Source organism: Streptomyces sp. NPDC028907 (genome assembly GCF_055564995.1).
In genome coordinates, this window is the sequence record NZ_JBVHVE010000008.1 from 336,424 (window position 1) to 450,449 (window position 114,026).

The 114,026-nt window shown below is 70.0% G+C and carries 102 protein-coding genes, 1 tRNA gene and 6 pseudogenes (2 of these 109 only partly in view); 70 read left to right on the plus strand and 39 right to left on the minus strand.

All coding sequences use genetic code 11. From position 1 onward, the window contains the following. Positions 1-369, minus strand: partial view of a non-homologous end-joining DNA ligase gene (gene ligD, locus ACZ4UU_RS25995; protein WP_471905766.1) — the start only. Its footprint begins 513 nt before the window's first position; 369 of the gene's 882 nt are visible here — the first part of the coding sequence; the start codon lies at positions 367-369; its stop codon lies beyond the left edge, outside the window. A gap of 71 nt (positions 370-440) precedes the next feature. Between ligD and ku the strand changes: the two genes are divergently transcribed. Beyond that, on the plus strand, positions 441-1,505 hold the full coding sequence (gene ku / locus ACZ4UU_RS26000) for a non-homologous end joining protein Ku (RefSeq protein ID WP_471905767.1): 1,065 nt from the start codon (positions 441-443) through the stop codon (positions 1,503-1,505). Positions 1,506-1,586: 81 nt separating this feature from the next. Here ku and ACZ4UU_RS26005 read toward each other — a convergent pair. Both ACZ4UU_RS26005 and ACZ4UU_RS26010 read right to left on the minus strand, forming a co-directional pair. Next, positions 1,587-2,855, minus strand: a pseudogene (locus ACZ4UU_RS26005) (beta-ketoacyl-[acyl-carrier-protein] synthase family protein); the annotation flags it as partial. A 114-nt stretch (positions 2,856-2,969) separates the two neighbouring features. After that, positions 2,970-3,743, minus strand: coding sequence for a thioesterase II family protein (locus ACZ4UU_RS26010; RefSeq protein WP_471905768.1), 774 nt, complete (start codon positions 3,741-3,743; stop codon positions 2,970-2,972). A 151-nt stretch (positions 3,744-3,894) separates the two neighbouring features. Here ACZ4UU_RS26010 and ACZ4UU_RS26015 point away from each other — a divergent pair, with 151 nt between their 5' ends. After that, on the plus strand, positions 3,895-4,710 hold the full coding sequence (locus ACZ4UU_RS26015) for an SAM-dependent methyltransferase (protein WP_471905769.1): 816 nt from the start codon (positions 3,895-3,897) through the stop codon (positions 4,708-4,710). An 18-nt stretch (positions 4,711-4,728) separates the two neighbouring features. Here ACZ4UU_RS26015 and ACZ4UU_RS26020 read toward each other — a convergent pair whose 3' ends face one another. Both ACZ4UU_RS26020 and ACZ4UU_RS26025 read right to left on the minus strand, forming a co-directional pair. Next, positions 4,729-5,649 (minus strand): helix-turn-helix domain-containing protein, encoded by a 921-nt coding sequence (locus ACZ4UU_RS26020; RefSeq protein ID WP_471905770.1) that lies wholly within the window; start codon positions 5,647-5,649, stop codon positions 4,729-4,731. A 166-nt stretch (positions 5,650-5,815) separates the two neighbouring features. After that, on the minus strand, positions 5,816-6,046 hold the full coding sequence (locus ACZ4UU_RS26025) for a DUF397 domain-containing protein (protein WP_079055878.1): 231 nt from the start codon (positions 6,044-6,046) through the stop codon (positions 5,816-5,818). Positions 6,047-6,244: 198 nt separating this feature from the next. On the opposite strand from ACZ4UU_RS26025, the gene ACZ4UU_RS26030 reads away from it, so the two are divergent. The 3 genes from ACZ4UU_RS26030 to ACZ4UU_RS26040 all read left to right on the plus strand — a co-directional run bounded on the left by ACZ4UU_RS26030 (position 6,245) and on the right by ACZ4UU_RS26040 (position 7,630). Further along, a complete protein-coding gene (locus ACZ4UU_RS26030; protein WP_471905771.1) occupies positions 6,245-6,808 on the plus strand; it encodes an ATP-binding protein in 564 nt (187 codons plus the stop codon). Positions 6,809-7,096: 288 nt separating this feature from the next. Continuing rightward, positions 7,097-7,405, plus strand: a complete 309-nt coding sequence (locus tag ACZ4UU_RS26035; protein ID WP_471905859.1) for a hypothetical protein — start codon at positions 7,097-7,099, stop codon at positions 7,403-7,405. 81 nt (positions 7,406-7,486) lie between these two features. Beyond that, entirely contained in the window at positions 7,487-7,630 is a 144-nt protein-coding gene (locus ACZ4UU_RS26040) for a hypothetical protein (protein ID WP_471905772.1), read from the plus strand. A gap of 439 nt (positions 7,631-8,069) precedes the next feature. Here ACZ4UU_RS26040 and ACZ4UU_RS26045 read toward each other — a convergent pair. Next, positions 8,070-8,141: transfer RNA gene (locus ACZ4UU_RS26045), tRNA-Arg, on the minus strand. Between the two features lie 174 nt (positions 8,142-8,315). Between ACZ4UU_RS26045 and ACZ4UU_RS26050 the strand changes: the two are divergent. The 25 genes and pseudogenes from ACZ4UU_RS26050 to ACZ4UU_RS26170 all read left to right on the plus strand — a co-directional run. Next, positions 8,316-8,730: pseudogene (locus ACZ4UU_RS26050) on the plus strand (response regulator); the annotation flags it as partial. Positions 8,731-8,996: 266 nt separating this feature from the next. Beyond that, positions 8,997-10,091 (plus strand): ArgS-related anticodon-binding protein NrtL, encoded by a 1,095-nt coding sequence (nrtL, locus tag ACZ4UU_RS26055; protein WP_471905773.1) that lies wholly within the window; start codon positions 8,997-8,999, stop codon positions 10,089-10,091. 17 nt (positions 10,092-10,108) lie between these two features. Further along, the gene (gene lysA / locus ACZ4UU_RS26060; RefSeq protein WP_471905774.1) at positions 10,109-11,500 is read left to right on the plus strand and encodes a diaminopimelate decarboxylase; all 1,392 of its coding nucleotides are present in this window, start codon (positions 10,109-10,111) and stop codon (positions 11,498-11,500) included. A 160-nt stretch (positions 11,501-11,660) separates the two neighbouring features. Next, the gene (locus ACZ4UU_RS26065) at positions 11,661-12,953 is read left to right on the plus strand and encodes a homoserine dehydrogenase (RefSeq protein ID WP_471905775.1); all 1,293 of its coding nucleotides are present in this window, start codon (positions 11,661-11,663) and stop codon (positions 12,951-12,953) included. Positions 12,954-12,959: 6 nt separating this feature from the next. Beyond that, entirely contained in the window at positions 12,960-14,018 is a 1,059-nt protein-coding gene (gene thrC / locus ACZ4UU_RS26070; RefSeq protein WP_471905776.1) for a threonine synthase, read from the plus strand. Between the two features lie 319 nt (positions 14,019-14,337). Continuing rightward, the gene (gene thrB / locus ACZ4UU_RS26075; protein WP_471905777.1) at positions 14,338-15,255 is read left to right on the plus strand and encodes a homoserine kinase; all 918 of its coding nucleotides are present in this window, start codon (positions 14,338-14,340) and stop codon (positions 15,253-15,255) included. A 408-nt stretch (positions 15,256-15,663) separates the two neighbouring features. Further along, on the plus strand, positions 15,664-17,667 hold the full coding sequence (gene rho, locus ACZ4UU_RS26080; protein ID WP_471905778.1) for a transcription termination factor Rho: 2,004 nt from the start codon (positions 15,664-15,666) through the stop codon (positions 17,665-17,667). A 426-nt stretch (positions 17,668-18,093) separates the two neighbouring features. Further along, positions 18,094-19,230: an LCP family protein gene (locus ACZ4UU_RS26085; RefSeq protein WP_471905779.1), complete on the plus strand. Its 1,137-nt coding sequence runs from the start codon at positions 18,094-18,096 to the stop codon at positions 19,228-19,230. Between the two features lie 136 nt (positions 19,231-19,366). Next, positions 19,367-19,591 carry a 50S ribosomal protein L31 gene (gene rpmE, locus ACZ4UU_RS26090; RefSeq protein WP_019326867.1) on the plus strand — a complete coding sequence of 75 codons (225 nt, stop codon included), beginning with the start codon at positions 19,367-19,369 and terminating at the stop codon, positions 19,589-19,591. 109 nt (positions 19,592-19,700) lie between these two features. Continuing rightward, on the plus strand, positions 19,701-20,777 hold the full coding sequence (gene prfA, locus ACZ4UU_RS26095) for a peptide chain release factor 1 (RefSeq protein ID WP_471905780.1): 1,077 nt from the start codon (positions 19,701-19,703) through the stop codon (positions 20,775-20,777). A 95-nt stretch (positions 20,778-20,872) separates the two neighbouring features. Beyond that, the gene (gene prmC, locus ACZ4UU_RS26100; RefSeq protein WP_471905860.1) at positions 20,873-21,712 is read left to right on the plus strand and encodes a peptide chain release factor N(5)-glutamine methyltransferase; all 840 of its coding nucleotides are present in this window, start codon (positions 20,873-20,875) and stop codon (positions 21,710-21,712) included. A 52-nt stretch (positions 21,713-21,764) separates the two neighbouring features. Then, positions 21,765-22,412, plus strand: coding sequence for an L-threonylcarbamoyladenylate synthase (locus tag ACZ4UU_RS26105; RefSeq protein ID WP_048582944.1), 648 nt, complete (start codon positions 21,765-21,767; stop codon positions 22,410-22,412). Continuing rightward, entirely contained in the window at positions 22,409-23,089 is a 681-nt protein-coding gene (locus tag ACZ4UU_RS26110) for an arsenate reductase/protein-tyrosine-phosphatase family protein (RefSeq protein WP_471905781.1), read from the plus strand. Before ACZ4UU_RS26105 ends, ACZ4UU_RS26110 begins: the two co-directional genes overlap by 4 nt. A gap of 103 nt (positions 23,090-23,192) precedes the next feature. After that, positions 23,193-24,431 carry a serine hydroxymethyltransferase gene (locus tag ACZ4UU_RS26115; protein WP_471905782.1) on the plus strand — a complete coding sequence of 413 codons (1,239 nt, stop codon included), beginning with the start codon at positions 23,193-23,195 and terminating at the stop codon, positions 24,429-24,431. A gap of 140 nt (positions 24,432-24,571) precedes the next feature. Next, the gene (locus ACZ4UU_RS26120) at positions 24,572-25,927 is read left to right on the plus strand and encodes an MraY family glycosyltransferase (RefSeq protein WP_471905783.1); all 1,356 of its coding nucleotides are present in this window, start codon (positions 24,572-24,574) and stop codon (positions 25,925-25,927) included. Positions 25,928-26,264: 337 nt separating this feature from the next. Further along, the gene (locus ACZ4UU_RS26125) at positions 26,265-26,699 is read left to right on the plus strand and encodes a hypothetical protein (RefSeq protein WP_471905784.1); all 435 of its coding nucleotides are present in this window, start codon (positions 26,265-26,267) and stop codon (positions 26,697-26,699) included. Positions 26,700-26,973: 274 nt separating this feature from the next. Continuing rightward, the gene (gene atpB / locus ACZ4UU_RS26130; protein ID WP_471905861.1) at positions 26,974-27,744 is read left to right on the plus strand and encodes a F0F1 ATP synthase subunit A; all 771 of its coding nucleotides are present in this window, start codon (positions 26,974-26,976) and stop codon (positions 27,742-27,744) included. A gap of 76 nt (positions 27,745-27,820) precedes the next feature. After that, the gene (atpE, locus tag ACZ4UU_RS26135; protein ID WP_105970730.1) at positions 27,821-28,051 is read left to right on the plus strand and encodes an ATP synthase F0 subunit C; all 231 of its coding nucleotides are present in this window, start codon (positions 27,821-27,823) and stop codon (positions 28,049-28,051) included. Positions 28,052-28,096: 45 nt separating this feature from the next. Beyond that, entirely contained in the window at positions 28,097-28,648 is a 552-nt protein-coding gene (locus ACZ4UU_RS26140) for a F0F1 ATP synthase subunit B (RefSeq protein ID WP_471905785.1), read from the plus strand. Continuing rightward, complete coding sequence (locus ACZ4UU_RS26145) at positions 28,645-29,460, plus strand: F0F1 ATP synthase subunit delta (protein ID WP_471905786.1); 816 nt, start codon at positions 28,645-28,647, stop codon at positions 29,458-29,460. The genes ACZ4UU_RS26140 and ACZ4UU_RS26145 overlap by 4 nt, the downstream gene beginning before the upstream one ends. 126 nt (positions 29,461-29,586) lie before the next feature. Then, on the plus strand, positions 29,587-31,188 hold the full coding sequence (gene atpA, locus ACZ4UU_RS26150; protein ID WP_234762193.1) for a F0F1 ATP synthase subunit alpha: 1,602 nt from the start codon (positions 29,587-29,589) through the stop codon (positions 31,186-31,188). Between the two features lie 21 nt (positions 31,189-31,209). Continuing rightward, positions 31,210-32,127: a F0F1 ATP synthase subunit gamma gene (locus ACZ4UU_RS26155; protein WP_471905787.1), complete on the plus strand. Its 918-nt coding sequence runs from the start codon at positions 31,210-31,212 to the stop codon at positions 32,125-32,127. Continuing rightward, positions 32,127-33,563: a F0F1 ATP synthase subunit beta gene (gene atpD / locus ACZ4UU_RS26160; RefSeq protein ID WP_403332709.1), complete on the plus strand. Its 1,437-nt coding sequence runs from the start codon at positions 32,127-32,129 to the stop codon at positions 33,561-33,563. The genes ACZ4UU_RS26155 and atpD overlap by 1 nt, the downstream gene beginning before the upstream one ends. A 131-nt stretch (positions 33,564-33,694) precedes the next feature. Next, positions 33,695-34,069, plus strand: coding sequence for a F0F1 ATP synthase subunit epsilon (locus tag ACZ4UU_RS26165; RefSeq protein WP_030049636.1), 375 nt, complete (start codon positions 33,695-33,697; stop codon positions 34,067-34,069). Between the two features lie 162 nt (positions 34,070-34,231). Beyond that, positions 34,232-34,678 carry a DUF2550 domain-containing protein gene (locus tag ACZ4UU_RS26170; RefSeq protein ID WP_062717680.1) on the plus strand — a complete coding sequence of 149 codons (447 nt, stop codon included), beginning with the start codon at positions 34,232-34,234 and terminating at the stop codon, positions 34,676-34,678. Between the two features lie 26 nt (positions 34,679-34,704). Here ACZ4UU_RS26170 and ACZ4UU_RS26175 read toward each other — a convergent pair whose 3' ends face one another. The 3 genes from ACZ4UU_RS26175 to ACZ4UU_RS26185 form a co-directional block, all read right to left on the minus strand. Continuing rightward, positions 34,705-36,531, minus strand: coding sequence for a glycosyl hydrolase family 18 protein (locus ACZ4UU_RS26175; protein WP_471905788.1), 1,827 nt, complete (start codon positions 36,529-36,531; stop codon positions 34,705-34,707). Positions 36,532-36,660: 129 nt separating this feature from the next. Beyond that, entirely contained in the window at positions 36,661-37,302 is a 642-nt protein-coding gene (locus tag ACZ4UU_RS26180) for a response regulator (RefSeq protein WP_471905789.1), read from the minus strand. Then, on the minus strand, positions 37,299-38,486 hold the full coding sequence (locus ACZ4UU_RS26185; protein ID WP_471905790.1) for a sensor histidine kinase: 1,188 nt from the start codon (positions 38,484-38,486) through the stop codon (positions 37,299-37,301). Before ACZ4UU_RS26185 ends, ACZ4UU_RS26180 begins: the two co-directional genes overlap by 4 nt. Positions 38,487-38,638: 152 nt before the next feature. On the opposite strand from ACZ4UU_RS26185, the gene ACZ4UU_RS26190 reads away from it, so the two are divergent. After that, the gene (locus ACZ4UU_RS26190; protein ID WP_471905791.1) at positions 38,639-39,223 is read left to right on the plus strand and encodes a hypothetical protein; all 585 of its coding nucleotides are present in this window, start codon (positions 38,639-38,641) and stop codon (positions 39,221-39,223) included. After that, the gene (locus ACZ4UU_RS26195) at positions 39,220-39,558 is read left to right on the plus strand and encodes a DUF5708 family protein (protein WP_471905792.1); all 339 of its coding nucleotides are present in this window, start codon (positions 39,220-39,222) and stop codon (positions 39,556-39,558) included. The genes ACZ4UU_RS26190 and ACZ4UU_RS26195 overlap by 4 nt, the downstream gene beginning before the upstream one ends. On the opposite strand, the gene ACZ4UU_RS26200 is transcribed toward ACZ4UU_RS26195, so the two are convergent. Together ACZ4UU_RS26200 and ACZ4UU_RS26205 are read right to left on the minus strand one after the other, a co-directional pair. After that, positions 39,491-40,063 carry a cob(I)yrinic acid a,c-diamide adenosyltransferase gene (locus ACZ4UU_RS26200; protein WP_471905793.1) on the minus strand — a complete coding sequence of 191 codons (573 nt, stop codon included), beginning with the start codon at positions 40,061-40,063 and terminating at the stop codon, positions 39,491-39,493. The two genes, ACZ4UU_RS26195 and ACZ4UU_RS26200, sit on opposite strands and share 68 nt — an antisense overlap. A 13-nt stretch (positions 40,064-40,076) precedes the next feature. After that, a pseudogene (locus ACZ4UU_RS26205) lies at positions 40,077-40,178 on the minus strand (ABC transporter permease); the annotation flags it as partial. A gap of 29 nt (positions 40,179-40,207) precedes the next feature. Between ACZ4UU_RS26205 and ACZ4UU_RS26210 the strand changes: the two are divergent. The 4 genes and pseudogenes from ACZ4UU_RS26210 to ACZ4UU_RS26225 all read left to right on the plus strand — a co-directional run. Beyond that, positions 40,208-40,609 (plus strand): annotated as a pseudogene (locus tag ACZ4UU_RS26210) (TetR/AcrR family transcriptional regulator); the annotation flags it as partial. A gap of 137 nt (positions 40,610-40,746) precedes the next feature. Further along, entirely contained in the window at positions 40,747-41,595 is an 849-nt protein-coding gene (locus ACZ4UU_RS26215) for a 3-hydroxyacyl-CoA dehydrogenase family protein (RefSeq protein ID WP_383451934.1), read from the plus strand. A 206-nt stretch (positions 41,596-41,801) separates the two neighbouring features. Continuing rightward, positions 41,802-42,125 (plus strand): STAS domain-containing protein, encoded by a 324-nt coding sequence (locus ACZ4UU_RS26220; protein ID WP_062717671.1) that lies wholly within the window; start codon positions 41,802-41,804, stop codon positions 42,123-42,125. 262 nt (positions 42,126-42,387) lie between these two features. Then, positions 42,388-44,973: an ATP-binding protein gene (locus tag ACZ4UU_RS26225; RefSeq protein ID WP_471905794.1), complete on the plus strand. Its 2,586-nt coding sequence runs from the start codon at positions 42,388-42,390 to the stop codon at positions 44,971-44,973. A gap of 101 nt (positions 44,974-45,074) precedes the next feature. Here ACZ4UU_RS26225 and nucS read toward each other — a convergent pair whose 3' ends face one another. Then, positions 45,075-45,746 (minus strand): endonuclease NucS, encoded by a 672-nt coding sequence (gene nucS / locus ACZ4UU_RS26230; RefSeq protein WP_471905795.1) that lies wholly within the window; start codon positions 45,744-45,746, stop codon positions 45,075-45,077. 264 nt (positions 45,747-46,010) lie between these two features. Here nucS and ACZ4UU_RS26235 point away from each other — a divergent pair, with 264 nt between their 5' ends. Further along, positions 46,011-46,403: an SCO5389 family protein gene (locus ACZ4UU_RS26235; RefSeq protein ID WP_471905796.1), complete on the plus strand. Its 393-nt coding sequence runs from the start codon at positions 46,011-46,013 to the stop codon at positions 46,401-46,403. Between the two features lie 92 nt (positions 46,404-46,495). Here the strand turns inward: ACZ4UU_RS26235 and ACZ4UU_RS26240 are convergent, their stop codons facing one another. Further along, positions 46,496-47,524, minus strand: a complete 1,029-nt coding sequence (locus ACZ4UU_RS26240) for an LLM class flavin-dependent oxidoreductase (RefSeq protein WP_471905797.1) — start codon at positions 47,522-47,524, stop codon at positions 46,496-46,498. A gap of 223 nt (positions 47,525-47,747) precedes the next feature. On the opposite strand from ACZ4UU_RS26240, the gene ACZ4UU_RS26245 reads away from it, so the two are divergent. Then, entirely contained in the window at positions 47,748-48,080 is a 333-nt protein-coding gene (locus ACZ4UU_RS26245; protein WP_471905798.1) for an ATP/GTP-binding protein, read from the plus strand. A 10-nt stretch (positions 48,081-48,090) separates the two neighbouring features. Here ACZ4UU_RS26245 and ACZ4UU_RS26250 read toward each other — a convergent pair whose 3' ends face one another. The 7 genes from ACZ4UU_RS26250 to mce all read right to left on the minus strand — a co-directional run bounded on the left by ACZ4UU_RS26250 (position 48,091) and on the right by mce (position 57,843). Next, positions 48,091-48,960 carry an ABC transporter permease gene (locus ACZ4UU_RS26250; protein WP_471905799.1) on the minus strand — a complete coding sequence of 290 codons (870 nt, stop codon included), beginning with the start codon at positions 48,958-48,960 and terminating at the stop codon, positions 48,091-48,093. Next, on the minus strand, positions 48,957-50,207 hold the full coding sequence (locus ACZ4UU_RS26255; protein WP_471905800.1) for an ABC transporter ATP-binding protein: 1,251 nt from the start codon (positions 50,205-50,207) through the stop codon (positions 48,957-48,959). Before ACZ4UU_RS26255 ends, ACZ4UU_RS26250 begins: the two co-directional genes overlap by 4 nt. 154 nt (positions 50,208-50,361) lie before the next feature. Continuing rightward, the gene (locus ACZ4UU_RS26260; protein WP_471905801.1) at positions 50,362-51,132 is read right to left on the minus strand and encodes an ABC transporter permease; all 771 of its coding nucleotides are present in this window, start codon (positions 51,130-51,132) and stop codon (positions 50,362-50,364) included. A 2-nt stretch (positions 51,133-51,134) separates the two neighbouring features. After that, positions 51,135-52,115, minus strand: coding sequence for an ABC transporter ATP-binding protein (locus tag ACZ4UU_RS26265; protein WP_471905802.1), 981 nt, complete (start codon positions 52,113-52,115; stop codon positions 51,135-51,137). Between the two features lie 86 nt (positions 52,116-52,201). After that, a complete protein-coding gene (locus ACZ4UU_RS26270) occupies positions 52,202-53,137 on the minus strand; it encodes a cellulose-binding protein (RefSeq protein ID WP_471905803.1) in 936 nt (311 codons plus the stop codon). 183 nt (positions 53,138-53,320) lie between these two features. Continuing rightward, the gene (gene scy / locus ACZ4UU_RS26275) at positions 53,321-57,169 is read right to left on the minus strand and encodes a polarized growth protein Scy (RefSeq protein ID WP_471905804.1); all 3,849 of its coding nucleotides are present in this window, start codon (positions 57,167-57,169) and stop codon (positions 53,321-53,323) included. Positions 57,170-57,402: 233 nt separating this feature from the next. Further along, positions 57,403-57,843 carry a methylmalonyl-CoA epimerase gene (gene mce, locus ACZ4UU_RS26280; RefSeq protein WP_048582912.1) on the minus strand — a complete coding sequence of 147 codons (441 nt, stop codon included), beginning with the start codon at positions 57,841-57,843 and terminating at the stop codon, positions 57,403-57,405. A gap of 148 nt (positions 57,844-57,991) precedes the next feature. Here mce and ACZ4UU_RS26285 point away from each other — a divergent pair, with 148 nt between their 5' ends. The 3 genes and pseudogenes from ACZ4UU_RS26285 to ACZ4UU_RS26295 all read left to right on the plus strand — a co-directional run bounded on the left by ACZ4UU_RS26285 (position 57,992) and on the right by ACZ4UU_RS26295 (position 61,701). Then, entirely contained in the window at positions 57,992-59,188 is a 1,197-nt protein-coding gene (locus tag ACZ4UU_RS26285) for an acetyl-CoA C-acetyltransferase (protein WP_471905805.1), read from the plus strand. Positions 59,189-59,235: 47 nt separating this feature from the next. After that, positions 59,236-60,192, plus strand: coding sequence for a methylmalonyl Co-A mutase-associated GTPase MeaB (meaB, locus tag ACZ4UU_RS26290; protein ID WP_471905862.1), 957 nt, complete (start codon positions 59,236-59,238; stop codon positions 60,190-60,192). A gap of 238 nt (positions 60,193-60,430) precedes the next feature. Continuing rightward, positions 60,431-61,701: pseudogene (locus ACZ4UU_RS26295) on the plus strand (MFS transporter). A 50-nt stretch (positions 61,702-61,751) separates the two neighbouring features. Here ACZ4UU_RS26295 and ACZ4UU_RS26300 read toward each other — a convergent pair. Next, positions 61,752-62,405, minus strand: coding sequence for a PepSY domain-containing protein (locus tag ACZ4UU_RS26300; protein ID WP_471905806.1), 654 nt, complete (start codon positions 62,403-62,405; stop codon positions 61,752-61,754). A 116-nt stretch (positions 62,406-62,521) separates the two neighbouring features. Between ACZ4UU_RS26300 and ACZ4UU_RS26305 the strand changes: the two genes are divergently transcribed. Together ACZ4UU_RS26305 and ACZ4UU_RS26310 are read left to right on the plus strand one after the other, a co-directional pair. Then, positions 62,522-63,190, plus strand: coding sequence for a response regulator transcription factor (locus tag ACZ4UU_RS26305; RefSeq protein ID WP_471905807.1), 669 nt, complete (start codon positions 62,522-62,524; stop codon positions 63,188-63,190). Further along, the gene (locus ACZ4UU_RS26310; RefSeq protein ID WP_471905808.1) at positions 63,187-64,617 is read left to right on the plus strand and encodes a sensor histidine kinase; all 1,431 of its coding nucleotides are present in this window, start codon (positions 63,187-63,189) and stop codon (positions 64,615-64,617) included. Before ACZ4UU_RS26305 ends, ACZ4UU_RS26310 begins: the two co-directional genes overlap by 4 nt. Positions 64,618-64,635: 18 nt before the next feature. On the opposite strand, the gene ACZ4UU_RS26315 is transcribed toward ACZ4UU_RS26310, so the two are convergent. From ACZ4UU_RS26315 to ACZ4UU_RS26330, 4 genes are all read right to left on the minus strand, one after another. Next, positions 64,636-65,112, minus strand: coding sequence for a MarR family winged helix-turn-helix transcriptional regulator (locus ACZ4UU_RS26315; RefSeq protein WP_234762217.1), 477 nt, complete (start codon positions 65,110-65,112; stop codon positions 64,636-64,638). Positions 65,113-65,213: 101 nt separating this feature from the next. After that, positions 65,214-66,032, minus strand: coding sequence for an AIM24 family protein (locus ACZ4UU_RS26320; RefSeq protein WP_471905809.1), 819 nt, complete (start codon positions 66,030-66,032; stop codon positions 65,214-65,216). Further along, the gene (locus ACZ4UU_RS26325; protein ID WP_471905810.1) at positions 66,029-66,679 is read right to left on the minus strand and encodes an AIM24 family protein; all 651 of its coding nucleotides are present in this window, start codon (positions 66,677-66,679) and stop codon (positions 66,029-66,031) included. The genes ACZ4UU_RS26320 and ACZ4UU_RS26325 overlap by 4 nt, the downstream gene beginning before the upstream one ends. A gap of 1 nt (position 66,680) precedes the next feature. Further along, on the minus strand, positions 66,681-67,313 hold the full coding sequence (locus tag ACZ4UU_RS26330) for an AIM24 family protein (RefSeq protein WP_471905863.1): 633 nt from the start codon (positions 67,311-67,313) through the stop codon (positions 66,681-66,683). A gap of 214 nt (positions 67,314-67,527) precedes the next feature. On the opposite strand from ACZ4UU_RS26330, the gene ACZ4UU_RS26335 reads away from it, so the two are divergent. From ACZ4UU_RS26335 to ACZ4UU_RS26375, 9 genes are all read left to right on the plus strand, one after another. Further along, on the plus strand, positions 67,528-67,872 hold the full coding sequence (locus tag ACZ4UU_RS26335; protein WP_234762220.1) for a DUF3817 domain-containing protein: 345 nt from the start codon (positions 67,528-67,530) through the stop codon (positions 67,870-67,872). Further along, positions 67,869-68,162 carry an MTH1187 family thiamine-binding protein gene (locus ACZ4UU_RS26340; RefSeq protein ID WP_062715249.1) on the plus strand — a complete coding sequence of 98 codons (294 nt, stop codon included), beginning with the start codon at positions 67,869-67,871 and terminating at the stop codon, positions 68,160-68,162. The genes ACZ4UU_RS26335 and ACZ4UU_RS26340 overlap by 4 nt, the downstream gene beginning before the upstream one ends. A gap of 484 nt (positions 68,163-68,646) precedes the next feature. Continuing rightward, the gene (locus ACZ4UU_RS26345; RefSeq protein WP_471905811.1) at positions 68,647-69,756 is read left to right on the plus strand and encodes a SchA/CurD-like domain-containing protein; all 1,110 of its coding nucleotides are present in this window, start codon (positions 68,647-68,649) and stop codon (positions 69,754-69,756) included. A gap of 189 nt (positions 69,757-69,945) precedes the next feature. Beyond that, positions 69,946-70,410, plus strand: a complete 465-nt coding sequence (locus tag ACZ4UU_RS26350) for a cupin domain-containing protein (RefSeq protein ID WP_217210287.1) — start codon at positions 69,946-69,948, stop codon at positions 70,408-70,410. Further along, positions 70,407-71,687 carry a beta-ketoacyl-[acyl-carrier-protein] synthase family protein gene (locus ACZ4UU_RS26355; protein ID WP_471905812.1) on the plus strand — a complete coding sequence of 427 codons (1,281 nt, stop codon included), beginning with the start codon at positions 70,407-70,409 and terminating at the stop codon, positions 71,685-71,687. The genes ACZ4UU_RS26350 and ACZ4UU_RS26355 overlap by 4 nt, the downstream gene beginning before the upstream one ends. Further along, positions 71,684-72,931: a ketosynthase chain-length factor gene (locus ACZ4UU_RS26360; RefSeq protein WP_471905813.1), complete on the plus strand. Its 1,248-nt coding sequence runs from the start codon at positions 71,684-71,686 to the stop codon at positions 72,929-72,931. The genes ACZ4UU_RS26355 and ACZ4UU_RS26360 overlap by 4 nt, the downstream gene beginning before the upstream one ends. 23 nt (positions 72,932-72,954) lie before the next feature. Beyond that, positions 72,955-73,221, plus strand: a complete 267-nt coding sequence (locus tag ACZ4UU_RS26365) for an acyl carrier protein (protein WP_471905814.1) — start codon at positions 72,955-72,957, stop codon at positions 73,219-73,221. Between the two features lies 1 nt (position 73,222). Next, positions 73,223-73,678, plus strand: coding sequence for an SRPBCC family protein (locus tag ACZ4UU_RS26370; protein WP_471905815.1), 456 nt, complete (start codon positions 73,223-73,225; stop codon positions 73,676-73,678). After that, complete coding sequence (locus tag ACZ4UU_RS26375; protein ID WP_234765244.1) at positions 73,663-73,986, plus strand: TcmI family type II polyketide cyclase; 324 nt, start codon at positions 73,663-73,665, stop codon at positions 73,984-73,986. Before ACZ4UU_RS26370 ends, ACZ4UU_RS26375 begins: the two co-directional genes overlap by 16 nt. A gap of 57 nt (positions 73,987-74,043) precedes the next feature. Here the strand turns inward: ACZ4UU_RS26375 and ACZ4UU_RS26380 are convergent, their stop codons facing one another. Together ACZ4UU_RS26380 and ACZ4UU_RS26385 are read right to left on the minus strand one after the other, a co-directional pair. Then, positions 74,044-75,012, minus strand: a complete 969-nt coding sequence (locus tag ACZ4UU_RS26380; protein WP_471905816.1) for an amidohydrolase family protein — start codon at positions 75,010-75,012, stop codon at positions 74,044-74,046. 33 nt (positions 75,013-75,045) lie between these two features. Next, the gene (locus tag ACZ4UU_RS26385) at positions 75,046-76,677 is read right to left on the minus strand and encodes an FAD-dependent oxidoreductase (protein ID WP_471905817.1); all 1,632 of its coding nucleotides are present in this window, start codon (positions 76,675-76,677) and stop codon (positions 75,046-75,048) included. Between the two features lie 144 nt (positions 76,678-76,821). Between ACZ4UU_RS26385 and ACZ4UU_RS26390 the strand changes: the two genes are divergently transcribed. From ACZ4UU_RS26390 to ACZ4UU_RS26410, 5 genes are all read left to right on the plus strand, one after another. Then, positions 76,822-78,090: a cytochrome P450 family protein gene (locus ACZ4UU_RS26390; protein ID WP_471905818.1), complete on the plus strand. Its 1,269-nt coding sequence runs from the start codon at positions 76,822-76,824 to the stop codon at positions 78,088-78,090. A 20-nt stretch (positions 78,091-78,110) separates the two neighbouring features. Beyond that, positions 78,111-78,425: an antibiotic biosynthesis monooxygenase family protein gene (locus ACZ4UU_RS26395; protein ID WP_471905819.1), complete on the plus strand. Its 315-nt coding sequence runs from the start codon at positions 78,111-78,113 to the stop codon at positions 78,423-78,425. 63 nt (positions 78,426-78,488) lie between these two features. Then, on the plus strand, positions 78,489-78,998 hold the full coding sequence (locus tag ACZ4UU_RS26400) for a MarR family winged helix-turn-helix transcriptional regulator (RefSeq protein ID WP_471905820.1): 510 nt from the start codon (positions 78,489-78,491) through the stop codon (positions 78,996-78,998). A 48-nt stretch (positions 78,999-79,046) separates the two neighbouring features. Continuing rightward, complete coding sequence (locus ACZ4UU_RS26405) at positions 79,047-79,379, plus strand: DUF3817 domain-containing protein (protein ID WP_471905821.1); 333 nt, start codon at positions 79,047-79,049, stop codon at positions 79,377-79,379. Positions 79,380-79,453: 74 nt separating this feature from the next. Beyond that, on the plus strand, positions 79,454-81,154 hold the full coding sequence (locus tag ACZ4UU_RS26410) for an acyl-CoA mutase large subunit family protein (protein WP_471905822.1): 1,701 nt from the start codon (positions 79,454-79,456) through the stop codon (positions 81,152-81,154). A gap of 28 nt (positions 81,155-81,182) precedes the next feature. Here ACZ4UU_RS26410 and ACZ4UU_RS26415 read toward each other — a convergent pair whose 3' ends face one another. Continuing rightward, entirely contained in the window at positions 81,183-81,818 is a 636-nt protein-coding gene (locus tag ACZ4UU_RS26415; protein ID WP_471905823.1) for a TetR/AcrR family transcriptional regulator, read from the minus strand. Positions 81,819-82,063: 245 nt separating this feature from the next. Between ACZ4UU_RS26415 and ACZ4UU_RS26420 the strand changes: the two genes are divergently transcribed. The 7 genes from ACZ4UU_RS26420 to ACZ4UU_RS26450 all read left to right on the plus strand — a co-directional run bounded on the left by ACZ4UU_RS26420 (position 82,064) and on the right by ACZ4UU_RS26450 (position 93,540). Beyond that, complete coding sequence (locus ACZ4UU_RS26420) at positions 82,064-83,041, plus strand: tetratricopeptide repeat protein (RefSeq protein WP_471905824.1); 978 nt, start codon at positions 82,064-82,066, stop codon at positions 83,039-83,041. A gap of 663 nt (positions 83,042-83,704) precedes the next feature. Continuing rightward, positions 83,705-84,343: a DUF6230 family protein gene (locus ACZ4UU_RS26425; protein ID WP_471905825.1), complete on the plus strand. Its 639-nt coding sequence runs from the start codon at positions 83,705-83,707 to the stop codon at positions 84,341-84,343. A 139-nt stretch (positions 84,344-84,482) separates the two neighbouring features. After that, positions 84,483-85,055 (plus strand): DUF6114 domain-containing protein, encoded by a 573-nt coding sequence (locus ACZ4UU_RS26430; RefSeq protein WP_471905826.1) that lies wholly within the window; start codon positions 84,483-84,485, stop codon positions 85,053-85,055. Then, the gene (locus ACZ4UU_RS26435) at positions 85,045-86,412 is read left to right on the plus strand and encodes a hypothetical protein (protein WP_471905827.1); all 1,368 of its coding nucleotides are present in this window, start codon (positions 85,045-85,047) and stop codon (positions 86,410-86,412) included. The genes ACZ4UU_RS26430 and ACZ4UU_RS26435 overlap by 11 nt, the downstream gene beginning before the upstream one ends. A 605-nt stretch (positions 86,413-87,017) precedes the next feature. Beyond that, on the plus strand, positions 87,018-91,748 hold the full coding sequence (locus tag ACZ4UU_RS26440; protein ID WP_471905864.1) for a ricin-type beta-trefoil lectin domain protein: 4,731 nt from the start codon (positions 87,018-87,020) through the stop codon (positions 91,746-91,748). 74 nt (positions 91,749-91,822) lie between these two features. Further along, the gene (locus tag ACZ4UU_RS26445) at positions 91,823-93,106 is read left to right on the plus strand and encodes a hypothetical protein (protein WP_471905828.1); all 1,284 of its coding nucleotides are present in this window, start codon (positions 91,823-91,825) and stop codon (positions 93,104-93,106) included. 44 nt (positions 93,107-93,150) lie between these two features. Next, positions 93,151-93,540 carry a hypothetical protein gene (locus tag ACZ4UU_RS26450; protein ID WP_471905829.1) on the plus strand — a complete coding sequence of 130 codons (390 nt, stop codon included), beginning with the start codon at positions 93,151-93,153 and terminating at the stop codon, positions 93,538-93,540. 100 nt (positions 93,541-93,640) lie between these two features. Here the strand turns inward: ACZ4UU_RS26450 and pyk are convergent, their stop codons facing one another. From pyk to pta, 3 genes are all read right to left on the minus strand, one after another. After that, positions 93,641-95,071, minus strand: coding sequence for a pyruvate kinase (gene pyk / locus ACZ4UU_RS26455; protein ID WP_471905830.1), 1,431 nt, complete (start codon positions 95,069-95,071; stop codon positions 93,641-93,643). Between the two features lie 98 nt (positions 95,072-95,169). Further along, the gene (locus ACZ4UU_RS26460) at positions 95,170-96,384 is read right to left on the minus strand and encodes an acetate kinase (protein ID WP_471905831.1); all 1,215 of its coding nucleotides are present in this window, start codon (positions 96,382-96,384) and stop codon (positions 95,170-95,172) included. Next, a complete protein-coding gene (pta, locus tag ACZ4UU_RS26465; protein ID WP_471905832.1) occupies positions 96,381-98,483 on the minus strand; it encodes a phosphate acetyltransferase in 2,103 nt (700 codons plus the stop codon). Before pta ends, ACZ4UU_RS26460 begins: the two co-directional genes overlap by 4 nt. Positions 98,484-98,713: 230 nt before the next feature. On the opposite strand from pta, the gene ACZ4UU_RS26470 reads away from it, so the two are divergent. Further along, positions 98,714-99,739, plus strand: coding sequence for an ATP-dependent 6-phosphofructokinase (locus tag ACZ4UU_RS26470; protein ID WP_234765261.1), 1,026 nt, complete (start codon positions 98,714-98,716; stop codon positions 99,737-99,739). 72 nt (positions 99,740-99,811) lie between these two features. On the opposite strand, the gene ACZ4UU_RS26475 is transcribed toward ACZ4UU_RS26470, so the two are convergent. From ACZ4UU_RS26475 to ACZ4UU_RS26495, 5 genes and pseudogenes are all read right to left on the minus strand, one after another. Then, on the minus strand, positions 99,812-100,555 hold the full coding sequence (locus tag ACZ4UU_RS26475; RefSeq protein ID WP_471905833.1) for a helix-turn-helix domain-containing protein: 744 nt from the start codon (positions 100,553-100,555) through the stop codon (positions 99,812-99,814). A 465-nt stretch (positions 100,556-101,020) separates the two neighbouring features. Next, on the minus strand, positions 101,021-101,860 hold the full coding sequence (locus ACZ4UU_RS26480; protein WP_471905834.1) for a carbohydrate ABC transporter permease: 840 nt from the start codon (positions 101,858-101,860) through the stop codon (positions 101,021-101,023). A gap of 6 nt (positions 101,861-101,866) precedes the next feature. Then, on the minus strand, positions 101,867-102,748 hold the full coding sequence (locus ACZ4UU_RS26485) for a carbohydrate ABC transporter permease (protein WP_471905835.1): 882 nt from the start codon (positions 102,746-102,748) through the stop codon (positions 101,867-101,869). Between the two features lie 25 nt (positions 102,749-102,773). Beyond that, entirely contained in the window at positions 102,774-104,171 is a 1,398-nt protein-coding gene (locus ACZ4UU_RS26490; protein ID WP_471905836.1) for an extracellular solute-binding protein, read from the minus strand. Between the two features lie 284 nt (positions 104,172-104,455). Next, positions 104,456-105,262 (minus strand): annotated as a pseudogene (locus ACZ4UU_RS26495) (5'-methylthioadenosine/S-adenosylhomocysteine nucleosidase family protein); the annotation flags it as partial. 28 nt (positions 105,263-105,290) lie between these two features. Here ACZ4UU_RS26495 and ACZ4UU_RS26500 point away from each other — a divergent pair. Continuing rightward, positions 105,291-105,830, plus strand: coding sequence for a hypothetical protein (locus tag ACZ4UU_RS26500; protein WP_471905837.1), 540 nt, complete (start codon positions 105,291-105,293; stop codon positions 105,828-105,830). Positions 105,831-105,918: 88 nt separating this feature from the next. On the opposite strand, the gene ACZ4UU_RS26505 is transcribed toward ACZ4UU_RS26500, so the two are convergent. Both ACZ4UU_RS26505 and ACZ4UU_RS26510 read right to left on the minus strand, forming a co-directional pair. After that, a complete protein-coding gene (locus tag ACZ4UU_RS26505) occupies positions 105,919-106,620 on the minus strand; it encodes a response regulator (RefSeq protein WP_471905838.1) in 702 nt (233 codons plus the stop codon). Beyond that, entirely contained in the window at positions 106,617-108,341 is a 1,725-nt protein-coding gene (locus tag ACZ4UU_RS26510) for a sensor histidine kinase (RefSeq protein ID WP_471905839.1), read from the minus strand. The genes ACZ4UU_RS26505 and ACZ4UU_RS26510 overlap by 4 nt, the downstream gene beginning before the upstream one ends. Before the next feature lie 246 nt (positions 108,342-108,587). Between ACZ4UU_RS26510 and ACZ4UU_RS26515 the strand changes: the two genes are divergently transcribed. From ACZ4UU_RS26515 to ACZ4UU_RS26530, 4 genes are all read left to right on the plus strand, one after another. Next, entirely contained in the window at positions 108,588-109,970 is a 1,383-nt protein-coding gene (locus ACZ4UU_RS26515; protein WP_471905840.1) for a cation:dicarboxylate symporter family transporter, read from the plus strand. Positions 109,971-110,224: 254 nt separating this feature from the next. After that, positions 110,225-110,611, plus strand: a complete 387-nt coding sequence (locus ACZ4UU_RS26520; protein ID WP_471905841.1) for a MerR family transcriptional regulator — start codon at positions 110,225-110,227, stop codon at positions 110,609-110,611. 14 nt (positions 110,612-110,625) lie between these two features. Further along, positions 110,626-110,940: a thioredoxin family protein gene (locus tag ACZ4UU_RS26525; RefSeq protein WP_471905842.1), complete on the plus strand. Its 315-nt coding sequence runs from the start codon at positions 110,626-110,628 to the stop codon at positions 110,938-110,940. 163 nt (positions 110,941-111,103) lie between these two features. Beyond that, on the plus strand, positions 111,104-113,314 hold the full coding sequence (locus ACZ4UU_RS26530) for a HelD family protein (RefSeq protein ID WP_471905843.1): 2,211 nt from the start codon (positions 111,104-111,106) through the stop codon (positions 113,312-113,314). A gap of 227 nt (positions 113,315-113,541) precedes the next feature. Here the strand turns inward: ACZ4UU_RS26530 and glgB are convergent, their stop codons facing one another. Then, a protein-coding gene (gene glgB, locus ACZ4UU_RS26535) for a 1,4-alpha-glucan branching enzyme (protein ID WP_471905844.1) crosses the window boundary here: on the minus strand, positions 113,542-114,026 show its 3' portion. The gene runs 2,161 nt beyond the window's last position; only the last 485 of its 2,646 coding nucleotides appear in the window; its start codon lies off the right edge, out of view; it ends in the stop codon at positions 113,542-113,544.

Sequence of the window (114,026 nt, forward strand, 5' to 3'; positions counted from 1 at the left end):
ACCGGGCGCACCGATCACCCACTGGGGCGTATGGAACTCGGTGACGAGGTTCGCGGCCCACATCAGACTCGCGAGATCCTGCACGAACACCATGCGCGCCGGCCCTTCGACGCGCGGCACCTCTGCCGTCGTGACCCAGTCAGGGGTGCCCGGCGGGACGTTCTTGGCGAAGAACACCTGGCCCTCCGGCCCGTCGGGGTACCGCAGGAAGGACACGGGCCGATCCCGCAGATGCGGCAGCAGGAAGTCGGCCGTGGTGGCGTAGTAGTGCAGCAGCTCGCCCTTGGTGAAGCCGGTCGCCGGATACAGCACCTTCTCCAGATTGCTGAGCGCGAGCCGCCGCCCCTCCACCTCTGTGATCGGCGTCATACCATGAGAATTCCAGAAAACCTGGTGGATGTCCGGGTGAGCCTGGCATAACGACCGAAAGGGTGCTGCACGTGCGATCCATCTGGAACGGCGCCATCTCGTTCGGCCTGGTCAGCATTCCGATCAAGCTCGTGAACGCCACGGAGAACCGCTCGATCTCCTTCCGTCAGATCCACACGGAGGACGGCGGCCGTATTCGCTACCGCAAGGTCTGCGAGCTGGAGGACCGCGAGGTCACCCAGGCCGAGATCGGCAAGGGATACGAGGACGCGGACGGCACGATCATCCCGATCACCGACGAGGACCTGTCCCACCTGCCCCTTCCGACCGCGAAGACGATCGAGATCGTGGCCTTCGTACCGGCCGACCGCATCGACCCGCTCCAGATGGACAGCGCGTACTACCTCGCCGCCGGCGGAGCCCCCGCGGCCAAGCCGTACACGTTGCTGCGCGAGGCGCTGAAGCGCAGCCAGAAGGTCGCCATCGCGAAGTACGCCCTGCGGGGTCGGGAGCGACTGGGCATGCTGCGGGTCGTCGAGGACGCCATCGCCATGCACGGACTGCTGTGGCCGGACGAGGTCCGGGCCCCGGAGGGCGTCGCCCCGGACACCCACGTCACGGTGAACGACAAGGAACTGGACCTCGCGGACGCCCTGATGGACACCCTCGGCGAGATCGAACTCGACGAACTGCACGACGCCTACCGCGAGGCCCTGGAGGAGGTCGTCGCCGCGAAGGCCGCCGGCGAGGCCCCGCCGGAGACACCCGAACCGGCGAAGGCCGGCAAGGTCCTCGACCTGATGGCGGCCCTGGAGAAGAGCGTACGGGCGGCGAAGGAGTCGCGCGGCGAGGAGCCGGCGGCGCCGGAGAAGGAGGAGGCGCAGGTCAGACGCCTGCCCGAGCGCAAGACGTCCCGCGCGGCACCGAAGCAGGCGGCCGGCAAGAAGTCGACGGCGACGAAGAAGACGGCGGCGAAGAAGACGGCGTCCGCGAAGAAGTCGACGGCGAAGACGGCCCAGGGAACGAAGAAGACGGCGGCGAAGACCACCGCCAAGAGCACGACCAAGAGCACCGCGAAGAGTACGGCGAAGAAGACGACCGCCAAGAAGACGACGGCCCGCAAGCGCACGGCATGACCGTCACCCTGCCCTCCGTCACCGTGACCGTCACCGCCACGCGCAACCGCTCACCACACGCCACCTCACGGGCGCCGCACCTCACCGCGCCGCGCCCTGCGCCGCCCTCCGCAACGCCAACACCGCGTTGTGCCCCCCGAACCCGAACGAATTGCTCAGCACCAGGTCCCCGTCCTCAGGCAGCGCACGCGGCACCCCCGTCACCACATCCAGATCGATCGCGTCGTCGAGCACCCCGCCCCCCAAGGTCGGCGGCACCACACCGTGATGCAGCGTCAGCACGGCGGCGACGGCCTCGACTCCGCCCGCGGCCCCCTGAAGATGCCCCAGGTGCCCCTTGAGCGCGGTGACGGGAACCCTCCGTCCGCCCAGCACCTCCCGTAGCGCCCCCGCCTCCGCGAGGTCGCCCTCGATCGTCGCCGTGGCATGGGCGTTCACATGGACGACGTCCCCGACCTCGCCCCCGGCGTCCCGCAGAGCGCGCCGCAGGGCGAGCGCGACGCCGGTGCCGGACGGGTCGGGTGCGGCCATGTGGTGGGCGTCGGCGGACAGGCCCCAGCCGGCGGCCTCGCAGTAGATCCGCGCGCCACGGGCCCGCGCGTGCTCCTCCGCTTCGAGTACGAGGATCCCCGCGCCCTCACCGTTGACGAACCCGCTCCGGTCCTTGGCGAAGGGCCGCGAGGGCGAGCCCTTCGTGGGGTCCCCGTCGGCCAGGGCCCGCATCGCAGCGAAGGATGCCATGATCGCCGGCGTGACGACCGCTTCGGCGCCGCCCGCCAGAGCGAGGTCGATCCGCCCGTACCGTATGCGGTCGATCGCCTGCCCTATGGCTTCCGTCCCCGACGCACAGGCGCTCGTGACCGTCCTGGCCTCGCCGGTGATGTGCAGGTCGAGCGAGACCTGGGAGGCGGCCTGCGAGGGCACCGTCATGGGCGTGGTCAGCGGCGAGACGGCTCGCGGCCCCTTCTCCCGCAGCTTCCGGTCCCCGCCCACCAGCACGGACGCGTCCCCGAGGATCGCGCCCAGACTCACCCCCACCCGCTCCGGATCGATCCCGCTCTCCCGCGTCCCGCCCTCGACGAACCCGGCGTCCACCCACGCCTCCCGGGCCGCCAGCACCCCGAACCGCGCGGCCCGGTTCATCCGCCGAGCCACCGGCCGCGGGAGCAGTTCCCCGGGGTCGACGGGTACGACCCCGGCCACCCGCACGGGCAGCCCGGCGAACTCCTCCCCCTCCAACTCCCGTATCCCGTGCCGGCCGTCGAGCAGTCCACGCCACAACTCCCCGACCCCGACGCCGAGCGGAGTGACCGCCCCGAGTCCGGTGACGACGACCTTGCGGGGTCCGGAGGCGGCGGTCACGCTCATCTCTGTATGTCCCCTCTGATCGTTTCTGATCGTTGAAAGGGGAACATGCCCACCTTCCTCATGGCGTGCACATGCACAAGGGCGACAGTCGTCCCCTCATGACAGCCGAGAGGCGACGAACCCGACCAACTCCTCTTTCCGCGGGTTGAGATAGAAGTGGCCCCCCGCGAAGATCCGCATGTCCAGCCCCTCCGTCGTGACGTCCGACCACGACGAGAGCTCCTCCACCGCGCATCCGGGATCGCGGTCGCCTCCGCAGACCGTGACGGGAACGCCCAGCCGGTGCAGCCGAGCCGGGCGGTACGCGGCCAGCAGGCCGAAGTCCGCGCGCAGCGACGGCATGATCAGGGGCCGCAGTTCGGGGTGCTCGTAGGCGGCGGCACCTTCGGGGTCCAGCTTGCGGACGCGATCCAGGATCTCGCTGTCGGCCGGCGCCGGGAGCGGCGCCCGCTCTCGCGGGGTGCGGGGCCGGGCCCGGCCGGACACGATCAGACGGGTGAGGGTGCGGCCGGGGACGTCCTCCAGACGGCTGGCGACCTCGTACGCCACCGCCGACCCCATGCTGTGGCCGAAGAGAGCCAACGGCCGGTCATCGGGCAGCTCGTGCAGCACAGCCGCGGTGATCGCGTCCGCCAGTTCCTCCATCGTGGCCGCGCACGGGTCGGACAGACGGTCCTGACGGCCGGGGTACTGCACCGACATGACCTCGATCTCCGGCGGCGTCAGCGCGGCCCAGTCGTGGAAGGCGCTCGCCGCGCCGCCCGCGTGCGGAAAGCACACCAGACGGATCTTCGCGCCGGGCGCGCTCACCCCCCGCAACCATCGTGTGGTCCGGCTCCCCGGCTTCATCTCGGCGATGCGGTGCGTCATGTCCCCCAGTGTCCTTGGTCCGCGTACGGTCACTCCGGAGTGGTCGTTCGCGGGTGTTTGACCGATGGACTGGCCCGACCAACTTCCGCCTCCCTAGGATGTGTTGCCGGAGAGGTGATCGCCTCGGCCGGCCCTGTGACTGGGGGAAACGATGGAGCCTGGAAAGCTGTCCACGTCGATCGATGCCACGATCCCGACAGCCGCACGCATGTACGACTACTACCTCGGCGGCAAGGACAACTACGCCTCCGACCGAGCCGCCTGCGAGGAGCTGGACAAGGTCGTCCCCAGCACCCGCGCCCTCGCCCTGAACAACCGCCGCTTCCTGCAGCGCGTGGTCCGCACGCTGGCCCAGGACTACGGCATCCGGCAGTTCCTCGACCACGGCTCAGGCCTGCCCACCCAGAACAACGTCCACCAGGTCGCACAGTCCGTCGACCCGTCCTCGCGTGTGGTGTACGTCGACAACGACCCGATGGTCCTGGTCCACGGCCGCGCCCTGCTCGACCAGAACGACAACACCGCCGTCATCCACGCCGACATGCGTGAGACCGACGCCATCTTCGCCCACGCCGACACCGAGCGCCTGATCGACTTCTCGCAGCCGGTCGCCGTACTGTTCAACTCGGTCTTCCACTGCATCCCCGACGACGACACCAACGGCCCGCTCGCCGTGGCCCGCCGGGTCCGCGAACGGCTCGTGCCCGGCAGCTGCATGGTGATGTGCCAGCTGGTCAGCGAGGACGCCGAGGTCCGCAAGTTCGTCACCGACTTCATGGCCCAGGCGACCCAGGGCCACTGGGGCCGGGTGCGTCAGGAGAAGGACGTCGCGGAGTACTTCGAGGGCCTGGAGATCCTGGAGCCCGGGCTGGTTGAGGTCTCCACCTGGCGTCCCGACACCGAGGTGGCCCCGCGCCAGCTCACCCAGGAGTGGATCGAGTTCGGAGGCGTGGGCCGACTCGCGTAGCCGGCCGCGGGGCCCGGCTCAGGGCTTCGGGGAGTACCGCTCCATCGTCTCGCGCAGCCGCTTCAGGGACTCGCGCGGATTGAGGGCCTCGTCACCCAGACGGTCCAGGGCGAGGCGGTACTCCTCGGTCTCGTCCCGGTCCTCCAGGAACGCCGCGCTCTTGATGTGCTCCAGATAGACGATGTCGGGCAGATCGACGCCGCCGAACCGCAGATAGGTCACCGGCATCGCGGGCGCGGAGGCGTTGGTCACGTCCAGGGGCACGATCTGTACGGTCACATGGGGCCGCTGGGCCATCTCCACGAGATGCTCCAGCTGCTCCCGCATCACCTCGCGGCTGCCCAGCACGCGCAGCAGCACCGACTCGTCGACGATCGCCCAAAGCTGCGGCGCGTCGGGCCGGTGGAGCAGCTCCCGTCGGCGCATCCGCAGCTCCACACGCCGCTGCACCTCACGGCCGGGCGCCGTCGGCAGCCCGCGCTCCACGACGGCCCGGGTGTAGTCCTCGGTCTGCAACAGTCCGGGAACGTACTGGAGTTCAAAAGTACGAATGGCAGTGGCGGCCTCCTGCAGTCCGACCAGCCGGTCGAACCACTCCGGCATCAGCCGCTTGTCATAGCGCTGCCACCACCCGGGCTCCCCGGCGCGCCGCAGCAACTGCAACAGCACCGTGGCTTCGTACTCCTCGGCGCCGTACCGCTCCAGCAGCGCACGGATGTCGGCCTCGGTGGGCGGCCGACGCCCTTTGCCCGCCTCGATGCGCGACAACTTCGCCGGGCTGAACCCCACGGCTCGCGCCGCCTGGTCCTGGGAGAGGCCCGCGTCCTCGCGGATCCCCGCCAGCTGGACGCCGACCAGCATCTTCAGCAGGGTCGGCGCGGGTTCGGTCCGGTTCAGATACGGCTCGAGGCGGGAGATGCGAGGTGACTCGGCGGACATCCTGACTCCCCGTAGACCGGCATACGACAGACCGCATTATCGCATCCCGCCGCCTCGTGCCGCCGGAACCGCGGGAAATAGAGGGCTCACCTTCCGCTTGGCGGCGGTGTCCCGCTCCTCGCCGGCCTTCCGTTCCCGGGCAGAGGGCCCGTATCACCCGCAGGGGTCATACGAGGTGGTCGAACTCTCCCTCCTTCGCGCCCGCCAGGAACGCGGTGATCTCGGCAGGGGTGTACACGAGGGCCGGCCCGTCGGGGTCACGGGAGTTGCGCATCGCGATGCTGCCGTCGCCCAGGGGTGCCACCTCGACGCAGTTCCCCTCGGCATTGCTGTGCCGGCTCTTGATCCAGCGGACGCCCAACGAGCTTGCCCGCACGCCGTTCGATGCTGTTGGCACTGCACTCTCCTTGCTCACGTTCCGCCACGCGTGCGCCCCGCCGACCCTGCGGGCCCGAACCGCATCACGTGCTCTGGCCGACACCGCTCGCGCAATTTCCCGTGAAATTGCACGGAGGCGCCGTCGGCGTGGATAATAGCCCCTGGCGTCAACGGCAGTGCGGACGCCCCGTCCTGACCGTGTATCAGGGGAGACGTTGTGTCCTTACCTGCGTACGAAGGGCTCCGACTGCCCGGCAGTGCCGCGTCCCCCGCGGGGCTGGCAGTCACACCGGAAGCGCGCACCGGCACCCCGGCCCCGGCCCACCTCACCAGGCCCGAGCCCTCGCGCATCTCGCCCCGTTCCGCCGCCCTGCGCCTCGTCGGCGCCGAACAGGGCTGCGGCCAGGCCCGCGACTTCGTCCGTCGCACCCTCGCCGACTGGTCGTTGGACCACTGCGGCGCGGACGCCCTCACGGTGGTCGCCGAACTCCTCGCCAACGCCGTCCTGCACGCCGCACCGCATCGCCCGGCCCGCCCGACGGCCGACGGCGACGCCGAGATCTGGCTGAGGCTCAGCCTCCGCCGCCCGGCCCACCTCGTCTGCGCGGTCACCGACCCGAGCGACGACCCGCCGGTGTACCCGCACACCAGCGACCCCTTCGACGAGCACGGCCGCGGACTGCGCATCATCGACGCCCTGTCCGAGCACTGGGGCTGGACCAGACGCCAGCCCGCGGGCAAGACGGTCTGGGCGATGCTCCCGACCGACCGCCGTTCCTGACCGTTCGCATCGCGAAGGCCGACCGGCGCACCGCATCCGTAAATGTGCCGTGGGGCGCGGGTATTTAGGCAAGTGCCTGAAGAGCTGCCATAGGTCGCCATATTTGGGATGCCCCGGGCGCCGGTGTAACGCGGTCACGTTCGTATGACGCAGAACCAGGCAGAAAGCAGGTCGCCCTCGAGGGCCGTAATCGGTTCCTCGGGGCGACCGGTCCGCCCAGCAACGCGTCAGATCGGATTTCTCGTGAACACCGACCCGGTTTCCGGATACCAGTCGTACGACCAGCCTGTGGCCACCCCCGCCCGCACGCGGCGCAACCCGGCCACGGCGCGCAGAGCAGCCCTCACCATCTGCACCATCGCCGACGTCGCGGCCGGTCTGCTCGCCCTGTGGATCGTGCTGTACCTGCTCGACGCGAACCAGGGAAACGCCTTCGTGGAGTTCGTCCACGGCTCGGCGGACTGGCTGGGCGGATGGGCACAGGACATTTTCACCATGGACACCGACGGCGTACGCGTCCTCCTCAATTACGGCCTCCCGGCCGCCCTTTATCTGCTCCTCGGGCACGGAATTGCCGCCCGACTCAACAGGGCCTGACGGCATTACCACAGCGGAAGGACCGGCGCTGTGACTCGCACACCCACCGAAAACAATCACCTGCCGATTTATGAAGACCTTGTGCGCGAACGCGGAGACGCCGTGGCGGAGGCACAGCTGGCAGCCGCGCACACCCAGCACCAGGCGGCCGAACTGCTCAACGCCGGGGAGGCGACCCACCCGGACCACCGACCGGCCCACCACGGCCGCCTTCACCACGGGTGACCGCTACGACCTCCCAGAGTTCGCCCTCGCGCACAGGGTCACAGGACTCCGCCGGCGAAACGCACGACGATCACGGCCTGAATCACCGGCCCGTACCGATTCCGCCTCACCTCATCGCGATCCTGCGGGACCACACCGACACCTGCGGCGTAGCGAATGCACTTCCGGCTCTGGCAGAAGGCTCACACGCCGGCACCCCCGTCGGCCGTTCTGGCCTCCCCACTCGCCGCCCGCCCGTAGGACCTTCGGCACTCGGCCCTGTCGCCCCCCAGGATCCGTCCGGGGGGCTTCGCCGTTCCTGGGGCTGACCGCTGACCAGGGTCAATGCCTCAAGATCGTGCCCACGAATAGTCACCGGTGGCATACGGCTGCACATACGCGAAGACCCCGCACTCAGCGAACTCGCTGATGGCGGGGTCTTTGGGCACCTCACAAGGGGTGCCCCCGGCAGGATTCGAACCTGCGCACACGGCTCCGGAGGCCGTTGCTCTATCCCCTGAGCTACGGGGGCGTGTCGGGCGCCTTGCTTGGCGGCGACGGGTAGAACCCTACCAGCTCTTGGGGGGTGTTCATGAACGGGTTTAAGGGGCGGTGGCACCGGGCGTGACCTGGGGTGGCTCGCTCGCACGGGGTGGAAGTGGGGAAAACCCGGACGCGGTGGCCGGTCCCCACCTACTCTCGAGTTGTGCCAGGCGCGTCGGGCCGGGTGCTTGTTGTGGACGACAACAAGGTCATCCGGCAGCTGATCAGGGTCAATCTCGAGCTGGAGGGGCTCGAGGTGGTGACCGCGGCCGATGGTGCCGAGTGTCTGGAAGTCGTTCATCAGGTGCGTCCCGACGTGATCACCCTGGACGTGGTCATGCCCCGCCTCGACGGGCTGCGCACCGCCGCGCGACTGCGTTCCGACCCCCGGACCCGTGATCTCCCCCTCGCCATCATCAGCGCCTGCACGCAGTACGAGGTCGACACCGGTCTCGACGTCGGCGTCGACGCTTTCCTCGCCAAGCCCTTCGAGCCCGCCGAACTCGTCAGCGTCGTGCGGCGGTTGATCGAGCGGAACCCGAGCCGGGAGCAGGCGCGGACGGGGGAGCGGGAAGGCCAGGGCGAGGGCAGAAGCGCGGACAGGTCGGACCCGTCGGACAGGGCAGATCGCTCGGGCAGGTCGCACGGGTCGGACCGGTCGGACCGGTCGGGCAGGAGCGCTGACGCGGCAGTGGTCGGCGGTGTGCTTGGGGCCGCCGGAGAAGCCGCCGGGCGTACCGGCGCCTGACACGCCGACGCGGCGCAGCGCACCGGACGTCCATATCCCGGGACCCAGCCCAAACCCATTCGCATACCCGCCCCCCTCCTCCCCTACGCTTGTCCCGTGACCCCCGTCGAGCTCTCTCGTACCGTGCTGCGCGCGGTGCGTCGTGCTGTCGATGAGGGGGAGCTGCGCGTCGCCGTGCCGGAGCGGGCGCTGGTCAGCGTCCCCGGACCCGGTGGCTGTGGTGACTACGCCACCAACATCGCCCTCCAGCTCGCCCGCCCGGCCGGGCAGCCGTCCCTGCGGGTAGCCGAGATTCTGCGACCGCACCTCGCCGACGCGGACGGAGTCGCCGACGTCGTCGTCACCGGGCCCGGATTCATCAACATCAGCCTGCGCGACACCGCACCCGCCGCCCTCGTCGAGGAGATCCTGCGGCGCGGAACGCGATACGGGTTCGCAGACGGGTCCGACGGGTCCGACGGGCGCGCCGAGCCCCGCGCCCGCAGCGGCCGCGGCGACCTCTTCGGGCGGGTTCTGCAACTGCACTGCGCCCACGACCTCCGTGCCGTCGTCGTCATGGATGTCCTCGCCCGTCTCCTGCGCTCCCAGGGCGCCCTCGTCCGCACCAGCTGCGAGGGCCGTCCCGAGCCGGAGTGGGAGGCCGTTCTCGGGGCCCGGGTCGATGCTCATGGCAGTGCCGAGTCCCCGGCGCCGCTCGAGGTCGGCGTACGGCCCGTGCCGGCGCCCGCAGATCCGCTCCCGCTCGGCCGTGACGCCGCGCGCTGGGCGCTGCTGCACCCCGCCGGGCACGACCGGCCCCGTATCACCGACGAGCACCTCGTCCAGCGTGAGAGCAACCCTCTCTTCCGCGTCCGTTACGCCCACGCCCGCACCCGGGCCCTCAGCCGTAACGCCGCCGACCTGGGGTTCGGCGCCGAACCCGGGGACGTACGACACGACGTCACCGCCCTCCTCGCCGACCACCCCCGCGTCCTCGCCCGAGCGGCGGCCCGCCGCGCGCCCGACCGGCTCGCCCGGCACCTCGTCAGCGTCGCCGATGCCGTGCTGCCGCTGCTGCCCGCCGTCCTGCCCCGCGGTGCGGAGAAACCCTCGGCCGCCCACCGCTCCCGGCTCGCGCTCGCCGAAGCCGCCGGGACGGTGCTGGCCGGTGGCCTGTCCCTGCTCGGCATCGACGCACCCGAACACCTCTGAGAGAGCCCACGAAAGTCATGAGCCGTTCCGCACACCCCGCCGGGCCCCGCCACGCCGACGTCCTCCCCGAGGGCCACTACTCGGCCCCGCCCACCGACCTCAACGCCCTCGACCCGAAGGTGTGGGCCCAGACCGTCGTCCGTGACGCCGACGGGGTCGTCACCGTCGGCGGTGTCGACGTGAAGACGCTCGCCGAACAGCACGGCACCCCGGCCTACTTCCTCGACGAGGCCGACTTCCGGGCCCGGGCGCGGGCCTGGCGTGGCGCCTTCGGGGCCGACGCCGACGTCTTCTACGCCGGCAAGGCGTTCCTCGCCCGTGCCGTCGTGCGCTGGCTGCACGAGGAAGGGCTCAACCTGGACGTGTGCTCCGGGGGCGAGCTCGCCACCGCCCTGTCCGCCGGTATGCCCGCCGACCGCATCGCCTTCCACGGCAACAACAAGTCGAAGGAGGAGATCCGCCGGGCCATCGAGGCCGGCGTCGGACGTATCGTCCTCGACTCCTTCCAGGAGATCGTGCGGGTCGCGCACATCGCGCAGGAACTCGGCAAGCGGCAGCGGGTCCAGATCCGGATCACGGTGGGTGTGGAAGCGCACACGCACGAGTTCATCGCCACCGCCCATGAGGACCAGAAGTTCGGCATCCCGCTCGCCGGGGGACAGGCCGCCGAAGCCGTGCGGCGGGCCCTCAGGCTGGACGGGCTCGAGCTCATCGGGATCCACAGCCACATCGGGTCCCAGATCTTCGACATGTCCGGGTTCGAGGTCGCCGCGCACCGCGTCGTCGGACTGCTGAAGGACATCCGTGACGAGCACGGCGTCGAGCTGCCCGAGATCGACCTCGGAGGCGGCCTCGGGATCGCGTACACGAGTGACGACGACCCCCGCGAGCCGCACGAGATCGCCAAGGCGCTCACCGAGATCGTCACCCGTGAGTGCGAGGCCGCCCGGCTCCGTACGCCTCGCATCTCCGTCGAGCCCGGGCGCGCCATCGTCGGGCCGACCGCCTTCACGCTCTACGAGGTCGGCACCGTCAAGCCCCTCGACGGGCTGCGGACGTACGTCTCCGTCGACGGCGGCATGTCGGACAACATCCGCACGGCGCTGTACGACGCCGAGTACAGCGTCGCCCTGGTGTCCCGGACGAGTGACGCCGAGCCCATGCTCGCCCGCGTCGTCGGCAAGCACTGCGAGAGCGGGGACATCGTCGTGAAGGACGCGTTCCTGCCGTCCGACCTGGCACCGGGTGACCTGATCGCCGTACCGGCGACCGGGGCGTACTGCCGGTCCATGGCCAGCAACTACAACCATGTGCTCCGGCCGCCCGTCGTCGCCGTGAACGACGGCCGGTCCCGGGAGATCGTCCGGCGTGAGACGGAGGAGGACCTCCTGCGTCTCGACGTGGGGTGACCCCCGCAGGCCGGGGACGAAGATCCGGGGGTGGAAGATCTCCTGTCATCCACCCCCGTACAAATGAAATCGATGTCTCACGATCCGGACGAAGGGCAGAAACTCCCGTCCGGTGAGTGAGACTGGTGCAACCGTAGACGGTATGAGGAAACGAGGTCGGATGATGCGTACGCGTCCGCTGAAGGTGGCGCTGCTGGGCTGTGGGGTTGTTGGCTCAGAGGTGGCGCGCATCATGACGACGCACGCCGACGACCTCGCCGCCCGGATCGGCGCTCCCGTCGAGCTCGCGGGTGTGGCCGTACGGCGGCCCTCCAAGGTCCGTGAGGGCATCGACCCCGCGCTCATCACCACCGACGCGACAGCCCTCGTCAAACGCGGCGACATCGATGTGGTGGTCGAGGTCATCGGGGGCATCGAGCCCGCCCGCACCCTCATCACCACGGCGTTCGAGCACGGCGCCTCGGTCGTCTCCGCGAACAAGGCCCTCCTCGCCCAGGACGGGGCCGCGCTGCACGCCGCGGCCGAGGCGAACGACAAGGACCTCTACTACGAGGCCGCCGTCGCCGGTGCCATCCCGCTGATCCGCCCGCTGCGCGAGTCCCTCGCCGGGGACAAGGTCAACCGGGTCCTGGGCATCGTCAACGGGACGACCAACTTCATCCTCGACAAGATGGACAGCACGGGGGCCGGATATCAGGAGGCCCTCGACGAGGCCACCGCCCTCGGGTACGCGGAAGCCGACCCGACCGCCGACGTCGAGGGCTTCGACGCCGCCGCCAAGGCCGCCATCCTCGCCGGTATCGCCTTCCACACACGCGTGCGTCTCGACGACGTCTACCGCGAGGGCATGACCGAGGTCACCGCCTCCGACTTCGCCTCCGCGAAGAACATGGGCTGCACCATCAAGCTGCTCGCCATCTGCGAGCGGGCCGAGGACGGCCAGTCGGTCACCGCGCGCGTGCACCCCGCCATGATCCCGCTGACCCATCCGCTCGCCTCCGTGCGCGGCGCGTACAACGCCGTGTTCGTGGAGTCCGACGCCTCCGGGCAGCTCATGTTCTACGGTCCGGGCGCGGGCGGTTCCCCGACCGCCTCGGCCGTGCTCGGCGACCTCGTCGCCGTCTGCCGCAACCGGCTCAGCGGGGCAACGGGGCCCGGCGAGTCGGCGTATGCCGCCCTGCCCGTCTCACCGATGGGCGACGTCGTCACGCGCTATCACATCAGCCTCGACGTGGCGGACAAACCGGGTGTTCTCGCCCAGGTGGCGACCGTGTTCGCGGAGCACGGTGTCTCGATCGATACGGTTCGCCAGCAGGGCAAGGACGGCGAGGCCTCCCTCGTCGTCGTCACCCACCGTGCGTCCGACGCGGCCCTCGTCGGGACCGTCGAGGCGCTGCGCAAGCTCGACACCGTGCGGGGTGTCGCCAGCATCATGCGGGTTGAAGGAGAGTAACCAGCAATGACCCACCAGTGGCGCGGAATCATCGAGGAGTACCGGGACCGGCTGCCCGTCTCCGACACCACGCCGGTCGTGACGCTCCGCGAGGGCGGCACGCCCCTCGTGCCCGCGCAGGTGCTCTCCGAGCGCACGGGCTGCGAGGTCCACCTCAAGGTGGAAGGCGCCAACCCCACCGGGTCCTTCAAGGACCGCGGTATGACCATGGCCATCACGCGGGCCAAGGAGGAGGGCGCGAAGGCGGTCATCTGCGCCTCCACCGGCAACACGTCGGCCTCCGCCGCCGCCTACGCCGTCCGCGCGGGCATGGTTTCGGCCGTTCTCGTCCCGCAGGGCAAGATCGCGCTCGGCAAGATGGGCCAGGCGCTCGTCCACGGCGCGAAGATCCTCCAGGTCGACGGCAACTTCGACGACTGCCTCGCGCTCGCGCGCGCCCTGAGCGACAACTACCCCGTGGCACTGGTCAATTCGGTCAACCCGGTGCGTATCGAGGGGCAGAAGACGGCCGCCTTCGAGATCGTGGACATGCTGGGCGACGCCCCCGACATCCACGTCCTGCCGGTGGGCAACGCGGGCAACATCACCGCGTACTGGAAGGGCTACACGGAGTACGCCGCCGACGGCGTCGCCAAGCGGACCCCGCGGATGTGGGGCTTCCAGGCCTCCGGCTCCGCGCCCATCGTGCGCGGCGAGGTCGTCAAGGACCCGTCGACCATCGCCACCGCCATCCGCATCGGCAACCCGGCGTCCTGGCAGTACGCGCTCGCCGCGCGGGACGAGTCCGGCGGGTTCATCGACGAGGTGACGGACCGTGAAATCCTGCGCGCCTACCGGCTGTTGGCCGCGCAGGAGGGCGTCTTCGTGGAGCCCGCCTCCGCCGCGTCCGTCGCCGGTCTGCTGAAGGCCGCCGAGCAGGGCAAGGTCGATTCGGGCCAGACCATCGTCTGCACCGTCACCGGCAACGGCCTGAAGGACCCCGACTGGGCCGTCGCCGGCGCCCCGCAGCCCGTCACCGTCCCGGTCGACGCGGCGACGGCGGCCGAGCGGCTCGGGCTGGCGTAGTACGACGGGGCACCCCGTCGTAGAGCGGCGCCGGACCCGTCGTACGGGGCTCGTGAACGCGAGTAAGAGGGCGCTCGCCCGGGGAACTTCCCTATCGGGGGTGCACAGGGGGCATACGACACGCATCGTGCGCCTCCTGTGCGCCCTATGTCGCCACAGAACCTACCTTCGATAGGCTGTACTGAACCCGCCCGCCGCATATGCCTCCGCATGGGGCGCGGTGCCGCGCCGTCTCCGCGGCCCGGAAGCGGCCCCAGGGGTTCTCGTACGTCATCGAATGTCTTCGACAATCACGCAGCTCAAGGAGAGTCATCAAGCGATGGCCGGTCCAGCGTTCCGCGCCGCCGCCGTCCGGGTGCGCGTCCCCGCCACCAGCGCCAACCTCGGCCCGGGCTTCGACGCCCTCGGCCTGTCGCTGGGGCTCTACGACGACGTGGTCGTCCGGGTGGCCGACTCCGGGCTGCACATCGACATCGCGGGTGAGGGCAGCGAGACGCTGCCGCGTGATGAGAAGCACCTTCTCGTTCGCTCCCTGCGCACCGCCTTCGATCTGCTGGGCGGCCAGCCGCGCGGCCTGGAGATCGTCTGTGCCAACCGCATTCCGCACGGCCGCGGCCTCGGCTCCTCCTCGGCCGCCATCTGCGCCGGCATCGTCGCCGCCCGCGCCGTGACCATAGGCGGCGAGGCCAAGCTCGACGACGCGGCCCTGCTGGAGCTGGCCACCGAGATCGAGGGCCACCCCGACAACGTCGCGGCCTGTCTGCTCGGCGGGTTCACCCTCTCCTGGATGGAGGCCGGCGCCGCCCGCGCCATCAGGATGGATGCCGCCGATTCCATCGTTCCGGTGGTTTTCGTGCCCGGAAAGCCGGTCCTCACCGAGACCGCGCGCGGCCTGCTCCCGCGCACCGTCCCGCACGTCGACGCCGCCACCAACGCGGGCCGAGCGGCCCTGCTCGTCGAGGCCCTGACCAGGCGCCCCGAGCTGCTGCTGCCCGCCACCGAGGACCGTCTCCACCAGGAGTACCGCGCACCGGCCATGCCGGAGAGCGCCGCGCTGGTGGAGCGACTGCGGGCCGACGGAGTCCCGGCAGTCATCTCAGGAGCAGGACCCACCGTGCTCGCGCTGGCCGACGCGGACAGCGCCGACAAGGTGGCCCATCTGGCAGGCGAGGGCTGGGCCGCGAACCGGCTCGACCTCGACGCGCAGGGAGCGAGCGTGTTGCCGCTTGCTCCCTGACACGCGGTTGCCGGATTTCGAGAGGGGGAATGTTTGTTGGATCCGGTAGTGTTAACCTCAAGTCTGCACCCGACCCCACCATGGCGAGGTGCTTCGTGTCCCCGTCCGGGACAGACATTCTTCCGGGAGCCTCCCAAGCCGCACTGTGTTCCGTACGACGTATGCGGGCAGTACCTCGTACGCGGGCGCTGAGCGACTTGCCGGGCACGCTCCGGAACCGGCGCGACCGAGCCGAGTGACACAGACACTGAGTGCCACGGCTCTGGGAAGCGCCATCACCAGATATTTCCTCCGCCGCTTTGGCGGACCACCGCCCCGGCACGGTCCACACACCAAGGACCGAAGCCGGACAGCACAACCGGTCGCCGAGCCAGACAGGCCGACGTCCGCTCCAGGGAAGGACCCTTCGTGAGCGACACCACCGATCTGATGGGCGCACGTGTCGAGGAGACCGCTGCCGCGCCCGCCACGGACGCCTCCGCGCCTGCCACCGGTGCCGGCTCCCGGCGGCGCCGCGGTACCGGCCTCGAGGGCATGGTGCTGGCCGAGCTGCAGCAGGTCGCATCCGGCCTCGGCATCAGGGGCACGGCGCGTATGCGCAAGAGCCAGCTGATCGAGGTCATCAAGGAGGCGCAGGCCGGAGGTGGATCCGCCCCGGCGAAGGCCGAGACCGCCACCGAGACCAAGCCGAAGCGCCGCGCCACCTCCCGGGCCCGTACGGGCGACGAGGCCGCCGCCGCCAAGAAGGCGGACAAGGCCACCGAGGCCCCCGCCGAGAAGGCCGTGGCCCAGCAGCAGATCGAGATCCCCGGCCAGCCGGCCAGCGACGAAGCGCCGGTCGAGCGCCGTCGTCGCCGTGCCACCGCCGACGCCGGTGCCCCCGCGGCCGCCCCCGAGACGGTCGCCGCCGAGGCGAAGAACGAGCCGAAGGCCGAGACGCCCGCGCAGTCGCAGGGCCAGCAGGGTGACGCCAAGGGCGACGCGGGTGAGGGCGGCGAGGGCCGCCGTCGCGACCGCCGTGAGCGCGGCCGGGACCGTGACCGCGGTGACCGTGGTGACCGTCGCAAGGGCGACGACCAGCAGGGCGGCGGCCGTCAGGACCGCCAGCAGGGCCAGCAGCAGAGCGGGGGCCGTCAGGACCGTCAGCGTGACAACGGCCCCCAGGACGACGACGACTTCGAGGGCGGCCGGCGTGGCCGCCGCGGGCGCTACCGCGACCGCCGTGGCCGTCGCGGCCGCGACGAAGTGCAGGAGCCGCAGATCGCCGAGGACGACGTCCTGATCCCCGTCGCGGGCATCCTGGACATCCTCGACAACTACGCCTTCATTCGCACGTCCGGCTACCTGCCCGGCCCGAACGACGTGTACGTCTCCCTCGCCCAGGTCCGTAAGAACGGCCTGCGCAAGGGCGACCACATCACCGGCGCGGTCCGTCAGCCCAAGGAAGGCGAGCGGCGCGAGAAGTTCAACGCGCTGGTGCGCCTGGACTCCGTCAACGGCATGGCGCCCGAACACGGCCGCGGCCGCCCGGAGTTCAACAAGCTCACCCCGCTGTACCCGCAGGACCGCCTCCGCCTGGAGACGGACCCGGGCGTGCTCACCACCCGCATCATCGACCTCGTGTCGCCGATCGGTAAGGGCCAGCGCGGTCTGATCGTGGCCCCGCCGAAGACCGGCAAGACCATGATCATGCAGGCCGTCGCCAACGCGATCACGCACAACAACCCCGAGTGCCACCTGATGGTCGTCCTCGTCGACGAGCGTCCGGAAGAGGTCACCGACATGCAGCGGTCGGTCAAGGGCGAGGTCATCTCCTCGACCTTCGACCGTCCGGCCGAGGACCACACGACGGTCGCCGAGCTGGCGATCGAGCGTGCCAAGCGACTGGTCGAGCTCGGGCATGACGTGGTGGTGCTGCTCGACTCCATCACGCGTCTGGGCCGTGCCTACAACCTGGCGGCGCCCGCCTCCGGCCGCATCCTCTCCGGTGGTGTCGACTCGACCGCGCTGTACCCGCCGAAGCGCTTCTTCGGTGCGGCGCGGAACATCGAGGACGGTGGCTCGCTCACCATCCTGGCCACGGCTCTCGTCGACACCGGGTCCCGCATGGACGAGGTGATCTTCGAGGAGTTCAAGGGCACCGGCAACATGGAGCTCAAGCTCGACCGGAAGCTCGCGGACAAGCGCATCTTCCCGGCGGTGGACGTGGACGCGTCCGGTACCCGTAAGGAAGAGATCCTGCTCGGCAACGAGGAGCTGGCGGTCGTCTGGAAGCTGCGGCGGGTGCTGCACGCGCTGGACCAGCAGCAGGCGATCGAGCTGCTGCTCGACAAGATGAAGCAGACGAAGTCGAACGTCGAGTTCCTGATGCAGATTCAGAAGACGACGCCGACGCCGGGCAATGGCGACTAAGAGCTCGGGTATGCGGGTTGCTCGTCGACTGCGGGTGGTTCGTGGTTGATCGCGCAGTTCCCCGCGCCCCTCAAGGGCGTTTGGGCCGCCCCCCGTCACACGGTGACGGGGGGCGGCCCTTTGGCGCTGACAGGGCCGGGCGTATGCGTAACCAGCGAGATCTCTGCCACAAGGATCTCGGTCGGCACGGACTTCGAGCAGTGCGACATCTTCCGCTGAAATCGCAGGTGAGACGGGACTACCCGGAGTCACCGACTACGGACCGTGCCCACCGTCGCCCCGGCGGTGGGCACGGTCCGTTGTGCAACCCTTCTCCGAGTTTCCCCGTCTGACCGGACGGGGCGACGATGGTGTGGTACGGGCCAAATGGCCACGCCTGTCCCTGAAAGCAGGGGGTAACCGACCGGACGAGAACCGAGGAGCACCGTGTCCGCCGAGAGCACGCCGGAGCGCGACATACCGGGCCAGACCGGCACCGCGGGTCCGCGCCACCGCGCCAAGGGCCGCCGCCGCAAGCCCCGGGACAAGCGCAAGGGTCTGCTGATCATGGCCTGGACCGCCGCCGGGATCGTGATCCTGGGCGGCACCGGCGCCGGGTACCTGTACTTCAAGCTCAACGGCAACCTCAAGAGCGTCGACATCGACCAGGCCCTCGGCACCGAACGTCCAAAGAAGGTCGACAACGGCTCCGAGAACATCCTCGTCCTCGGCTCGGACACCCGCTCCGGCAGCAACAAGCAGCTCGGCGGCGGCACCGACGACGGCAGCGCCCGCTCGGACACCGCGATGATCGTGCACGTCTACGAGGGCCACAAGAAGGCCAGCGTGGTCTCCATACCGCGTGACACCCTCGTCGACCGCCCCCGGTGCACCGACACCGACGGCGACACGCACGACGCCGCGTCCGGCGTGATGTTCAACGAGGCGTACTCCACGGGCGGCGCCGCCTGCACCGTGAAGACGGTCGAGTCCGTCACCGGCATCCGCATGGACCACTACCTGGAGGTCGACTTCTCCGGCTTCCAGAAGCTCATCGACGAACTCGGCGGTGTCGAGGTCACCACCACCAAGGACATCAACGACCCCGACAGCCACCTGAACCTCAAGGCCGGCACCCACCAGCTCACCGGCAAGCAGGCGCTCGGCCTGGTCCGCACCCGGCACGGCGTCGGCGACGGCTCCGACCTCGGCCGTATCCAGCTCCAGCAGGCCTTCGTCAAGGCGCTGATCAACCAGGTCAAGGACATCAACCTCTTCAGCAACCCGAAGAAGCTCCTCGACCTGGCCAACACCGCCACCAAGGCCGTGACCACCGACTCCGACCTGGGCTCCGTCAACAAGCTCATGTCCTTCGCGGGCGCCCTGAAGGGCATCAGCTCCAAGAACATGAACATGGTCACGATGCCGGTCCAGTACGACCCGGCGGACCCGAACCGCGTGATCGTGGCCGAGGCGAAGGCGAAGCAGGTGTGGACGGCTCTGAAGAACGACAGGCCGATCCCGAAGTCGGCCACGAAGGGCACGGCCAGTGGCGACGCCAAGGGCGTCGTGAGCGCTTCGTGAGCTTCGGGGAATACTTCACCGGTGCCCCCGGTTTTGGGGGATGGCCCCAGTCCTGGCAGACTGGTACGTCGGCTCCGGTTCACGCTCCCGCATCCCGCGGCGGCGACCCGGCGCCCTCCCGAAACTAGGAGACACCTTGAAGCGCGACATCCACCCCGAGTACGTCGAGACGCAGGTCAGCTGCACCTGTGGCGCGTCGTTCACCACCCGTAGCACGATCGAGAGCGGCACCATCCGCGCCGAGGTCTGCTCCGAGTGCCACCCGTTCTACACGGGCAAGCAGAAGATCCTCGACACCGGTGGCCGTGTGGCCCGCTTCGAGGCCCGCTTCGGCAAGGCTGCTGCCGGCTCCAAGAAGTAGCGAGCTCCCATTCGCCGGTCCACGGTCGCGCCCCTCACAGGCGCGCCGGGACCGGCGTTTTTGGTCGCCCGCCTTCCCCCCTCTTTCTTACGCAGTTCAGGAGCCCAAGATGTTCGAGGCCGTCGAGGACCTGGTCGCTGAGCACGCCGACCTGGAGACGAAGCTCGCCGACCCGTCGGTCCACGCCGACCAGGCCAACGCGCGCAAGCTCAACAAGCGCTACGCCGAGCTCACCCCGATCGTCGCCACGTACCGCTCCTGGAAGCAGACCGGCGACGACATCGAGACGGCCCGGGAACTGGCCGCCGACGACCCGGAGTTCGCCGCCGAGGTCAAGGAGCTGGACAAGCAGCGCGATGAGCTGACGGAGAAGCTGCGCCTTCTCCTCGTCCCGCGCGATCCCAGCGACGACAAGGACGTCATCCTCGAGATCAAGGCCGGCGCCGGTGGCGACGAGTCGGCCCTGTTCGCCGGTGACCTGCTGCGGATGTACCTGCGCTACGCCGAGCGCGTCGGATGGAAGACCGAGATCATCGACTCCACGGAGTCCGAACTCGGCGGCTACAAGGACGTCCAGGTCGCGGTGAAGACCAAGGGCGGCCAGGGCGCCACCGAGCCCGGACAGGGCGTCTGGGCGCGGCTGAAGTACGAGGGCGGCGTGCACCGCGTGCAGCGGGTGCCGGCGACCGAGTCCCAGGGTCGTATCCACACCTCCGCGGCCGGTGTGCTGGTCACGCCCGAGGCCGAGGAGATCGACGTCGAGATCAACCCGAACGACCTCCGTATCGACGTGTACCGGTCGTCCGGCCCGGGCGGTCAGTCCGTCAACACCACCGACTCCGCCGTGCGCATCACGCACATCCCGACCGGAGTCGTCGCCTCCTGCCAGAACGAGAAGAGCCAACTGCAGAACAAGGAGCAGGCGATGCGTATCCTGCGCTCCAGGCTGCTCGCGGCGGCGCAGGAGGAGGCGGAGAAGGAAGCCGCCGACGCCCGCCGCAGCCAGGTCCGCACCGTCGACCGCTCCGAGAAGATCCGTACCTACAACTTCCCGGAGAATCGCATCTCGGACCACCGCGTCGGCTTCAAGGCCTACAACCTGGACCAGGTCCTGGACGGCGACCTCGACGCGGTGATCCAGGCGTGCGTCGACGCGGACTCGGCTGCGAAGCTGGCGGCAGCGTAGGGACGTAGAGGTAAGGGACGTACGCACGTACTAGTACGACACGGAGGACTTGCGTGCAGCAATTCATCGGGGGGCGAACCCCGAGCCCCCGCAGCGTGCTGCTCGCGGAGGTGGCCCAGGCCACCCAGCGGCTGGCCGACGCCGGCGTGCCCTCGCCGCGCAACGACGCGGAGGAGCTCGCCGCGTTCGTGCACGGCGTGAAGCGGGGCGAGCTGCACTCCGTGAAGGACTCGGACTTCGACGCCCGCTACTGGGAGGTCATCGCCCGGCGTGAGCAGCGCGAGCCGCTGCAGCACATCACCGGGCGGGCGTACTTCCGCTATCTCGAACTCCAAGTCGGACCCGGGGTTTTCGTGCCCCGCCCCGAGACGGAGTCCGTGGTCGGCTGGGCCATAGACGCCGTGCGCGCCATGGACGTCGTGGAACCCTGCATCGTCGACCTGTGCACCGGTTCCGGCGCCATCGCGCTCGCCCTCGCCCAGGAGGTGCCGCGCTCGCGCGTGCACGCCGTGGAGCTCTCCGAGGACGCGCTGCAGTGGACCCGCAAGAACGTCGAAGGGTCCAGGGTCGACCTGCGGCAGGGCAACGCCCTGGACGCCTTCCGCGACCTCGACGGCCAGGTCGACCTGGTCATCTCCAACCCGCCGTACATCCCGCTCACCGAATGGGAGTACGTCGCTCCCGAGGCGCGGGACTACGATCCCGAACTCGCCCTGTTCTCCGGCGAGGACGGCCTCGATCTCATCCGCGGTCTGGAACGGACCGCGCACCGGCTCCTGCGCCCCGGCGGCGTCGTCGTCATCGAGCACGCCGACACCCAGGGCGGCCAGGTGCCGTGGATCTTCACCGAGGAGCGGGGCTGGGCCGACGCGGCCGACCACCCGGACCTCAACAACCGCCCCCGGTTCGCGACGGCCCGCAAGGCACTGCCGTGACCACCGCCCCGACTTCGATTCCGCAGTACGTGTACGAGGAGGCCCGCTAGATATGGCACGGCGATACGACACCAACGACGCGACCGACCGCACGACGGGTCTGCGTGAGGCCGCGTCCGCCGTCCGCCGTGGCGAGCTCGTGGTCCTCCCGACCGACACGGTGTACGGCATCGGCGCCGACGCGTTCACCAAGGAGGCCGTCGGTGACCTGCTGGAGGCCAAGGGGCGGGGCCGCAACATGCCCACCCCTGTGCTGATCGGGTCCCCGAACACGCTCCACGGTCTCGTCACCGACTTCTCCGAGCTGGCCTGGGAGCTGGTCGACGCGTTCTGGCCGGGCGCGCTGACCCTGGTCGCCAAGCACCAGCCGTCGCTGCAGTGGGACCTGGGCGACACGAGGGGCACGGTGGCCGTCCGGATGCCTCTCCACCCCGTCGCCATCGAGCTGTTGACCGAGGTCGGCCCGATGGCCGTGTCCTCGGCGAACCTGACGGGCCACCCCGCGCCCGAGGACTGCGACGCCGCGCAGGAGATGCTCGGCGACTCGGTCTCCGTCTACCTGGACGGCGGTCCGACCCCCGGCAACGTCCCGTCGTCGATCGTCGACGTCACGCGTGAGGTGCCCCTCCTGCTGCGTGCGGGCGCGATCTCCGCGGACGAGCTGCGGAAGGTCGTACCCGACCTCGAGGTGGCCAATTGACAGCCCCTGATGTGGGGCGTGGCATAGGCAACGGGGAAAGCGCGGCGGAGATCACGACGACCTTCGTGGGACTGCCGCGCGACAGCTTCCGCATCCTCCACGTCAGCACCGGAAACGTGTGCCGCTCGCCGATCACCGAGCGGCTGACCCGTCATTTCGTGGCGCAGCGCCTCGGTGTGCTCGGCGGCGGGCTGATCGTGGAGAGCGCGGGCACCTGGGGCCACGAGGGCGCGCCCATGGAGTCGAACGCGGAGACGGTCCTCGCCGACTTCGGTGCGGACGCCTCCGGGTTCGTCGGCCGCGAGCTCCTCGACGAACACGTCATCCGGGCCGACCTGGTCCTGACCGCCACCCGCGACCATCGCGCCCAGGTCATCTCCATGGGCCATTCGGCCGGCCTGCGCACCTTCACCCTCAAGGAGTTCACCCGTCTGGTGAGGGCCATAGACCCGGCGACCCTGCCTCCCCTGGAGGACGGAGTGGTCTTCCGCGCGCGTGCCCTGGTCCGTGCGGCGGCGGCTCTACGCGGGTGGCTGCTGGCGCCGACGGCGGAGGCGGACGAGGTGTACGACCCGTACGGGGCGCCGCTCACGTTCTTCCGGTCGGTGGGCGACGAGATACATGAGGCGCTGGATCCGGTGGTGACGGCGTTGACGGGGGTCCCCGCTCGGGCTTGAGACGGGCGCGGGTGCCGGCGAAGGCGTGACAACACCGGGCGGCCCTGACGTCCCCGGCCTACATTGGACGTACGTCACCGTCGACGCACGCCCGGAGCCCACCATGTCGGTCACCCATACCCTCGAGGCCGATGTCCTGCGCCGTCAGGACCCTCAGCTCGCCGACATCCTGCTCGGGGAGCTCGATCGGCAGTCGACGTCGCTTCAGCTCGTCGCCGCCGAGAACTTCACCTCGCCGGCCGTGCTGGCCGCGCTCGGGTCGCCGCTGGCCAACAAGTACGCGGAGGGGTACCCGGGCGCCCGGTACCACGGCGGATGCGAGATGGTCGACGTCGCCGAGCGGCTCGCCGTGGAGCGGGCCAAGGCGCTGTTCGGGGCCGAGCACGCCAATGTGCAGTCGCACTCCGGGTCGTCGGCCGTCCTCGCCGCGTACGCCGCCCTGCTGCGGCCCGGCGACACCGTCCTCGCCCTCGGACTGCCGTACGGCGGGCACCTCACACACGGCTCGCCCGCCAACTTCTCCGGGCGCTGGTTCGACTTCGTGGGGTACGGGGTGGACGCCGAGACCGGGCTCATCGACTACGACCAGGTGCGCACGCTCGCCCGCAACCATCGGCCCAAGGCCATCGTGTGCGGGTCCATCGCCTACCCCCGCCACATCGACTACGCCTTCTTCCGTGACGTCGCCGACGAGGTGGGCGCGTATCTCATCGCCGACGCCGCCCACCCGATGGGGCTGGTCGCCGGGGGAGCGGCGCCGAATCCGGTGCCGTACGCCGATGTTGTCTGCGCCACCACGCACAAGGTGCTGCGCGGACCGCGCGGCGGGATGATCCTGTGCGGCGCGGAGCTCGCCGAGCGGATCGACCGTGCCGTCTTCCCGTTCACCCAGGGCGGCGCGCAGATGCACACCATCGCCGCCAAGGCCGTCGCGTTCGGCGAGGCGGCGACCCCGGCGTTCGCCGCCTACGCCCATCAGGTGGTCGCCAACGCGCGGATGCTGGCGGCGGGGCTGGCCACGGAGGGGCTCGTCGTCACCACGGGCGGGACCGACACCCACCTCATCACCGCCGACCCGGCACCCCTCGGCGTCGACGGCCGTGACGCCCGCGGCCGGCTCGCCGCCGCCGGGATCGTCCTGGACTGTTGCGCGCTGCCGCACGGCGACGCCCGTGGCCTGCGCCTGGGCACGGCGGCCGTGACCACCCAGGGCCTGGGGGAGGAGGAGATGGCCTGGCTCGCCGCGTTGCTGGCGGGTGTGCTGCGCGGAGATGCCGAGAGCCACAAGGCGCGTGAAGAAGTGCGGGAGCTCACCGGTAGATTTCCCCCGTATCCCGGCTGAGCGGGGGTAGAGGCACCTGCGTGCACAGCCACACGTGCAACCATCGTCGCTACCCGAAAGTCCCCACACATATGCGTCGCGTATGTGTCCGTCGCTAGGGTGTGGGGCTGAGATGGCCAGCGAGACCTGTGGGGAAGCCCGTGCGTGAATACCTGCTGACGCTCTGCATCACGGCCGCGGTGACGTATCTGCTGACAGGGCCGGTACGCAAGTTCGCGATCGTGGCCGGAGCGATGCCGGAGATCCGGGCACGTGACGTGCACCGGGAACCCACTCCGCGGCTCGGCGGTATCGCCATGTTCTTCGGCCTGTGCGCGGGCCTGCTGGTCGCCGACCACCTGACGAACCTCAGCGCGGTCTTCGAGAGGTCCAACGAACCGCGGGCGCTGCTCTCCGGAGCGGCGCTCATCTGGCTGATCGGTGTCCTGGACGACAAGTTCGAGATCGACGCCCTGATCAAGCTGGGCGGCCAGATGATCGCCGCCGGCGTCATGGTCATGCAGGGTCTGACGATCCTGTGGCTGCCCATCCCCGGCTTCGGCTCGGTCGCGCTGACCCAGTGGCAGGGCACCCTGCTGACGGTCGCCCTGGTCGTCATCACCATCAACGCGGTCAACTTCGTCGACGGCCTGGACGGCCTCGCGGCGGGCATGGTGTGCATCGCGTCGGCCGCGTTCTTCCTCTACGCCTACCGCGTCTGGGTGTCGTACGGCATCGAGGCCGCCGCCCCCGCCACGCTCTTCTCGGCGATCCTGATGGGCATGTGCCTGGGCTTCCTGCCGCACAACATGCACCCGGCGCGGATCTTCATGGGCGACTCCGGCTCGATGCTGATCGGCCTGGTCCTCGCCGCGGGCGCCATCTCCATCACCGGCCAGGTCGACCCGGACGCGCTGAAGGTGTTCGCCCAGTCCGAGCGGGAGGCCGTGCACCAGACGGTGCCGGTCTACATCCCGCTGCTGCTGCCGCTGACGATCATCGCGATCCCGGCCGCCGACCTGGTGCTGGCCATCGTCCGCCGTACCTGGCGCGGCCAGTCCCCGTTCGCCGCCGACCGAGGCCACCTGCACCACCGGCTCCTGGAGATCGGCCACTCCCACAGCCGCGCGGTGCTGATCATGTACTTCTGGTCGGCGCTGATCGCCTTCGGCACGCTCGCCTACTCCGTGAACTCGGCGTCCATGTGGATCGTGCTCGGCGTGGTCTTCCTCAGCGCCATCGGCCTGGCCCTGCTGCTGCTCCCGCGCTTCACACCGCGTGCCCCGCGCTGGGCGGAGGCGTTCGTACCGCCGCGGTATCGGCGGCGGGGGGCGATTGCCGAGCCCGCGGCCACCACGCCGCAGACCGCCGCCACCGAGGCGCCGGCCGCCGACCCCCTGCTCGAGGAGGAACCGCGCACTCCGGTCGCCGCGGGTGCGGCCGGGGTCAATGGCGCTACCGCCATCGGCGCCCGTTCGCGCTTCCTGGACCGGCGGAAGGCCGGAACGTCGCGCTGACGCTCGCCGACGGCCGCGGCCGGTCAAGGTAAGACCGTGGCCAAGGTAAGAATCTGACTAGAGCATTGCCAAGTCATGGGGGAACGAAGTGCCCCAATACCAGACAAGTGGGCGCGGTTTTTGCACAGACGCGCAGTGTCACCCTCATGTGTGACACCGAGCACACAGTTCAGGTAAAGACCTCATCAAATAGTTTGTGATACGGTTCACGAGAACCCCCGGATAGAGCCGAAGGGCCGTGGTGCGACGGTCCACCGGCGTGAGGTTCTCTCTCGACCCGGGACTACGCTCGTCCATGACGACACCCTGCCCCCACCGTGAAAGCGGAGTTGCCGCCATGCCGTCCAATGACGTCCGGATCCTCCTTCAGGCTGCCGTGCCCACGGCTGCCGTCGGCGCGATTGCCGCCGTCGTCAGCGGTGTGGTCGCCGGCGGCAAGGGAGCGATCGGGGCTGGCGTGGCGGCGGTGCTCACGATCCTCTTCATGGGTATCGGCCTCTACGTCCTGCAGCGGACTGCCAAATCGCTTCCGCATCTGTTCCAGATGATGGGGCTGATGCTCTACGCGGCGCAGATCCTGCTGCTGTTCGTCTTTCTGAGCGCGTTCAAGAACACCACGCTGTTCAACCCCAAGGCTTTCGCGATCACTCTGATCGCCACCACCCTCGCGTGGATCGCGGCCCAGACCCGGGCCCACATGAAGGCCAAGATCCTCTACGTCGAACCCGACTCCTCGGGCGGGAAGCCCGAAAAATCGGGGCACTCGTCGTGAGGGGTAGGGCCGAGATAAATGCGTGTGAGAAGTCCTGCTATCGTCCGGTGCCAACTGCGGCATCGCGGGCGCGGGCATCTGAGCTGACGCCTGCTCAATCGCGAGGCTCGATGCCCCTCAGCCGCCCCCACATCCGTAACACCAGTCCCGTGCCGAACCGCGGCTGCGCGCCGCGCCCGACACAACGAGGTTGCCGTACCCATGCGTCATGCCGAAGGAGTCCGCGGTGAGTGCTGACCAGACCCAGCTCGCCTTTGACTGGAGCTGTCGGATCATGTCCGACAACGGCTGCGGCTTCCCGGCTCCGGGCCTGCACTCGTTCCTCTTCAAGCCGATCACCACGGTCGGAGGGTTCGAGTTCAACAAGGTGATGCTGCTTGCCCTCATCACCACGCTGCTGGTTGTCACCTTCTTCACGCTTGCCTTCAGCAAGGCGAAGGTGGTGCCGGGCAAGCTGCAGATGATCGGCGAGGCCGGTTACGACTTCGTGCGCCGCGGCATCGTGTACGAGACCATCGGCAAGCGTGAGGGCGAGAAGTACGTCCCCTTCATGGTCTCGCTCTTCTTCTTCATCTGGATCATGAACATCTGGTCCGTGATCCCGCTGGCCCAGTTCCCGGTCTCGTCGATCATCGCGTACCCGATGGTGCTGGCCGCCATCGTCTGGGTCGTGTGGGTCTCGCTGACCTTCAAGCGGCACGGCTTCGTCGGCTTCTTCAAGAACGTCACGGGCTACGACAAGTCGCTGGGCCCGGTACTGCCGCTCGTGATGGTCATCGAGTTCTTCTCGAACCTGCTGGTCCGGCCGTTCACGCACGCGGTGCGACTGTTCGCCAACATGTTCGCCGGCCACCTGATGCTGGTCATGTTCACCGTCGCTTCCTGGTACCTGCTGAACAGTTGGATGATCCCGGCCGCCGGTGTCTCCTTCGTGATGGCCGTGGTCATGATCGGCTTCGAGCTCTTCGTCCAGGCCGTCCAGGCGTACGTGTTCGTGCTGCTGGCCTGCTCGTACGTTCAGGGCGCTCTCGCCGAGCACCACTGAGCGACCACCACCCCCAGCCCCCTAGAACGTCCGATGGCCAACCCCCATCGGTCCTGAAAGAGAAGGAAGAATCAGCATGGCTGCCCTTGAGACCCTCGCCGCCGTCGAAGGCAACATCGGTTCCATCGGTTACGGCCTTGCCGCCATCGGCCCCGGCGTCGGCGTCGGCATCATCTTCGGCAACGGCACCCAGGCCCTGGCCCGGCAGCCCGAGGCTGCCGGTCTGATCCGTGCCAACCAGATCCTCGGTTTCGCGTTCTGTGAGGCGCTCGCCCTCATCGGCATCGTCATGCCGTTCGTCTACTAAATCGACGTTCCTGACGATCGAGACCTTTCAACGGAAGGCACTGATGTGATCGCCAACCTGGTACAGCAGCTGGCGGCCGAGGAGAAGCAGAACCCGCTCGTTCCCCCGGGCCCCGAGCTGCTCGTCGGCACCATCGCCTTCGCCATCGTGTTCTTCTTCTTCTGGAAGAAGCTGCTTCCGAACATCAACAAGGTTCTGGAGGAGCGCCGCGAGGCGATCGAAGGCGGAATCGAGAAGGCCGAGGCCGCTCAGGTCGAGGCCCAGAGCGTCCTTGAGCAGTACAAGGCTCAGCTCGCCGAGGCCCGGCACGAGGCCGCGCGTCTGCGCCAGGAGGCGCAGGAGCAGGGCGCCACGCTCATCGCCGAGATGCGTGCGGAAGGCCAGCGGCAGCGCGAGGAGATCGTCGCCGCCGGTCACGCTCAGATCGAGGCCGACCGCAAGGCCGCGTCCTCCGCGCTGCGCCAGGACGTCGGCAAGCTTGCCACCGACCTGGCCGGCAAGCTCGTCGGTGAGTCCCTCGAGGACCACGCCCGGCAGAGCCGCGTGATCGACCGCTTCCTCGACGAGCTCGAGGAGAAGGCCGAGGCCGGACGATGAACGGAGCGAGCCGCGAGGCCCTGGCAGCCGCACGTGAGCGTCTCGACGCGCTGACGGACAACACGTCCGTCGACGCGGCCAAGCTCGCCGACGAGCTGGCCGCCGTCACCGCGCTGCTCGACCGCGAGGTGTCGCTGCGTCGGGTCCTCACCGACCCGGCGCAGGCCGGCGAGGCCAAGGCCGAGCTTGCTCAGCGCCTGCTCGGCGGCCAGGTCGGCGGCGAGACCGCCGATCTGCTGGCCGGCATGGTGCGTTCCCGCTGGTCGCAGTCCCGCGACCTGGTGGACGCGCTGGAGGAGCTGGCGGACACCGCCGACCTCACCGCCGCGCAGAAGGCGGGCACGCTCGACGAGGTCGAGGACGAGCTGTTCCGGTTCGGCCGGATCGTCTCCTCGAGCACCGAGCTGCGTGCCGCGCTGACCAACCGCTCCGCCACCGGATCGGCCAAGGGCGAGCTGCTGCGCAGCCTGCTGGGCGGCCGGGCCAAGGCGACCACCGAGCGTCTGGTCACACGTCTTGTGACCGCGCCGCGTGGACGTAGCCTGGAGTCGGGACTGGAGTCCCTGTCCAAGCTCGCCGCCGACCGCCGGGACCGGATGGTGGCCGTGGTCACCTCGGCGGTGCCGATGAGCGACCGGCAGAAGCAGCGCCTGGGCGCCGCCCTCGCGAAGCTCTACGGCCGCCCGATGCACCTCAACCTCGACGTGGACCCCGAGGTCGTCGGCGGAATCCGGGTGCAGGTCGGTGACGAGGTCATCAACGGCTCCCTCGCGGACCGCATCGAGGACGCCGGCCGCCGACTGGCGAGCTGAACAGCAACTTCATAGGCAGTACGTACTTACGACGGCCCTGGTTGGGCCGTGCAGAAGAATCCTGGGGGTCGCCCCCAGACCCCCAAAGTGAAACTTCGGGCCCAACAAGGAGAGCAGGGAACCCAGATGGCGGAGCTCACGATCCGGCCGGAGGAGATCCGGGACGCGCTGGAGAACTTCGTCCAGTCGTACAAGCCGGACGCGGCCTCGCGCGAGGAGGTCGGTACGGTCACCCTTGCCGGCGACGGCATCGCGAAGGTCGAGGGTCTGCCCTCGGCCATGGCCAACGAACTGCTGAAGTTCGAGGACGGCACCCTCGGCCTCGCCCTCAACCTCGAGGAGCGCGAGATCGGTGCCATCGTCCTCGGTGAGTTCAGCGGCATCGAGGAGGGTCAGCCGGTCTCCCGTACCGGTGAGGTTCTCTCCGTGGCCGTCGGCGAGGGCTACCTCGGCCGCGTCGTCGACCCGCTCGGCAACCCGATCGACGGCCTCGGCGAGATCGAGACGTCCGGTCGTCGTGCCCTTGAGCTGCAGGCCCCCACGGTCATGCAGCGCAAGTCGGTGCACGAGCCGATGGAGACCGGCTACAAGGCCGTCGACGCGATGACCCCGATCGGCCGTGGCCAGCGTCAGCTGATCATCGGTGACCGTCAGACCGGCAAGACCGCCCTGGCCGTCGACACGATCATCAACCAGCGCGACAACTGGCGCACCGGCGACCCGAACAAGCAGGTCCGCTGCATCTACGTCGCCATCGGCCAGAAGGGCTCGACGATCGCGTCGGTCCGCCGCGCGCTGGAGGAGAACGGCGCGCTGGAGTACACGACCATCGTCGCCGCCCCCGCGTCCGACCCGGCCGGCTTCAAGTACCTGGCGCCGTACACCGGTTCGGCCATCGGTCAGCAGTGGATGTATGAGGGCAAGCACGTCCTCATCATCTTCGACGACCTGTCGAAGCAGGCCGACGCCTACCGCGCCGTGTCGCTGCTGCTGCGCCGCCCGCCGGGCCGTGAGGCCTACCCGGGTGACGTCTTCTACCTGCACTCCCGTCTGCTGGAGCGCTGCGCGAAGCTCTCCGACGACATGGGCGCCGGCTCGATGACCGGTCTGCCGATCGTCGAGACCAAGGCCAACGACGTCTCGGCGTTCATCCCGACCAACGTCATCTCCATCACCGACGGCCAGTGCTTCCTGGAGTCGGACCTGTTCAACGCCGGTCAGCGCCCCGCGCTGAACGTCGGTATCTCCGTCTCCCGAGTCGGTGGTTCCGCGCAGCACAAGGCGATGAAGCAGGTCTCCGGCCGTCTGCGCGTGGACCTCGCCCAGTTCCGTGAGCTGGAGGCGTTCGCCGCCTTCGGTTCCGACCTGGACGCCGCGTCGAAGGCGCAGCTGGAGCGCGGTCAGCGCATGGTCGAGCTGCTGAAGCAGGCGCAGTACGAGCCGATGTCCACCGAGGACCAGGTCGTCTCCGTCTGGGCCGGCACCACCGGCAAGATGGACGACGTGCCGGTCGCCGACATCCGCCGCTTCGAGAAGGAGCTCCTTGAGTACCTGCACCGCAAGGAGCAGGGCCTCATGACCTCCATCAAGGAGGGCGGCAAGATGTCGGACGACACGCTCACCGCCGTCGCCGACGCCATCGCGGAGTTCAAGAAGCAGTTCGAGACCGCGGACGGCAAGCTGCTCGGCGAAGAGGCCGGCCCGAAGGCGACCAGCGCCTCCAAGTGACGTAAGGAAGGGACCTGACTCATGGGAGCCCAGCTCCGGGTCTACAAGCGTCGCATCCGATCCGTCACCGCGACCAAGAAGATCACGAAGGCGATGGAGATGATCGCCGCCTCGCGCGTCGTCAAGGCGCAGCGCAAGGTGGCGGCCTCCACGCCCTACGCGACCGAGCTCACCCGCGCGGTCACGGCGGTCGGCACCGGCTCGAACACCAAGCACCCGCTGACCACGCAGGCCGAGACGGTCACGCGGTCCGCGGTGCTGCTCCTGACGAGCGACCGTGGCCTTGCCGGCGCCTTCAACTCCAACGCCATCAAGGCGGCGGAGCAGCTGACCGAGCGCCTGGAGCGCGAGGGCAAGGAGGTCGACGTCTACATCGTCGGCCGCCGTGGTGTGGCGCACTACAACTTCCGTGAGCGCAAGATCGCGGAGTCGTGGAGCGGCTTCACCGACGAGCCCTCGTACGCGGACGCCAAGAAGGTCGCGGCCCCGCTGATCGAGGCGATCGAGACGGAGACGGCCGAGGGCGGCGTGGACGAGCTCCACATCGTCTACACCGAGTTCGTGTCGATGATGACCCAGCAGGCGCTGGACGCGCGTCTGCTGCCGCTCAGCCTCGAAGAGGTCGCGGAGGAGTCCCCCACCAAGGGCGAACTCCTTCCGTTGTACGACTTCGAGCCCTCGGCGGAGGACGTCCTCGACGCCCTTCTGCCGCGCTACGTGGAGAGCCGTATCTACAACGCGCTGCTCCAGTCGGCCGCCTCCAAGCACGCCGCCACGCGGCGCGCGATGAAGTCGGCCACCGACAACGCCGGAGAGCTCATCGAGACGCTCTCCCGGCTTGCCAACGCGGCCCGCCAGGCCGAAATCACCCAGGAAATCAGCGAGATCGTCGGTGGCTCCGCAGCCCTGGCCGACGCGACCGCGGGGAGTGACCGCTAATGACCACCACTGTTGAGACCGCGACGGCTACGGGCCGCGTCGCCCGGGTCATCGGCCCGGTCGTCGACGTGGAGTTCCCCGTCGACGCGATGCCGGAGATCTACAACGCCCTCCACGTCGAGGTCGCCGACCCGGCGAACGCGGGCGAGAAGAAGATCCTGACCCTGGAGGTCGCCCAGCACCTGGGTGACGGTCTGGTCCGCACCATCTCCATGCAGCCCACCGACGGTCTGGTCCGCCAGGCCGCGGTGACCGACACCGGCGAGGGCATCACCGTGCCGGTCGGCGACTTCACCAAGGGCAAGGTGTTCAACACCCTCGGTGAGGTGCTGAACGTCGACGAGCAGTACGAGGGCGAGCGCTGGTCCATCCACCGCAAGGCGCCGAACTTCGACGAGCTCGAGTCGAAGACCGAGATGTTCGAGACCGGCGTCAAGTGCATCGACCTGCTCACCCCGTACGTCAAGGGCGGCAAGATCGGTCTGTTCGGCGGCGCCGGCGTCGGCAAGACGGTGCTCATCCAGGAGATGATCTACCGCGTCGCCAACAACCACGACGGTGTGTCGGTGTTCGCCGGTGTCGGTGAGCGCACCCGTGAGGGCAACGACCTCATCGACGAGATGAGCGAGTCCGGCGTCATCGACAAGACCGCGCTGGTCTTCGGTCAGATGGACGAGCCCCCGGGCACCCGTCTGCGCGTGGCCCTGGCCGGTCTGACCATGGCGGAGTACTTCCGCGATGTGCAGAAGCAGGACGTGCTGTTCTTCATCGACAACATCTTCCGCTTCACCCAGGCCGGTTCCGAGGTCTCGACCCTGCTCGGCCGTATGCCCTCCGCGGTGGGTTACCAGCCGAACCTGGCCGACGAGATGGGTCTCCTCCAGGAGCGCATCACCTCGACCCGCGGTCACTCGATCACCTCGATGCAGGCGATCTACGTCCCCGCGGACGACCTGACCGACCCGGCCCCGGCCACCACCTTCGCCCACCTCGACGCGACGACGGTTCTGTCCCGTCCGATCTCCGAGAAGGGCATCTACCCGGCGATCGACCCGCTGGACTCCACGTCCCGCATCCTGGACCCGCGCTACATCGCGGCGGACCACTACAACACCGCCATGCGTGTCAAGGGGATCCTGCAGAAGTACAAGGACCTCCAGGACATCATCGCGATCCTCGGTATCGACGAGCTCAGCGAGGAGGACAAGCTGGTCGTCCAGCGTGCCCGCCGCGTCGAGCGCTTCCTGTCCCAGAACACGCACGTCGCCAAGCAGTTCACCGGTGTGGACGGCTCCGACGTGCCGCTGGACGAGTCGATCACCGCGTTCAACGCGATCTGCGACGGTGAGTTCGACCACTTCCCGGAGCAGGCGTTCTTCATGTGCGGTGGTCTTGAGGACCTCAAGAAGAACGCGAAGGAACTGGGCGTCTCCTGACGTACCGGTGCTCTTGAGCCATTGAGCTCTTGATGGAGGGGGCGGGGGTTCGTCCCGCCCCCTCTCTCACGCCTACTAGACTTGTAACCAACACCCGGCAGAACCGCCGGGTGGTGACCCGAGGAGCCACCTTGGCTGCTGAGCTGCACGTCGCGCTGGTCGCCGCCGACCGTGAGGTCTGGTCGGGCCAGGCCACCCTGGTCGTCGCGCGCACCACGTCCGGCGACATCGGCGTCATGCCCGGTCACCAGCCGCTGCTCGGTGTGCTGGAGTCGGGCCCGGTGACCATCCGTACGAGTGAAGGTGGAACCGTCATCGCCGCGGTGCACGGCGGTTTCATCTCCTTCGCGGACGACAAGCTGTCGCTGCTGGCCGAGATCGCCGAGCTGTCGGACGAGATCGATGTCCAGCGCGCGGAGCGGGCACTCGAGCGCGCGAAGGGGGACGACGACGCGTCCGCCGAGCGCCGCGCGGAGGTCCGCCTGCGGGCGGCGACGGCGCGCTGACCCCCCAGGTCACCTCCCGAGCCCTTTAGGCTCTGGGGGAGCGCACGCGATGACGTCACTCAGCCGCGGCTGGGACCGGAGCAATCCGGTGCCGGTCGCGGCTGAGGCAGATATGGAAGTTTTTTCCGTTCCGTTACCTAGGAGACGAGGAGGTCGGTGTCGATGGTCCTCGCTCTGACTGTGTGCGGAATCGTCGTCGCCCTCGTGGTGCTGGGGTTGTTCGTCTTCGGCCTGCGCCGCAGACTCATCCAGCGCTCGGGCGGCACCTTCGACTGTTCCCTGCGCTGGGACGTCCCGGAGAAACCCGACACCAACGGCAAGGGCTGGTCCTACGGCGTCGCCCGCTACAACGGCGACCGCATCGAGTGGTACCGCGTCTTCTCCTACGCCTACCGCCCGCGCCGCATCCTGGAGCGCTCCGCCATCGAGGTGGCCGGCCGCCGCGTACCGGACGGCGAGGAGGAACTGGCGCTGCTCTCCGACGCGGTGATCCTCACCTGTCTGCACCGGGGCACGCGCCTCGAACTCGCCATGAGCGAAGACGCGCTGACCGGTTTCCTCGCGTGGCTTGAGGCAGCCCCGCCCGGTCAGCGCGTCAATGTCGCTTAGTACGTCTGTGTCGCTCGGTAAGTCCGCTAGTTGAGCCCGTTGTTGATGGCGGTCACCAGCTCACCGTTGCTGGTGTCGCCGCTGAACTCCCAGAAGAACGCGCCGCCCAGGCCCTGGTTCTTGGCCCAGGACATCTTCCCGGCGATCGTCGACGGGGTGTCGTAGGACCACCAGTTGTTGCCGCAGTAGGCGTACGCCGTGCCGGCGACGGTGCCGTTCGCGGGGCAGGAGTTCTTCAGGACCTTGTAGTCCTCGATGCCGGCCTCGTAGGTGCCGGGGGCCGCGCCGGTCGCCGAGCCGCCGGGGGCGGCCTGGGTGACGCCGGTCCAGCCGCGGCCGTAGAAGCCGATGCCGAGCAGCAGCTTGGCGGAGGGTACGCCCTTCGACTTCAGCTTGGCGATCGCGTCGGCGGAGTTGAAGCCCGCCTGCGGGATCCCCGGGTAGGACGTGAGCGGGGAGTGAGGGGCGGTCGGACCGTCCTTGTCGAAGGCGCCGAAGTAGTCGTACGTCATCACGTTGTACCAGTCGAGGTACTGGGCGGCGCCGCCGTAGTCGGCCGCGTCGATCTTGCCGCCGGAGGAGCCGTCGGCGGTGATGGCCGCGGTGACCAGGTAGTTCGGGCCGAACTCGGTGCGCAGCGCCGACATCAGGTTCTTGAAGGCCGCGGGGCCGGAGGTGTCGCAGGTCAGGCCGCAGGCGTTCGGGTACTCCCAGTCGATGTCGATGCCGTCGAAGACGTCGGCCCAGCGCGGGTCCTCCACGACGGCCTTGCAGGACTTGGCGAACGCGGCCGCGTTGGCGGCGGCCTGGCCGAAGCCGCCGGAGTAGGTCCAGCCGCCGAAGGAGTACAGCACCTTGATGTGCGGGTACTTGGCCTTCAGCTGGCGCAGCTGGTTGAAGTTGCCGCGCAGCGGCTGGTCCCAGGTGTCGGCGGTGCCGCTGACGGACTGGTCGGCGGTGTAGGCCTTGTCGTAGGCGGCGTAGGTGTCGTCGACGGTGCACTGACCGTTCTTGACGTTGCCGAACGCGTAGTTGATGTGGGTGATCTTCGAGGCGGAGCCCGAGGTCACCAGGTTCTTGACGTGGTAGTTACGGCCGTAGACGCCCCACTCGGTGAAGTAGCCGAGCTTGACCTTGTCGCCGGTGGGCGGCGGTTCGGTGGTGCCGCCGGTGGTGCGCACCGCGCGGGCGCCGCTGACCGGGCCGGTCTGGTCGGCGGTGTCGCGGGCCTGGACGGTGTAGGAGTAGTCGGTGCCGGCGGTGAGGCCGGTGTCCGTGTACGACGTGGTCGTCACGGTGGCGACCTTTGCGCCGTCGCGCAGGACGTCGTAGTTCTTGACGCCCTTGTCGTCGGTGGCGGCGGTCCAGCTCAGCTTCACCGAGGTGTTGGTGATGTCGGAGGCGCTGGGGGTGCCGGGGGCGCTGGGCGCGTTGTCGCCGGGCTCCGTGGTGCCGCCGTCGCAGCTGCCGCCGTTCAGCTTGCAGTTGGCGGGGGAGCCGGAGCCGGTGCCGTTGAAGCCGAAGGAGACGGAGGCGCCGGGCGCGAGGGTGCCGTTCCAGGACTTGTTCTTGGCGGTCCAGTGGGTGCCGGACGAGGTGACGTCGGCGTCCCAGGCGGAGGTGACGGAGGTGCCGGAGGGGAAGTCCCACTCGACGGTCCAGGAGCTGAGGGAGGTGGTGCCGGTGTTCTTCACCGTCCACTTGCCCTCGAAGCCGGAGCCCCAGTCCTGGGTCTTGGCGTAGGTGGCGGTGGCGGACGTCGCGGCTTCGGCCGGGCTCGCGAGGCCGACCAGACCGGCCAGCGGGAGCAACAGGGTCGCGAACCCTGCCACGGCTCTGTGTCTGAAGCGCATCACGCGCCTCCTTGGGGGTCTTGGGGGCGTGACTGAGCCTTCACGCCCACGGTGCCGCGAGAATAGAAAGGTCTGGACCACGGGTCAATAGGTCTGGACCACTCTCGTATACGGCCGTTCCCCGAACCCCTAGATCCCCAACTCCTGCGCCAACACCGCCGCTTGCACCCGGCTGCGCAGCTCCAGCTTCCCCAGCAGACGACTGACGTGGGTCTTCACCGTCGCCTCGGCCATGTCGAGCCGTACCGCGATGTCGGCGTTGGACAGTCCCTCGCCGAGACAGGACAGCACCTCGCGCTCGCGCCGGGTGAGGGCGTCGAGGACGGCCGGGTCGGCCGTCGGCTCCCGCACCGGCTTCGCGGCGAACTCGGCGATCAGACGCCGGGTCACGGCCGGGGCGATCAGGCCCTCGCCGCGCGCCACCGTGCGGACGGCCGCCAGCAGGTCCTTGGCCTCGGTGTTCTTGAGCAGGAACCCGGACGCCCCGGCGCGCAGCGCCCCGAAGACGTACTCGTCGAGGTCGAAGGTGGTCAGCACGAGGACGTCGGCCAGCCGCTCGGCGACCACCTGACGGGTCGCCGACACCCCGTCGAGGCGCGGCATCTGTACGTCCATCAGCAAAAGGTCGGGCCGTAGCTCACGGGCCAGGGCCACCGCCTGCTCGCCGTCCGCCGCCTCGCCGACCACCTCGACATCGGGCGCGCTGCGCAGGATGAGGACCAGCCCGGCGCGGACGGCGGACTGGTCCTCGGCGACCAGGACGCGGATCATTCTCTGTCTCCTTCGGTCACGGGAAGCGTGGCGCGTACGACCCAGATCTTGCCGTCCGTCGAGCCCGGGTCGTCGACGGGACCGGCCTCGAACGCGCCGCTCAGCAGCTCGACGCGCTCCCGCATCCCGACGAGCCCGGCGCCGGAGCCAGGCGCGCGCGGACCGTCGCGGTCACCGAAGGGGCTGGTCACGGTGACGGCAAGGGAGCCGTCGCGATGGGCGAGCGCGACCGTGACCCGACCGGGGGAGGCGTGCTTGAGGGCGTTGGTCAGGGCCTCCTGGACGATGCGGTAGGCGGCGAGCTCGACGGGGGCGGGGACGCTGCACTGCTCCGCGTCGAGGTGCACGTCGAGGCCGTTGACACGGGCACCCTCGACCAGCGCGTCGAGGCCGTCGAGCGTGGGTGCGGCGACCGGCTCGGTGTCACCGCCGGCGTCGCGCAGGATGCCGATGAGCCGGCGCATCTCGGCGAGCCCTTCGACGCTGTTCTCGCGGATGACCGAAAGGGCTTCCTGGGAGGTCTTCGGATCGTCGATGGAGAGCGCGGCCGTGGAGTGGATGGCGATGGCGGAGAGATGGTTGGCGACCATGTCGTGCAACTCGCGTGCCATCCGAGCGCGTTCCGACGTCACGGCCTGGGCGCGGTCCATCTCGGCCAGCAGTGCGGTCTGTTCGGCGCGCAGCCGGGCGGCCTCGGCGGCGTCGCGGTGGTTGCGGACGATCCAGCCGGTGGCGGCGGGCCCGTAGGCCACGACGCCGACGACCACACCGATCAGCAGCGCCTCCGGGACCCGCCACACCGCGAACGGCACCAGGGTCCCGGCCACCGTGAGCAGTCCGGTGATCCGCTGGATCCGGCGGGCCGAGGCGAGCGGGCCGTAGAGCACGGTCGCGTAGATGATGTCGGTGAACATCAGGATCGTGGCCAGGTTGCCCTGGGTGAAGACGTCCGCGCAGATCGCGGGCGTGCCGATCAGCAGGGCCGCACGCGGCGCCGCCCGGCGCAGCAGCTCGCAGCCGGCCATCACGGTGAGCGGCACCAGGATCGGCCAGGGGCCGTCGAAGAGCGTGATCGGATCCTTGGCGGGCCGCGTGGCCAGACCGATGCCCACCAGCAGCAGACCCCCGAGCAGCCCGCCGATGGCGATGTACACGTCGAAGCGGTGCGGGCGCGGGAAGGCCATGACTCCATCCAACACGGTGGCCGCGGCCGATGCCTGATTCCGGGGGAGGGTCCTGGACTGCATCTTTCGATGTACGGCGAATTCGTCACCGCCGACGACGAAAGGGGCCGCGGCCGTCGGGAGCCTGGAAGGGTGACCGAAGGGAGCATGTTGTGATCGTCGCCCTCATCATCGCCTGCGAGGTCGGCTTCTGGGTACTGCTGGCCCTGGGCCTGGCCGTCCGCTACCTGCTGAAGTGGCGCCGTACGAGCGTGGTGTTGCTGCTGTGCGAGCCGGTGCTCGAGCTGGTCCTGTTCGTGGCGACGGCGGTGGACCTGAAGAACGGCGCGGAGCCGGGCTGGGAGCACGGCGTGGCCGCGCTGTACATCGGCTACACCGTCGCCTACGGCCACTACACGATCCGCTGGCTGGACGGTCATGCGGCGCATCGCCTCGGCGGCGGCCCGCCCCCGACGAAGCCGCCCCGCTACGGCCGCGCCCGCGCCCGCCACGAGGCAGAACTGTGGCTGCGGGCGGTGTTCGGGGGAGCGGTGGCCCTGGGCCTGCTCCAGCTCGCGGTCTGGTACGTCGGCGACTCCGGTGACATCAGCTCCCTGCGCGCCTTCCAGTGGGTGGCGATCCGCACGGTCGGCATCTACGGGCTGATCGCCCTCGGGTACTGGATCTGGCCGAAGAAGGCCCCCGTCGACGCCGAGGACTCGTCCCGGCTCACGGACAAGGAGCGTGTCCGCTCATGAGCCAGTCGTCGAAGAACCTCCTGGAGGGCGCCGCCACCTTCCTGGTCGGCCTGCCGCTGTGGCTGTTCACCGAGGACCTGGACGTCCCGGTGGTCACCCTGACGAAGGTCGGCCTGGTGCTGATGTGCGTCGGCGGCGCACTCGTCGCACTGGGCCTGTTCCAGCGGTCACGCGAGAGTACCTGGCACTCCCCGCCGGGCACCCCCGTTGGTGGTCGCCTGGAACCCGCTGGCGCCGAACCCGCTACCCGGCCGGAAGCCGGCCTGGTCAGCGTTCCCCGCCAGGGACCCAGAGGACGTCGCCCTCGGCCTTGTTCGCCGTCCTCGCCAAGATGAAGAGCAGGTCGGACAGCCGGTTCAGATACGTCGCCGTCAGCGGGTTCATCACCTCGCCGTGCACCTCCAGCGCCGCCCACGTCGAGCGCTCCGCCCGGCGTACGACCGTGCAGGCCTGGTGCAGCAGCGCCGCGCCCGCCGTGCCGCCCGGGAGGATGAAGGAGCGCAGCTTCTCCAGCCCCTCCAGGAAGTGGTCGCAGTCCGCCTCCAGCTTGTCGATGTAGGACTGCTCGACCCTGAGCGGCGGGAACTGCGGGTTCTCCACCACCGGCGTCGACAGGTCCGCTCCCACGTCGAACAGGTCGTTCTGCACCCGGGTGAGGACCTTGACGACCTCCTCGTCGAGGCCGCCCAGCGCGATGGCCGTGCCGATCACCGCGTTCGCCTCGTTGGCGTCGGCGTACGCCGAGATCCGCAGGTCGGTCTTGGCGACCCGGCTCATGTCGCCGAGGGCGGTGGTGCCCTGGTCGCCGGTCCTGGTGTAGATGCGCGTGAGATTGACCATGTGACCAGCGTAGTTACGCTCCGGCGGTTCGGAACACGCGTGTGCCGACTGTCACGGCCAGTGCGGTGAAGCCGAGCGCGACCAGGCCGCCGTACAGCATGTGCGCCGTCGCGTTCTCGCGCCGGAGGCCATCGCGGAGGTGGCGGAGGCCGCCGTGCCCGGGCCGTGCTGCGGGAGATGCGCGCCGAGGCGGAGGCGGTCTCGCCCCGGCTCGGCCTCATGGAGGGCTACGACCGTTTCATGCGCGTCATCCACGAGGCGCCGCCGCTGCGCTCGCGGCTGTGGAGCCTCCAGCAGGAGATCCACGACCACCTCGAAGCGACCCTGCGCGAGGAGGCCGGCGCGTCCGACGGCGCCCCCCTGCCGGGGCTGATCGCCGGTCAGATCTCCTGGATCCATCAGACGGTCTTCGTCGCCGTCGGCCGCGAGATGCTCAAGGGGTGCAATCCGGACGAAGTGCCACGCCAGATGCTCGTACTTCTCGACGGCAACGAGGAGCTGTTGAGCGAGAAGGTGCTCAACTACGCCGTACGGGGCGTGGAATGACCCGAGCCGGTGTGATGTCCGTCAGATGAGACGTGACTCGCGTTACTAACCGGTCACACAGTCCCTCACGAGCGCTAAGGTCCGCCGAAGAAGCAACGTAAACAGGGTGTAAGGCGTTTCAAAGGGGAGTCGCAACAGTGGCACGGAAGCTTGCCGTCATCGGCGCCGGCTTGATGGGTTCCGGGATCGCCCAGGTCTCCGCTCAGGCGGGGTGGGACGTCGTCCTCAGGGACGTCACCGACGAGGCTCTCAGGCGTGGCACAGACGGCATCAAGGCGTCGTACGACAAGTTCGTCAGCAAGGGCAAGCTGGAGGCGCACGACGCCGACGCCGCCCTCGCCCGTATCACCGCGACCACCGACCTGGACGCCGCCGCCGACGCGGACGTCGTCATCGAGGCGGTCTTCGAGAAGCTCGAGGTCAAGCACGAGATCTTCCGCGCGCTCGACAAGATCGTGCGGGACGACACCGTGCTCGCCTCCAACACCTCCGCTATCCCGATCACCAAGATCGCGGCGGCCACCGAGCGGCCCGAGCGGGTCGTCGGCGTCCACTTCTTCTCGCCGGTGCCGATGATGCAGCTCGTCGAGCTGGTCCGCGGCTACAAGACGAGCGACGAAACCCTCGCCACCGCGCGGGAGTTCGCCGAGTCCGTCGGCAAGACCTGCATCGTCGTCAACCGGGACGTCGCCGGCTTCGTCACCACCCGGCTGATCTCGGCCCTCGTCGTCGAGGCCACCAAGCTGTACGAGTCGGGCGTCGCCACCGCCGAGGACATCGACCTCGCCTGCAAGCTGGGCTTCGGCCACGCCATGGGCCCGCTCGCCACGGCCGACCTCACCGGCGTCGACATCCTGCTGCACGCCACCAGCAACATCTACACCGAGTCCCAGGACGAGAAGTTCGCCCCGCCGGAGCTGATGCGCCGGATGGTGGACGCGGGTGACATCGGCCGCAAGAGCGGGCAAGGCTTTTACAGCTACTGAGGTTTCGTAGACCACCGCACACGCCCCGCGCCCATCACGCGATGGGGTGAATTCGGTATCGGTTCGCTTACAGACGGCAACCTCTGACCGCTGAACGCAGTCAGAGGTTGCATCACCGGCCACAGCGAAGACTCATAGCGAACACAGGCACAGGAACAGCACAGGCAACGCATCGCGGAGCAACGACGCACGCTTGGGGAGCGCATATGCACATCAGGGGCGACCACGCCGAACTGGTCGTCGGGGGCGTCCTCGACGTCCGCAGCGCGGCGGACGCCCGTACGGTCCTGCACTCGGCCGTCGACGACGGAGTCGGCGATCTGGTGCTCGACCTGTCCGAGCTGGTCTCCTGGGACGCCACCGGACTCGGGGTGATCATGGGGGCCCACCGGCGGGCCGGCCGCTGCGGTCGGCGCCTGGTGCTGCGCGGTGTACCGCCGCAGATGCAGCGCCTGCTGGTGGCCACCCGGCTGCACCGGATCCTGGCGATCGAGGGCGGTATCGGGGTGGAGTCCCTGCCCCGGGTGTGACACCCGGCACGGATGGGGCGGGACAGTCGGGCGTTCCGGTTGCGAAGGGCACGTCACGCACAATCCTCACGAGACTGTGATGTCTCGGACGGCGCGGCACCCCGGGCTGTCGTAGATACTGTGCAAAGGTTTAGGGTTCGGCTGCCCGCTGCCCAGACAAACCCTTCTCGGCGGGCCCGGACCAGAAGCGACAGCGCGGTGTGCAGCAAGGCCGGGAGGGGCTTGGCTTACGCACACGACGCTTTTGGGGGGCTTGAAACCTATGGACCCGAACAACCGGGGACCCGAGGAGTACGGCCATGACGGTGACGGCCAGTCGTCGCGCCATCGCCCGCCCAGGGATCCCCTCACACCCGACTTCGGACAGCACGCGCCCGCACTCGCCCGCACCGTGCAGCTGGTCTCGGGCGACTTCCTGCTCACCGTCAACCCCGTCGACGGCAGCGAGATCGAGGTCTGCCCGCCCGCGGAGCGGCCGTCGCGGCCCGTCAAGCTGACCCCGGCCGAACGCGCCGAGGTCGACCGCGCCGCCAAGCCGCCCGTCCCACCCGGTCCGACCCGTCCCGCCGAGCCACTGCTGGCCCGCCAGGACGAGCGCGAACAGCTGGTGCGGATGCTCGCCCGCGGCCGCTCCGTCCGCCTCGTCGGCGCCCCGGGAGCCGGGCGCACCAGCCTCCTCGACCTCGTCGCCGAGGACTGCGCGGACCTCGCCCCCGACGGCGTGGTCCGGCTCACCGGCTACCACCGCACACCGGACGACCTGCTGTACGACCTCTTCTACGCCGTCTACAGCGCCCCTCTGCACCGCCCGGATCAGGACGAACTGCTCGGCTTCGTGCGTGAGATCGGCGCGGTCGTCGTCCTTGACGACATCGAGTTCGGCGGCGCCGCCCTCGACGAGCTGCTGGACGCCACCCCCGAGTGCGCGTTCCTGCTCGGCGCCACGCCCGACGTGCCCGCGCCGTCCGTCGACTCCGGCATCGAGGAGGTCGCCCTCGCCGGGTTCGACCGGGCCGCGAGCGTCGAACTCCTGGAGCGCCAGGTCGGCCGGGTCCTCACCGAGGACGAGGCGAACTGGGCGGGCGACCTGTGGTTCGAGTCGGAGGGCCTGCCGCTCAGGTTCGTCCAGGCCGGCGCCCTGCTGCGGCAGCGGGACCGGCTGCGGGCCGGCGCCGACGCGGTGGACGAGTACGGCGTCTTCGAGGACACCCCGCCCTCCGCCGACACGCCCTTCGACGAGGCGTACGGCACCGAGGACCGCGGCGAGGAGACACCCCTGCCCTCCCTCGGCGAGGCGGCCGGACCCGCGCCGCTGCTCGCCTCACGGCTCAGCGCCTCGGCCCGTACCGCCCTGAGGTTCGCCGTCGCGCTCGGCGGCGAGGTGCCGCACCAGGCGCATCTGCCCGCGCTGGTCGGCGACACCCACGCGGACGCCGCGCTGGGCGAGCTCGCCGACTGCGGGCTGGTCTCGGCCGTCGGCTCCCGCTACCGGCTCGCCGCCGGCGTGCAGGCCCAGCTGGAGGCAGCCGGATACGCCGAGGACGTCCAGGACAACGCCCTCACCGCCGCCCAGCACTACGCCTGGTGGGCAGGCCACCCCTCGGTCACCCCGGAGCGCGTGTGCGCCGAGGCGGACGCCGTGCTCGCCGCCCTCGGCGTGCTCGTGCCGGGCACGACCGCGCCCGCCGAGGGCGAGGAGAGCCCGACCGTGCAGCTCGCCCGTACGGCGGGACCCGCGTTCGCGGCCGGGCTGCACTGGAGCGCCTGGGAGCGGGCGCTGCGGGCCGGCGCCGAGGCCGCCCGCCTGGCCGGTGACGTCGCCGAACAGGCCTACTTCCACCACGAGTTGGGCATCCTCGCGCTCTGCGGGGGCCGACTGGACCGGGCCCGCGCCGAGCTGGAGACCTCCATCGGCCTGCGCGGCGCGCTCGCCGACAAGCGCGGCACCGTCGCCGGCCGACGCGCCCTCGCGCTGGTCTCGGACCGCTCCGGCACGACGCCGGGAGTGGCCGCGTTCGGCGCGACGGCGGGGGAGGAGGTGCCGGACGCGCGGTACGAGGAGTCGCAGTCGCCGCCCGGAGGCGTACCGGCCGCCGCGTTCCCGCCGCCCGGCAAAGAAGCCACGACCCTGGTCACCCACCGTGCCTCGGCACCGTCGCCGTCGCCGTCCCCGGCGACCTCGCACAAGGGCCGCGGCGGCGTCCGCGGCTTCGCCCGGCGCAACCTCGTCGCGGCCGGCTCGGGCGCCCTGCTCGTGGCCGTCCTCGGCACGGTGGTGACCCTCGGCGCCACGTCCGACAACACCACCGACAACCCGGCCACCCAGGTCGGCGTCAACCCGTCCGCAAGCCAGGGCATCGGCGACGACGGCATCGGCGCCGACAAGGTGGAGGGCGACGACGGCAAGAACTCCGGCGACACGGGCACGGCCACAAGCCGCCCGACCGACCCGGGCCCCGACGGGACGTTGGGCACGTCGGACGATCCGACGCCGACGGACGGGGCGACGGAGCCGTCGGACGATCCGAGCGGGACGCAGAAGCCGGGCGGCGGGTCCTCGAACTCGCCGACGAAGCCACCGTCGTCGCCGACGAAGCCGCCGACCTCCCCGACCAAGCCGCCGACGGAGGAGCCGACCACAGAGGAGCCGACGCCGACGGAGGACCCGACGACAGAGGAGCCGACGCCGACCGACGAGCCGACGCCCCCTCCGACGGAACCACCGACGAACTCGACCTCCGCCAGCGGCTCGGCCTCCTCCAGCCCCACGGAGACCACCAGTTCCGCGAGCGCCCCGCAGAGCTCGGACGACGGCACGCCGACCACCGGCTCGGACCCCGTGATCTGACGCACCCGAGGCCCGCTTCAGGACAAGCACGGAAGACAAGAGGGCCGGGTCCGTCCAGCGGACCCGGCCCTCACCGTCGTAGAACTGCCAACTGCCGCGCGTCAGAACAGCCGCAGCTTGTCGTCCTCGATCCCGCGCATGGCGTCGTAGTCCAGCACCTGGCAGCCGATCCCGCGGTCCGTCGCGAGGACGCGGGCCTGCGGCTTGATCTCCTGGGCCGCGAAAATGCCGCGGACGGGCGCGAGATGGGGGTCCCGGTTCAGCAGCTCCAGATAGCGCGTCAGCTGCTCCACGCCGTCGATCTCGCCGCGACGCTTGATCTCGACCGCGACCGTCCGGCCGTCGGCGTCCCGGCACAGGATGTCGACCGGGCCGATGGCCGTCATGTACTCGCGGCGGATGAGCGTGTAGCCCTCGCCGAGGGTCTCGATGCGGTCGGCGAGAAGTTCCTGGAGGTGCGCTTCCACGCCGTCCTTGATCAGGCCGGGGTCCACGCCGAGTTCGTGCGAGGAGTCGTGGAGGATCTCCTCCATCGTGATGATGAGCTTCTCGCCCCCCTTGTTGGTGACGGTCCAGACATCCTTCTGCTCGCCGTCACCCTCCTTCAGGGTGCACGGCGGCGACATCCAGTTCAGGGGCTTGTAGGCCCGGTCGTCCGCGTGGATCGAGACGCTTCCGTCCGCCTTGACCAGGATCAGACGGGGCGCCGAGGGCAGGTGGGCGGTGAGCCGGCCCGCGTAGTCGACGGAGCATCGGGCAATGACGAGACGCATGGTCCGCAACGCTACTCGACGGGCCGGTGTCGACGCGATTCGCCCTGGGGGAGTCCGTATGACCCCGGACTGCCCCTGTTCATTTCTGGCCGATTGTGCGCCTAACGAGGACTGCCCATGTACGCATTCTCCTGGTGCCGTCACCGTCTGTTGCCTACCGTATTAAACGGGAGGTCGCGACGCGTGTACGCAGAGTGTTCGGTATCGCGAACTCCCTTACTGTCAGGCAACCCCCGCTGTTGTGGGGGTGCGAGAGGAGAACCCATGTCGCTCGACGTCTCACCGGCCCTACTCGAACAGGCCGAGCGAGGCGAGGTCGATGAAGCAGCCTTCGTCGACTGCGTCCGGACCTCCCTGCCCTATGCGTGGGAGATGATCAGCTCCCTGGTGGCCCAGCTGAAGGTCGACGGCGGTCAGTTCGCCGACAACCAGACGCCCCCGCCGGACGAGCAGGCACGTGGCCAGTTGCTGCGTGCACTTGCGAGTGACGCGATACGCGGCGCGCTGCAGCGGCACTTCGGGGTGCGACTGGCCTTCCAGAACTGCCACCGGGTGGCGGTGTTCCCGCTTGACGCCTCGGTCGACGAGACGCTCGCCCGCTTCACCTCGGCGCGCAACCAACTGTTGAACCAGTCGCCGGAACTCAGGGACTGCTGACGCGGTAAGCCGCTTGCTTGCCGCTCCGTACGCGGGAGGTGCAATAAGTACTGGGCGGCAAGCCCCCTGGCGGCACGGTGGGACAGGGCTCTTCAGCCGAGGTGCGGCAGCACTTCGGCGCCCAGTCGACGGACGTTCTCCTCGGTCGCCGCCAGGTCGCCCGAGCCCTCGACGAGCAGGGCGAAACGGGAGATGCCGGTCCGTTCGCTGGTCGCCGCCAGGCGGTCGGCGGCGAGGCGCGGGGTGCCCACCGGGTGCAGTCCACAAAGCAGTTCGGTGTAGGCCAGCGGATCACGCATCGCGCGATGGCGGCCGTCCACCGTGACATGGGCCTCCAGTCCCTGCCGCAGCCAGCCCGGCATCGCCTTCGTCAGCGTCTCCACCGCGTCCGTGCGCCGGTCCGCGATCTGACAGACGCCGGCCGACACATGGGCCGCGCTCCGGATCTCGTCGGCCGGTCGCCCGGCCGCGCGGGCGTGCTCCCGCCACAGGGCGACCATCTCGGCCTTCTCCTCGTCGCCCACATGCATGCCGAGCAGCATCGGCAGCCCGCGCTCGGCCGCCAGCCGCACGCTCTTCGGTGACGTACACGCGACGACGACCTCGGGGCCCTCGGCGTCCGTGAGGCACTCCGACGGCCTGGGGACGACGGGGACCTCGCGGAAGTCGAACCGCTCGCCGGCGGACGCGACCGACGGCTCACGCAGCCAGCGCAGCAGCAGATCGAGTGATTCGGGGAACCCCTCCTCGTACGCCTTGAGACCCGAGCCGAACACCTCCAGGTCGACCCACGGGCCACCGCGCCCCACACCCAGCGAGAACCGCCCGCCGGAGGTGATGTGCAGCAGCGCGGCCTGCTCGCCGAGGGCCACCGGGTGAGTGGTGGGCAGCACGCTGACCGCCGTACCGACCCTCAGCCGTCGGGTACGGCCGAGCAGTAAGGCGGCCAGGGTGATCGCGGACGGACAGGTGCCGTACGGCACGAAGTGGTGCTCGGCCACCCAGGCGGTGTCGAGCCCTGCTTCCTCGGCGACCTCGGCGGAGCGGACCGCGCGGTGCAGTGCCTCCCCCTCGCCCTGTCCCGGGAACCGGGCCGCCAACACGAAACTACCTACGTGCATTGACTTTTCCTGCTTCCTTGGCTCCGACGCGGAGCTCCCCCACCCGGCATAACCGTCTGACACGTGCCGAGGACACGGCTTGACGAAGAGATTTGCGGATTGTCTGCAGAATCGATCGCCGGCGTGGGGGACTTGTGGGGATTGGTGCCGTACGGCTACCCCGGTCCGCGCCGCGTAGGCTGGACATGGCCCCCGCATCCTGTATAGCCCCGTGAGGTGTTCCGTGTCCCCGCGTCGCAACCGACCCAAGGGAGCCGGCTCGTCCGGACACAGCGCCGAGGACGACCGCTCCGGCCGCTACGGCGGCTGGCAGTCCACGGAGGACTGGCAGGGCGACGACTGGAACGTACGGCATGTGGCGGGCGCGAGCGCCCAGGGCAAGGCGTACCGCTGCCCCGGCTGCGACCAACTGATCCCGGACGGCGTCCCGCACGTCGTCGCCTGGCCGGCCCACGCGGGCGTCGACGACCGCCGTCACTGGCACAAGGCCTGCTGGAACGCCAAGGACCGCCGCACCACGCGGGTGCAGCGGTCCCGTAACGCGCCGAAGTTCTAGAGGTTTCGGGTCAGACGTCCCGCTTCTCCAGGAGGGCGTAGGCGCCGGCGAAGGCGGCCGCGGTCACACCGAGCATGATCCACAGGGGGTCCCAGCCGGACGGGCCCGAGCCGGTGAGGGACTGGGAGTAGAAGACGCCGAGCTGGCTCGGGATCGAGTACTGGAACAGGGCTTCCTGGAGGCCGCGCAGGGACTCCGAGAACATGAACAGCGCGATGACCAGCGGGGCCAGCAGCACACCGATCATGATCGTGATCGCGCCCGCCGAGTGCCGGATGATCGAGCCGACGACGAGCGAGAGCAGGCCGAGCAACGCCATGTAGAGCGAGATACCGACCGTGCCCTTCAGCCACTCCTCACCGCTCGGCTCCCGCGCGTCCAGCATGGACACGTCGACGAGGGCGACGAGCAGGGCCGACGCCAGCGTCACCACGAACGCGACCGCGAAGAACACGATCGACTTCGCCACCAGCACCCGGCCACGGGACGGGCATGCGGTCATCGTGGTCCGGATCATGCCGGTGCCGTACTCCGAGGCGGTGGTCAGCACGCCGAGCGTGATGATGCACATGCTGCCGAGCAGCAGCCCGAAGAACCCGAACGACAGCGGGTTCTCCTTGCTCAGGCTGCCTTCCGAGGCGTTGCCGGCGATCAGCGCGGCGACCGACAGACCGATGCCGACGACGAGCAGCACGAACACGCCGAGCGTCCAGATCGTCGAGCGCACCGACCGGATCTTCGTCCACTCCGAGGCGAGCGCGTGCCCGAGGTGCGTGCGCACGACGGGGATCGGCGAGGTGTAGGTGGGGTACGAGGAGCCGGGCGCCGCCTGCCAGTTCGGTGCGGCGGTCTGCGGCATCGGGGGCTGGGGCGTGCTCATCGGGCGTCCTCGGGCTTGGTCAGGGCGGCAGGGGCGGAGGGTGCGGGCTCGGCGGACGGCTGGTCCGGGGCCTGCGGCGGTGCGGCAGGGGGCTGAGCCGGCGCCTCGGGCGCCTGCTGGGCGTACGGGTTGGGCGCATCCGCCCCCGGCGCCGCGGCGGGCGCGCCAGGGCCGCCGTACGGCCCCGGCTGCCCCTGCGGCGCGGCGAACGGCTGCCCACCCTGCTGGGGCGGCGGCGGGGCGTACCAGCCGGGCTGGCCCTGCCCCGGCACCGGCATCGGCGGCTGCGCACCCGGCGGCAGCTGCTGCATCAGCCCGGCCTTCTGGTCGGTCGTCGAGCGGTAGTCGACCGCGCCCTGCGTCATCCGCATGTACGCCTCCTCCAGCGAGGCCTGGTGCGGCGAAAGCTCCCACAGCCGTACGTCCGTGTCGTGCGCGAGGTCGCTGATGCGGGGCAGCGGCAGCCCGGTCACGCGCAGCGCGCCGTCCTGCTCGGGCAGCACATGCCCGCCCGCCTCGGTCAGCGCCGCGGACAGCTTCTCGCGCAGCTGCGGCTCGGTGTCCGGCGTACGCACCCGGGCGAAGCCCGCGGAGTTGGCGGCGATGAAGTCCTTGACGCTCATGTCGGCGAGCAGCTGGCCGCGCCCGATCACGATCAGGTGGTCGGCGGTCAGCGCCATCTCGCTCATGAGGTGCGAGGAGACGAAGACGGTACGGCCCTCGGCCGCCAGCGACTTCATCAGATTGCGCACCCAGAGGATGCCCTCGGGGTCGAGGCCGTTGACCGGCTCGTCGAACAGCAGCACCTGCGGGTCGCCGAGCAGCGCGGCGGCGATGCCGAGCCGCTGGCCCATGCCGAGCGAGAAGCCCTTGGATCGCTTGCCGGCCACGTCCTGGAGGCCGACCACGCCCAGCACCTCGTCCACGCGCCGGGCCGGGATGCCGGACAGCTGGGCGAGGGACAGCAGGTGGCTGCGGGCGGCCCGGCCGCCGTGCACGGCCTTGGCGTCCAGCAGGGCGCCGACCTGGCGGGGGGCGTTGGGCAGCCTGCGGTACGGGTAGCCGCCGATCGTGACGCGTCCCGCGGTCGGGTTGTCCAGGCCGAGGATCATCCGCATCGTCGTCGACTTGCCCGAGCCGTTGGGGCCCAGGAAGCCGGTGACGGAACCGGGCCGCACCTGGAAGGACAAGTTGTACACAGCGGTCTTGTCGCCGTAGCGCTTGGTCAGGCCGACTGCTTCGATCATGCTCCGCACCCATCGAAAGGATCAGGACAGCAGGGCACACGCCCCCCGTAAGGGTTAGGAGGATACCTAGGCGCTGACGGTTCCACCCAAGGGCAGGCAAAACTTCGCGCGCCGACGGCTCTCCAGCGGCCCCCGCGTTCCGCCACCCGCCCCGCTAGGCGTCCCGCTTCTTGAGCGCGAGGTAACCGCCCAGGAGTGCCGCGATCACCCACAGCACCATGATCCCGAGGCCGCCCCAGGGGCCGTACGGCTTGTCGTCGTCGATCGGGGTGACCACCTGCATGATCCTGCTGCCGGCCTGGTCGGGCAGATAGCGGCCGATCTTCTCGGTCGCCGAGACGTTGCCGAGGATGTTGGAGACCAGGAAGAAGAACGGCATCAGGATGCCCAGCGACAGCATCGGCGAGCGCAGCATCGCGGCGACGCCCATCGAGAACATCGCGATGAGGGTCATGTAGAGCCCGCCGCCGATCACCGCCCGCAGCACCCCCGGATCGCCGATCTCCGCCCGGTGGTCGCCGAGCATCGCCTGGCCCAGGAAGAAGGTGACGAAGCTGGTGGCCAGGCCGACGACGAGCGCGAGGCCGGTCGCCACCGCGATCTTGCTGGCCAGGAACGTCCCGCGCCGGGGCACTGCGGCCAGGGATGTGCGGATCATGCCGGTGCTGTACTCGTTCGACACCACGAGCACGCCGAACACGATCAGCGCGAGCTGACCGAGGCTCATCCCGGCGAAACTGATGAACGTCGGATCGAAGGAGAGCCTGTCCCGCTCGCTCATGTTGTCGAACTCGTTCGCCGACAGGCCCGAGATCAGCATTCCGAGGGCGATGGTGACCACCACGGCGAGGGACAGCGTCCATACGGTGGAGGCCACGGACCGGATCTTGGTCCATTCGGAGCGGACGACCTGGGTGGCTGCCATGTTCAGCTCCTCCTCCACTCGCTGCCCCACGGCTGCTGTTGCCGCCGCGGTGGCTGCTGCTGTCCGCCGGGCAGGGCGTCGGCGTGCGCGTGGTACTCCACCGATTCCGCGGTCAGCTGCATGAACGCCTCCTCCAGGGAGGCCTGTTGCGGGCTCAGCTCGTGCAGCACGACCCCGTGCCGCGCCGCCAGCTCACCGATCTGCTCGGCCTTGCTGCCGTCGACCTCCAGCGCCCCGTCCCCGGTCTGAACCGCCGTGATCCCGGCCGTGTGCAGGACGTCGAGCAGCAGCTCCCGCTGCGGGGCGCGGATCCGGACGTACGACCGCGAGTTCCGCTCGATGAAGTCGGCCATGGACGTGTCGGCGAGCAGCCGCCCCTGCCCGATCACCACCAGGTGGTCGGCGGTCAGGGCCATCTCGCTCATCAGATGCGAGGAGACGAACACGGTCCGCCCCTGGGCGGCCAGCGATTTCATCAGGTTCCGGATCCAGTGGATGCCCTCGGGGTCGAGCCCGTTGACCGGCTCGTCGAACATCAGGATCCGCGGATCGCCGAGCAGCGCGCCCGCGATACCGAGCCGCTGGCCCATGCCCATCGAGAAGCCCTTGGTCTTCTTCTTCGCGACCGCCGTCAGCCCGACCGTCTCCAGCACCTCGCGCACCCGGTTCGTCGCGATGCCGTTGCTCTGCGCGAGGCACAGCAGATGGTTGAACGCGCTGCGCCCGCCGTGCCAGGCCTTGGCCTCCAGCAGCGCGCCGATGTACGTCAGCGGGTCCTTGAGCTGGTCGTAGCGCTTGCCGTCGATACGGACCTGGCCGGCGGTGGGGTGGTCGAGGCCGAGGATCATCCGCATCGTCGTGGACTTCCCGGCGCCGTTGGGGCCGAGAAAGCCGGTGACGATGCCCGGTCTGACGGTGAAGGTGAGGTTGTTGACCGCCACCTTCTCGCCGTACCGCTTGGTCAGCCCCTCAAGCTCGATCATGCCGCCCACGCTAAAACGGGACAAAGCCCTCTGCCACCCCAGTGGCAGAGGGCTTTGCCAAAATTCAGCAGACGTGCGCCGGATCGTTACCGGGTCTGCTGGGCGGGAACCCCACGGGTGATCGGCTCGTCCTCGGCCGGGGTGCCGGCGGCGGCCACCGCGGCGCCCGTGAGCGTCGCCAGCATCTCGCGGACGTTCGTCAGCTGAGCGTTGATGCTGTCGCGGCGGTTGGTGAGCGCCGCGAGCTCGCGCTCGGATTCCGAACGGATGCGGTCGGCCTTGGCGTTGGCGTCCGCCACGATGTCCTCGGCCTGACGCTGGGCCGTCTCCACCGTCTGGCGAGCCCGGCGCTCGGCGTCGGTGCGCAGCTTCTCCGCCTCCAGACGCAGCTGCTCCGCGCGGTGCTCGATCTCCGCGAGACGCTTCTCCGCCTTCTGCTGACGCGACGCCAGATCGCGCTCGGACTGCTCGCGGCGCTTGGCGAGGTTCGTCTCGAAGTCGGCGGCGGCCTGCGCGGCCTTCGCACGGGTCTCCTCGAAGAGGGCGTCCGCCTCCTCGCGCTTGGACTGCGCGTCCTTCTGCGCCTCGGAGCGCAGCTGGGAGGCGTCGCTCTTGGCCTTCTCGACGATCCGGACGCCTTCGTCCTCGGCCTTGGCCTTGCGCTCCGCAGCGAACGATTCTGCGTCGTTACGGACCTGCTGGGCCGCCGACTCGGCGAGCTCGCGGTGCTGCTCGGCGGCGCGGCGGGCCTCCTCGCGCAGATCCTTGGCCTCTTCCTCGGCGAGGCGGAGGATCTTCTCGACACGCGCGCCGAGGCCCGCGTACGACGGCTCTGCGTCGGTCACGGCGGCCTGGGCGTTCTGCGTCTCGAGGTGGAGCTCCTCGATGCGCTTTTCCAGAGCGGTGATGCGGGCGAGAGCGCTGTCACGGTCGGAGACGAGCTTGGAGATCCGTTCGTCCACCTGAGCGCGGTCGTACCCACGCCGCACAAGCTCGAAGCCGTAGGGGGAAGTGTCGCTCATGGGGTTCCTGTCGAATGAGACCGGTGAGGTGATAAGGGGAATCCTAGGGGCCGAAGCGGTGTGTCATCGAGCGGATACGTGTTTGATCTGGAGAATGAGACCCCTTTTGAGTGGCTAACCGTCGGACGGCTTGCCAAAAACTTGGTCAAAGGCCCCAGGAGACACCCGAACGCTCCCGCTTCGCTAGCTGTCTGACGACTTGCCACCCGATCGAGGTGCTCCCACTGTCGCACCCGCCTTGACTCCGCCGTCCTTCGCCGCGGACGGCGCCTCGAAGGACTCGAGCGCCTCCAGGACGTCCTGGACACGGGAGATCTCGGCGTTGATGTCCTCGCGGCGCCGGACCAGGACCTCCAGCTCGCGCTTGCCCTCCTCGACCGTGCGCCTTGCCTCGCGGATCGCCTCGGCCTTGAGCTCCTCGGACTCCCGGATCAGGGTGGACCGCTTCTGCTCGGCCTCCTTCAGCAGCCCCTCGGCCTTCTTCACGGCGGCGATACGGACCTTGCCCGCCTCGGAGTTGGCCTCCGAGACCAGCTCCTTCGCCTTCGCCTGGGCCTTGGCCAACTGCTCCTCGGCGGCCTTGATGAGCGCGTCGCAGCGGTCGCCGGCCGACTTCATCGTCTCGGCCGACTCGCGGCGGGCCCGCTCGTGCAGCTCCTCGATCTCGGTCGTGATGCGGTCGCGCAGCTCCTCCGCGCGCTCCCTGATCGAGGTGGCGTCCCGGCGGGCGCCGACGAGCAGCTCGTCCGCGTCCGTACGGGCCTTCTCCACCATCGAGTTGCCCTCGACCGTCGCCTCGGAGACCAGCCGGTCGGCCTCCTTGCGGGCGGCGCCCACCATGGTGTCGGCCTGCGCCTCGGCGTCCGCGGTCGTCTTGTGCGCCTGCGCCTGCGCCTCGGTGAGCAGCTTGTCCGCCTCGGCCGTGGTCTCCGTGATGAGCTTGTCGACCTGCTCGGCCACGTCCTGGCGTCGCTTGCCGGCGTCCTTGCGGGCTTCTTCGAGAGTGCGCTCGGCCTCCTCGCGCGCCGCGTTGACCAGCCGCTCCGCCTCCGCGGCCGCCTCGGCCTTGACGCGCTCGGAGTCGCCGCGCACCCGCTCGGCGTGCTGCTGGGCCGACCCCACCGTCTCGGCGGCCTCGGCGCGCAGCCGCTCCGCCTCCGACGTGGCGTCCCCGACCAGCTTCTCGGCCTTGGCGAGCGCGTCGGTGCGCACCCGGTCGGCCTCCGCGACCGTCTCCGACTGGAGCCGCTCGGCTTCGTTGCGAGCCTCGGTGATGAGGGTGTCGGCCTGCGTCGCCGCGTCCGAGCGGATCCGGTTGGCGTCCTCGCGGGCGTCGGCCCGGGTGCGCGACGCGGCCTGGTCGGCCTCGGCGATGGCGTCCGACGCCTCCGTACGCACCCGCTGGGCGTGCTCGGCGGCGTCCGACCGCAGCCGCTCCGCCTCGGCGATGGCCTCCCCGACCGTCCGCTCGGCGAGGGACTTCGCGGCCTCGGACTCCTCGTTCGCCTCGCGGCGGATACGGCCCGCGTCCTCGCTGGCCCGCTCCCGCTCGGCGTAGGCGTCGGAGCGGACCCGGTCCGCCTCCTCCTGCGCCTCCCGGCGGGTACGGTCCGCCGCGTGCTCGGCGGCACTGCGCAGCCCGGCGATCTCCTCCTGGGCCTGCTCGTGCAGCCCGGACACGGAGTCGCGGACCTGCTGGGCGTGCTGCTCGGCCGCCGACACCATCTCGGTGGCGCGCCGGTCGGCCTCCTCGACCAGCCGCACCGCCTCGGTCTGCGCCTCCTCCACCCGCTTGCGCGCGGAGGCCAGCAGCTCCTCGCTCTGCTCGCGGGCCCGCTCACGCTCCTGGTCGGCCTCCTGGCGGGCGGAACCGAGGGTCTCCTCGGCCTCGCGACGGCGCCGGGCGGCCTCCTCCTGCGCGGCGGCCAGCGTCTCGGACGCCTCCGTGGCGAGCCGCTCGGCGGCGGCCTGCGCCTCCGCACGGACCCGGTCGGCGGTGTCCTGCGCCTCCGACTTCAGCCGCTCGGCCTCGGCCGCGGCCTCCGACCTGAGGCGTACGGCGATGGCCTCGCCCTCGGCACGGGACGCGGACGCGTCCGACGCGGCCTCGTCACGCAGCCGGTCGGCCTCCTCCTCGGCCTGCTGCTGGAGCGTACGGATCCGCTCGGCGGACTCGGCGCGCAGCCGGTCGGTCTCCTCGGCCGCCTCACGCCGGATGCGCGCGGCCTCCTCGCGGGCGTCGGTCAGCGCCTGCTCGGCCGCCGTGAGCCGCTGCTCGGCCTCGGTCTGGAGCCGCGTCAGCTCCTCGGCGGCCTCGGTACGGCGGGCCTCTATGGCCCGCTCGGTCTCCTCGTGCAGCTCCCGCGCGGCCCGCTCGGCGTCGGACTTGATGCCCTCGGCCTGCTCGACGACCTCCTCGCGGTGCCGCTCGGCCTCCTGGCGGGTGCGCTGCAGGGTCTCCTCGGCCTGCCGACGCAGCGTCGTCGCCCGCTCGATGGCCTCGGTACGGACCTTCTCGCTGTCCGTCGTGGCCTTCTGACGCAGCTCGTCCGCGTCCTGCTTGGCCTTGGACAGCAGCTCCTCGGCGGTCTTGGCCGCCTCCTCGATCTGCTGGACGGCCTCCTTGCGGGCCTCCGCGCGGATCTTCTCGCCCTCGGCGACCGCCTCGGAGCGCAGCTGCTCGGCCTCCCCGCGCAGCCGGCGGGCCTCCTCCTGGAGTTCGACCGTCTTGGCGCGGTACTCCTTGGTGTCGTCCTTCGCCGCGCCCTTGAGCTGCTCGGCGATGTCATGCGCCTCGGAGCGCAGCCGGTCCGCCTCGGCCTCGGCCTCCGTACGGATCCGCTCGGCCTCCTCGGCCGCCGCCTTGGTGGTGTTCTGCGCGTCCTCCTGCGCCTTGTTGAGGACGTCCTCGGCGGTCTTGGCCGCCTTGGACAGCTGCGTCGCGCTCTCCTCGGCGGTGATCGTGCGGGCCTTCTCCGCGGCCTCGGCGACGATCTTCTCGGCCTCGGCGCGGGCGTCCGCGACGACCTGCTCGGCGTCCGCCTTGGTGCTCTCGGCCTCCTTGGTGGCCTCGCTGACCAGCCGGGCGACCTGCTCCTTCGCCGTACGCGTGCGCTGCTCGTTGGCCGACTCGGCGCTGGAGAGCGCCTTCTCGGCGGCCGTCTTCGCCTCGGCGACCAGCTTCTCGGCCTCGGACTGCGCCTTGCGCAGCGCCTCCTCGGCCTCCGCCATGCGCTGCTCGGCGGCCCGGCTGAGCTCGGTGGCCTGCCGGCGGGCGGCGTCCGACTCGGTCGCCGTGGAGCTGCGCAGCTGTTCGGCGTGGTCGGTGGCCTCCTGGGCCTGCGTCGAGGCGGCGTTCAGCAGCCGCTCGGCGTCCGTCCGCGCGCGGCGCAGGATCTGCTCGGCCTCCGTGCGGGCCTCCTCGGCCGCGCTGGTGAGCCGCTGGCGGGCCTCGCTGGTGAGCCGCTCGGCCTCGGCGCGCGCGGTCGCCATGGCCTGCTCGGCCTCGGTGCGCGACTCGTCGAGGAGCCGACGGGCCTGCTGCTCGGTGCGGGCCCGCAGCTGCTCCGCCCAGGCCACGTTCTCGTTGACGTGCGACTCGACGGTCTGCCGCCGCTCGGCCAGCTCCTGGTCCAGCTGCTGGCGGCGGGTCACCGCCTCCTGGTGCAGCTCGGCCTGGAGCCGGGCGGCCTGCTCGGCGTGCTCCTGAAGGATCCGCTGGGTCTGCGCCCGGGCCTGACTCAGCTCGCGCTCGGCCTCCTGGCGCAGCTGGTCGGCCTGGACCTGCGCGTTCCGCAACAGCTGCTCGGCCTGGTAGCCGATGTCGCCGCCGTCGAAGGCGGGCCGGGACATGATGGTCCGCCGCGCCTCGTGCAGCTTGGCGCGCAGCACCTCGACCTGGTAGCCGAGGTCCTCGGCGTGCTGGATCGCCTTCTCCCGCTCGGTCTTCAGCCGATCCATCTCGGCCTCGAACCGAGAGAGGTGGTCGACGTCAGCCGCCGGCTCTCGCTCCTGGCGTTCGTAGCCCCGCACTGCGCGGTCCCATCCGTCCCCTGGTCGCAAGTCTCTCCATACGAGCACCGTCCATCCGCCGAACGGGGCCCCCGGGGAATGGTGTCAGATCAACGGCGGAGCACGGGCTGTTGCCCCACCCTCGTCCCCCGAAACCCGGACCCCGGAAACGGTCCCACCTTTGACGGAGGGGCCGGGTCACCCTGGACTGAGCGGCGACCGCCCCCAACCCTACCGGCCCATATGTACGGGGGTCAGTGCTCAGGTGACTCAACAGGCGCCGAAGTGACCAGTTCTGTCAGTACGCCATGGCAATCCTTCGGGTGCAGGAAGGTGATTCGTGACCCCATGGAGCCGCGGCGGGGCTCTTCGTACAGAACGCGTACGCCCTTGTCCTTGATGTCGGCGGCGTCGCCGTCCACGTCCGCCGTACCGAAAGCGATGTGGTGGACGCCCTCGCCGTTCTTGTCGAGCCACTTGGCCACGGTGGAGTCCGGGCGGGTGGGCTCGAGAAGCTGCAGGTAGGAGGCACCGCCGTCGGAGGTGTCGTTGATCTTGAGCATGGCCTCGCGGACGCCCTGCTCCTCGTTGACCTCGGAGTGGAACACCTCGAAGCCGTACGTGGCCCGGTAGAACTCCACGGTCTTGTCGAGGTCGAAACAGGCGATCCCGATGTGGTCGATTCGCGTCAGCATGGAATTCAGTGCAGCGCCCCGGAGGTGGTTACGCAACGTGCGCGCGATCACACCGACGGCCCGGTGACGGCACGGAGTGCCACTCAGTACATTCGAAGTAAACCCTCGTTCACTCCTCGGCTGTCCAGCTGGAAGGGGATCGCACCTCATGTCTTCTGGAACTACCTCTGTGATCGTCGCGGGCGCGCGTACGCCCATGGGACGGTTGCTCGGTTCACTGAAGTCCTTCTCCGGAGCCGACCTCGGCGGCTTCGCGATCAAGGCCGCCCTCGACCGTGCGGGAATCGGCGGCGACCAGGTGCAGTACGTGATCATGGGCCAGGTGCTCCAGGCCGGCGCGGGCCAGATCCCGGCGCGCCAGGCCGCCGTGAAGGCCGGCATCCCGATGAACGTCCCGGCGCTCACCGTCAACAAGGTGTGTCTGTCCGGCCTCGACGCCATCGCGCTCGCCGACCAGCTGATCCGCGCCGGCGAGTTCGACGTGATCGTCGCGGGCGGCCAGGAGTCCATGACCAACGCCCCGCACCTGCTGCCGAAGTCCCGCGAGGGCTTCAAGTACGGCGCGATCGAGATGCTCGACGCGATGGCGTACGACGGTCTGACCGACTCCTTCGAGGGCATCGCCATGGGCGAGTCCACGGAGAAGCACAACACCCGTCTCGGCATCCGGCGTCCCGAGCAGGACGAGATCGCCGCCCAGTCCCACCAGCGCGCGGCCGCCGCCCAGAAGAACGGCATCTTCGAGGCCGAGATCACCCCGATCGAGATCCCGCAGCGCAAGGGCGAGCCCGTCGTCTTCAGCAAGGACGAGGGCATCCGTGCCGAGACCACCGCGGAGTCGCTGGGCAAGCTGCGCCCGGCGTTCACCAAGGACGGCACGATCACGGCGGGGACGTCGTCCCAGATCTCGGACGGCGCCGCCGCGGTCGTCGTCATGAGCAAGGCCAAGGCGCAGGAGCTCGGCCTGGACTGGATCGCCGAGATCGGCGCCCACGGCAATGTGGCGGGCCCGGACAACAGCCTGCAGTCCCAGCCGTCCAACGCCATCGCCCACGCCCTGAAGAAGGAGGGCCTGGAGGTCTCCGACCTCGACCTGATCGAGATCAACGAGGCCTTCGCCGCCGTCGCGGTGCAGTCAATGAAGGACCTCGGAGTGTCCCCGGAAAGGGTGAACGTCAACGGTGGGGCCATCGCCCTGGGTCACCCGATCGGTATGTCGGGTGCGCGGCTCGTCCTGCACCTGGCCCTGGAGCTCAAGCGGCGGGGCGGCGGCGTCGGCGCGGCCGCGCTGTGCGGCGGCGGCGGCCAGGGTGACGCGCTGATCGTGCGGGTACCCAAGGCCTGAGTTCTCCTGGCAGGACCCGTAGGACCTCTTTCGTGAACGGAGCTGTGATGCAGGACGTCTCCACCCTGGTGGCCCAGGCCAGGGAAGGCCGGCCGCGGGCCGTGGCCCGGCTGATCTCCCTGGTGGAGGGGGCGTCCCCGCAGCTGCGGGAGGTCATGGCGGCACTGGCGCCGCTGACGGGCAACGCGTACGTGGTCGGGTTGACGGGCTCACCGGGTGTCGGCAAGTCCACCTCGACCTCGGCGCTGGTGACGGCGTACCGCAAGCAGGGCAAAAGGGTCGGCGTCCTGGCCGTCGACCCGTCCTCGCCCTTCTCCGGCGGCGCCCTCCTCGGCGACCGCGTCCGGATGTCCGACCACGCCTCCGACCCCGGCGTCTACATCCGCTCGATGGCCACCCGCGGCCACCTGGGCGGTCTCGCCTGGGCCGCCCCGCAGGCGATCCGCGTCCTGGACGCGGCGGGCTGCGACGTGATCCTCGTCGAGACGGTGGGCGTGGGCCAGTCGGAGGTGGAGATCGCCTCGCAGGCGGACACGAGCGTGGTCCTGCTCGCCCCGGGCATGGGCGACGGCATCCAGGCGGCGAAGGCCGGCATCCTGGAGATCGGCGACGTCTACGTCGTCAACAAGGCCGACCGGGACGGCGCCGACGCCACCGCCCGCGAGCTCAACCACATGCTCGGCCTCGGCGAGTCCCGCGGCCCCGGCGACTGGCGCCCCCCGATCGTCAAGACGGTCGCCGCGCGCGGCGAGGGCGTCGACGAGGTCCTGGAAGCCCTGGAGAAGCACCGGGCGTGGATGGACGAGCGCGGAGTCCTGGCCGAACGCCGCCGCGCCCGCGCCGCCCGGGAGGTCGAGACCATCGCCGTCACGGCCCTGCGCGAGCGGATCGCCGACCTGCACGGTGACCGCCGCCTCGCGGCCCTGGCGGAGAAGATCGTCACCGGCGAACTGGACCCGTACCGCGCGGCGGACGAACTGGTGGCGGGGCTCACTCAGGCCTGAGAGCTTTTGAATGTGCCGCGGTGTGCCGACCTTCGTCCGCTGGTCCGGCGTGGCTGGTCGCGCAGTTCCCCGCGCCTCTGAGGGCGTGGTCAACTCCGGTGTCGCGCTGCTAGGTTGATCCGCATGTACCTCCTCTTGGCATAGGGCACGCCCCGCCCGCGTACGGTGCACGGCCGCTCGGTCGTGACCGGCGTGGCGCCTGGGCGTCCCCTTTTCCGCCTCGAGTCGAGGAATCCCCGTGTCTTCCACATCAGTGGCGCGGCCTTCGTACGCCGCCGTTCTCCGGATCCCGCATGCCCGCCGAACCTTCGCCGCCGCCCTGCTCGGCAGGCTGTCGTACGGCGTCGTCCCGCTGGCCATGATGCTCGCCGTGACCCGCACCTTGGGGTCGTACGCGGTGGCGGGCACCGTGATGGCGCTGTTCGCCGGGACCAGCGTCTTCCTGTCGCCCGCGAGGGCGGCGCTCATCGATCGGTACGGACCGCGCCGGGCGCTCGTGCCGATGGCCGCGGCCTACACCGCGTTACTCGGGTTGCTGACCGCGGCCGTCTGGCGCCCTCAGGTTGCCTCACCGCTCGTGCTGGGCGTCGTGGGCGCCGCCGCCGGCGCCTGTACGCCCCCGCTGGGGCCGACGATGCGGGCCGTGTGGGGGAGGATCGCCGGCGACCGGGCACTGGTGCGGCGCGCCTACAGCCTGGACGCCGTCGCCGAGGAACTGCTCTTCGTCTTGGGCCCGTTGCTGGTCGGCATGGTCGTCGAGTTCGCTCCGCCCGCCCTCGGGATCGTCGTCGGGCGGTGCTCATCGCGGCCGGGACGGCCGGGTTCGTGTCCTCGCCCGTGGTGGGGGACCTGACGCCCGGCGACGCGAGGGTGAAGGCGCGCGGCCCGGGCCGGCGTCGCGTGCTGAGCGGGATCCGGCGGCCCGTGATCGCCGCCGTGGGCGTCGGGCTCGCGCTCGGCGCCGTCGAGCTGCTGGTCGTGGCGTTCGCCGACGGGCGGGGCCACGGCGGTGGGAGCGCGGCCTGGGTGCTGGCCGCCCTGTCGGCCGGAAGCGCCGTCGGAGGGCTCGCCAACGGGGCCGTCACATGGCGGATTCCGGCAGGGCTGCGACTGGCCCTGCCGGCCCTCGGCCTGGGGCTGGCGATGTTCGGCGCGGGACTGGCGCCGGGGCTCGGCACGCTCACCACGGCCATGGTGATCGCCGGGTTCTTCGTGGCCCCGGCCATCACCACCGCGTATCTCGTCGCCGACGAGGCCACCGCACCCGAGACCCGGGTCCGGGCGGGGGCCTGGGTGAACACGGCGGTCAACGCCGGGAGTACGGCAGGCACCGCGGCCGCCGGGCTACTGGTCGGACGGCTGCCGACGGGGTGGTGCTTCGCGGCGACCGGCGCGGTGACGCTGCTCGCGGCCCTGGCCGTGGCGAGGGGCGCCACCCGTGACGGGGGCGCCCCTGAGGAAGAGGAAGCGGGGGAGGTGGGGGACGGGGGTGTGGTCCGGGCGACCTGACGTGTCGTCGCGCCGGGGTGTCGCGGGAGTGCGGTGCGGTCTTTCCGGCGTCAGTCGTCGTCGCCGTCGTCGTCGCCGTCGCGGTCGTCCTGGTCCTGGGTGACCTTGCCCGTCTTGAGGTCGACCTTCCACTCGCCCTTGGTGGTCTCCACGCTCCAGGCGGCGGGGCCGTCGTCGTCGAGGTCGACGTCGGTGACGGTGCCGTTCGCGGCCGCGGCCGCGGCGGCCTCACGGGCGTCCACGCTCGCGCCCTTCAGCGCGGCGAGGTCCTCCCGGCCGTCGTTGTCGTCATCGGTGTCGCGCTGGGCGCCGAGGACCTTGCCGTTGTCGGCGGAGACCCGGACGTCGTAGTCGGTGCCGTCGCCCTTGACGACGTTCACCTCCCAGGCGCCTGAGCCGTCGTCGTCCAGGTCGGCGGAGACGGCGGTGCCCGGCGTGTGCTTGAGCGCGGCGGCGATGGCGTCGGCGGCGCCGATCTTGGTGGTGCGGGCCTGCTCACGGGCCTCGACGGTGTCGTCGTCCGCCCGGTCCGCCCGGTCCTCCGCAGCGTCCTCCGCGCTGTCGTCCCGGTCGTCGGCGGCACGGACGGTCGACTGGCGCTGCGTGGCCGCGCTGTCGTCGTCACCGGACGCGTAGGCCGCGACGGTGCCGCCTCCGATCAGGGCCGCGGCGGCGACGGTGGCGATGACGATGTTGCGCTTCATTCTGGTTCCTCCCGAGTCGCTGTCGTTTCGACGTGAATCAATGTGCCGAACCGACGCTGAGAGGAACCTGAAGGACCCTGAAGAGATCTTCAGCTTCGCTTTGCGAACCTTGACCCATGCGCCTGTTGATCGTGGAGGACGAAAAGCGGCTCGCCCTGTCGCTCGCCAAGGGCCTGACGGCCGAGGGCTACGCCGTCGACGTCGTGCACGACGGCAGGGAGGGGCTGTACCGGGCCTCGGAGGGGTGCTACGACCTGGTGATCCTCGACATCATGCTGCCCGGTATGAACGGCTACCGGGTCTGCGCCGCCCTGCGCGCCGCCGGCCACGACGTGCCGATCCTGATGCTCACCGCCAAGGACGGCGAGTACGACGAGGCCGAGGGGCTGGACACCGGTGCCGACGACTACCTGACCAAACCGTTCTCGTACGTCGTCCTCGTCGCCCGCGTCAAGGCGCTGCTGCGGCGCGGAGGGCAGGGCGCGGGCGCCTCGCCCGTGCACGTCCACGGAGATCTGAAGGTCGACACCGCCGCGCGCCGTGTCTTCCTCGGCGACGGCGAAGTGGTCCTCACCGCCAAGGAGTTCGCGGTCCTGGAGCAACTCGTGGTGCGGGCCGGCGAGGTGGTGTCCAAGGCCGAGATCCTGGAGCACGTCTGGGACTTCGCCTACGAGGGCGACCCGAACATCGTCGAGGTGTACGTCAGCACCCTGCGGCGCAAGCTGCGGGCGGAGCTGATCCGGACGGTCCGCGGGGCCGGGTACCGCCTGGAGGCGTCGCCATGAGCCGCCGGCTCTTCGGTTCGGTCCGGTCCCGGGCGACCCTGGCCGCCACTCTCGTCGTCGCCGTGGCGCTGGTCGCGGCCGGGACCGCCGTACTGCTGTCGCTGCGGTCCAACCTGGTCGGGCAGGCCGGCACGGAGGCGGAGCACACCGCACGGGCCGTCGCCACGGACATCGCGCTCCTGCGGCCCGACAAGCCGCTGACGGTGGACACCGACGAACCCGTCCAGGTCCTCGACGAGAACGGCAACCTGCTCGCGGCCGGCGAGGACCTGGAGCGGATCAGCGGCACGGGCACCGAGGCGGTGCGGCCGCAGCCGCGGACCTCGCCCAGTGCCGCCGAGAGCGGTGAGGACTCCGACGACGACACCGACGACGACTCGGCCGGCGAATCCCTGGACCCCGGTGAGATCAGCGAACACACCAGCTTCACAAACGGCACCGCCACGATCGACGGCGAGACGGACGACTACCGCTTCGCCAAGGTCCACGTCGAGGTCGAGGGCCGGGGCCAGCTGACCGTGTACGCGGGCGCGCCGCTCTCCGCCGAACAGAGCGCCGTCAGAACGGCGTTGACGGTCATGCTGATCGGCTTTCCGCTGTTGCTCGCCGTCGTCGCCGGCGTCACCTGGCTGGTCACCCGGCGCGCCCTGCGCCCGGTCGAGGGGATCCGCACCGAGATGGCGGCGATCACGGCGTCCGAGGACCTCGCACGTCGCGTACCGGTGCCGGGCACACACGACGAGGTCGCCCGTCTCGCGCTGACCACGAACGAGACGCTGGCCGCCCTCCAGGCCTCGGTGGAACGCCAGCGCCGGTTCGTCGCCGACGCCTCGCACGAACTGCGCAGCCCGATCGCGTCCCTGCGCACCCAGCTGGAGGTGGGCACCGCGCATCCCGAACTGCTCGACCTCGACGGCGCCGTGCAGGACACCGTACGACTCCAGGATCTCGCCTCCGACCTGCTGCTGCTCGCCCGTCTGGACGCGGGGGAGCGGCCCGGCGACACGCGGTTCGACCTCGGCGCCCTGGCTCGCGATCAGGCCGAGGGGCGCGCGGGGGTGACGGTGGACGCGGGTGCCGTGGAGGTGACCGGGTCACGGGCACAGGTCGGGCGGGTGCTCACCAACCTGCTGGACAACGCCGGACGGCACGCCCGCTCGGCGGTCACGGTGACCGTGCGGCAGGAGGGCGCCTGGGCCGTGGCGGCGGTCGCCGACGACGGGGACGGGGTGGCCGAGGCCGACCGGGAGAGGATCTTCGAGCGGTTCGTCCGGCTGGACGAGGCCCGCAGCCGTGACGACGGCGGTGCCGGGCTGGGCCTGGCCATCGCCCGCGACGTCGCCGTACGGCACGGCGGCACGCTCACCGTGGGCCGGGCGCCGGCCGGCGGAGCCCTGTTCGAACTCCGCCTGCCGCAGGCTCAGTAGAGACCGGGGTCGCCCGGGTCAAGGGCGTCCCCGCTGGCCGCGCAGGTGCTCGGCGATGGGCTTGAGGGCCTTGTCGAGCTCCGTCAGGGAGTCGGGGGACAGCAGGTCGATGAAGTGCCTGCGCACCGACGCCACATGGTGCGGCGCGACCTTCTGCATCGTCTCCATGCCGTGCTCGGTGAGGACCGCGTAGAGCCCGCGGCGGTCGGACTCGCAGTTCTCGCGCCGGACCAGGTTCGCGTTCTCCATCCGGGTGATCTGGTGGGACAGGCGGCTCTTGGACTGGAGGGTGGCCGACGCGAGGTCGCTCATCCGCATCCGTACGTCCTCCGACTCGGAGAGGTTCACCAGGATCTCGTAGTCGTTCATCGTCAGGCCGAACGGCTGCAGGTCCTTCTCGAGCTGGTACGTCAAGAGCCTGTTGACCTCCAGGTGGGTGCGCCAGGCGCACTGCTCCGCATCGGTCAGCCAGTGGGTGGCCGTCTCGGTCTCCATGAATGAAGTCTACCTAAAAAGTTGAAAGGCGAACTAGCGAGGGTTTTCTGTGACATCCCTGTGTGCGCACACGTTCGATGTCACACTCCGCAGACTACCGCTCACAGCCCGAAGCGACGCTGGAGGTCTCCGAGCTGTCCGGGAAGGCGCTGTGTACCGGCCGTCTGTGAAGGGCTTGTGTGCGTCCCGCCGGCACCCGGTACTCCGGCCCCCGACGGAACAGCCCCCGTGGCCTGCTCGGCCATCAGGGTCTCGGTCGACTGGAGCAGGACCGTACCGGCTCCGGCGAACTCGAACTGATGCTCCTCTCCGGAGGCCCCGCCGAGGCCTGTCAGTGCACGTAGACCGCCCATTACGCCGGTCATGTAGCCATGGTCGTAGTGGTGGCACGGCGACGGGCAGTCGGCCCAGCCGACGAGTGCCTGCGGGTCCACCCGGATCGGGGGTTCCATGAACACCACCGGACCGTTAGATGCGGCCACGAACTTTCCGGTTCCGATGAGCGTCAGAAAACCCGGCACGATCGATTGCTTGAGGGCAAGACTTGGCTGAAAAGCGAGCAGGTTGCCCGAGCGAATGGTCAGGTTGCCGTCTTCGAGGTCGTACGAGTTCACGTCGAAGGCCCGGTCGGCCAGCAGCATCTTGCCTGAGCCCTCGGCCACGACCCAGTCGCTCGCGTGCAGAGGCGAATGAAAGGACGTACGGACAATTCGGTCGAGCTGGCCGTGCCCGACGCCGTTGAACTCCATCGAGCCGTAGTAGGCGATCATCTTCCCCTTCTGCAGGAACCACTGGCTCCCCTTGAGCTCCACGCAGAAGGTGTAGGCGTTGACGTTGTCGTCGGAGGGCAGGGTCGCCGGGTCGAAGACCGTGGGGCCGGCGGGGGTTCCGAAGCCGCCGGGGGTTCCGTAGGGGCTCACAGCTTCTCCTCCGACGCCTGGACGTACACCGCACCGCTTCCGCTGAGCTCCAGCTGGAAGGCCTCACCCGAGCCGCGGCCCACCATGTCCCGCCAGCCCAGCGCCGTCGACAGCTTGTTGCGCACGTCGCCGTGGTGGGCGACGTAGGCCTGGGGGTCCACGTGGACCGGGCGCTGCGGGGTGATCGGAATCTCGAAGACGCCGCCGTGCGCCATGACAGCCACGGCCCCGTGCCCCTTCAGGGTCGTCGTGAACAGCCCCTGCCCGCTGATCTGTCCCCGCACCATGCCCATGACCCCGCCCTGCGAGCCGAGGAACATCGTGCCCTGCTGGAGGGTGCCCTCGAAGGCGAGGAGGCGGTCCGCCTCGACGCAGAGGGTCTCGCCGGAGAGGTTGATCACCTGGACGTGGTGCCCGCCGTGCCCGAAGAGCACGGTCCCACTGCCCTCGACGGCCATCAGCGGGGTGTCCTCGTTCGCCACCCGGCGCCCGATCATCGACATGATCCCGCCCTGGCCGCCGGCCATGTTCGGGGTGAAGGACACCTCGCCCTTGTAGGCGAGCATGGCCCCGCGCTGACTGAACAGCCGCTGCCCCGGCACGACGGTCGCCTCGACCATCTTGGAGTTGATCTCGCGGAAGCCCATCTCACACGTCCCCCGCGATCGTGTTGCGCTCGCTCGGCTGTACGTACACCAGCCCGTCCCCTTCGAACCGGATCTGGAAGGCCTCGCCGCCGCCTTCCCCCATGAGCGTGCGGAACGTCACGCCGGACTGGAAGGACTGCCGCAGGTTCCCCTGATGCGCCACATAGGCCCCCGGGTCGACGGTCAACGGATACTGCGAACTGACCCGCAGCACCACGGCAGGCCCGTCCGACATGATCGCTGCCTGTCCATGTCCCTCGACGGTGGTCGTGAACAGCCCGTTGCCCTGCGAGGCGCCGCGCATCCCCGTGAAGGAGGTACCGGTCCGCAGCCCCGCGTCCGTGGCGAGCAGATTGCTCGACTCCACGTACAGCTTGTCGCCCTGGAGGCTCACCAGGTTGATCTCGGAGGCCCGGTCCGCGAACCAGCACGTCCCATGCCCCTTCACCTCCATCACCGTCATCTGCTCACCGGTGAGCCGCCGGGTCACCATGCCCCGCAGGCCCTCACCGCCACCGCTCATCTTCTTGAAGGCCATCTGCCCGTCGTACGCGACCATCGAGCCGTTCTTCGCCTTCACGGCATCCCCGGTCATGTCGACGGCGAGCACCTTGCTGCCTTGCAGTCGGAACATCGCCACGCTGCGAAGGTAACCGGCGGTGGCCACCGCCAACAGATCCTGAGGGTGGACTTCACCCCTGACGCCACCCCGAGGCCGATCCACCCCTCGGCGTTTGCCACAATGGGAGAGCGTTTGTGCTTACGTTCACAAGCTCGACCCGGGCGACCGAGGTCTCTCCCGCGAACCCGCGATACCCCGAAGCCCCCGAACCCAACGAAGGTGACCCGTGGACATCAAGACCGCCACCGCCCTCCGCCGCCTCCGCCTCGTCTCGGCCCCCGAGGCGGTGTCGTTCCTGCTCCTGCTCGTCTGCTCGGTGCTGAAGCGGACCACGGACTTCAACGCGGTGCCCGTGATGGGTGCGGTCCACGGCGTCCTCTTCATCCTCTACGTGATCTTCTGGGCGGACGCGTGGAACCGGGCCAAGTGGCCGCTGAAGACCGCCGCGCTCTACTTCGTCCTCTCTGTCCTGCCGACCGGCGGGTTCTTCGCCGACCGCAGGCTCAAGCGCGAGGCCGAGGACGCGGTCATCGCCACGCGGGCCCGCAAGGAAGGGATCGTCAACGCATGATCGTCGCGTTCTCCGTGACTCCGCTCGGCGTCGGCGAGGACGTGGGGGAGTACGTCGCCGACGCCGTCCGGGTGGTCCGCGAGTCCGGGCTGCCCAACCGTACCGACGCGATGTTCACCTCCGTCGAGGGGGAGTGGGACGAGGTCATGGACGTGGTCAAGCGGGCCGTGGCCGCCGTCGAGGCGCGGGCGCCCCGGGTCTCCCTCGTCCTCAAGGCGGACATCCGTCCCGGCGTGACGGACGGGCTCACGTCCAAGGTAGAAACGGTGGAACGCCACCTGGCCGAATAGCCAAGCCCCCACCCGCCCCGGCGACTTGCCCGTCCCGGGGCTTTTCCTCGCCCCCGCCGCCCCTACCCGTCCCATCCCCAGGGGCTCCGCCCCTTCGACCCCGCCAGGGGGCTGCCGCCCCCTGGACCCCCGCCATCGGCCCGAAGGGCCTCGTCCTCAAACGCCGGACGGGCTGGAAGTGCCTGGGTCGGCCGTAGGCCCCTGCGGGTGGGTGCCGTCGCCCGCGGCGGTGAGGGGACGCCGCCGTGTGAACATGCCTGCCGCGGCGTACCCCCACCGGACACCAGCAGGCCGCCGCAGGCATCCCCGTACCCCAACCCACGCGCCAGCGACGGCACATGCCCCCGCAGATCCCTCAATTGGCCCGCGCGGCTCGCGGACCCCAGAGCCCTGACCCACGATGAAGGCTCAGGGCCGAAACCCGCGTTCGCGCTGGTGGACACGGACGGCCGCCGCTTGCTCCCGCGAAGGAAGGGTCTGCCGGATGACCACTTCGCCCTACACATCCCAGTCGGCGTTCGACGGCTCCAGGATGCGAGTCCTTCTGCTGGTCGACCTCCACGAAGGCGCCGAGCAACAGTTCCTGGACGCGTACGAGCAGATGCGCGACCGAGTCGCGTCCGTCCCCGGGCACCTCGGTGACCAACTGTGCCAGTCCCTGGAGAACCCGTCCCAGTGGCTCATCACGAGCGAGTGGGCCACCGCCCCGCCGTACCACGCCTGGGTCAACAGCGACGAGCACATCGAGACCGTCCGGCCCCTCACCCGCTGCGCCCGCGAGATCCGCTCGCTGCGCTACGGCATCGTCCGCGAAACCGGCGGCGCCCACCCCCGCACCGACGGCCTCCAGAAGGACGTACGCGTCGGCGACGGGGTCATCCGCCACGCCCTGACCTTCACCGTCAAGCCCGGCTCCGAGTCCAAGGTCGCCGAGATCCTCGCCGGCTACGCCCCACCAGAGGCCCGCGTCGACGACACCACGCGACTGCGCCGCACCACCTTGTTCATGCACGGAAACCGGGTCGTCAGAACCGTGGAGGTCGAGGGCGACCTCACGACGGCGCTGCGCCACGTCTCCCGCCAGCCCGAGATCCGGGCCGTCGAAGAGGCCCTCAACCCGCATCTGGAGCAGCACCGGGATCTCACCGACCCCGAGTCCGCCCGGACCTTCTTCGCCCGCGCCGCCATGCCCCCCGTCCACCACGTGACCCGCGGCGGCCCGGAACCGGCCGGCCTCACCCGGCACGCCCTCTACTACCCGGCCAAAGACGGCTGCGGAATGGCGCTGGCCCGGTTCCTCGCGACGCAGGACGAGACGGCCGCGGCCGACCCCGCGGGCCCCGTGCACCGCAGCACCGTCTTCCAGCGCGAGGACATCGTCGTCCGCCTCATCGACGTACGGGGTGACCCCGAAACCGATCCGGTCATGTCACTCGGCATCCACGGCCCGAGGAAGGCCGCCGTGCTGGCCCGGCTGCTCGACGGCGACGCGCTCGGCGTCGAGGGACCGCTCAGGGGCGCACGGGAGGCGACCCGTCTCCTGACGCACGCCGACATGGCACTGATCACCGATCGCAGGGCAGCGCAGTCCTGACCGAACAGGGAGCCGCACCGGGACCCGCCCGGCGAGCGTCCGGTGAATCGCTCCGCGAGTTCGCTCAGCCCAGAACCCTCCAGCGAACCGTCCAGCGAACCGCCCAGCGAACCGCTCAGAGAGACGCACAGCAGCCGGCCCAGGACCCGTACAGCGACCCACCCCCACCGAACGACCTGGAGACAGACCATGGACAAGATGCGCCCGCGCGTCGTGGACCTGAACGAGATCGAGCCCAACCGCAAGCGCGGCGGCGACCTGCGCACCCTGCTCACCCCTGTCACGGTGGGTGCCACGAGCGGCTTCATGGGCCTGGCCATCATCCAGCCCGGCGAACGCATCAGCGAGCACTACCACCCGTACTCCGAGGAGTTCATCTACGTCGTCGAGGGCAGGCTTGAGGTCGACCTGGACGGAGAAACGTTTCCTCTCCGCTCCGACCAGGGCCTCATGATCCCCATCGACATGCGGCACCGCTTCCGCAACGTCGGCGACGAGGAAGCCCGGATGATCTTCCATCTGGGCCCCCTCGCGCCGAACCCGAAGCTCGGCCACGTCGACACCGAGGCCCCCGAGATCAGCGACGACGTCCAGGCGTACCCGCTCGTCCAGGGGGAGGGTGCGCAGCCGGAACGCCCAGGGGTGCTGTCATGACCCGGCGGGTGGCGGTCACCGGCATAGGCGTGGTCGCCCCGGGCGGGATCGGGGTCCCGGCCTTCTGGGACCTGCTCTCCAACGGCCGTACGGCGACCCGTGGCATCACCCTGTTCGACCCCGAGGGCCTGCGCTCCCGGATCGCCGCCGAGTGCGACTTCGACCCCCTCGCGCACGGCCTCGACACCGACGTCGTCGAACGCGCCGACCGGTACATACAGTTCGCCCTCGTCGCCGCCCAGGAGGCCGTCACCGACAGCGGCGTCGACTTCGCCGCCGAGGACCCCTGGCGGGTGGCCGTGTCCCTGGGCAGCGCCGTCGGCGGCACGACCCGGCTCGAACACGACTACGTGCTCGTCAGCGAACGCGGACAGCGCTGGGACGTCGACCACCGCGCCGCCGAGCCGCAACTGCACCGGGCGTTCTCGCCCAGCACGCTGGCCGCGGACGTCGCCGAGCGGTTCGGCGCCCAGGGCCCGGTACAGACCGTGTCCACCGGCTGCACCTCCGGACTCGACGCCGTGGGCTACGCCTTCCACACCATCGAGGAGGGCCGCGCCGACCTCTGCATAGCCGGCGCCTCCGACTCCCCGATCTCCCCGATCACCATGGCCTGCTTCGACGCCATCAAGGCCACCTCCCCCAACAACGACGACCCGGAGCACGCCTCCCGCCCCTTCGACGCCCACCGCGACGGATTCGTCATGGGCGAGGGAGCAGCCGTACTCGTCCTGGAGGAACTGGAGCACGCCCGCGCGCGCGGCGCGCACGTCTACTGCGAGATCGGCGGCTACGCCACCTACGGCAACGCCTACCACATGACCGGACTCACCTGCGAGGGCCTGGAGATGGCCCGGGCCATCGACGACACGCTCGACCACGCGCGCGTGGACCCCACCGAGATCGACTACGTCAACGCGCACGGCTCGGGCACCCGCCAGAACGACCGGCACGAGACCGCCGCGGTCAAGAAGTCGCTGGGCGCCCACGCCTACGACACCCCCATGAGCTCGATCAAGTCCATGGTGGGCCACTCGCTCGGCGCGATCGGCGCGATCGAGGTCGTCGCCTGTGTGCTCGCGCTGGCCCGTCAGGTGGTCCCGCCGACGGCGAACTACGAGACCCCGGACCCCGAGTGCGACCTGGACTACGTCCCGCGCACCGCCCGCCCGCGCAGGCTCGACAACGTGCTCTCCGTGGGCAGCGGCTTCGGCGGGTTCCAGTCCGCGGTGCTCCTGACGGGGCCGAGCGGGACGAGTGGGAGGAGACGACGATGAGCGGTCGACGTACCCGGCACACCGCGGTCACCGGCCTCGGCGTGGTCGCGCCCAACGGCCTGGACGCTGACACCTACTGGAAGTCCGTCAAGGAGGGCGCGAGCGTACTGGACCGGATCACCCGGGAGGGCTGCGAGCACCTTCCGCTCCGGGTCGCCGGCGAGGTCCGCGGATTCGACCCGTCGGCCCTCATCGAGGAGACCTTCCTCGTCCAGACCGACAAGTTCACCCACTTCGCGCTGGCCGCCGCCGACGCCGCCCTTCAGGACGCGGGACTGAGCAGCAGCGCCGCCGACTCGCCGTACTCCGTCGGCGTGGTCACCGCGGCCGGGTCCGGCGGCGGCGAGTTCGGCCAGCGGGAACTGCAGAAGCTGTGGGGACAGGGATCCCGGTTCGTCGGGCCGTACCAGTCCATCGCCTGGTTCTACGCGGCCAGCACCGGCCAGATCTCCATACGCAAGGGCTTCAAGGGTCCCTGCGGGGTGGTGGCCAGCGACGAGGCGGGCGGCCTGGACGCCGTCGCGCACGCCGCCCGGGCCGTGCACCGGGGGACCGAGGTGGTCGTGGTCGGGGCCGCCGAGGCGCCGCTCGCCCCGTACTCGGGGGTCTGCCAGCTCGGCTACCCCGAGCTCAGCACCGAGGCCGACCCGGACCGTGCCTACCGCCCCTTCACCTCGGCCGCCTGCGGTTTCGTACCCGCCGAGGGCGGTGCCGTACTGGTCGTGGAGGACCTGGAACGGGCCCGGCGCCGGGACGCGTTCGTGCGGGCCACCGTGGCCGGACACGCCGCCACCTTCACCGGCGCCGCCCGCTGGGACCGGTCGCGGGAGGGGCTCGCGCACGCCATCCGCGGCGCCCTCGACGAGGCCGGCTGCGCCCCGGAGGAGATCGACGTGGTCTTCGCGGACGCGATGGGCGTCCCCGAGGCGGACCGTGCGGAGGCGCTCGCCCTCGCCGACGCCCTCGGCCCGCACGGCACCCGCGTGCCGGTGACGGCCCCCAAGACCGGCATCGGGCGCTCGTACTGCGGGGCGCCGCTGCTGGACATCGTGGCCGCGGTGCAGGCCATGGAGCACGGGCAGATCCCGCCGACGCCGGGCGTCTTCGACATCTGCCACGACATCGACCTGGTGACCGCCAGGCCCCGCCCGGCCGAGCTCGGCATCGCCCTGGTCCTCAGCCGGGGACTCATGGGCTCCAACGCGGCGCTCGTGGTGCGTCGCGGCCCCGGATCCGCCGTCTGAACTGAACAACAAGGAGAACCAGCATGACCACCGACGTGACCCAAGTGACCGTCGAGGAACTGGCCGCACTGATGAAGAAGGCGGCCGGCGTGACCGTGGACCCGCAGGAACTCGAACGCCGGGTGGACACACCCTTCGGCGAGTTCGGACTGGACTCGCTCGGCCTGCTCGGCATCGTCGGCGAGCTGGAGAACCGGCACGGCCGGGCGCTGCCCACCGACGCCGAGCGCTGCAAGACCCCCCGCGCCTTCCTCGACCTCGTCAACGGCGCCCTCACGACAGGAGCCTGAAGTGCCCGGACACACCGAGAACGAGATCACCATCGCCGCACCCGTCGACCTCGTCTGGGACATGACGAACGACCTGGACCGCTGGCCCCAGCTGTTCAGCGAGTACGCCTCCTGCGAGGTGCTCTCCCGCGAGGGCGACACCGTGACCTTCCGCCTGACCATGCACCCCGACGAGAACGGCAAGGTGTGGAGCTGGGTGTCGGAGCGGGTCGCCGACCGCGAGAAGCTCGTCGTGCGTGCCCGCAGGGTCGAGACCGGCCCCTTCGAGTACATGAACATCGTCTGGGAGTACGAGGAGACCCCGGCCGGCACGCGTATGCACTGGACGCAGGACTTCGCGATGAAGCCCGACGCCCCGGTCGACGACGCCGGGATGACGGAGATCATCAACCGCAACTCGCCCATCCAGATGGAGCTCATCCGCAAGCGTGTGGAGGCCGCATGCACCACGCACTGATCGTCGCCCGTATGGCCCCGCAGTCGGCCAAGGACATCGCCGACGTCTTCGCGGCCTCCGACCGCGGCGAACTCCCGCACCTCGTCGGGGTGACCAAGCGCTCCCTGTTCCAGTTCGGCGATGTGTACATGCACTTCATCGAGGCCGAGCAGGACCCGGGACCCGCCATCGCCAAGGTGGCCGGGCACCCCGAGTTCGTCGACATCAGCAGGCGGCTCGAAGCGTTCGTCAGCCCGTACGACCCGGAGACCTGGCGGAGCCCCAAGGACGCGATGGCGCGCTGTTTCTACCAGTGGGAGAAGCACTGAACGAACGCGGAAAGGCCGCCGCCCACGCTCGGGCGGCGGCCTTCTCGTGCGTCCCGGCTACCGGCCCGCGAGCCCCGGCATCAACCGCAGCGCGTTCTCCCGGTTGATGCCCCGGAGCTGGGCCTCCGAGAGGAAGCGGTCGTTGTCCAGGGCCGGTGTCACGCTGTCGATGAGGACATGGCCGGGCGTGGGCGGCCAGTCGGTGCCGAAGAGGATGCGGTCGGGGTCCACCGTCGCCAGCAGGGTGGGGGTGGCCGACGGGGACATGGGGCCCGCCGTGTCGAAGTAGAACCGGTGCAGGTGGTCCCGGACCCGGCCGCGCTCGATCGGCGGGTCGATGCGCCCGCCGAAGAGGTCGAGCCGGGTGGCCATGTAGGGCAGGAAGCCCCCGCCGTGCGGGAGGATGAAGCTGAGGTTCGGATAGCGGTCCAGGGTGCCGTTGCGGATGAGGTTGATGGCCGCGCGGGTGGTGTCCAGCAGGAAGTCGCACACGAAGGGCGGCATCCCCGGCAGGCCCGCGGCGCCGTCCTTCCCCCCGGCCGGTACGTCCATGGGGTGCGTGCTGATGACCGCGGACCGCTCGTTCAGCTCCTGCAGCAGCCGGTCGTGCGACGGGTCACCGAGGAAGGCGCCGCCCATGCTCGTGCGCGTGCTCACCCCGATGGCACCCAGCTCGTCGAGGCCGTACCGGACGCTCCACGACGACAGCTCCAGGTCGTCGAGGAAGACGGGCGTGAAGAACGCGAACCGCGCGGGGTTGGCTTCCACGACGTCGGCCGCCGCCCGCAGGGCGATCCGCGCGCTCTCCTGACGCTCGGCGCGCTCCTGGAGCCGGCCCAGCATCGCGACCGTCATGACCGAGGTGCCGATGCCGGTCTTGTCCATGAGCTCCAGCGCCGCGGTCAGGTCCCAGCGGGTCCACCAGGGCAGCTTCTCGCGGTTGACGACACCGCGTTCCTCGGCCCAGTCCAGCCAGGCCGGGGCGGTGAAGTGGTGATGGACGTCGATGCGTCCGGCAAGGGTCATGGGAGCGTCCTAGTCGTTCTGTGGGGAAGCGGTTCAGTCACGGCAGAGCACGCTCTGCATCACGTTCGTCAGGACGCGGTCGGCGTCCGGCATCGCGGCGTCCGCCCGCCAGGCGACGAAGCCGTCCGGGCGCACCAGCACGGCACCGTCCTCGGCCGTGCCGTGCAACTCCGCCCAGTCGGTGTCCGTTTCGGGCGCGAGGTCGTGATCCGGTCCGGTACCCACCAGGTACGCCTCGATGGGCACGCCCAGGTTCAGCGAGGCCCGCTCCACCGCGGTCCGCCACTTCTGCCCGCCGGACCCGGCGAGCAGCACGAAGGAGCGCTCGTACAGATCGAGCGTGGAGATCCTCGTGTCGTCGCGCATGACCCACATATGGGGCGCACGGCTGCCCGGCTCACCGCCCAGCTGGAAGCCGTCGGGCACGATCGGCTGCTCCGAGTGGGCGCCCACCACGGCGTTGGACGCGTACCGGTAGCACAGGGCGACGGTCATCAGGTCCGCCGGGTCGTTGTTGCGTCCGGCGGCGGGGCTGAAGCCCGGGTGCTGTTCGTCGGCGGCCTGGACGCACGCGCGCGTGCCGGTCGCGAGGGCGACGGGCCGCCGTTCGAGCTCGTAGCTTTCGAGCAACGACGGGCAGGCCCAGCCACGCAGCACCGCGGCGAGCTTCCAGGCCAGGTTGTGGGCGTCCTGGATGCCGGTGTTGGAGCCGAACGCCCCGGTGGGCGGCATCTCGTGGGCCGAGTCCCCGGCCAGGAAGACCCGGCCGGCGCCGTAGCTGTCGGCGACCCGCTTCGAGGCGTGCCAGGGCGCCTTGCCGGTGATCTCGACGTCGATGTCCGGCACGCCGACGGCCGCGCGGATGTGTGCCGTGAGCCGCTCGTCGGTGAAGTCGTCCAACTCCTCACCCCGGTCGGGATACCAGGGCACGTGGATCACCCAGCGCTCCTTGTTGTCCACCGGCAGCAGGGCGCCCTCCCCGTCGGGGTCGGTGACGTAGCAGACGACGAACCGCCGGTCTCCGACGTGGTCCTGAAGGGTTCTGCTGCGGAACGTCACGCTGACGTTGTGGAACAGCTCGCCCGGCCCCGACTGGCCGATCCCCAGGTGATTGCGGATGGGGCTGCGCGGACCGTCGGCGGCCACCAGGTACTCGGCGTCCACGGTGTACGTCTCGTCGGTGTCCCGGCGTCTGATCTGCGCCCGGACCCCGTCCGCGTGCTCGGCGAAGGAGAGCAGCTCCGAGCTGAAGCGGAGGTCGGCACCCTGCTCGCGGGCGTACTCCAGCAGCACCGGTTCGAGGTCGTTCTGGCTGCACAGACACCAGTCGGAGGAGCTCACCCGGGAGATGTCCATGCCTCCGGAGATGTCCCCGACGATCCAGCGGCGCTGCGTCCCGGTGAGTCTGTCCACCTGGAGGATGCCGTCGTTCCCGGAGAGAACGCGGGCCGCCTCCCGGATACGTGATTCCAGGCCGGCGGTCCGGTAGATCTCCATGGTGCGCACGTTGTTGCCGCGGCCGCGTGGGTGTGTGGAGGTCGCGGCGTGCCGCTCCACGAGCATGTGCTCGATTCCGAGGCGCCCCAGGAAAACCGAAGTGGAAAGACCCACCAGGGATCCGCCCACGATGAGAACTGGTACAGATTCCGCTTCGTGTCCGCTCACGTCGACGATGTTTACCAAGTACGACTGTCACACACACGTGTTCCGGCGAGCCGACCCATATGGACCAGCACCGTTTGCGACGCCGTGGCACCCGGGAAACTGTGGCTCCGACCACGGAAATTCACGCCGACCCGGGGAACAGTCATGACGCAAGCATTCGCATCCGAGGAATCCGAGGCACCGTCAGCCGAGGAGGCCGCGGCAGCGGCCTCGAACTGCACCCGGGAGTTCCGGGCCAACCCGCATCCCGTGTACGCGGCCCTTCGGGAGCAGGCGCCGGTCTGCCCGCTGTCCCCGCCGCACGGTGTCGAGACGTACCTCATCACGCGTTATGACGACGCCCGGGCCGCCCTCGCCGACCCGCGGCTGAGCAAGGACATGTACGGCGCCATCGACGCCTACCACCGTATCTTCGGCGACTCGTCGATCGCGCTCGACGACAACATGCTCTTCTCCGACCCGCCGAAGCACACCAGGCTCAGAAGAATCGTCGGCAGCACCTTCACTCCGAAAAGGGTGGAATCGCTGCGGACGCGCGTCCAGCAGATCACCGACGAACTCCTGGAGCAGTGCCCGAAGTCGGGGGCGGTGAACCTGCTCCCGGAGTTCTGTTTCCCGCTGCCGCTCCATGTCATCTGTGAACTCCTGGGCGTCCCGGAGAACGAACGCAAGCAGGCCCAGGAATGGTCAGCCACCGTCGCGCAGACCGGTTTCGGACCGGAGGCGCGAAAGAAGCTGGAAATCGCCGAGGGAAACCTGCGTGACTATCTCGTCGATCTGTGCGCACGCAAGCGGCAGGAACCCGACGGCGGTCTGCTCAGCGCACTCGTCACGGCCCAGGACCGGGAAGGCGCGCTCACCGACCACGAACTCGTCTCGACGGCGTGGGTGCTGCTCTTCGCCGGCCACAAGTCGACGGCGTACCAGATCGGCAACGCCGTCTACCACCTGCTCAGCCGGCCGGACCAGAAGGCGCTGGCGCTGCGGGACGCGAACTCCCTGAACGCGGCCATCGAGGAGATCTTCCGGTTCGAGACCTCCGTGGAGAACTCGACCTTCCGGCACGCGAAGGAGGACATCGTGATCCGGGACGTGCTCATCCCCAAGGGTGCGCTCGTCCAGATCTCGATCACCGGCGCCAACCGCGACCCGGAGATGTTCGCCGCGCCCGGGGAGCTGGACGTCCAGCGCCCGAACGTCCAGGCGACACATCTCGCCTTCGGCTACGGTCCGCACTACTGCATCGGCGCACCGCTCGCCCGGCTGGAGATGCAGCTCGCCCTCACCTCGCTCTTCGCCAGGTTCCCGCGCATGACCCTGGCGGTGGCACCGGAAGAGGCGCGCTGGATGACCGTGCCGTTCCCCGCCTTCCGCGGGCTGGCGGAACTGCCCGTCGTCCTCGACCCGTCCTGACGGGCGGCACCGTGCAACCCATGGAACGCGTGCGCGTCCTGCGCCTGCTCCACGTGCGGGAGGGCCGCGAGACCGACTTCGTGGACTCCTACCGGTCCGTGCTGAAACGCGCCGAGCGCTTCCCCGGACACCTCGGCGAGCAGCTCTGCCGCTCCCTGGACGATCCCGCCCGCTGGCTGCTCACCAGCGAGTGGGAGAGCCTTCAGGCCGTGCAGCGGTGGCGGACCGACCCCGATCACCAGGCCCTGGTCCAGCCGATGAACGCCTGTCTGCACGACGACCGGTCGACGTCCGTCTTCCGGATCAGGGACCTGGCCGACCTGGTGGCCGAGTAGAGCGGCCGACCGAAAGGCGAGACAGGGCTGACCGGCATGTGACCGGCCGGTAAGGTCGGTCGCGTGCCGAAGCCGCTCAGTCTTCCCTTCGATCCCATCGCGCGCGCCGACGAACTCTGGAAGCAGCGCTGGGGCAATGTGCCGTCCATGGCCGCCATCACCTCGATCATGCGCGCCCAGCAGATCCTGCTCGCCGAGGTGGACTCGGTGGTCAAGCCGTACGGGCTGACGTTCGCGCGCTACGAGGCGCTGGTGCTGCTCAACTTCTCCAAGGCCGGCGAGCTGCCGATGTCCAAGATCGGCGAGCGGCTCATGGTGCATCCCACGTCCGTGACGAACACCGTCGACCGGCTGGTCAAGTCGGGTTTGGTCGACAAGCGGCCCAACCCCAACGACGGGCGCGGCACGCTCGCCTCCATCACCGACAAGGGCCGCGAGGTCGTCGAGGCCGCCACCCGCGACCTGATGGCCATGGACTTCGGCCTCGGCGTGTACGACGCCGAGGAGTGCGCGGAGATCTTCGCGATTCTGCGGCCGCTGAGGGTGGCGGCACACGACTTCGACGAGAGCTGAGCGGGCCCCGGACAAGATCTCCCGGAACGGGTGGTTACGCTCGTACGCATGAAGAAGAGCGTCCTGACCCGCTACCGGGTGATGGCTTACGTCACCGCCGTCATGCTGCTCGTGCTGTGCACCTGCATGGTGTTCAAGTACGGCTTCGACAAGGGCGAGGACGTCACCTTCGCCGTCTCCCAGGTACACGGCTTCCTCTACATCATCTACCTGGTCTTCGCCTTCGACCTCGGCTCCAAGGCCAAGTGGTCGTTCGGCAGGCTGCTGTGGGTGCTGCTCTCCGGGACGATTCCCTTCGCCGCCTTCTTCGTCGAGCGCAAGGTCACCGCCCAGGTCGAACCCCTGGTCAACGGGCCGGCCCCGGCCGTCGCCAACGCCTGACGCGACCGCCGTACCGACGCGTACGGCGGTTCTCCCATCGACATTTACTTGGACGTCCTAGTAAATTCGAAGGTATGGACGCTGACGCCATCGAGGAGGGCCGCCGCCGCTGGCAGGCCCGGTACGACGCCGCACGCAAGCGCAACGCGGACTTCACGACGCTCTCCGGGGACCCCGTGGAGCCGGTGTACGGGCCCCGGCCGGGAGACAGGTACGAGGGCTTCGAGCGGATCGGCTGGCCCGGGGAGTACCCGTACACCCGCGGCCTGTATCCGACCGGCTACCGAGGGCGGACGTGGACCATCCGGCAGTTCGCCGGGTTCGGGAACGCCGAGCAGACCAACGAGCGCTACAAGATGATCCTCCGCAACGGCGGCGGCGGACTCTCGGTCGCCTTCGACATGCCGACGCTCATGGGCCGCGACTCCGACGACCCGCGCTCGCTGGGCGAGGTCGGGCACTGCGGGGTCGCCATCGACTCGGCCGCCGACATGGAGGTCCTGTTCAAGGACATCCCGCTCGGCGACGTGACGACGTCGATGACGATCAGCGGCCCGGCCGTCCCCGTCTTCTGCATGTACCTGGTGGCGGCGGAGCGCCAGGGCGTGGACCCGGGCGTCCTCAACGGCACCCTGCAGACCGACATCTTCAAGGAGTACATCGCCCAGAAGGAGTGGCTCTTCCAGCCCGAGCCGCACCTGCGCCTCATCGGCGACCTCATGGAGTACTGCGCGGCCGGCATCCCCGCCTACAAGCCGCTGTCCGTCTCCGGCTACCACATCCGCGAGGCCGGCGCGACGGCCGCGCAGGAGCTGGCGTACACCCTCGCCGACGGCTTCGGCTACGTCGAGCTGGGCCTCTCCCGAGGCCTGGACGTCGACGTCTTCGCGCCCGGCCTGTCCTTCTTCTTCGACGCGCACGTCGATTTCTTCGAGGAGATCGCCAAGTTCCGCGCCGCCCGGCGGATCTGGGCGCGATGGATGCGGGACGTGTACGGGGCGCAGACCGACAAGGCCCAGTGGCTGCGCTTCCACACCCAGACCGCCGGTGTCTCGCTGACCGCGCAGCAGCCGTACAACAACGTCGTCCGTACGGCCGTGGAAGCGCTGGCGGCCGTGCTCGGCGGGACGAACTCGCTGCACACCAACGCCCTGGACGAGACCCTCGCCCTGCCCTCCGAGCAGGCCGCCGAGATCGCGCTGCGCACCCAGCAGGTGCTCATGGAGGAGACCGGCGTCGCCAACGTGGCCGACCCGCTGGGTGGTGCCTGGTACGTCGAGCAGCTGACGGACCGGATCGAGGCCGACGCCGAGAAGATCTTCGAGCAGATAAAGGAGCGGGGCCTGAGGGCCCACCCGGACGGGCGGCACCCGATCGGTCCGATCACCTCCGGCATCCTGCGCGGGATCGAGGACGGCTGGTTCACCGGGGAGATCGCCGAGTCGGCGTTCCAGTACCAGCGGGCGCTGGAGAAGGGTGACAAGAGGGTCGTCGGCGTCAACGCCCACACCGGTTCGGTCACCGGCGACCTGGAGATCCTGCGGGTGAGCCACGAGGTGGAGCGCGAGCAGGTACGGGTGCTGGCCGCGCGGCGGACGGCCCGGGACGAGTCGGCGGTCCGGACGGCCCTCGACGCCATGCTGACGGCCGCCCGCAGTGGCGCCAACATGATCGAGCCGATGCTGGACGCGGTACGGGCCGAGGCGACCCTGGGTGAGATCTGCGGGGTCCTGCGGGACGAGTGGGGGGTGTACACGGAGCCGCCGGGCTTCTGAGACGCCCTGCTGCCGCTCAAGGACCGGCTCAGGGATCGACCGGGAGCGCGGCCGCTCCCCGCAGGCCCAGCAGCAGTACCTGGGTGAAGCCGCGCACCCACTCCTCGTCCGCGGGGCAGCCGCTCACCAGGGTGCGGTGGACGACCGCCCCGGCGACGACGTCGAAGATGAGGTCGACGGTCCGGGCGGCGTCCTCGGGGCCGGACTCCGGGGGCAGTTCGCCGCGTGTCTGGGCGCGGGTCCGGCCCTGGAGGACGAGCCGCTTCTGGCGTTCGACGATCGAACCGCGGATGCGTTCCCTGAGCGCCTCGTCCCGGGTCGACTCCGCCACCACCGCCATCAGGCCGCTCCTGGCCTCGGGGCGGTCCAGGATGGCCGCGAACTGGAGGACCACGCCCTCGATGTCGGCGGCCAGGGAGCCCCGGTCGGGGAGCTCCAGTTCGTCGAAGAGTTCCGCGACCGCGTCGACCACCAGCTCGTTCTTGCCGGGCCAGCGTCGATAAATGGTCGTTTTCGCAACCCCCGCGCGCGCCGCCACGTCTCCCAGGGTGAGCTTCGACCAGCCCAGATCGACCAGAGCCTCCCGCGTCGCCGCCAGGATCGCCGTGGCCGCGGCCGCGCTGCGAGGGCGGCCGGGGCGGGTGGCGGGGGTGCGGCTCTGCATGCTCCGACCATAGCCCCGGGATATCGGGGGATTCTGTGTGGTCGTGAGGGAGATCACCGGTGGGTGGTGTTCCGGAGGCACTCGATGCCATTACGCTACGACTCGTAGCGAAAGCGACGACCACTGACGTGGGTGGGGACCCGGCGTCGACATCATGGCCGGGCGGGCCCGGCCCGTACACCGCTTTTCATACCGCTTTTCACACCGCTTTTCACAGTGCGCGCGGGACGGGGGAGGATAGACGCATGCAGCCACGGAACATGTCCATGAGCGGAGTCGTCGACCTCGCCGCGGTGAAGGCGGCCCAGGAGGCCAAGGCGAAGGCGGAGCAGGCGCGTGCCGAGGCCGCCCGGCAGGGCGGGGGAGGGGCCGTGTCGCCCGCCGACCTCGTCATCGACGTCGATGAGGCGGGGTTCGAGCGGGACGTCCTCCAGCGGTCCGCCGAGGTGCCCGTCGTCATCGACTTCTGGGCCGAGTGGTGCCAGCCCTGCAAGCAGCTGAGCCCGGTACTGGAGCGGCTGGCCGTCGAGTACAACGGCCGCTTCCTCCTCGCGAAGATCGACGTCGACGCCAACCAGATGCTGATGCAGCAGTTCGGCGTGCAGGGCATTCCCGCCGTGTTCGCCGTCGTCGCCGGGCAGGCGCTGCCGCTCTTCCAGGGGGCGGCCGGCGAAGCGCAGATCCGCGAGACGCTGGACCAGCTCGTCACCGTAGCCGAGCAGCGCTTCGGTCTGACCGGCCTCACCGTCGACCCCGACGCCGAGCCGGGCGGTGCCGCCGAGTCCGCCCCCGCCGAACCGGTCGGCCCGTACGACGCGTTGCTGGAGGCCGCCGTACAGGCCCTGGACGCGGGGGACTTGGGCGGGGCGGTGCAGGCGTACCGGAACGTACTGAGCGAGGACCCGGCCAACATGGAGGCCAAGCTCGGGCTCGCCCAGGCCGAGTTGCTCCAGCGAGTGCAGGGCGTCGACCCGCAGCAGGTGCGCAAGGACGCCGCCGACAAGCCCGCCGACGTGCAGGCGCAGATCGCCGCCGCCGACCTGGATCTGGTGGGCGGACATGTCGAGGACGCCTTCGGGCGGCTCATCGACACGGTGGCGCGCACGGTGGGTGACGACCGGGATGCCGTACGGCTTCGGCTGCTGGAGCTGTTCGAGGTCGTGGGCGGCGAGGACCCGCGGGTCGCGGCGGCGCGCCGAGCCCTGGCGCGTGCGCTGTTCTGACCGGGCCCTGGGGCGGGGCGTCGGCCCCGTTCTGACCAGTCACTAAACGCATCGGCGCGTGTTGCCCGAGTGAAGGGTTTTGCTGACAGAGCATCACTGCGGCCGCGCTTTACCAAATCTTGGTAATCGCGGCCGCAGTTACTGCGGGTAAGTCAGCGGCGTCGTTCTGTCGGATTCTGTCCGGTGATTAATGGACTTGTCCGGTCGCTGGGCGCCACCCTGAGTCGCTGTCCGAGACCGGCGGGTCGTTGTTCGGTTATCCCGCCGTTACTACCGAGTAACGAAGCCCCTTGTGCGGGCGGCGAGAATGCACCACGATCGGCCACGCTCGGTCCATTTCCGTACCCCGACAGCCGGTCGGGTCACGGGAGTTCCTGGGTCCCCACCGAGCAGAGTCGGCGGCAGTGGCGCCGGCTCTTGGACAGGGGGGTCTTCGCCCACCCGGCGAAGCCTGTCCAGCAAGGTTGTGCGTGATGCGTGTCAGGCGCGACCAGTGGTTGTCGCTCGGGGGTGATCGCCGGTTGTTCGGGCGCGGTTCGCGCCATCGATCGCAGGCGCTCTCCTTCCCGAGGACGTAGCACTTCTCCCATCCCTGCCCGGCCGAGCCGTCGATTTCGGAAGTTCAGCCGAGGCCAGGAGATGTACGTCCGAGAAGGAGGAAATATGGAGTCCCAGGTGCGTGGCGGGACCAGATGGAAGCGGTTCGCTGTGGTCATGGTGCCCAGCGTCGCCGCCACGGCTGCGATAGGTGTCGCCCTCGCGCAGGGCGCTCTCGCCGCGTCGTTCAGTGTCTCCGGTCAGTCGTTCAAGGTCACGACCAAGCAGCTCGTCGGTACGGGCTTCTCGCAGTACGGCGCCCTTGACGAGGGATACACGCTCTCCGGCAAGAAGACGGTTCACCCCGTCGCGGTCTCGGCCTTCAAGTCCGCGACCATCAACAAGCTGTGCCAGTCGGTCGTCACCCCCGACATCCCGCTGATCGGGGATGTCAGCCTGGTCCTGCGGGCGGGCGACGATCCGAACAAGCCGGTCGAGGCCAAGAACCTCTACATCGACGTCGCTGATCTCCAAGCCGACGCCACGTTCGAGAACATCGACATCGGTGTGGCTGCCAAGGACGCCAACAAGGGTCCGGGCATGAAGGGCGGCGGCGAGCAGGCCAACCCGTACGGGTTCGCTCAGCAGGCCGACAAGGCCACGCTGAAGGACGTGAAGCAGACGGCGTGGGCGACCACCGCCGGAACCTTCAAGCTCAGCGGTCTGAAGATGTCGCTGTCGACGGACGGCGCGGAGTGCTACTGAGCACTCTTTGACGGGCGGGGGAGCCGGTGGCACCCCCGCCCGTGCACTCTCCGCCCGCTTCCTTCACAAGCGGTCGTACGAAGAACAACTCACCCTCGCATCACCACCACAGCAACGCCGCACCAGGGAGCTGTTTTCCATGAGCGCCGAGACTCCTGCCGTACCCGGCCACGATGAGCACTACATCCGGGTCGTCAAGCGGAAGTTCCGCGCCTGGCGGGGCACGAGGCCGTTCTGGGCCGGTCTGTTCGTCATTCTGGGCGGACTCCCCATCGCCTACTTCCCGTACGCGCACCTTCAGATCGGTCATCTGACGCTGGCGATGTCCACGACGGCCGGCGCCGGGTCCCTGATCATCGGCGTACTGCTCGTCGTCCTGGGTGTCAGCCTCTGGTTCCAGAGGCACGTCCGCACCTTCGCGGGCGTCGCGGCGATCCTGCTGGCCTTGGTGTCCATCCCCGTGTCCAACCTCGGCGGCTTCCTCATCGGCTTCCTCTTCGCCCTCGTCGGCGGAGCGATGGCCGTGTCCTGGGTGCCCGGTGAGGACGCCGACGCGCAGCCGGCGCAGCCGGACACGGGTGGGGGTGACGCACCCGCCGCGGGTGCCGCCGACCCCGACACCACGCTCCTGAAGCCCGTGGTGGGCGAGTCGAACGATCTGTCAGGAACGAGCCCGGCGAACGGGGCGAACGGGAGGCACAGTGCCGGCTGACGAGGTGACCCACGGGACTGAGGTGGACAAGTCCCGTGTGAGAACCGGGCCGCGACACGCGGCACCCAAAAAGCCGCTGTTCACCAGGTTCCACATGCCCGCCGGCAAGGCGATAGCCCTGGCGGCGATGCCCACCGCGGTCCTCATGGGAATGGGGTTCACACCGACACTCGCCCAGGCCGACAGCGACAACGCCACCAAGCCGACGTCCAACAGCCTCACGGCGGACGAGTACAAGGAGTGCGTGGCGGCTCTGGAGGACGACGCCTCCGCGTCCCCGTCCCCGAGCGCCAGTGAGTCCACGGACAACGACAACACGGCCGAGCCGACCCCGTCGGCGTCCGCGGGCGAGGGCTCCTCCGACTCCTCGGGTTCTTCGGACTCCTCGGGCGCCGGCGGTGCTTCGGACTCCGCGGGCGACTCCTCCTCGTCGGATTCAGGTTCCGACGACGCGGCCGAGCCCGCGCCGACGCCTTCCCCGAGCAAGTCGAGCGAGGCCCAGTCCGGCGACACGGCCACGCCGTCCCCCTCGCCGTCCGAGAGCGGCGGCAACCTGCTGGAGGACATCGGCGACGCCATCGAGGGCATCTTCACGGGCGGGAACACGTCCGAGGAGTCCGCGAGCCCGACGCCGACGCCCTCCGCGAGCGCGAGCGAGGAGGCGTCCGACGGCTCCTCCGACTCCGGTACGGATGCCTCCAAGGACTCCGACCCGGTCAAGGACACCGCCGGGAAGGCCACCGACACGGTGAAGGACACCGTCGAGGAGGCCACCGGCAAGGCGTCCGACACGGTGCAGGACACCACCGAGACGGCCAAGGAGGCGGCCGACGAGGCCACCGCCACGCCGAGCCCCTCCGCGAGCTCCGGCGCGGACCCGGAGAACTGCCCGGTCGCCACGGACGAGGAGGGCGGCGTCGACAACCCCGTGCCGCTGCCCGACGACCCGTGGTACCTGAACGCCAGCTCGCTGCTGCTCAAGGGCGCCGACTACCAGGGCATCGTCGAGGTCAAGACGGCCAACGGCACCAAGAAGAAGGTGCTCAAGTACGTCATCTCCGACGGCACCGACATCGGCGACCTGCACCAGACGGTGAAGGACAAGCAGTCCGGCAAGACCTACCACGTGCAGGCGGCCGCGGGCTCGACGTCCACGATCCGTGACGGCAAGACGGTGATGTACACCGAGAGCATCTCCGGGAACCTGCTCGGCCTGATCCCGGTCACCTTCGACCCGGAGCACCCGCCGCCGCTGAACATCCCGCTGATCTACTTCACCAAGGTGAAGGTCACCCAGGCCGGCCAGTTCGGCGGCACCCTGCACGTTCCCGGCCTGCACAACTTCGTCACCGACTGAACCGGGCGCCTCCAACCGGACGCCCTCACAGGCCCGTTCGGGAGCCGCGCAACAGGCTGTGGCCCGGTCCTCCTCACGTGAGGACCGGGCCACAGCTGTGCCTGGCTCATGGGAAGCCAAGTGGCAGCCTTCATCTTTCCTTCGCAATTTCTGCCCCAAGTCGACGGATTTTGACTATTGTTGCGATGCGCATGTTTCGGATGTGACCAATCCGTGTTTGCGTATGACCATCTGCGACCGGGGGAACTGCGTCGCCCAAACGGGGAAACGGGGTGGGGGCGCGTTCGCCGTGCCCGTGTGGCCCCTCGCTGCCTCTTGCGGGCCCCATCAACGAACGCCGACCCCCTGGTCTCCCTCCGCACGCAGGAAGGGATGCCCCCTTGCGTTCCAGACCCCGAGGGCTGCCCAGACCGGCGCCGAGGACGAAGCGGGCCCGGCTGGCCCGACTCCTTCCGCTCCCCCTGGCCGCCGCACTCCTCACCGGGCTCGCCGTGAGCCCGGACCTGCTCACCCGGCCCACCCCACTCGACGCCACCCCTGTCGGCGACTCGTACCCCTGGTTCGAGGACACGTCCGCAGAGCAGCTGAGGCAGGACCAGTGCCTGATGGCCGACGTCCTGCGCCTGGGTGGCCCCGCCATGGCCGTCACCGCCCAGGACGGCCTCAACCAGCCCGCGGACAAGCTGCGCACCCTCGCCGACCGCGAGCGCTGGGAGAGCACCCCGCTGGCTACGGCGTACAAGAACGACCGTGACACCGCCGGCAAGGCGCTCGACGCTCTCAACGCCCTGCGCGACGGCTGGAAGAAGCCCCTCGACGGCCTGACCAACCCAGCCGGTTTCACCCAGACCGAGTTCCACTGGCCGCCCGACGGCACCGACGGCAAACCCGGCTTCTACAGCCAGACCGGCTTGTCCCAATGGACTTCCGACCGCTTCTGGCATGACGAGGAGGCCTTCTACAAGGACTCCACCCCTGCCGCCGACGCCGCGACGCGCAAAGCCGTGAGCGACCTCGGCGTCCCCCTTTACGGCACTGATCCGGACCCGGGCCTGCCGAGCGACCAATGGAACCGGGCCCTCGCCGAGCGTGCCGCCTTCCAGTGGCTGACCGGGGAATCAGCATCCGCCGGTGCCGACGACGCCCGCATCTTCCTGGCCTCCGGAGGCTTCCCCCGTACCGCTCCGCAGCAGGGCTCCCCGGAATACCGCATAGCGGTCGAGGACCTGAAGTCCCGCTTCGCCACCTGCGCCTGGCGTGACCCGCTCGACCCGGGCAACGCCCTGAGCGATGTCACCGCCACCGCGGCGGCCGAGTGGCAGCAGGAGATCGCCTCCCAGGCCACCCAGCGCAACCAGATCCTTACCGCAAACAAGGACGCCACCAAGGCCCTCGCCGCCGGGGCCAAGGCCCTCGGTGACCTGGTCGGCCACTCCTGGAGCGCCGACCACCTCACCCGCTGGCAGGACTACTGGTCCGCCGGTGGCGTCGGCACCATCGGGAACGCGCCGACCACCATCGAGGTGACCGGCAAGAAGGGCATGTGCCTGGACGCCGCGGGCGGGGGCACGGCCAACGGCACCGCGGTGCAGATCTACACCTGCAACGGCTCCGCCGCCCAGCAGTGGACCGTCGAGGGCGACGACGAGGGCCTTCACCTGCGCAACGTCAAGGCACTCAAGTGCGTCGACGTCTCCGGGAACAACTCGGCGGACGGCACGAAGATCCAGCTCTGGACCTGCAACAGCTCCCCGGCGCAGACCTGGGAGTACAACGTCCGTGCCGCCACGGCGCTGAAGAACGTGGGCACGGGCAAGTGCCTGGATCTGAAGACGTACGACAAGAGCCAGGACTCCCGGCTGTGGACCTGCTCAGGTGCCACCCCGCAGAAGTTCACCGTCAAGCCGTCCGGCCATACCGGCACCGTCCCGCCGAAGGCCCAGTTCGACAAGGCGAAGTCGGGTATCACGGCGACGCGGGCGGGGGCGGTCAAGCAGCTGGCGGCCCTGAAGGCGCAACTGGCCACGGCGAAGCAGGCGGCCACCGCCTCCGACAGCGCCGAGCAGGCCGCCTACACCCTTGCTGACGACCAGGGCGCTCCGCGGGGACGCGGTCTGCTGGTGGGGCAGCAGAAGGCACAGGTCACCAAGGGCGCGGTGGCCGCGCTGGAGGCGATGGTGAAGGCGGGTGAGACCGCCGAGGCAGCGACCCGAGCCTCCGCCGGCGACAGCCAGACCATCGCTCAGCGCGCGCTGGCTCAGGCCGCGCAGGCGAAGGCCGAGTTCCGCAAGAAGGCCGCGGAGACGGCCGAGTTGCAGGCCAAGGCCGCCGCCGACGCCGCCAAGGTGCACCGCGACAACGCCAAGAAGGACAAGGAGACCGCGGAGGCCAAGCTCGCCGAGGCCCTGAAGGCGGAGGGCGACGCCAAGGCGGCCGCCGCCACCGCCCACGCCAAGCGCCTGGCGGCCGAGGCCGAGGAGAAGACGGCCAAGGCGGAGAAGGAGAAGGCCGCCGCCAAGCAGGCCGAGGCCGCCCAGCACAGGAAGAACGCCGAGACCGAGGCGACGAAGGCCAAGGACGCCAAGGACAAGGCCGAGGCCTCCGAGGCCACGGCGATCGCGCGGAAGAACGACGCAGTCAAGGCCCGCGACAACGCCAAGGCCAAGCGTGACGACGCCTGGGAGGCCGAGCAGAAGGCCGACGCTCTGCGTGCCAAGGCGGACGCCAAGGCGGCGTACGCCGAGTCCCTGGACGCGGGCGAAGCGGCGGACGCCGCCCGTGCCGCGGCCAATGACGCGGACAAGCATGCCGATGACGCCGAAGCGGCCGCAGGCCGGGCACGGTCGGCGGCCAACGCCGCCACCAAGGCGGCCGAAGAGGCGGACGCGGCGGCCACGCGGGCCGAGGCGGCCGCCAAGCGGTCCCGTGCCCACGCCGACGCCGCGCAGGCGGCGAAGCTGAAGGCCGACGCCGCGGTGAAGACCGCGACCAGCGCCGCGGCCGACGCCATCAAGGCCTCGCAGCACGCGGCCTCCGAGGCGAAGGCGGCGGTCAAGCTGGCCGACGAGGCGGAGGCGAAGGCCAAGACCGCCAAGTCCCACGCGGACGAGGCCCGCAAGGAGGCCGGCAAGGCCGTGGTCGCCGCGGCGAAGGCCGCAGGCTTCGCCTACGTCACCGGGCAGGCCGCGGTGGACGCCGGGAAGGCCGCCGCCCAGGTCGCCAAGCCGGCCAACGACGCCATCCAGCTCGGCTCCCCTTACGTCGACATCGACTCGGCCGCCGGTCTGGTGGTGCTCGGCGGGCAGGGGTCCAAGACCATCGCGGAGCAGCAGCAGGCCGTCGCCGACGCGCACGCCAAGAACGCGCAGCAGGAGGCCGCCTCTTCCAAGGCGATAGCCGACCAGGCGCAGGGTGACGCGAAGGCCGCCCTCCAGCACGCGGCGAACGCCGCCAAGCACGCCTCGGACGCTCGCGGTTACGCCAAGGAGGCCCTCGGCTACGCCGCCGACGCCGCGCAGGCCGCCTCCAAGGCCGCCGCGTCACTGGCCCGCACCATCGAGTACGACCGCCAGGCCACCGCGGACGCCGCGGCCGCCGACAAGGCCGCTGGCCGAGCCGAGGGCCACGCCAAGGACGCCCGCGACTCCGCCGACCAGGCAGCCCTCGACGCGTCCGCCGCCCGCGCCGCCGCCTCGCAGGCCGAACAGGACGCCAAGGACGCCCGCGCCGCCGCCGACCGCGCCGACGCCGCCGCGACCGAGGCGGAAGAGGCGGCCAAGGATGCCGACAAGTACGCCAAGGAGGCCCAGGAGGCCGCCGAGCGCACGGAGACCAAGGGCAATAACGACCAGATCGCTTCCGGCGCCACCACCGGCGTCGGCAACGTGTTCTACGTCGTCGAACGCATGGAACCTGTCGGCGAACCGGAGGTCCTCAAGAAGGAGAACTGCAACGTCATCGTCCACTTCGGTGACTGCGTGATCACGGCGATCATTCACTTCGACGCGTACGTCGACCTCTACCTCTGCACGGCAGAGGACATGCCCGCCACCCAGTTCGGGTGCCCGACCTCGGCCACGCTCTACCTCGGCCCGCAGACCCTGAAGGGACTGAAGCAGGAGGTCACGCACACCATCTCGATGACCGAGTTCAACGAGGGCATCGATCCGGTCAAGATCCTTCTCGGCGACTTCATCGAGTGCGCCAAGAAGATCGCACCCGGTGGGGAGAACGGCAGCTGGGCCGCCTGCGGTTGGGCGGCGACCTGGTTCGTCGGCGGCAAGACCCTCCAGGCCATCGCGGACGGGATCCACGCCCTCAACGCCGCGCTGCACACGGGGGTCGGGGTCGCCGACGCCTTCAAGGCGCTGCGCGCTCTGAACCTCGACGCCCGCGCCATGGCTCAGATCGAAGAGACCGTCACCACGTACCAGGCCATCGCGACGGCCTGCCGGACCAACAGCTTCCCGGGCGACACCCCCGTGCTGATGGCCGACGGGACACACCGGCCGATCCGTGACGTGCGTACCGGTGACCTGGTCCTGGCCGCCGACCCGGACACGGATGGCGTACGCCCGCAGCAGGTCACGGACACCTTCCGCCACACCACCGGGCACCTGGTGGACATCACCGTGAGCGGCGGTGTCCTGACCAGCACGGCCGGGCACCGGATGTACGTGGACGGACGCGGCTGGACCGTTGTCTCCGACCTGCGCACGGGTGACCGGCTGGTCACCCCCGAAGGGTCGGTCCGCACGGTGACTGCCCTACGGGACCGGGCGGCCCTGGTGTCACAGGAGGTGTACGACCTCACCGTCGACGGACTGCACACCTTCTTCGTCCGCCCGCAGGGCGATCACGCCGACGATGTCCTGGTCCACAACTGCACGAGGCTGGGGGCCGACGAGGGCATCGCCGGGGCGCACACGATCGGTGAGCACGTCTCCGCCGCCGCCCGCGCAGGTGCGTGGGACAGGGCACAGAGCATCGGCACCGTGGGAATCTGGAAGGACCAGGCCACCGCGGAGCGTGCCGTCGCCAAGGCGCTCGACGAGTGGCAGATGGTGCCCGGCAACGCAGAGAAACTGACGAAGTGGAAAGGCAAGGAGGGCCAGAAGCAGGCGAAGCCGGGATATGTCTTCGACTGCGGCAGGGACTGTCTGCCGATCGTGTGGCAGGTCCGGAGCGAGGGGTCGCTCGGAACCGTGTTCACGAGGGGCGGTGCGCGAGCAGGTGAAGCGGCCGGCAACGAGGTCCGGATCATGCTGCGCTACGTGAAGGGCCACAAGCCGACCAAGTTCGTCGTCTACACGTCGTTCCCGCTGCCGAAGCCATAACGCCCACCCACCAGGAGGCACGGGCGCCCCTCACTCGGGGGCCCGTGCCTTGGCCCATGCCTCAGGAGGCTCATTTGACCAGGCGCCGAGAGGTGTACCACGTCGACCACGAGGGGGACTTCGGCCTCACCGGGCTGGCCGGGAGGCTGAGCTCGCGGACCGGCCCGCCCCTCGATGCCCGGGCGGTGGCGGCCCTCGCCACGCAGGCGGCCTGCGACGACGAGGATCATCAGCTCGGCAGTGACGTACGGCTTCTGCTGGAGTCGCCCCTGCAGGGCGAGGCGATTCGCACGGCGTGGCTCACCGCCGTAGGAGAGCGCTTCGATCCCGCCGACCACGGCATGGACATGCGTGCCTGGTTGCACCAGATCGCCGAGGTGTGCCCGGCGCACGCGCCACGGCGGACGGAGGCGGGGCCGGTCGTGCCGGAGGAGGAGTTGAGTGAGTCCGTGCTGGCCGAGATCCGGTCGGCTGCCTCCGCGCTGACGCGCGCCGTCCCCGAACGGGACATCGTGCCCGCCCTCGGAAAGGTCGTCGCCGAGGCTGACGCCGACCTTGGCTTCCGCCTGTTCCTGCGCGCTCTCAAAGCCTGTGCTCTGCCGGTGGACGAGGACCGGTACCACCGGCTGCTGGCCATCGCCGAGCGGCTCTCCTACCCCCTCACCGTGGTCTTCGAAGGACTGGACGTGCGGTGGCCGCCACTCGACCCGGGCCGACGGGACTTCGAGTTCGGGTTCGGGCTGCCGGGGCTGTCCCGGATGTTCGACGGGGAGTGGGACAGTTGGCGTTACGAGGGCATGGGCACCCCTCGGGAACACATCGCGCGGCTCGCGCACGCGGACAGCGGTCTGCCCCCGGGGGCGCAGGCGGCCGTACTGCTGGAGGACGTGACGCGGCTGCTGGACTCCGCTCTGTCCGACGACGCCGTCACGGCCCTGTGGCGCACCGCCGCACGACGTCAGCGAGCCGCGGACGCGTTCGACGCGGACGGAAGAACGTGGCTGCGGGAGATCGCCGACGTGTGCACGGAGCGGCTGACCGCCGCTGACCCGGCTTACACGCCCTTCGTGTCGCCTCCCCGCACCGACCTGACGGACCTGGTCACGAGGGAGGTCCAGGATCTCGTTCAGCCGCTGAACCGTGCGACCGGGATCGACGGCACGGCCGCGATGCTGGAGCGCATCGTGACCGGGATCGACTCCGACCTCGGTTTCCGGTTCCTTCTGCGCATCGTCGAGGCGTTCGAGATCCCCGTCAAGGAAACCGTGTACGCCCGGTACCGTCTGCTGGGCGAACGCTGCGGTTACAACGGGAGCCAGATCACCGAAGCGGTGGAGGAACTCGTCGAACACGACTGAGTCGACCACCCCGACACCCGAAGGCCGAATCGCAGGAGAGACGTGTGAGAACCCAGCTGAAAGTCACCCGCGACGGCGACGCGTTCATCGCCCGGCTCGCGCCCCGCCAGGCAACGGCGATGTACGAGGCGTTGAGCCTTCTGCGCGAGCAGGACTACGGTGACACGGAGTTGACCCTCCTGGTCGGCGCGGGCCGGGAGGCGGCCGACGCACTCCTGGAACGCCTGGGCCGACCGCACACGGAGTCACGCGACTTCCGCCTCACCCTGGCGGAACTCCACATGGCGCACAGCGCGCTGACCGCCGCGCCCACCATGTTCCTTGAGCGCGGTGGCCTCTTCGCGGAGGAGCCGTTCAACATCCGCCTGGGCTTCTACCGGGAGAACTTCGACGCCCTGGCGTCTGCTGTCGTCCAGGCGGCGTCCGAGGCGTGACACCAGGCGTCAGCCACTGAGCAGACACCACTGAGGGCGCCCCCTGCCACAGGGAGCGCCCTCAGTGTCGTACAGGAGCCGTGCCGTGCGGCTGACGCGGTCAGTCCCGTGCCCCGCCCCCCAGATGGTGCACCCGCACCATGTTCGTCGTCCCCGGCACCCCAGGCGGCGACCCGGCCGTGATGACCACGATGTCGCCCTCGTTGAACAGGCCCATCTTGACGATCTCCTGATCCACCAGGTCGACCATCTCGTCGGTGCTGTTCACGAACGGCACCACGTGCGGCTCGACGCCCCAGCTGAGGGTCATCTGGTTGCGGGTGGACTCGTCCGTGGTGAACGCGATGATCTGCTGGGCGGCGCGATAGCGGCTCAGGCGGCGGGCGGTGTCGCCGGACTGGGTGAAGGCGACCAGGCCCTTGCCGCCGAGGAAGTCGGCGATCTCGCAGGCCGCGCGGGCGACCGAACCGCCCTGCGTGCGGGGCTTCTTGCCGGGGACCAGGGGCTGCAGGCCCTTGCTCAGCAGCTCCTGCTCGGCCGCGGTGACGATCTTCGACATCGTGCGGACGGTCTCGATCGGGTACGCGCCGACCGAGGACTCCGCCGACAGCATGACCGCGTCCGCGCCGTCCAGGATCGCGTTGGCCACGTCGGAGGCCTCGGCGCGGGTCGGACGGGAGTTGGTGATCATCGACTCCATCATCTGGGTCGCCACGATCACCGGCTTGGCGTTGCGGCGGCACAGCTCGATGAGCCGCTTCTGCACCATCGGGACCTTCTCGAGCGGGTACTCGACGGCCAGGTCACCACGGGCGACCATGACACCGTCGAACGCCATCACGACGTCCTCCATGTTCGCCACCGCCTGCGGCTTCTCCACCTTGGCGATGACCGGGACGCGGCGGCCGACCTCGTCCATGACCTTGTGCACGTCCTGCACGTCGTTGGCGTCCCGCACGAAGGACAGGGCGACCAGGTCGCAGCCCATGCGCAGCGCGAAGCGGAGGTCCTCGACGTCCTTCTCGCTCAGCGCCGGCACGTTCACCGCAGCGCCGGGCAGGTTGATGCCCTTGTGGTCGGAGACGACACCGCCCTCGATGACGATCGTCTTCACCCGGGGGCCTTCGACCTCGGTGACCTTCAGCTCGACGTTGCCGTCGTTGATGAGGACCTGGTCGCCCTTGGCGACATCGCCCGGCAGGCCCTTGTAGGTGGTCCCGCAGATCTGCTTGTCACCCGGGACGTCCTCGGTGGTGATGATGAACTCGTCACCACGCTCCAGCTCCACCGGGCCCTCGGCGAAGGTCTCCAGACGGATCTTGGGGCCCTGGAGGTCGGCGAGCACACCGATGGCCCGGCCGGTCTCCGCGGCGGCGGCGCGCAGGCGCTCGTACCGCCCCTGGTGGTCTTCGTGCGTTCCGTGGCTGAAGTTGAAGCGGGCCACATTCATGCCCGCCTCGATCAGCGAGACAAGCTGCTCATGGGAGTCGACCGCGGGGCCGAGAGTACAGACGATTTTCGAACGGCGCATGGGACGATCCTATCGGTTTGTTTCGCCGCGGAATATTCCGTCTGGCGGAAGATACAAATGAGCTTCGTATTGCTCAGCCGTGTTACTCGGCCGTTGCTTCAACGGTTGTTCTCCCCTACCAACGCGTAGGTCTGCCTCGCGATCTCCAGTTCTTCATCCGTCGGCACCACCGCCACCGCCACCCGCGAGTCCGACGGCGAGATCAGCCGCGGCCCGTCACCGCGTACGGCGTTCAGCTCCGGGTCCACCGCGAGACCCAGCTGCTCCAGGCCCGCCACGGCGGCCTCCCGGACCGGCGCCGCGTTCTCGCCGACCCCGGCCGTGAACGCGATGGCGTCCACCCGGCCGAGCACCGCGTAATAGGCGCCGATGTACTTCTTCAGCCGGTGAATGTAGATGTCGAAGGCCAATTGGGCCCGCTCGTCACCCTCGTCGATCCGCCGGCGGATCTCCCGCATGTCGTTGTCGCCGCACAGGCCGATCAATCCGCTCTTCTTGTTGAGAAGAGTGTCGATTTCCGCGATGGACATTCCGCCAACACGCGCCAAATGGAAGATGACGGCGGGATCCGTGTCACCGGAGCGCGTACCCATCACGAGCCCCTCCAAAGGCGTCAGCCCCATGGAGGTGTCCACGCAACGACCGCCCCGCACGGCGGACGCGGACGCCCCGTTGCCGAGGTGCAGCACGATGACGTTCACGTCCTCGGGCGCCCTGCCCAGCAGCTCGGCGGTGGCGCGGGAGACGTACGCGTGCGAGGTGCCGTGGAAGCCGTACCGGCGGATCCGGTGGGCGTCGGCGGTCTCGACGTCGATGGCGTAACGGGCGGCCGACTCCGGCATCGTCGTGTGGAACGCGGTGTCGAAGACGGCGACCTGGGGCAGGTCCGGGCGCAGGGCCCGGGCGGTGCGGATGCCGGTGAGGTTGGCCGGGTTGTGCAGCGGGGCCACCGGGATCAGCCGCTCGATCTCGGCGAGCACGGCGTCGTCGATGACGGTCGGCTCGGTGAACCGCTTGCCGCCGTGCACCACCCGGTGGCCGATCGCGGCCAGCTCGGGCGAGTCGAGGCCGAGCCCGTCCTTGGCGAGCTCCGCCGACACGGCCTTCAGGGCGGCCTCGTGGTCGGCGATGGGCGCGGTCCACTCGCGGCTCTCGCCGCCGGCCGCCAGCGGGGTGTGCTTCAGCCGGGAGGTCTCCTCGCCGATGCGCTCGACGAGACCCATGGCCAGCCGGCTGCTGCCCGCCATGTCGAGCAGCTGGTACTTCACCGACGAGGAGCCGGAGTTGAGGACGAGGACGCGGGACGGACTCACTGGGCGGCGGCCTTCTCGTGGAGGGACGGGGCGGGGGACTGGGCCTGGATCGCGGTGATCGCGACGGTGTTGACGATGTCCTGGACGAGGGCGCCCCGGGACAGGTCGTTGACCGGCTTGCGCAGGCCCTGGAGCACCGGGCCGACGGCGATGGCGCCGGCCGAGCGCTGCACGGCCTTGTAGGTGTTGTTGCCGGTGTTGAGGTCCGGAAAGATCAGCACGCTGGCCTGACCGGCGACGTCGGACTCCGGCAGCTTGGTCGCCGCGACCGACGGCTCCACGGCCGCGTCGTACTGGATCGGCCCCTCGGTCTTCAGGTCGGGTCGCCGCTCACGCACCAGCTCGGTCGCCTCGCGCACCTTGTCGACGTCGGCGCCCGAACCCGACGTACCCGTCGAGTACGACAGCATCGCGATCCTCGCCTCCACGCCGAACTGCTCGGCGGTGGCCGCCGACTGGATGGCGATGTCGGCCAGCTGCACGGCGTTCGGGTCGGGGTTCACCGCGCAGTCGCCGTAGACCAGCACCTTGTCGGCGAGGCACATGAAGAAGACGGACGAGACGATGTCGGCGTCCGGCTTGGTCTTGATGATCTCGAAGGCCGGGCGGATCGTCGCGGCCGTGGAGTGCACGGACCCCGAGACCATGCCGTCCGCGAGGCCCTCCTGCACCATCAGCGTGCCGAAGTAGTTCACGTCGGAGACGACGTCGTACGCCAGCTCCACCGTGACCCCCTTGTGGGCGCGCAGCTGCGCGTACTTCTCCGCGAACGTGTCGCGCAGCTCGCTGGTGGCCGGGTCGATCAACTGGCAGTCGCCCAGGTCGATCCCGAGGTCGGCGGCCTGCTTGCGGATCCGGTCGACCGGGCCCAGGAGCGTGAGGTCGCAGACGTTGCGGCGCAGCAGCACCTCGGCGGCGTGCAGGACGCGCGGCTCGGTGCCCTCGGGCAGCACGATGCGGCGCATGTTCGAGCGGGCCTGCTCCAGCAGCTTGTGCTCGAACATCATCGGCGTGACCCGGTCGCTGCTCGGCGCCGAGAGCCGAATCAGCAGCTCACCGGTGTCGACGTACCGTTCGAACAGACCGAGCGCGGTCTCCGCCTTGCGCGGGGTGACCGCGCTCAACTTCCCCTCCAGCGAGAAGAGCTGCTCGGCGGTGGGGAAGCTGTAGCCCGGCACCGAGAGCACCGGGGTGCCCGGGGCGAGACGGGCCGCGAGGGTGAGGATCTCGTCGCCGGGGCGCTCGTCCAGGGTGAGCAGCACACCGGCGATCGGCGGGGTGCCGGCGCTGTGCGCGGCCAGCGAGCCGACGACCAGATCGGCCCGGTCGCCCGGGGTGACCACCAGGCAGCCCGGGGTCAGGGCGGTCAGGAAGTTCGGCAGCATCGCGCCGCCGAAGACAAAGCCCAGGGCGTCGCGCGCGAGCCCCGAGTCGTCGCCGAGCAGGACCTTCGCGTCCAGGGAGTGGGCGATCTGCGAGACGGTCGGCGCGGCCAGCGCGGGCTCGTCCGGGACGACGTAGCAGGGCACGGGCAGCCGCGACCGCAGCCGCTCGGCGATCTCGTCCCGGTCGTCCCGGACGACCCGGTTGGTGACCATGGCGAGCACGTCACAGCCCAGGTTCTCGTACGCCCGGTACGCGTTGCGCGTCTCGGCCAGCACCGACTCGGCGGCCTGCCCGCGCCCGCCGACGACGGGTATGACGCTCGCGCCGAACTCGTTGGCGAGCCGGGCGTTGAGGGACAGCTCGTCCGGGAGCTGGGTGTCGGCGAAGTCGGTGCCGAGGACGAGCACGAACTCGTAGTCGCGGGCGACCGCGTGGAACCGGTCGACCAGCGTGGACACCAGCTCGTCCGTCCCGCGCTCGGCCTGGAGGGCGGACGCCTCGTGGTAGTCCATGCCGTAGACCGTCGCCGGGTCCTGGGAGAGGCGGTAACGGGAGCGCAGCAGCTCGAACAGGCGGTCGGGGACGTGGTGGACGAGCGGCCGGAACACCCCCACCCGGTCGACCTGCCGGGTCAGGAGCTCCATGACTCCCAGTTCGACGACCTGGCGGCCGTCGCCGCGGTCGATGCCGGTCACGTACACGCTGCGCGTCACGCGTGCTCTCCGTTTCGTCTGTCGTCCGTCGTTCTCGTCGATCGTCGGTCGTCGTCTCGGGTGTCCCCGTGGGCGTCGAAAAATCGCCCAGTGGGGTGAGCGAAACCCTCTTGACAATACCCTTGGCGGTGGATAAGGCGCCCGTCAGTGCGGGAGCGACATGGTCCTCACGGACGTGAAACAATCGGACTGGCTCACCGGTATCAACAGCGAGCAGGAGACACAGCACGATGCGCATCGGAGTTCTCACCGCAGGCGGCGACTGCCCCGGCCTGAACGCCGTGATCCGGTCGGTCGTGCACCGAGCGGTCGCGCAGTACGGCGACGAGGTGATCGGCTTCGAGGACGGGTACGCGGGCCTGCTGGACGGCCACTACCGCAGCCTCGACCTGGAGGCCGTCAGCGGCATCCTGGCCCGCGGCGGCACCATCCTGGGCTCGTCCCGCCTGGAGCGCGACCGGCTGCGCGAGGCCTGCGAGAGCGCCATCGACATCGCCCGTGACTTCGGCATCGACGCGCTGATCCCGATCGGCGGCGAGGGCACCCTGACGGCGGCCCGCATGCTGTCGGACGCCGGCCTGCCGGTGGTCGGGGTCCCCAAGACGATCGACAACGACATCTCCTCGACGGACCGCACGTTCGGCTTCGACACGGCCGTGGGCGTCGCCACCGAGGCCATGGACCGCCTGAAGACCACCGCGGAATCGCACCAGCGCGTCATGGTCGTGGAGGTCATGGGCCGGCACGCCGGCTGGATCGCCCTGGAGTCCGGCATGGCGGCCGGCGCGCACGGCATCTGCCTGCCCGAGCGCCCCTTCGACCCGGCCGACCTGGTGAAGATGGTCGAGGAGCGCTTCGCGCGCGGCAAGAAGTTCGCCGTGATCTGCGTCGCCGAGGGCGCCCATCCGGCCGACGGCACCATGGACTACGGCAAGGGCGCGATCGACCAGTACGGCCACGAGCGCTTCCAGGGCATCGGCACGGCCCTCGCCTTCGAGCTGGAGCGCCGCCTCGGCAAGGAGGCCAAGCCGGTCATCCTCGGCCACGTCCAGCGCGGCGGCGTGCCCACCGCGTACGACCGCGTCCTCGCCACCCGCTTCGGCTGGCACGCCGTGGAGGCCGCGCACCGGGGCGACTTCGGCAGGATGACCGCCCTGCGCGGGACCGACATCGTGATGGTGCCGCTGGCCGAGGCCGTGACCGAGCTGAAGACGGTGCCGAAGGACCGGATGGACGAGGCGGAGTCGGTGTTCTAGACCGGGGTCCAGGCCGAGGGCCGGAGCGCGCGGGTTCGGTGCGGGGTCAGGCGGGTCCGGTCCGGGTTCGGTTCAGGCGGTGGCGCCATCGACCGTCGCCCAGAAGTGCTCCACGATCCGGTCCAGGAACTCGCGGCCGGCCGCACTGGACTCGCTGCCGCCGCCACCCCAGCTGAGCGTGGCGGTCATCTGCCCCTGGTAGTTCTGGTGCAGCTGCTGGAGGGCGTCCTCCAACAGGCGCCGGTCCAGGGGCACCATCTTGCCGACCGGGCGGACGTACGCCTGCCAGCGCGTCGTCACGGCACTGCGCAGCAGCTCGGCGAGGGCCCTGTCACGGCCGGTGACGGTGATGAAGTCCGGGACCGTCAGACCGAGGACGTCGGCGAGGGCGGCGGACTGGCGGTCGTTGCCCTGCCAGTCGTCGTTCTCCTCCATGCGCAGGTACGCGAGGAGTTCGTGCCCCACGGTGCGCGCCACGTCCTCGGGTGCGAGGCCACGGGCGAGGCGGTGTTCGCGCAGCGTCCGCGGCTTGCCGAGCAGCTCGCTGGGCGAGCACCACAGCACACCGGCGAGGGCGGTGAGTTCGTTGTTGTCGGGGCAGGTGATCTCCCGTTCCCAGGCGACGACGAGGTCCTGGGTGACGTAGGGCAGACCGTACGACGCGCGCATCCCGTAGGCGACGTGCTCGGGCCCCATGTTGAGGGCGGCGCGGAGTCTGCGGGCGGCGGGGGCGTTGAACGGGGGAGTGGGCGGGGTTCGGCGGCTGGAGCGGTCGGGCTGGTTCGGTTGGGCTTGGGGTCGGCGCACGGGCCACAACGTAGGCCGGGCCGAGAGTCGTGACTACGGTCTGTTCGGCCAGGATTACGGATTGTATGAAGCTACGGCTACTGGCGGGTTCGTTGACGGGTGAGATCTTTTGCGGTGCGGGCCGGGTTCCGGCGCGGGTGCCGCAGGGACGGGGCCGACGTGCGGCGGGCGACCGGTGACGGTCGGTGAACGGCAAGGTCAGGCGGCATATTCGCGAGCGCTTTCCGTTGCCCGTCTCCTGGCGGCTCGCGGCGCCGGCCCCGAAGGGCGCGCAGTGGTGGTCGATCGTACGGCCGGGTGTCGAAATCGAGTGCGTCAACGGGAGGTGGGCCGACAGGTCGGACATAGGGAGTGGCGCGCGGCTCGATCCCGACGGTGCGGCCGGTTCGCGGTGTCCGACGGTGCGGCCGGTACGCGGCACCCGACGGCGCGCCACGCACGCGGCACGACCCAGCCCGCCGCGCGATCACCCCTTCACCCTTTCACCGCCCCGCTCAACGCGAACCCGCCCCCCAGCCGCCGGGCCACCAGCACGTACAGCAGGATCACCGGCGTCGAGTAGATGATCGAGAACGCCGCCAGCTGCCCGTACACCACGGTCCCGCGGTTCCCGAAGAACTCGTTGATGCTCACGGCCGCCGGCATCTGGTCCGGTGTGAGCAGCAGCATGAACGGAACGAAGAAGTTCCCCCACATCATCACGAACGAGAACACCGTCACCACCGCCACCCCCGGCCCCATCAGCGGCAGCACGACCCGCACCAGCGACTGGAGCGACGACGCCCCGTCCGTCCAGGCGGCCTCCTCCAGCTCCTTCGGGACCCCGTCCATGAAGTTCTTCATCAGCCAGATGGCGAACGGCAGTTGGGAGGCGGCGAAGAAGAAGACCGTCCCCTCCATGGTGTCGATCAGGTTCACCTGCACGAAGAGGGCGTACACCGGCACCATGATCGCCGTGATCGGCAGGCTCGTCGCGAACAGGATCGTCAGCAGGAAGGGCCGGTTGAGGCGGGACCGGAACCGGGACAGCGGGTAGGCGGCGAGCGCGGCGCAGACCACCGTCAGCAGTGTCCCGCCGCCGCACAGGAGCAGGCTGTTGAGGAGCGGGGTGAAGGTGATGTCCGGGGTCAGGACCGCGTCGAAGTTGTCCAGGGTGACGCCGTCCGGGACCTTCACCTGAAGGTCGGCGGCGGTGTCCAGCGAGGACAGGACCAGCCACGCCAGCGGAAGCACGAACGCCGCCGCCACCACCAGCAGACCGGCGTCGGCGGCCAGACGGCGGGCGGTGCGCCGCGCGGAGAGAGAGCGAGGCATTCGGCGTCACACCTCCGTTCGCAGCAGCCGCAGGTAGACCACCGAGAACAGGGAGCCCACCACCAGCAGGAGAAGGGCGACCGCCGTGCCGTAACCGATCATGCTCTTCTGGAACGCCTCCTCGTACATGAACAGCGGCAGCGTCTGGCTCTTGCCGCCCGGCCCGCCCCTCGTCATCACCCAGATCAGCCCGAAGACGGACAGGGTCTGGAGGGTGATGAGCATGAGGTTGGTGCCGATGGAACGGCGGATCATCGGGAGGGTGATGTGCCACATACGACGCCAGCCGCCGGCGCCGTCGACCTCGGCCGCCTCCGTGATCTCCTTGGGGATCTCGCCCAGCGCCGCCGAGTAGACCAGCATCGAGAAGGCGGTGCCCCGCCAGACGTTCGCGAACGACACCGCCAGGATCGGAAGCGTGAACAGCCAGTTCTGGGTGGGGAGATGGAGCCAGCCCAGGATGGCGTTCAGGGTGCCTTCGCGGCGGAAGAAGGCGTAGAGGAGAAAGCCGGCGACGACCTCCGGCAGCACCCACGCCGTGATGACGATGGCGCCCACCAGCGTGCGGACCGGCTTGGACGCGCGCTGCATCAACGCGGCCAGGGCCAGGCCCAGCGTGTTCTGGCCGAGCAGCGCGGAGATCACGGTGAACACGAGCGTGAGCCAGACCGCGTTGCGGAACGCCTCGTCGTCGAACGCCGTACGGAAGTTGTCGAAACCGACGAAGGAGTCCTCGGCCTGGCCGGTGAGCTGGAGGTCGGTGAAGGCGATGTAGGCGCAGTAGGCGATGGGCCCGGCGAGGAAGAGGACGAGGAGGACGACGGCGGGGGCGACGGGGAGGGCGCGGGTGAGGGAGCGCAGGAGAGGGGGAGAGGGGGCCTGCTTCATCCGCGGGACCCCGTCCCGGCAGCGCTCACTTCTCGATCACCTGGTCGTCCGTCGCCGACTTCAGCTCCTCGTCGTAGCCCTTCGCCGCCTCCTCCACCGACATGTCACCCGTCGTCACGCCCTCCATCGCCTCCTGGACGGCGGTGGAGACCCTCGGATACGCCGGGTAGGCGGGGCGGTAGTGGGTGCTGGCCACCAGGTCCGTGAAGAATTCGATGCCGGGCTGGGCCTCGATGTACGCGGGGTCGGCGGCGACGTCCTCGCGGACCGCGATGCCGGAGTTGGCGACGTACCACTTCTGGGCGTTCGCCTTCGTCTGCATCGTCTTGATGAACTCGAACGCGAGGTCGGGGTTGGACGCCTTGGCCGGGATGGACCAGGTCCAGCCACCGGACATGCTCACCTTCCCGGGGGCCTGGCCGTTCTGCGTCGGCATGGCGGCGAGGCCGAGCTCGTCGGACCACTCCGGCCACTCGTGGCCGCTGCCGGGGAGCCAGTCCTGGGGGAGCCAGGAGCCGTCGAGGGCGATGGCGAGCTTGCCCTGCGGGAGCCACTCGCCGCGTACCCGGGTCATGACGTTGGGGTCGAGGGCGTCGGAGACGTCCGGGCCGAGCTTCTCCTTGTAGACGGTCTCGACGAACGAGAGGGAGTCCTTGAAGCCCTGGCTTCCGGCGATCCACTTCTTGGCGGACTTGTCGTACAGCGGGTCCGAGGCGCTGGCGCTCGCGCCCGTGCCGTAGAGCAGCATTTCGAACGTCTGCATGGTGGCGGCCTCGCCGACGGGCTTGCCCGTGTACACGTTGAGCGGGATGACGCCCGGGACCTTCTCCTTGACGGCGCGGGCGGCGTCCAGGACCTCGTCCCAGGTCTTCGGCCGCCAGTCGGCGGGCAGACCGGCCTTCTCGAAGATGTCCTTGCTGAACCACAGCCCCCGGGTGTCGGTGCCGTCCGGGACGCCGTACGTCTTCCCGTCCTCGCCCTTGGCGGCCAACTTCGCCGTGTCGATGAACTGTTCCCAGTCCTTCCACTTGGCGAGGTAGGGGTCGAGAGGCTTCAAGTACCCGCTGGTGATGTCCGAGTTGATGAGGAAGGTGTCCTCGTAGACCAGGTCCGGGGCGGTCTTCGGGGAGCGGAGCATCTGCTGCAGCTTGGTGTAGTACTCCGAGTCCGGGGCCTTGATCGGTACGAACTCGACCTTCTTGCCGGGGTTCGCCTTCTCGAACTGCTTCTTGATGTCCGCGAGGTAGGTGTCCATCACCTTGATGGAGTTGTCCGTGGACTGCTTGAAGGAGACCTTGATGGTGTCCGGGTCACTGCCGGAGCCGCTGCCGCACGCGGTGAGGGTGCCTGCGGCGGCGAGGGTGAGGGCGAGGAGCGTGGGGAGAGAGGCGGCGGGGAGGGAGGCGGTGGGGCGCACGGGCATGACCTCCTGCGGGCACTTCGTCGTGGCGCTGGGACGGCTGCCCGGTGAACGTAGGTCGACTGGTCTAGTCAGGTCAATGCGTATGCGCGGTATTGAAGTTGACGGCTTCGGCGGGGGGCGTTCGCTCGGATCAGGGTTCCGGCGGCCTGAAGGCGGGTGGTGCGGGCTCGTGCTCTGTGGAGGGCGCGGCGGTCGGCCAAGGCCAGGTCGCGGCGTACTGGGCCGTGTCGGCTTCGTCCGGGGCGTATGCCCGGGTGAAGGCCTCGACTGCCTGGAGGTTGGTGGTGTGGGCCTCCTCCTCGTGGAGGGCGTCTTGATGGGCCATGGCCAGGTTGCGCAGTGCCCGCCCCCGGCGACTCCTGGCGCGGCCGGTGCTTGCGCAGCACCGCGAACGTCACCGCGGCTGCCTGCCTGGCGGCGATTTCCTGCGAACCCGCCGCGTCGGCCTCCCGCTTGCCCGCGTCCGCTCGGTCGCTGATGCCCCGGATCACCAAGGCATGCAACTGGCCGTTCAGGTGGGCCGCGTGGGCTGCCCCCGAGCCCTCCATCTCGATCGCGCCGACGTCGTTGTAGCTCCTGCGCAGATGCCCGGCGATCTCGGACTCGGCGTCCGCCAGGACCACGTCACCGGTGGCGATCGGCATGAAGTGCGCCCGCACGTCGGGCATGTCCCGCACCGCGGAACGGGCCGCCTGTTCGAGCGCGTGCGAGCCCGGCAGGGCCTTCGGCCGGACCAGGAAACCCTCCGGCGTCTGCTTGCCACCGTGGATCTCGTACACCTGCGTGCCGACGACGACATCCCCGATCCGGACGTCGTGCTTGAGACTGCCGGCCACACCCACGAAGAACACGGCCTCCGGGTGCAGCCAACTGATGAGCTGTGTGGTCAGTGACGCCGCCCGCTCCGCGCCCATGCCCAGCTCGGCGATGGCAATATGCCAAGCAGTGCCGGGCAGTCGGCCCTTCTCGACTCGCGTCCCGTCAGGGTGCACGCGTTCGCGCCGCTCCTCGACGTACGCGCGGACGGCGTCGTATTCGAGAGGGAGCGCGGCCAGGACGAGAGCGGTGGGCTGAGTCTCCGGCACGCTCAACGACGTACAGGCGGGGGAAGGGATTCGAGTGGCGGAACAGGACGTCACGGTGGGGCAGTTGCTGCTCGCCGAGTATCAGAGCGTCAAGGACGAGCAGAAGGCGCGGATCGGGTTCCGGGACAACCTGCTGTACGTGACCCTGGCCGTCGTGGCCGCCGTCATCGCCGCCGCCGCGCAGGCCAAGCAGCCGTCGATGCTGCTCGCGCTGCCCCCGGTGTGCGTGGTGCTCGGGTGGACGTATCTCGTGAACGATCAGAAGATCTCGGCGATCGGCGCGTACGTCCGGGAGCAGTTGGGGCCGCGGCTCGCCGCGCTGGCCCAACCCGGGGGTGGGTTCGAGGCGTTCGGGTGGGAGACCGCCCACCGGGGGGAGGCGCGGCGCGGGTCCCGCAAGGCCGTGCAGCTCGTCGTGGACCTGCTGGCCTTCTGCGGAGTGCCGCTGGCTGCGCTGGTGCTGTTCTGGGTGGATGGAGGGTCCGGGGCGCTGCTCGTCGTGTTGTCGGTGGGGGAGGCGCTGGCTGTGGCCGGATTGGGGTGGCAGGTGGTGCGGTACGCGAGCGGGGCGTGATGGTGATCCAGGGGGTGGTGGGGTCGCCGTACCGGAGGCGTTGGCCGGGCTGCCGCGAGGCCGGGTGGGTTCTGACCGCCCGCCGCCCTCACCGCCCACCCCCGCCCCGAACCCACCGATAGACCAACTCCGGCCGTCCCACCTGCCCATAGACCGGCGCCCGCTCAGCCCTCCCCGCCTCCACCAGATGCTCCAGATACCGTCGAGCCGTGATCCGGGAAATCCCCACGGCCTCGGCGACCCCCGCCGCCGTGAGCCCCTCCTCGGCCTCCCGCACAGCCCCCGTCACCCGCTCCAACGTGGGCCCGCTCAACCCCTTCGGCAGCGCGGCCGGCCCCGGTGCCCGCAGCGCCGCCAGCGCCCGGTCCACCTCGTCCTGCCCGCTCGCCTCCCCCACCGCCGCATGGAACTCGGCGTACCGCACCAGCCGGTCCCGAAGCGTGGCGAACGTGAACGGCTTCAGTACGTACTGCACGACCCCGAGCGACACCCCCTCCCGCACCACGGCCAGGTCCCGGGCCGACGTCACCGCGATCACGTCAGCGTGATGCCCGGCAGCCCGCAGCGAACGCGCCAGTTGCAGTCCGTGCACATCCGGCAGGTGCAGGTCCAGCAGCAGCAGATCCACCGGCGTCCGCTCCAGCGCGCGCCGCGCCTCCGCTCCCGTGTGCGCCTTGCCGACCGCGACGAAGCCCGGCACCCGCCCTACGTACATCGCATGCGCGTCCGCGGCGACCGGATCGTCCTCCACGACCAGCACCCGGATCGCCTGCCCGGCCATCGCCGTCATACGTCACCTCCGGCAACCGCGCTCCCGGTCCCCTGTACGGCCTCGGTCCCCCGCACTGCCTCGTCCTCCCGCACGGCCCCGCCCTCCCGCGAGCGCCCAGCCCCCTCGCCCAGAGGCAGCCGCACCTCGAACTCCGCCCCGCCCCCGGCCGCCTCCGCCACCGTCAGCGTCCCCTCGTGCCGGCTCACCGCCTGCCGTACGAGCGCCAGTCCCAGCCCTCGCCCACCCGGTCCGGCCGGCTTGGTCGAGAATCCGCGTTCGAACACCGCTTCCGCGTGCGCCGGATCCACCCCGGTCCCGGTGTCGGACACCCGCAGCACCAGCCCTGCGCCGTCGGTGTCGTCCGTGTACGCCGTCACCGTCACCCGAGCCCGCACACTCCCCTGCGCCGCGTCCACGGCATTGTCGATCAAGTTACCGAGGATGGTCACCAGGTCGCGCGCCGGGAGTGACGGCGGCAGCAGCCCGTCGTCCAGCCGGCTGTCCTCCGACACCACCAGCTCCACCCCGCGCTCATTGGCCTGCGCCGTCTTCCCCAGCAGCAGTGCGGCCAGCACCGGCTCGCTCACCGCCGCAACCACCTGGTCGGTCAGCGCCTGAGCCAGTTCCAGCTCGGCGGTCGCGAACTCCACCGCCTCCTCGGCCCGCCCCAGTTCGATCAGTGACACGACCGTGTGCAGCCGGTTCGCCGCCTCGTGCGCCTGCGAGCGCAGGGCCTGGGTGAAGCCCCGCTCCGAGTCCAACTCGCCCATGAGCGACTGGAGTTCGGTGACGTCCCGCAGGGTCACCACCGTCCCCCGGCGCTCACCTCCGGACACGGGCGACGTGTTCACCACCAGCACCCGCTCCGCCGCCAGGTGTACCTCGTCCACCCGCGGCTCCGACGCCAGCAGCGCCCCGGTCAGCGGGGCCGGCAGCCCCAGCTCCGCCACCGACGTGCCGACCACGTCCTCCTCGTGCGGGACGCCGAGCAGCTCCCGGCCCCCGTCGTTGATGAGCGCCACCCGGTACTGCCCGTCCAGCATCAGCAGCCCCTCACGCACCGCGTGCAGCGCGGCCTGGTGGTAGTCGTGCATATGGCTCAGCTCGGCCGCGTTCATGCCGTGGGTGTGACGGCGCAGACGCGCGTTGATGACATAGGTGCCGATCGCGCCCAGGGCCAGCGCCCCGCCCGCGACGCCGATCAGGGCCGTCAGCTGATCCTGCACTCGCTTGCTGATCGCCTCGACCCGAATGCCCGCGCTGACCAGGCCGATGATCTCGCCTTCACCGTCTTCCCCGTCGCGGATCGGAACGACCGCGCGCACGGACGGGCCGAGCGTGCCGGTGTACGTCTCGGTGAACGCCTCACCCCTGAGGGCGCGCTCCGTGTGGCCCTGGAAGTGCTGGCCGATCTGCTTCGGGTTGGGGTGCGTCCAGCGGATCCCCGCCGGGGTCATGATCGTGACGAAATCGACCTCGGTGTCACGCTGGACCCGCAGGGCGTACGGCTGGAGCAGGTCCGACGGGTCGGGGGTGTGGATCGCCTCCCGGACGGACGGGGCGTCGGCGATCGACTGTGTCACCGCCATGGCCTGGCGGCGCGCGGACTCCTCGGCCTGGCCGCGGTCACTGACGTAGGTGAAGACGGCGTATCCGGCGACGAGCACCGCTATCAGCACGGCCTGCATGGCGAAGAGCTGGCCGGCCAGGCTACGGGGCCTCGGGACGGGGATGCGCATGCCGCCAGTCTGCCCCATGGCCGATTTTGACCGCCCCCTCGCGGACGAGGGGGATGCCGGACTCGCACAGCCGGTGAACTAAATGAACGGAAGGGTGACCGCCCTCACACGGCGGGAGATAGTCACCGCATCGCTGAATACGACGCCCCCGTCCCCGGGGCGCGACGGCCGGTCAGCGAGACCCCCACACCCCCGGACGTGAGCCGCACGCCGGTGATACCGACGAAGACGTCAAGGAGGGCAGCCGTGGCCGCCGCCAGTTCCCCCGAGAAGGCACCCGTCGCCAAACGGGACCGCACGCACTACCTCTACATCGCGGTGATCATCGCGGTGGCCCTCGGTATCACCGTGGGCCTGGTCGCGCCCGACTTCGCGGTCGAGCTGAAGCCCATCGGCACGGGCTTCGTGAACCTCATCAAGATGATGATCTCGCCGATCATCTTCTGCACGATCGTGCTGGGTATCGGCTCGGTACGGAAGGCCGCGAAGGTCGGCGCCGTCGGCGGTATCGCGCTGGTCTACTTCCTCGCGATGTCGCTCGTCGCCCTCGCCATCGGCCTGGTCGTCGGCAACATCCTGGAGCCGGGCACCGGCCTCGCCGTCACCGACGCCGTCAAGGACGTCGGTCACGCGCAGGTCGACGCCGAGGCCAAGGACACCACCGAGTTCCTGCTCGGCATCATCCCGACCACGATGGTCTCCGCCTTCACCTCGGAATCGGTCCTGCAGACCCTGCTCATCGCCCTGCTCGCCGGTTTCGCGCTGCAGGCCATGGGCTCGGCCGGGGAGCCGATCCTGCGCGGTGTGCAGCACATCCAGCGGCTCGTCTTCCGCATCCTCGCCATGGTGATGTGGGCCGCGCCCATCGGTGCCTTCGGCGCCATCGCCGCCGTCACCGGTTCCGCCGGCCTGGACGCCCTCAAGAGCCTCGCCGTACTGATGCTCGGCTTCTACGTCACCTGCTTCCTCTTCGTCTTCATCGTGCTGGGCGCGCTGCTGCGGGTCGTCGCCGGTCTCAACATCTTCACGCTCTTCAAGTACCTGGGCCGTGAGTTCCTGCTGATCCTGTCGACCTCCTCCTCCGAGTCCGCGCTGCCGCGCCTCATCGCGAAGATGGAGCACCTGGGCATCAGCAAGCCCGTCGTCGGCATCACCGTCCCGACCGGCTACTCCTTCAACCTCGACGGCACCATGATCTACATGACCATGGCGTCCCTGTTCATCGCCGACGCCATGGGTACGCCGATGTCGATCGGTGAGCAGATCCCGCTGCTGCTCTTCCTGCTGGTCGCCTCCAAGGGCGCCGCCGGTGTCACCGGAGCTGGTCTGGCCACCCTGGCCGGTGGCCTCCAGTCGCACAAGCCGGCCCTGGTGGACGGCATCGGCCTCATCGTCGGCATCGACCGCTTCATGAGCGAGGCCCGCGCCCTGACGAACTTCGCGGGCAACGCCGTGGCCACGGTCCTGATCGGCACCTGGACGAAGGAGATCGACCGCGCCCGCGTCGACGAGGTGCTCGCCGGTGCCGTCCCGTTCGACGAGGCGACCCTCCTGGACGACGGCCACGGCGCCCCGGCCGAGGCCGAGGTCCCGGAACAGGGCGGCGAGAAGGAACTCGCCAAGGCCTGATCCCCGGCCCGGGGTCCCCGCTCCGGACGTCCGGCCCCGCCTGAACCGGGGCCGGGCGCCCGGCCATCGCACTCCGGGCGGCTGAGCTGCTCCCCGTCGCTCAGCCGCCCGGTCACCGGGCACCTCGATTCGACTCGACCCGAACGGCCCTCTCCACCCCGCAGGTGGCGAGGGCCGGTCCTTTTCCCCGCTCCCTCCCCTTCCTTCCCCCCGCCCTTGCCCTGACGTCGGCGTCAAGGATTACGTTCGTACGCATGCGAATCGGCGAGCTGGCCGCACGGGCCGGGACCACGACGCGCACGTTGCGCTACTACGAGTCGCGTGGGCTGCTGCCCGCGCGGCGCAGCGGCAACGGCTATCGGAGCTACGACGAGGACGACCTGAAGCTGCTGCGGCAGATCAGGACGTTGCAGGACTTCGGGTTCGACCTGGAGGAGACCAGGCCGTTCGTGGAGTGTCTGCGGGCCGGGCATCCGGAGGGCGACTCGTGTCCCGCCTCACTCGCGGTCTACCGGCGCAAGCTGGACGAGCTCGACGCGCTGATCGGGGAGTTGCAGGCCGTGCGGGCCAAGATCGGTCTGCGGCTGGCGATGGCCGAGGGGGAACCACCGTTGTGCGAACTGGGAGGGCAGGGGCTGTGATCAGGGCGGCAGGCGTGGCCGAGGTGACGGACGCGGACTTCGCGGCGGAGGTGATCGGGGCGGAGCTGCCGGTGCTGGTGGAGTTCACGGCCGACTGGTGTCCGCCGTGCCGGCAGATGGGGCCGGTGCTGACGGCTGTCGCCGGTGAGACCGGGGGCCGGCTGAAGGTGGTCCAGCTGGACGTGGACCACAACCCCGAGACCACGAACGCGTACAAGGTGCTGTCCATGCCGACGTTCATGGTGTTCCGGGGCGGTGAGCCGGTGAAGTCGATGGTGGGCGCCCGCCCGAAGCGGCGTCTGCTGGAGGAGCTGTCCGACGTCCTCTGATCCCGGAACAGAGAAATCCCCCGAGCAATTGCGCTCGGGGGATTTCTCTGCGTATATTCAATGGTTCGCGACTTCAAAGGTTTTGAGTCGCAAAGAAGTTCACTGAACGCAGTATATCCGGCCGGGAGCGGAATTGTCAAACACCGAATTTCAAGACGGTGAAATGCGGCGTGAGCAGGAATTCATCGACGACCTGTACGCCCGCGTGGACGCGCTGCGCGGCGACACCGAGGCCTCCGTCACGGGCGCTCTCGCCCAGGGCAACACACCCATGCAGGCCCGCCTGGAGCGGGACATCCTCGTCGCCGAGCGCTCGGGGCTGCTCGCCGCGCTGAACGCCGTGGACGGATCGCTGTGCTTCGGCCGGATCGACCTGGCCTCGGGCGTCAGCCACCGCATCGGCCGGATCGGCCTGCGCACCGACGACGCCGAGCGCACACCGATCCTCATCGACTGGCGGGCCGACGTCGCCCGCCCCTTCTACCTGGCCACCGGCCACACCCCGATGGGGCTGCGGCGCAGGCGGCACATCACCACCAGCGGCCGTACCGTCACGGCCCTGCACGACGAGATCCTCGACCTGGGCGACGAGCAGCGGACCGGCCACGAGGACCCGACCGGCGACGCCGTGCTGCTCGCCGCGCTCGACGCCGCGCGCACCGGCCGGATGCACGACATCGTGCAGACCATCCAGGCCGAGCAGGACGAGATCATCCGGGCACCCCACCGAGGCGTACTGGTGGTGGAGGGCGGCCCCGGCACCGGCAAGACGGCCGTCGCCCTGCACCGCGCCGCGTACCTGCTCTACGAACACCGCGAACTGCTCGCCAAGCGCGCGGTCCTGATCGTCGGCCCGAACCCCGCCTTCCTCGGCTACATCGGCGAGGTCCTGCCCTCGCTCGGCGAGACGGGCGTCCTGCTGGCCACGGTGGGCGAGCTGTTCCCGGGGGTCCGGGCGACCGCCGCCGACACCCGTGAGGCGGCCGCGGTGAAGGGCCGCGCAGACATGGCGGACGTACTCGCCGAGGTCGTCCGCGACTGGCAGTCGCTGCCGGACCCGGTGATCGCGATCGAGCACGAACGCGAGATCCTCATGCTCGACGACGACCTGGTCAAGGTGGCCCGCGAACGCACCCGGGCCGCGGGGCTCCCGCACAACGTGGCCCGTGAGCACTTCGAGGGGCACATCCTCAACACGCTCACCGAGCTGTACGCCGAACGCGTCGGCACCGACCCGTACGACGGCAGCAGCCTCCTCGACCCCAGCGACATCACCCAGATCCGTGACGAGCTCGCCGAGAACCCCGAGGTCTGGGCGGCCGTCGACCAGTTGTGGCCGGTGCTCACCCCGCAGCGCCTGGTCGCGGACTTCCTCGCCGACCCCGTGGGCTACCTCCCCGACGAGGACGTCGCCGCGATCCGCCGGCCCGTGACGCGAGCGTGGACGGTGGCGGACGTACCGCTCCTCGACGAGGCGGCCGAACTCCTCGGCGAGGACGACCGGCTGGCCCGGGCCCGCGCGGACCGCGAGCGCGAGACGCAGGTGGCGTACGCGCAGGGCGTGCTGGACGTGTCGTACGCCTCGCGGACCTACGAGTTCGAGGACAAGGAGGACGAGGACAGCGAGGTCCTCTCCGCGCACGACATCATCGACGCCGAGCGCTTCGCCGAACGTCAGGAGGAGGACGACCACCGCAGCGCCGCCGAGCGCGCGGCGGCGGACCGTACCTGGGCGTTCGGGCACATCATCGTCGACGAGGCGCAGGAGCTGTCCCCGATGGCCTGGCGGCTGCTGATGCGGCGCAGCCCGACCCGTTCGATGACGCTGGTGGGCGATCCGGCGCAGACCGCGGAGGCGGCGGGTGTCGGTTCCTGGGCAAAGATCCTCGAGCCCTACGTCCAGGACCGCTGGGAGCACACGCGGCTCGGCGTCAACTACCGCACCCCGGCCGAGATCATGGACCTGGCGGCGGCGGTCGTCCGCGACCGGAACCCCGACTTCGAGCCCCCGAGTTCCGTCCGCTCCACCGGCGTACGGCCCTGGGTACGCGCCACCGACGACCTGCCCGGCGCGGTGGCGAAGGCGGTCGGGGAGCTCACGCCGGCCGAGGGGCGGCTCGCGGTCATCGCGCCGCGCCATCTGCACCGCAGGCTCGCTGCGCGGCTGGACGGCGTCCCTGCGGGCGCCGAGCCCGACCTGACCCGGAGCGTCGTGCTTCTCGACCCGCGTCAGTCGAAGGGGTTGGAGTTCGACTCCGTACTGGTGGTCGAGCCGGGGCTGTACGGGACGAGTGACCTGTACGTGGCCCTGACTCGGGCCACTCAGCGGTTGGGGGTGCTGCATACGGGTTCGCTGCCGCGGAGCTTGGCCTGACCTGCCTTTGCCCACCCACCCGTCTCGGTCGGCGGCGGAGCCGCAAATTGACACAGCCCCGCGCCCCTTTCCGGGGCTCCGCCCCAGACCCCGCTCCTCAAACGCCGGAGGGGTGGATCTTTCAGCCCGTCCGGCGTTTGAGGACGAGGCCCGCAGGGCCGATGGCGGGGGTCTGGGGGCGCAGCCCCCAGGGATGGGACGGGTAGGGGCGGCGGGGGCGAAGGACGCTAGGCCGGGCGGAGCCACACCGTTGCCAGTGGCGGCAGCGTCAGTCGGATGCTCGCCGGGCGGCCGTGCCAGCCCTGGGGCTCGGGCTTGACCGGGTCAGGGTTGGTGACGTCGCTGCCGCCGTAGCGCGCGGCGTCGGTGTTCAAGGTCTCGTACCACGCAGGGACGTCGTCCGGAACACCGAGCCGGTAGTCCTGCCGAACCACGGGCGACATGTTCGACACCGCCAGCAGCGGAGCCCCCTCCGCGTCGAAGCGCAAGAACGCGAACACGTTGTCGTCGGCCGCGTCCCCCACGACCCACTGGAACCCGGACGCGTCGGTGTCCCGCTGCCACAGGGCCGGGGTGTGGCGGTAGACCGTGTTGAGGTCGCGGACCAGGTCCCGCACGCCCCGGTGGTCGGGCTCCGCCCCGTACGCCGGATCCAGCAGCCACCAGTCCGGCCCGTGCGCCTCCGACCACTCGGCGCCCTGCGCGAACTCCT

Coding starts and splice junctions, on each gene's coding strand:
- ACZ4UU_RS26010 (WP_471905768.1), bottom strand. CDS start 3,743: ATGACGCACCGCATCGCCGAGATGAAGCCGGGGAGCCGGACCACACGA.
- ACZ4UU_RS26015 (WP_471905769.1), top strand. CDS start 3,895: ATGGAGCCTGGAAAGCTGTCCACGTCGATCGATGCCACGATCCCGACA.
- ACZ4UU_RS26020 (WP_471905770.1), bottom strand. CDS start 5,649: ATGTCCGCCGAGTCACCTCGCATCTCCCGCCTCGAGCCGTATCTGAAC.
- lysA (WP_471905774.1), top strand. CDS start 10,109: ATGAGCCGTTCCGCACACCCCGCCGGGCCCCGCCACGCCGACGTCCTC.
- ACZ4UU_RS26065 (WP_471905775.1), top strand. CDS start 11,661: ATGATGCGTACGCGTCCGCTGAAGGTGGCGCTGCTGGGCTGTGGGGTT.
- thrC (WP_471905776.1), top strand. CDS start 12,960: ATGACCCACCAGTGGCGCGGAATCATCGAGGAGTACCGGGACCGGCTG.
- thrB (WP_471905777.1), top strand. CDS start 14,338: ATGGCCGGTCCAGCGTTCCGCGCCGCCGCCGTCCGGGTGCGCGTCCCC.
- prfA (WP_471905780.1), top strand. CDS start 19,701: ATGTTCGAGGCCGTCGAGGACCTGGTCGCTGAGCACGCCGACCTGGAG.
- ACZ4UU_RS26105 (WP_048582944.1), top strand. CDS start 21,765: ATGGCACGGCGATACGACACCAACGACGCGACCGACCGCACGACGGGT.
- ACZ4UU_RS26115 (WP_471905782.1), top strand. CDS start 23,193: ATGTCGGTCACCCATACCCTCGAGGCCGATGTCCTGCGCCGTCAGGAC.
- ACZ4UU_RS26125 (WP_471905784.1), top strand. CDS start 26,265: ATGCCGTCCAATGACGTCCGGATCCTCCTTCAGGCTGCCGTGCCCACG.
- atpB (WP_471905861.1), top strand. CDS start 26,974: ATGTCCGACAACGGCTGCGGCTTCCCGGCTCCGGGCCTGCACTCGTTC.
- atpE (WP_105970730.1), top strand. CDS start 27,821: ATGGCTGCCCTTGAGACCCTCGCCGCCGTCGAAGGCAACATCGGTTCC.
- ACZ4UU_RS26145 (WP_471905786.1), top strand. CDS start 28,645: ATGAACGGAGCGAGCCGCGAGGCCCTGGCAGCCGCACGTGAGCGTCTC.
- atpA (WP_234762193.1), top strand. CDS start 29,587: ATGGCGGAGCTCACGATCCGGCCGGAGGAGATCCGGGACGCGCTGGAG.
- ACZ4UU_RS26155 (WP_471905787.1), top strand. CDS start 31,210: ATGGGAGCCCAGCTCCGGGTCTACAAGCGTCGCATCCGATCCGTCACC.
- atpD (WP_403332709.1), top strand. CDS start 32,127: ATGACCACCACTGTTGAGACCGCGACGGCTACGGGCCGCGTCGCCCGG.
- ACZ4UU_RS26170 (WP_062717680.1), top strand. CDS start 34,232: ATGGTCCTCGCTCTGACTGTGTGCGGAATCGTCGTCGCCCTCGTGGTG.
- ACZ4UU_RS26175 (WP_471905788.1), bottom strand. CDS start 36,531: ATGCGCTTCAGACACAGAGCCGTGGCAGGGTTCGCGACCCTGTTGCTC.
- ACZ4UU_RS26180 (WP_471905789.1), bottom strand. CDS start 37,302: ATGATCCGCGTCCTGGTCGCCGAGGACCAGTCCGCCGTCCGCGCCGGG.
- ACZ4UU_RS26185 (WP_471905790.1), bottom strand. CDS start 38,486: ATGGCCTTCCCGCGCCCGCACCGCTTCGACGTGTACATCGCCATCGGC.
- ACZ4UU_RS26195 (WP_471905792.1), top strand. CDS start 39,220: ATGAGCCAGTCGTCGAAGAACCTCCTGGAGGGCGCCGCCACCTTCCTG.
- ACZ4UU_RS26200 (WP_471905793.1), bottom strand. CDS start 40,063: ATGGTCAATCTCACGCGCATCTACACCAGGACCGGCGACCAGGGCACC.
- ACZ4UU_RS26220 (WP_062717671.1), top strand. CDS start 41,802: ATGCACATCAGGGGCGACCACGCCGAACTGGTCGTCGGGGGCGTCCTC.
- ACZ4UU_RS26225 (WP_471905794.1), top strand. CDS start 42,388: ATGGACCCGAACAACCGGGGACCCGAGGAGTACGGCCATGACGGTGAC.
- nucS (WP_471905795.1), bottom strand. CDS start 45,746: ATGCGTCTCGTCATTGCCCGATGCTCCGTCGACTACGCGGGCCGGCTC.
- ACZ4UU_RS26235 (WP_471905796.1), top strand. CDS start 46,011: ATGTCGCTCGACGTCTCACCGGCCCTACTCGAACAGGCCGAGCGAGGC.
- ACZ4UU_RS26240 (WP_471905797.1), bottom strand. CDS start 47,524: ATGCACGTAGGTAGTTTCGTGTTGGCGGCCCGGTTCCCGGGACAGGGC.
- ACZ4UU_RS26250 (WP_471905799.1), bottom strand. CDS start 48,960: ATGAGCACGCCCCAGCCCCCGATGCCGCAGACCGCCGCACCGAACTGG.
- ACZ4UU_RS26255 (WP_471905800.1), bottom strand. CDS start 50,207: ATGATCGAAGCAGTCGGCCTGACCAAGCGCTACGGCGACAAGACCGCT.
- ACZ4UU_RS26260 (WP_471905801.1), bottom strand. CDS start 51,132: ATGGCAGCCACCCAGGTCGTCCGCTCCGAATGGACCAAGATCCGGTCC.
- ACZ4UU_RS26265 (WP_471905802.1), bottom strand. CDS start 52,115: ATGATCGAGCTTGAGGGGCTGACCAAGCGGTACGGCGAGAAGGTGGCG.
- ACZ4UU_RS26270 (WP_471905803.1), bottom strand. CDS start 53,137: ATGAGCGACACTTCCCCCTACGGCTTCGAGCTTGTGCGGCGTGGGTAC.
- mce (WP_048582912.1), bottom strand. CDS start 57,843: ATGCTGACGCGAATCGACCACATCGGGATCGCCTGTTTCGACCTCGAC.
- ACZ4UU_RS26285 (WP_471905805.1), top strand. CDS start 57,992: ATGTCTTCTGGAACTACCTCTGTGATCGTCGCGGGCGCGCGTACGCCC.
- meaB (WP_471905862.1), top strand. CDS start 59,236: ATGCAGGACGTCTCCACCCTGGTGGCCCAGGCCAGGGAAGGCCGGCCG.
- ACZ4UU_RS26300 (WP_471905806.1), bottom strand. CDS start 62,405: ATGAAGCGCAACATCGTCATCGCCACCGTCGCCGCCGCGGCCCTGATC.
- ACZ4UU_RS26305 (WP_471905807.1), top strand. CDS start 62,522: ATGCGCCTGTTGATCGTGGAGGACGAAAAGCGGCTCGCCCTGTCGCTC.
- ACZ4UU_RS26310 (WP_471905808.1), top strand. CDS start 63,187: ATGAGCCGCCGGCTCTTCGGTTCGGTCCGGTCCCGGGCGACCCTGGCC.
- ACZ4UU_RS26315 (WP_234762217.1), bottom strand. CDS start 65,112: ATGGAGACCGAGACGGCCACCCACTGGCTGACCGATGCGGAGCAGTGC.
- ACZ4UU_RS26325 (WP_471905810.1), bottom strand. CDS start 66,679: ATGGGCTTCCGCGAGATCAACTCCAAGATGGTCGAGGCGACCGTCGTG.
- ACZ4UU_RS26330 (WP_471905863.1), bottom strand. CDS start 67,313: ATGTTCCGACTGCAAGGCAGCAAGGTGCTCGCCGTCGACATGACCGGG.
- ACZ4UU_RS26340 (WP_062715249.1), top strand. CDS start 67,869: ATGATCGTCGCGTTCTCCGTGACTCCGCTCGGCGTCGGCGAGGACGTG.
- ACZ4UU_RS26345 (WP_471905811.1), top strand. CDS start 68,647: ATGACCACTTCGCCCTACACATCCCAGTCGGCGTTCGACGGCTCCAGG.
- ACZ4UU_RS26350 (WP_217210287.1), top strand. CDS start 69,946: ATGGACAAGATGCGCCCGCGCGTCGTGGACCTGAACGAGATCGAGCCC.
- ACZ4UU_RS26355 (WP_471905812.1), top strand. CDS start 70,407: ATGACCCGGCGGGTGGCGGTCACCGGCATAGGCGTGGTCGCCCCGGGC.
- ACZ4UU_RS26360 (WP_471905813.1), top strand. CDS start 71,684: ATGAGCGGTCGACGTACCCGGCACACCGCGGTCACCGGCCTCGGCGTG.
- ACZ4UU_RS26365 (WP_471905814.1), top strand. CDS start 72,955: ATGACCACCGACGTGACCCAAGTGACCGTCGAGGAACTGGCCGCACTG.
- ACZ4UU_RS26375 (WP_234765244.1), top strand. CDS start 73,663: ATGCACCACGCACTGATCGTCGCCCGTATGGCCCCGCAGTCGGCCAAG.
- ACZ4UU_RS26380 (WP_471905816.1), bottom strand. CDS start 75,012: ATGACCCTTGCCGGACGCATCGACGTCCATCACCACTTCACCGCCCCG.
- ACZ4UU_RS26390 (WP_471905818.1), top strand. CDS start 76,822: ATGACGCAAGCATTCGCATCCGAGGAATCCGAGGCACCGTCAGCCGAG.
- ACZ4UU_RS26395 (WP_471905819.1), top strand. CDS start 78,111: ATGGAACGCGTGCGCGTCCTGCGCCTGCTCCACGTGCGGGAGGGCCGC.
- ACZ4UU_RS26405 (WP_471905821.1), top strand. CDS start 79,047: ATGAAGAAGAGCGTCCTGACCCGCTACCGGGTGATGGCTTACGTCACC.
- ACZ4UU_RS26410 (WP_471905822.1), top strand. CDS start 79,454: ATGGACGCTGACGCCATCGAGGAGGGCCGCCGCCGCTGGCAGGCCCGG.
- ACZ4UU_RS26415 (WP_471905823.1), bottom strand. CDS start 81,818: ATGCAGAGCCGCACCCCCGCCACCCGCCCCGGCCGCCCTCGCAGCGCG.
- ACZ4UU_RS26420 (WP_471905824.1), top strand. CDS start 82,064: ATGCAGCCACGGAACATGTCCATGAGCGGAGTCGTCGACCTCGCCGCG.
- ACZ4UU_RS26425 (WP_471905825.1), top strand. CDS start 83,705: ATGGAGTCCCAGGTGCGTGGCGGGACCAGATGGAAGCGGTTCGCTGTG.
- ACZ4UU_RS26430 (WP_471905826.1), top strand. CDS start 84,483: ATGAGCGCCGAGACTCCTGCCGTACCCGGCCACGATGAGCACTACATC.
- ACZ4UU_RS26440 (WP_471905864.1), top strand. CDS start 87,018: ATGGCCGACGTCCTGCGCCTGGGTGGCCCCGCCATGGCCGTCACCGCC.
- pyk (WP_471905830.1), bottom strand. CDS start 95,071: ATGCGCCGTTCGAAAATCGTCTGTACTCTCGGCCCCGCGGTCGACTCC.
- ACZ4UU_RS26470 (WP_234765261.1), top strand. CDS start 98,714: ATGCGCATCGGAGTTCTCACCGCAGGCGGCGACTGCCCCGGCCTGAAC.
- ACZ4UU_RS26480 (WP_471905834.1), bottom strand. CDS start 101,860: ATGCCTCGCTCTCTCTCCGCGCGGCGCACCGCCCGCCGTCTGGCCGCC.
- ACZ4UU_RS26485 (WP_471905835.1), bottom strand. CDS start 102,748: ATGAAGCAGGCCCCCTCTCCCCCTCTCCTGCGCTCCCTCACCCGCGCC.
- ACZ4UU_RS26490 (WP_471905836.1), bottom strand. CDS start 104,171: ATGCCCGTGCGCCCCACCGCCTCCCTCCCCGCCGCCTCTCTCCCCACG.
- ACZ4UU_RS26505 (WP_471905838.1), bottom strand. CDS start 106,620: ATGACGGCGATGGCCGGGCAGGCGATCCGGGTGCTGGTCGTGGAGGAC.
- ACZ4UU_RS26510 (WP_471905839.1), bottom strand. CDS start 108,341: ATGCGCATCCCCGTCCCGAGGCCCCGTAGCCTGGCCGGCCAGCTCTTC.
- ACZ4UU_RS26520 (WP_471905841.1), top strand. CDS start 110,225: ATGCGAATCGGCGAGCTGGCCGCACGGGCCGGGACCACGACGCGCACG.
- ACZ4UU_RS26530 (WP_471905843.1), top strand. CDS start 111,104: ATGCGGCGTGAGCAGGAATTCATCGACGACCTGTACGCCCGCGTGGAC.